This window comes from Citrobacter sp. Cpo103 (genome assembly GCF_030332605.1).
In the GTDB taxonomy this organism is placed as follows: Bacteria; Pseudomonadota; Gammaproteobacteria; order Enterobacterales; family Enterobacteriaceae; genus Citrobacter; species Citrobacter portucalensis.
Genome location: NZ_JAOWHO010000032.1, coordinates 1 through 115343 on the forward strand (window position 1 = coordinate 1; position 115343 = coordinate 115343).

The following is a 115343-nucleotide window of genomic DNA, read 5'->3' on the forward strand; positions in this document are numbered from 1 at the left end:
GGGTGGATCAGGGTAACAACCATTTTGATGTTGTCGCCCGGCATTACCATCTCTACGCCTTCCGGCAGTTCGATGGTACCAGTCACGTCAGTAGTACGGAAGTAGAACTGCGGACGGTAGCCTTTGAAGAACGGAGTATGACGGCCGCCTTCGTCTTTGGACAGAATGTACACTTCAGATTCGAACTTGGTGTGCGGCTTGATAGAGCCCGGCTTAGCCAGTACCTGACCACGTTCGATTTCTTCACGTTTGATACCACGCAGCAGAACACCAACGTTCTCACCAGCACGGCCTTCGTCCAGCAGTTTGCGGAACATTTCAACGCCAGTACAGGTAGACTTAGCAGTCTCTTTGATACCAACGATTTCAACTTCTTCACCAACTTTGATGATACCGCGCTCTACACGACCGGTAACAACGGTACCACGACCGGAGATGGAGAATACGTCTTCGATAGGCAGCAGGAACGGCTTGTCAATCGCACGCTCTGGTTCTGGGATGTAAGAATCCAGGAAGCCAGCCAGTTCGATGATTTTCGCTTCCCACTCTGCTTCGCCTTCCAGCGCTTTCAGAGCAGAACCACGAACGATCGGAGTGTCGTCGCCCGGGAAATCGTACTGAGACAGAAGTTCACGAACTTCCATTTCTACCAGTTCCAGCAGCTCTTCGTCATCAACCATGTCGCATTTGTTCAGGAACACGATGATGTACGGAACACCTACCTGACGACCCAGCAGGATGTGCTCACGAGTCTGCGGCATCGGGCCGTCAGTCGCAGCAACAACCAGGATCGCGCCGTCCATCTGCGCAGCACCGGTGATCATGTTTTTAACATAGTCGGCGTGGCCCGGGCAGTCTACGTGTGCGTAGTGGCGAGTCGGGGTGTCATATTCAACGTGAGAAGTGTTGATGGTGATACCACGAGCTTTTTCTTCCGGCGCGTTATCGATCTGGTCGAATGCACGAGCAGCACCGCCGTAGGTTTTAGCCAGTACGGTAGTGATTGCAGCGGTCAGGGTAGTTTTACCGTGGTCAACGTGGCCGATGGTGCCGACGTTAACGTGCGGTTTTGTACGTTCAAATTTTTCTTTAGACACGGCTATATTCCTTACTATAGTGCTCTCCCCTATGGAGAGAGCACGGGACTTAGGTTTTAATCCTGTGGATTATTTACCACGGGCTTCAATAACGGCCTGAGCAACGTTGTTCGGCGCATCGTCGTACTTCAGGAACTCCATGGAGTAAGAAGCACGGCCTTTGGTCAGAGAACGCAGCTGGGTTGCATATCCGAACATTTCAGACAGCGGAACTTCAGCATGGATAACAACGCCAGTGACGTTGGATTCCTGACCACGAAGCATACCACGACGGCGGCTCAAGTCACCGATTACGTCACCGGTGTTCTCTTCCGGAGTCTCTACTTCAACCTTCATGATAGGCTCAAGCAGAACTGGTTTCGCTTTCTTAAAGCCATCTTTGAAGGCGATAGAAGCGGCCAGTTTAAACGCCAGCTCAGAGGAGTCAACGTCATGGTAAGAACCGAAGTGCAGACGCACGCCCAGATCAACAACCGGGTAACCAGCCAGCGGGCCAGATTTCAGCTGTTCCTGGATGCCTTTATCAACGGCCGGGATGTATTCGCCAGGAATTACACCACCTTTGATGTCGTTGATGAACTCGTAGCCTTTCGGGTTTGAACCCGGCTCCAGCGGGTACATGTCGATAACAACATGACCGTACTGACCGCGACCACCAGACTGCTTAGCGTGTTTACCTTCGATATCGGTAACTTTCGCGCGAATCGCTTCACGGTAAGCAACCTGAGGTTTACCGACGTTCGCTTCAACGTTGAATTCACGCTTCATACGGTCAACGATGATGTCGAGGTGCAGCTCACCCATACCAGCGATAATGGTCTGGTTAGATTCTTCGTCAGTCCATACGCGGAATGACGGGTCTTCTTTCGCCAGACGGCCCAGAGCCAGACCCATTTTTTCCTGGTCAGCTTTGGTTTTCGGTTCTACCGCGATGGAAATTACCGGCTCAGGGAATTCCATACGTTCCAGAATGATCGGGTGATCCGGGTCACACAGAGTGTCACCAGTGGTCACGTCTTTCAGACCGATTGCAGCAGCGATATCGCCCGCGCGAACTTCTTTGATCTCTTCACGTTTGTTAGCGTGCATCTGTACGATACGGCCGAAACGTTCACGTGCAGTTTTCACGGAGTTCAGGATGGTGTCACCGGAGTTAACCACACCAGAGTACACACGGAAGAAGGTCAGGTTACCCACGAACGGGTCGGTAGCGATTTTGAATGCCAGAGCAGCAAACGGCTCGTCATCGCTAGCATGACGCTCAGCAGGAGTATCTTTACCGTCGTCCAGAATACCGTTGATCGCAGGTACGTCTACTGGGGATGGCAGGTAATCAATTACCGCATCCAGCATCGCCTGAACACCTTTGTTCTTGAACGCAGAACCACAGGTTACCAGGATGATTTCGTTGTTCAGAACGCGCTGACGCAGAGCTTTTTTGATCTCTTCTTCAGTCAGTTCTTCACCACCCAGGTATTTCTCCATCAGCTCTTCTGAAGCTTCTGCAGCGGACTCGATCAGGTTCTGGTGCCATTCTTCAGCCAGTTCCTGCATGTCAGCCGGGATATCTTCATAAGTGAAGGTTACACCTGCATCTTCTTCGTTCCAGTTGATGGCTTTCATTTTCACCAGGTCAACAACACCGGTGAACGCTTCTTCAGCGCCAATTGCCAGCTGCAGCGGAACAGGGTTCGCGCCCAGACGGGTTTTGATCTGACCAACAACTTTCAGGAAGTTCGCACCCATACGGTCCATTTTGTTAACGAACGCAATGCGCGGAACTTTATATTTGTTTGCCTGACGCCATACGGTTTCAGACTGAGGCTGAACACCACCAACTGCGCAGTAAACCATTACTGCACCATCAAGCACACGCATGGAACGTTCTACTTCGATAGTGAAGTCAACGTGCCCCGGGGTGTCGATGATGTTTACGCGATGCGGTTCATACTGCTTAGCCATACCAGACCAGAATGCAGTAGTCGCTGCGGAGGTGATAGTAATACCACGTTCCTGCTCCTGCTCCATCCAGTCCATGGTGGCTGCGCCGTCATGAACTTCACCGATTTTATGGTTTACACCGGTGTAGAACAGAATACGTTCGGTAGTAGTGGTTTTACCGGCGTCGATGTGCGCACTGATACCGATGTTACGGTAGCGCGCGATGGGTGTTGTACGAGCCATTTGATTCCTCGTTTATCTTTTAGGCGTTCAATTTAAGTAGCCCAAAGCGGGCTGCTTACTAGAAGCGCCCGCCTGGTGACTAAAACTCCGAAGGGATTACCAACGGTAGTGTGCGAACGCCTTGTTGGCTTCTGCCATACGGTGAACGTCTTCACGTTTCTTAACTGCAGTACCTTTGTTTTCTGCAGCATCAGAAAGTTCGTTCGCCAGGCGCAGAGCCATGGATTTATCACCGCGTTTACGAGCAGCTTCAACGATCCAACGCATTGCCAGAGCATTACGACGGACCGGACGGACTTCAACTGGTACCTGATAAGTAGAACCACCAACGCGGCGAGACTTAACTTCGACAGTCGGGCGCACGTTTTCGAGAGCTACTTCGAAAGCTTCCAGTTCGTTTTTACCAGAACGCTGAGCCAGGGTCTCCAGCGCGCTGTATACGATAGTTTCGGCAGTAGATTTTTTACCATCTACCATCAGGATATTTACAAATTTAGCCAGCAGTTCTGATCCGAACTTCGGATCCGGCAGAATTTTACGCTGACCAATGACGCGACGACGTGGCATGGAAATACTCCGTTGTTAATTCAGGATTGTCCAAAACTCTAAGAGTTTAGTTTGACATTAATATAAAACGTTTGGCCTTACTTAACGGAGAACCATTAAGCCTTAGGACGTTTCACGCCATACTTGGAGCGTGATTGCTTACGGTCTTTAACGCCGGAGCAGTCAAGCGCACCACGAACGGTGTGGTAACGAACACCCGGGAGGTCTTTTACACGACCGCCACGGATCAGGATCACGGAGTGCTCCTGCAGGTTGTGACCTTCACCACCGATGTAGGAAGTCACTTCAAAACCGTTAGTCAGACGAACACGGCAAACTTTACGCAGTGCGGAGTTCGGTTTTTTAGGAGTGGTAGTATATACACGAGTACATACGCCACGTTTCTGCGGGCATGCTTCCAGCGCAGGCACGTTGCTTTTTGCAACTTTGCGTGCACGTGGTTTGCGTACCAGCTGGTTAACTGTTGCCATTAAATAGCTCCTGGTTTTAGCTTTTGCTTCGTAAACACGTAATAAAACGACCTCATACAATATGAGGACGCAGAATTTTAGGTCGGTGTCGAAAAGGTGTCAAGAAATATACAACGATCCCACAATTACCAGGACATCTGGCTGGGATGTTTCACCGTAAGTCTGACGAAGTCAGTATAGCTAACCCTGACGACACTGTCTGAAATTTGACCACTCAACCCGCGGGCCTTAATGTCTTCTTCCAGTACATAGACCTTAATGGAGGCATTTTGCAGACTTTCAAGGAAGCGGCTGCCTTCGATTGCCGCCGTCACACCATCCTGGAGCAATAAAAGTTCATCGTCTTTATCTATCAGGCGAAGAAGAGAGGAGAAATCGGTAAGCCACGCGGAGCGATGTAGTGTGTGCAGCATGAGAGTCTCAAAACCTTAAAATGACGTCAAAGTTGCCTAACTCACGGCGTAAATCTTCCGGTTCAAGCGCTGTCGCATCGACCACAAAATTAACCCCCTGCTGAAGGCCCCGCTCGCGTAATGAAGCGGCGCACAGCCAACATTGATCGATATCGTACAACCCTAACAGCTTGAAGGTTGCGATATAGTCTCGCGCCAGCACGGCATCCGGTTGTTGTCCCTGGAGGATTTGAAAGACGCCATCGCCGATAAAAAACACGCCGAGGTCTTCCGTTAATGCAGATGTCGCCAGCAATGCATCTAATCCTTCACGGCCTGATGCGCTGCCGTGCGGTACGGTAGAAAAAACAAAAGCAACACGTTTCATCAGAACTGCACCACGCGATCGCAGGTCAGGGATGCCTCAGCCAGCGATCCAAGCCCGCTGAGGTTAAAACCTGGTTGTAAATTAGCCCCTGCCAGCCCCAGCCGCTTTGCCTCAGTTTCATCAACAACGCCGCGACGCAACGCCGCCGCCACGCAGATATTCAGCGTTACACCATGCTGTTGGTTCAGCTGTTGCCAGGCCCGCACCAGATCATATTCATCACTGGCGGGTGAAGTCAGGAAATTGGCGTTATATACACCTTCACGATAGAAAAAGACGCTGCATAACTCATGCCCTTCTTCGAGAAGCGCATGAGCAAATTGCAACGCGCTACTCGCCTGCTGCGTGCCATAAGCAGGCCCTGTCACCATGATGGCAAAACGCATTACTTGTCTTGCCCCTGGAAATCGCCGCTTTTGAACTGACGAATATAGAGGTAGACCGTATGTTTGGAGATGTTCAGCCGATCGGCGACCTGGTTGATGGCATCTTTAATATCGAAGATGCCTTTCTCATATAAATTCAGGACGATCTGGCGGTTCTTCGCGTTGTTGGAAACATTGCGATCGGCATTCACTTCTTCGATCGTGAATTCCAGCGTCTGGGTAACCAGATCTTCCACCGAAGAAGCGAAGTTGACGGCAGAGCCCACTTCCGGGGTTTCCGGTGGGATAAAGGTATTCATTATCTGCGAGAAAGGAACATCAAGGTTCATGTTGATGCACAGCAGACCAATCACGCGATGCTCACGGTTGCGAATGGCAATCGTCACCGACTTCATCAAGACACCGCTTTTCGCACGTGTGAAGTAACACTTCGACACGCTGCTATCCGCACCCGTCATATCATGCAGCATACGCAACGCAAGGTCGGTAATCGGTGAGCCAATTTTACGGCCCGTGTGTTCACCGTTAGCAATGCGGATGGCCGAGCATTTCAAATCCTGCAAAGAGTGCAATACGATTTCACAATGGGAACCAATGAGCATCGCCAACCCGTCCACTACCGCTTCGTAGGATTTGAGGATATCGAAGTCGGTTTGATCGAAAGGACGTTGATCCAGCAAATCTAGCTCACTGGTTTCGTTGGTTAAAAGCGACCTGGACATGAAAAAAAGCACTCCTTTTCAGGAGCCTGTCGTTATGTTGTCAGGGCAGGCTCATCACTATTATAGGGGCATCTAAAGTAATACAGCGCACAAGGCGCTTTCCAGTATTAATTATATCCTGTCGATAATAAAAAACCGCCGCCCTGTGGGCGGCGGTTTTTGTTAGCTTATTTTTTGCTGCTGTCTGCAGCTTTATCTGCCGGTGCAGCATCTGGCTGCGCGTCAGCTTTCGGTGCCGGTTTGATGTCTAACAGTTCAACATCAAAGACCAGCGTAGAGTTGGCCGGAATACCCGGGACGCCGGTTTTGCCGTAAGCCAGATCCGGTGGGATAACCAGCTGGATTTTGCCGCCTTTCTTGATGTTTTTCAGGCCTTCAGTCCAACCAGGGATTACACCGTCAAGACGGAAAGACAGCGGCTCACCACGGGTGTAGGAGTTATCAAACTCTTTACCATCGATCAGCGTACCTTTGTAGTTGACTACCACCGTATCGCTGTCTTTCGGTGCAGCGCCAGTACCTTCTTTCTCTACTTTGTAGACCAGGCCAGTAGAAGAGGTTTTAACGCCTTTCTCTTTAGCAAATTTCTCGCGGTAAACTTTACCTTTGGCTTCGTTGTCAGCCGCGTCTTTTTCCATTTTCGCCTGGGCGGAGCTCTTCACGCGCGCTTCAAACGCCTGCAGAGTTTGTTCGATTTCCTGGTCAGACAGTTTGCTCTTGTCTGCAAACGCATCCTGAACACCAGCGATCAGCTGATCTTTATCCAGTTTGATGCCCAGTTTTTCCTGCTCTTTCAGAGAGTTTTCCATATAACGACCCAGGGACGCGCCCAGCGCGTAAGCGGCTTTTTGGTCGTCATTCTTGAATGCTGCTTTGCTGTCAGCAGTAGCGGCTGGTTTCGCAGCATCAGCAGCGAAGGTGATCGGGGCATGCAGAGCAACAGCCATTGTGGTCGCCAGCAGCGTTACTTTAAACAGTGATTTCATCCATATCTCCAGGGCCGGGGCATCTCACCCCAGGGTTAGCTAACATAAAAATGTACTATAAAGCGTTGCAGAACAAATCAACATACAGGCACGCCCTATTATCACCACTTTTCAGACTCTTTTTGTTTAAATTAGTTTCGTTACCGAAGATTGAGTGCTGTGCAAACAGGCAAAGTTAAGTAGAATTCGCCGCAGTCCGCGATCTGCCGGAGAAAAAAGAAAGAGGTGAATCATGCAGGATACAACAATGGAAACTCGCCTGGCTGAACTGGAAAGTCGCCTGGCATTTCAGGAGATCACCATTGAAGAGCTCAACGTGACGGTGACCGCGCATGAACTGGAAATGGCCAAACTGCGCGACCATCTGCGTCTGCTGACAGAAAAGCTCAAAGCAACGCAGCCGTCCCACATTGCGTCGCAGTCTGAAGAGACCCCGCCGCCACATTATTGAGACGTAAAAAAAGCGGGGATATCCCCGCTTTTTTGTGCCGGATGACGACGTAAACGTCTTATCCGGCCTACGGTAGGCCTGATAAGCGTAGCGCCATCAGGCAATCATACCGATCAGTGGCAACCGCAGCCGCCGCCGTTACCTTTACCGCCACCGCCGCAGCAGCCTTCGCCACCGTGCTCGTGACCATGGTCGTGACCGTGGCCACCGCAGCAACCGTCATGACCGTGGTCATGATCGTGGTCGTGACCGTGCGCACCGTGAACGTGGCCGTGAGCCAGTTCTTCTTCGGTCGCTTCGCGGATAGCAACAACTTCTACGTTGAATTTCAGATTCTGGCCAGCCAGCATGTGGTTACCGTCAACCACAACGTGGTCGTCTTCCACTTCGGTAATTTCTACCGGTACTGGACCCTGGTCAGTTTCAGCCAGGAAACGCATGCCAACCTGCAGTTCGTCAACGCCCATGAAGACGTCTTTAGGAACGCGCTGCACCAGGTTTTCGTCGTACTGACCGTATGCGTCGTTTGCGCCAACAGCAACATCGAATTTGTCGCCAACTTCATGACCGTCCAGCGCTGTTTCCAGGCCAGAAATCAGGGAACCGTGACCATGCAGGTAGTCCAGCGGTGCACTCACCGGAGACTCATCAACCAACACACCGTCTTCTGTACGTACCTGATAGGCCAGGCTGACCACCAGGTCCTTTGCTACTTTCATGATATCTCCTGAGCATGGAAAGAATAGTGGCGCAGATTGTAGCGGAATTCTGCACCCGTGTACCCTCTAGCTTAAAAAAAGCTGCGCCATATCGCTAGTCCGGATGAAAAATCCCGATCACTTGCTCTTCTTTGCGAACGTGCTCGCGCGCCTCTTTATCCGCTTCCCGCATCTGATGACCGCACTTAACACACTCAACAATATCGATATTATTTTCGCGCCACATCGCCAGCGTATCCTGCGACTGGCAGGACGGACATTTTGCACCTGCGATAAAACGTTTACGAATTGCCATGGTTATCCTCTACTCAAATTCATCCCAGCCATCCAACTGACGTCGCTCTTGCTGCATCTCTCGTTGGAAAATTTCCTCCAGCTCGCGTCGGGCTTCCCTGGCTCGAGAGATTTGTACCGTATCTGTATGCATGGGGATCAGTTCCCGCAGCATGCGCATATCCAGCCGCCGAAAATGCAGCTGAGCGCGCTGAGCCTGGTGCGGATGCATTCCCAGTGTAACCAGCGTTTTACGCCCCAACTCCAGCGCACTGGAGAACGTTTCGCGGGAAAACTGCGTCACACCAGCCTGTAATAACTCATGTGCCTCTACACGTCCGCGCGCTCGCGCAAGAATATGCAAATGCGGAAAATACTGTTGGCACAGTTCCACCAGTTTCATGGTGTCTTCAGGCTCATTACACGTAATAACAATAGATTGCGCCGCCTCTGCCCCTGCGGAGCGCAACAGTTCCACCTGCGTGGCATCACCGTAATAAACCTTATAGCCATATTTACGCATCAGATTCACCGCGCTGATATCCCGCTCCAGAACGGTAATGCGCATTTTATTGGCCATCAACAGGCGACCAATAACCTGACCAAAACGCCCAAACCCCACCACAATCACCTGCGGTTTATCATCTTCCACCCAGGGTTTTTCATCTTCCTCATCCGTGCCGTTAAACTGGCGGGAGAGCCATTTATCAATCAGCTTCATCACCAGCGGTGTGGTCATCATCGACAGCGTGACGGTCACCAGCAGCAACGCCATTTGGTCGCCCTGAAACAGCCGTTGCGAGGATGCCGTTGAAAACAGCACGAAAGCGAATTCACCACCCTGACTTAAAACCCCGGCAAATTGCATCCGTTCAGAGCTTCTCATGCCGTTAAGACGCGCCAGCACATACAGCACCAGCATTTTTACGACCACCAGCACTATCACGCTCGCTGCCACCCACAGAATATGGGTGTAGAGCACGCCGAGGTTGAGCGACATGCCAACGGAGATAAAAAACAGCCCGAGCAACAGGCCTTTAAACGGATCGATTGCCGTTTCCAGCTCATGTCGGTATTCGCTTTCCGCCAGCAGCACGCCCGCGATAAACGTTCCCAGCGCCATTGACAGCCCCAGCGCATCCATAAATAGAGCAGAACCCAGCACCAACAGCAGCGTGGCAGCGGTGAACACTTCCCGCACGCCAGAATCCGCAATAAAGCGGAAAACCGGACGCAGCAAATAGCGACCGCCAATCAGCATGCCGGCAAAGGCCAGCACCTTCATTCCCACTTTGATCCAGTCAAAATGTTCGTCAGCAGAACCCGCCAGCAGCGGAACCAGTGCCAGCGCGGGGATCACCGCCAGATCCTGAAACAGCAGTACCGAAAAACCCAGTTGTCCGGATTCACTGCGGTTCATGCCTTTTTCGCGCATCAACTGTAGCGCCATAGCGGTCGATGACATCGCCAGACCAATGCCGCCAACCACTGCCGCCTGCCAGGAGAACGCAGTGAGCATCAATAATCCGGCCAGCACCACCGCGCTCAGCATCACCTGCGCGGCACCGACGCCAAAAATTGAACGCCGCAGTTGCCACAGTTTGGCGGGATTAAGTTCCAGCCCAATGATGAACATCAGAAAGACTACGCCCAGCTCGGAGAAGTGCAGAATTTCATCCACATCGCTGATGAATCCTAATCCCCACGGGCCGATAGCAATACCCGCCAGCAAGTAACCCAGCACAGGACCGATACCCAGCTTTGAGGCCAGGGGAACTGCAGCCACCGCCGCGAAGAGGAACAACACTCCCGCTGTCAATAAATCAGAACCTTCCATTAGCGGCCTCCCACAGGGATTGGATTCGCCAGCCAGTCACCATACGCTTTCGCATGGCTGTCCAGCTCCTGCTTCGTTTGCCGTCTGGCCCAGTAAACGATAATTGGGCTCATCCAGTGCATGCGGCACATACCGGCCGTTAGCTCGAAAGGACGCAGCACATCGCTCATTGGATAACGGTTTAGCGCGTCATAGCGGTAGGCACTTTCCGGTTCTCCGGTAGTGATAACGCTACGCCAGTACTTTCCCGCCAGTTGATTCCCTCCGGGACCGCTGGCAAATCCGCGGCTCAGTACGCGGTCAAGCCATTCCTTTAACAGCGCCGGACAGCTATAGGTATAGAGTGGGTGCTGAAAAACAATCACATCATGCTCACGCAGCAGCGCCTGTTCATGCGGAATATCGATAAAAAAATCAGGATAGTGCGCGTAAAGGTCGTGCACGGTAACATTGCTGAGCTGCATGGCCGGTTTAAGCAGAACACGGTTCGCGACCGAGTCCTGAGATTCCGGATGGGCATACAGCAGCAAGACTTTCGCTGGCTGGAACATCATCCCCCTCCCGGTTTTGTCTTTTGTCTATTTTCGACGTTTTGGGCTACCATTGCGCCTCGGTGCGGCAAACGGCCCACACATTACATTATCATAATGATAAATTAACATAGTCTGAACATACGGCGCCTTATGATTGTTTTCTCATCGTTACAAATTCGTCGCGGCGTGCGCGTCTTGCTGGACAATGCCACGGCCACCATTAATCCAGGGCAGAAGGTTGGCCTGGTGGGTAAAAATGGCTGCGGTAAATCTACCCTGCTGGCATTGCTGAAAAATGAACTCAGCGCCGACGCTGGAGGATTTACCTATCCGGGAAACTGGCAGCTCGCGTGGGTGAATCAGGAAACGCCTGCGTTGCCACAGCCCGCGCTGGAGTACGTCATTGACGGCGACCGCGAGTATCGTCAACTGGAAGCGCAGTTGAACGACGCTAACGAACGTAACGATGGACATGCCATTGCCACTGTCCATGGCAAGCTGGATGCCATCGACGCCTGGACTGTGCGCTCACGCGCCGCCAGCCTGCTGCATGGCCTCGGCTTCTCCAACGAACAGCTTGAGCGCCCGGTCAGCGACTTCTCCGGTGGCTGGCGTATGCGTCTCAACCTGGCCCAGGCGCTGATTTGCCGTTCAGACCTACTGCTGCTCGATGAACCCACCAACCACCTCGATCTCGACGCGGTGATCTGGCTGGAAAGATGGCTGAAAAGCTATCAGGGTACGCTGATTTTGATCTCCCACGATCGCGACTTCCTCGATCCGGTGGTAGATAAAATTATCCATATCGAACAGCAAACCATGTTCGAGTACACCGGCAACTACAGCGCGTTTGAAATCCAGCGGGCGACGCGCCTCGCACAGCAACAGGCAATGTACGAAAGCCAGCAGGAGCGCGTGGCGCATCTGCAAAGCTATATCGATCGTTTCCGCGCTAAAGCAACGAAAGCGAAGCAGGCACAGAGCCGTATCAAAATGCTGGAACGCATGGAGCTGATTGCCCCAGCGCACGTGGACAACCCGTTCCACTTCAGCTTCCGTGAGCCGGAAAGCCTGCCAAACCCGCTGCTGAAGATGGAAAAGGTCAGCGCTGGCTACGGCGATCGCGCCATTCTCGATTCGATCAAACTGAATCTGGTGCCGGGTTCCCGCATCGGCCTGCTCGGTCGCAACGGCGCGGGTAAATCGACGCTGATTAAGCTGCTGGCCGGCGAACTGGCCCCCATCAGCGGCGAGATTGGCCTGGCGAAAGGCATCAAGCTGGGCTACTTCGCGCAGCACCAGCTGGAGTTTTTACGCGCCGATGAATCACCCATTCAGCATCTGGCACGCATGGCACCGCAGGAGTTGGAACAGAAATTGCGTGACTACCTGGGTGGATTCGGCTTCCAGGGCGATAAAGTCAGCGAAGAGACACGCCGCTTCTCCGGTGGCGAAAAAGCGCGTCTGGTGCTGGCGTTGATCGTCTGGCAGCGCCCTAACCTACTGCTGCTCGATGAACCGACCAACCACCTGGACTTGGATATGCGTCAGGCGCTGACCGAGGCGCTGATCGACTTTGAAGGCGCGCTGGTTGTCGTCTCGCACGACCGTCACCTGATCCGCTCCACCACCGACGACCTCTATCTGGTACACGACAAGAAAGTCGAGCCGTTTGATGGCGATCTGGAGGATTATCAGCAGTGGCTGAGCGATGTCCAGAAACAGGAAAACCAGGGCGACGAACCGGCGAAAGAGAGCGTTAACAGCGCCCAGGCGCGTAAAGACCAGAAGCGCCGCGAAGCGGAACTGCGCTCCCTGACGCAGCCGCTGCGTAAAGAGATTACCCGTCTGGAAAAAGAGATGGAGAAACTGCACGCACAGCTGGCGCAGGCGGAAGAAAAACTCGGCGACAGCGAACTGTACGACCAAAGTCGCAAAGCCGAACTTACCGCCTGTTTGCAGCAGCAGGCCAGTGCGAAATCCGGGCTGGAAGAGTGTGAAATGGCCTGGCTGGGGGCTCAGGAGCAGCTTGAGCAAATGCTCGCCGAGTCGTCATGATTGCCGGAGAAGGCGAAGCTGCCATCCGGCGCCAGAGCCGAAAATGCCTGATGAGGACGCTCGCGCGTCTTATCAGGCCTACGTTTCGTTGACGTAGTTGTGACCCAATCTCGCGTAACCTGCTGACTGACTAGCGACAAAATCACATATTGGCTAACCCGCACGCGCTGTGCGCGGTATAGTTACTCTTTCCGATTATTAATTGCTCCGGTGTTATGGTTGAAATCACGTCCACAGAAATGACCCCACCTACCGACGATTCGCGAGAATTCCGCCCGATGCGCGGTATCAGTAACCGCCATCTGCAGACGATGCTGCCGCGTTTAATTCGCCGCAAGGTGAAGTTCGACGCCCACTGGCAGCGTCTGGAATTGCCCGACGGTGATTTCGTCGATCTGGCGTGGAGCGAAGATCCGCAACAGGCGAAACACAAACCGCGCCTGGTGGTTTTTCACGGTCTGGAAGGCAGTCTAAACAGCCCCTACGCACATGGCCTGATTGAAGCAGCACAAAAGCGCGGCTGGCTGGGCGTGGTAATGCATTTTCGCGGCTGCAGCGGCGAACCCAATCGTCTGAACCGCATTTATCACTCGGGCGAAACAGAAGATGGCACCTGGTTTTTACACTGGCTGGAGCGTGAGTTCGGTCGCGTACCGACCGCGGCGGTAGGTTATTCACTCGGTGGAAACATGCTGGCTTGCCTGCTGGCAAAAGAAGGCAACGATATTCCGATAGATGCGGCGGTTATCGTTTCTGCACCTTTCGTGCTCGAAGCCTGTAGCTACCATATGGACAAGGGCTTCTCCCGGGTCTACCAGCGCTACCTGCTCAATCTGTTGAAAGCCAATGCCTCACGTAAGCTTGAAGCTTATCCAGGTTCGCTGCCGGTGAGTCTGGCCCAGTTGAAATCTTTACGCCGCATTCGCGATTTTGACGATCTAATCACCGCCAAAATCCACGGTTTCGCCGATGCTATAGACTATTACCGCCAGTGCAGCGCCATGCCGTTGCTCAATCGGATCGCCAAACCAACGCTGATTATCCATGCGAAAGACGATCCGTTTATGGATCATCATGTGATCCCGAAACCGGAAAATCTGCCCTCACAGGTGGAGTACCAGCTTACTGAACACGGCGGCCACGTTGGATTTATAGGTGGCACGGTGCGCCGTCCTGAGATGTGGCTGGAATCAAGAATCCCGGACTGGCTGACAACGTATCTGGAGGCATCATCATGATTATCCCATGGCAAGATATCTCCCCGGACGCGCTGGACAATTTGATTGAAAGCTTTGTCTTGCGCGAAGGCACCGATTATGGTGAACATGAACGCTCGCTCGAACAAAAAGTCGCCGACGTCAAACGCCAACTACAATCAGGTGAAGCCGTGCTGGTGTGGTCTGAACTGCATGAAACGGTCAACATTATGCCGAGGAAGCAGATTCACGAGTAATCCGTAGCCGCCGGCCGACTTTACTATAATTACAACCATTTCATGGAGTTGTTATGTCTGCCAAACATCCGGTGATTGCGGTAACAGGATCCAGCGGCGCGGGGACCACTACCACCAGCCTCGCGTTTCGTAAAATTTTCGCGCAGTTAAATCTGCGCGCCGCCGAGGTGGAAGGTGACAGTTTTCATCGCTATACCCGTCCGGAAATGGATATGGCGATTCGCAAAGCACGCGATGCCGGGCGGCATATCAGCTATTTTGGCCCCGAAGCTAATGACTTCGGCTTGCTGGAACAAACCTTCATCGAATACGGTCAGACGGGCAAAGGCCAGTCGCGAAAATATCTGCACACTTACGATGAGGCCGTACCATGGAACCAGGTTCCGGGTACATTCACGCCCTGGCAGCCGCTGCCTGAACCGACGGATGTACTGTTCTACGAAGGGCTGCACGGCGGTGTCGTCACCCCGCAGCAAAACGTGGCCCGGCATGTCGATCTGCTGGTTGGCGTGGTACCTATCGTAAACCTGGAATGGATCCAGAAGCTGACTCGCGATACCAGCGAGCGTGGCCATTCGCGTGAAGCGGTGATGGACTCGGTGGTGCGCTCAATGGACGATTACATCAATTACATCACGCCGCAGTTTTCCCGGACGCATATTAACTTCCAGCGCGTACCGACCGTCGATACCTCTAATCCCTTTGCCGCTAAGAGTACTCCGTCACTGGATGAAAGCTTTGTCGTGATTCATTTTCGTAACCTGGAAGGGATCGACTTCCCGTGGTTACTGGCCATGCTGCAGGGCTCATTCATTTCCCATATCAATACGTTAGTCGTACCTGGCGGCAAAATGGGTCTGGCGATGGAATTGATTATGCTGCCGCTGGTACAGCGACTGATGGAAGGTAAGAAGATAGAGTGATTTAGTCTTTTGCCTGATGGCAGCTGATGCCTTATCCGGCCTACGCGTTTATATCCTGTAGGCCTGATAAGTGAAACGCCATCAGGCATGGCATCACGCAGCAGCAACCACTTCATAGGAATGGGTAATATTCACTGCCTTTTCCAGCATCAACGCTACGGAGCAGTATTTTTCCGCTGAAAGATCGACGGCGCGGGAGACAGACGCATCTTTCAGATCGTTACCCGTTACGATGAAATGCAGGTTGATGTGGGTAAACAGGCGCGGCGCTTCATCACGACGCTCTGAAGTCAGTTTCACTTCGCAGTTGGTCACATCCTGACGACCCTTTTGCAGGATCGATACCACATCAATCGCGCTACAACCGCCAGCAGCCATTAATACCATTTCCATCGGGCTCGGCGCTTTATCACCGGAGTTACCGTCCATCAAAATTTGGTGACCAGAGGCGGACTCACCGAGGAAGGTTAACCCCTCAACCCACTTTACACGCGCTTGCATATTTCGTAACTCCAATGTTTCAATTTTCCTGACAGATTACGCGCACATAACAATTCTCGCAACGGAAGGCGACCTGCGTCATGCTGAAGCGAGACACCAGGAGACACACGGCGAAAGCTATGCTAAAACAGACGGGATGCTACAGTAATACATTGACGTACTGCATGTATGCAGAGGACATCACATTACAGGCTGCAGTATATTTTTGACAGCCCCTTTCCCAGGTAGCGGGAAGCATATTTTTGCAAACCCAGAGGCAGCGTCGTTTTCTGGCTCTGGAGACAGCTTATAACAGAGGATAACCGCGCATGGTGCTTGGCAAACCGCAAACAGACCCGACTCTCGAATGGTTCTTGTCTCATTGCCATATTCATAAGTACCCATCGAAGAGCACGCTGATTCACCAGGGTGAAAAAGCGGAAACGTTGTATTACATCGTTAAAGGCTCCGTGGCAGTGCTGATCAAAGATGAAGAAGGGAAAGAAATGATCCTTTCTTATCTGAATCAGGGCGATTTTATTGGTGAATTAGGCCTCTTCGAAGAAGGTCAGGAACGTAGCGCCTGGGTACGTGCCAAAACCGCATGTGAAGTCGCTGAAATTTCCTACAAAAAATTTCGCCAATTAATCCAGGTCAACCCGGATATTCTGATGCGCCTGTCTTCTCAGATGGCTCGTCGTCTGCAGGTCACGTCTGAAAAAGTGGGCAACCTTGCCTTCCTCGACGTAACCGGTCGTATCGCGCAGACTCTGCTGAATCTGGCGAAACAGCCTGATGCGATGACCCACCCGGACGGCATGCAGATTAAAATCACCCGTCAGGAAATCGGCCAGATCGTTGGCTGCTCCCGTGAGACCGTCGGTCGTATTCTGAAGATGCTGGAAGATCAGAACCTGATCTCCGCGCACGGTAAGACCATCGTCGTCTACGGCACGCGTTAACCCCATCGAAGTGGCGCGTTACCCAGTAATGCGCCACTTTTGTTTACTCCGATGTGGCGAAGACTGATATACCACCCAGAGATCAACTACGCACTACGACAAACGCTGGTGCTATGTTTACCTGTGGCTGTTGGTCTGATCATCGGTCAGCTTCATTTGGGGCTTCTCTTTTCCCTCGTCCCTGCCTGCTGCAACATTGCCGGTCTTGATACTCCGCACAAGCGCTTTTTCAAACGCTTAGTCATTGGTGCATCGCTGTTTGCCGGGTGCAGTTTGATCATGCAGTTACTGCTTGCGCAAACTATACCGTTACCATTGATCCTCACCGGCCTGACGCTGATTCTTGGCGTAACCGCCGAGCTAAGCCCTTTGCATGCGCGATTACTGCCAGCCTCGCTTATCGCGGCGATTTTCACGCTCAGCCTGGCCGGGAATATGCCCGTCTGGGAGCCACTGCTGATCTACGCGCTGGGCACGTTATGGTACGGCCTGTTCAACTGGTTCTGGTTCTGGATGTGGCGCGAGCAACCGCTCCGCGAATCGCTCAGCTTGCTGTACCGTGAATTAGCCGATTACTGTGAAGCCAAGTACAGCATGCTGACCCAGCATGCCGACCCAGAAAAAGCGCTGCCTCCCCTGCTGGTTCGCCAACAAAAGGCAGTGGATCTGATTACCCAGTGCTATCAGCAAATGCATATGCTGTCGGCACATCACAACAACGAATACAAACGACTGCTGCGAGCCTTTCAGGAGGCGCTGGATTTACAGGAGCATATTTCCGTTAGCCTCCACCAGCCAGAAGAAGTGCAAAAACTGGTTGAGCGTAGCCACGCGGAGCAGGTAATTCGCTGGAACGCGCGAACCGTCGCCGAACGCCTTCGGGTACTGGCCGATGATATTTTGTATCACCGCTTGCCGACCCGTTTCTCGATGGAAAAGCAGATTGGCACGCTGGAGAAAATCGCCAGGCAGCATCCGGACAATCCGGTGGGGCAATTTTGCTACTGGCACTTCAGCCGTATTGCCCGCGTGCTACGGACCCAGCGTCCGCTGTATGCCCGTGACTTAATGGCTGACAAGCAGCGCCGGTTGCCGCTGATCCCTGCCCTGAAAAACTACCTGTCGTTGAAATCCCCAGCGCTGCGCAATGCCGGACGCATCAGCGTTATGTTGAGTATCGCCAGCCTGATGGGCAGCGCCTTACACCTGCCAAAGCCTTACTGGATTTTGATGACAGTCCTGTTTGTTACGCAAAATGGCTACGGGGCGACCCGGGTGCGCATCTTACACCGTTCCGTAGGTACGCTCGTTGGACTGGTTATTGCCGGCGTCACGTTGCACTTTCATATTCCCGAAGGTTTCACGCTGGCGGCCATGCTGCTGATCACCCTGGTGAGCTATCTGATCATCCGTAAAAACTACGGCTGGGCTACCGTCGGTTTTACGGTAACGGCGGTATACACCCTGCAACTGCTGACGCTGAACGGGGAAGAGTTTATCGTGCCGCGGTTTGTCGATACGGTCATTGGCTGCTTAATCGCCTTTGGCGGCACGCTCTGGCTGTGGCCACAGTGGCAGAGCGGTCTGCTGCGTAAGAACGCCCACGATGCGTTAGAAGCCGACCAGGAGGCCATTCGTCTGATCCTCAGCAACGATCCACAGGCCACGCCGCTGGCGTATCAGCGCATGCGCGTCAACCAGACGCAAAACACGCTGTTCAACTCGCTGAACCAGGCAATGCAGGAGCCAGGATTTAACTCGCACTACCTCGCAGACATGAAACTGTGGGTCACGCACAGCCAGTTCATCGTCGAACACATCAACGCGATGACCACGCTGGCAAGGGAACATACGATGCTGACGCCGGATTTGGCGCAGCGGTATCTGGAGTCCTGTGAAATTGCGCTCCAGCGCTGTCAGCAACGGCTGGAATATGATGGGCCGGGAAGCTCGGGAGATGTGAATATTCTCGAAGCGCCAGAGATGCTGTCCCATGGTCCGTTAAGCACCCTTGAGCAGCATCTGCAGCGGGTTCTTGGGCATCTGAACACCATGCATACTATTTCGTCGGTAGCATGGCGTCAGCGACCGCACCACGGGATCTGGCTGAGCCGCCGGTTGCGGGATATGAAGGGTTAAGCTCGACTGCCGGATGCGCTACGCTTATCCGGCAGTCGAATCACAGCTTACCCTGTACGCCATCCGGCAATCAGCCCACCACTTTCGCTACCGCCTGCGCGAAGCGCTGCATCCCTTCATCGATATCCGCCTGCTCCACCACCAGCGACGGCGCGAAACGCATCACGTCCGGCCCGGCGTTCAGTACCATCACGCCTTCGTGCGCGGCGGCATAGAGAAAATCGCGCGCCCGGCCTTTAAACTGCGGCTTCAGCTCGGCGCCAATCAGCAGCCCCATCCCGCGAATATCGCTGAAAATGTCGAACTGTTGATCAATCTTGCGCAAATGCTGGACAAACGCCTGACGCCGGGCCTGAATGCCTCCCAGCACGTCCGGCGTGTTGATGATATCAAACGCTGCCCCCGCTACCGCACAGGCCAGCGGGTTACCGCCGTAAGTGGAGCCGTGCGAGCCCACGTGGAACGCGGAGGCAATCTCTTGAGTGGTCAACACCGCGCTCACCGGGAAGCCGCCACCGAGCGCCTTCGCGCTGGTGAGGATATCCGGCGTCACGCCGTAGTGCATATAGGCAAACAAATCGCCGGTACGCCCCATCCCGCTCTGCACTTCATCAAATACCAACAGCGCCTGGTGCTGGTCACAAAGTTCACGCAAACCTTGCAGGAATTCCGGCGTTGCCGCAGTGACGCCGCCCTCTCCCTGAATAGGCTCAACCACCACCGCGCAGGTGTGATCGTCCATCACCGCTTTGACCGCATGCAGATCGTTAAACGGGACATGGATGATATCCGCCGGCTTTGGTCCAAAGCCGTCGGAGTATTTCGGCTGCCCGCCAACGGATACGGTAAACAGCGAACGGCCGTGAAACGCATTATGGAAGGCAATGATTTTGGTTTTGAACGGGCTATGACGCACGCAGGCATAGTGGCGCGCCAGCTTAAAGGCGGTTTCGTTGGCTTCAGTACCGGAGTTCATGAACAGCACGCGCTCGGCAAAGGTCGCATCAATAATTTTACGGCCTAAGCGCAACGCCGGTTCGTTGGTAAAAACGTTGCTGGTATGCCACAGGGTTTCGCCCTGAGTTTTTAACGCCTCAACCAATGCCGGATGGCAATGCCCTAACGCGGTCACTGCAATGCCGCCCGCGAAATCAACATACTCTTTGCCCTGTTGATCCCACACTCGACTCCCTTTTCCTTTTACCGGGATAAACTCAGCCGGTGCATAAATCGGCAGAATCACTTCATCGAATGTCGCGCGCGTAATTGCAGTTTGTTCAGTTGCCATGTCATTACCACCCTGTTAAGCAGAAACGCCAGTGAAATTATAATCACAAAATATGAATAAAAAATCACTGAATAGCAACTACAAATCAGCGATTGAGGAAATTAGCCAGTAGCTGATGCCCCTGTTCGCTGAGAATACTCTCCGGGTGAAACTGTACCCCTTCCATATCCCACTCGCGGTGACGAATGCCCATTATCTCCTGCGTTTCACTCCAGGCTGTTACCTCAAAGCACTCGGGAAGCGTCTCAGGGGCAACCACCAGAGAGTGGTAGCGCGTCACCGTTAATGGGTTAGCGAGTCCCTGAAAAACACCCTGCCCGGTATGGGTAATCGGCGAGGTTTTACCGTGCATCACTTTAGCCGCCCGAACTACGTTCGCGCCAAAGGCCTGCGCCATCGCCTGGTGACCAAGACAAACACCCAACAAGGGAAGCTTACCGGCGAAATGACGAATAACGTCCAGTGAGATACCGGCGTCATCCGGCGTGCATGGCCCTGGGGAAATCACGATTTTTTGCGGGTTCAGCGCGTCGATTTGCGCCAGCGTCAGATCGTCGTTGCGCCGGACAAGGACATCAGCGCCCAGTTCGCAGAAGTATTGGTACAGGTTCCAGGTAAAAGAATCATAGTTATCAATAAGCAGGATCATGGCGGCTCCGGTACATAAGAACCGCGCTATTCTACTCAGTTTCCGGGGCTTCGCTTACCACTTTACGAAATATCGCCCGCAATGCAGACAGGTCACCCATCGCCCCGCTCTGATTAGCCTGATTCCACTCTTCAACCGGAATGCCATCCCAGCTCAGCATATACCCGGCATGAATCGCTAACTGTTCGAAGAAAATACGCTGCGCCAGGCCACTGCCAATGCGAAACGGATGCAGCACATTGATTTCGCAATAATAGTGCGCAAGACGATCGACAAACTTGTCTTCCGGCAATCCCACCAGCCAGGACTCATCTTCCAGGTCCTGCATCAGCGCATTGCCCTCTTTCTCGATATAGGCGAAATGGCAAAAGCGAGTATCGCCCTGGTAAATATCGACTTCGCGCAGGAGTCCCGCCCAGTCAAAAATATCCCGATACAGCTGGCGATGAATGGCGCACAGGTGCGGTAAGCCCCGTTTAAGCGGCCCCAATTCGATAGTCGCCGCACGCAGCGCTGTCAGTTCATAAGCCGCCTGCGCTAAACGCTGCGCCTGATGAATCCCCAGACGGTTACGCATGACATTCAGGCCCGGATATAAATACGGGTCGCGACCATCACCGAATTTATCGCTCATAGTGCCTCCTCAGCTCTTCAAGACGCGCCAGAGCGTCTTCAGCACTCAGAGTAACCCGCGGAATATCTACGCCTTCCAGCCGTCGGCTGGCCTGGAAATTGGCGTTTCGCCGTTGTTCCCACAGCCTGGACTTTTGTTTATCGGTGAGTTTTTTCACGTGACCTCCCTGAATGAGCCGACACTTGCCACAAGTATAAGCAGCAATTTCGGGTTACGCAGAGAGAGGGGTGAACGCGGGCAAGAACTACCCGCGCAAGATACGATTACGGCAGGACTTTAGCAGAAAGGATAACAATCGGTTTTGACGGGACATTCTGGTATGGACCGACATCATGGGTCTGTACCTGAGAGATCTTATCCGCGACATCCATACCTTTCACAACTTTACCAAAAACAGCGTAGCCAAAGTCGCGCTGGCCGTGATCGAGAAAAGCGTTATCTGCAATGTTGATAAAGAACTGGCTGGTCGCGCTGTCTTTATCCGCTGTACGCGCCATAGCAATCGTGCCGCGAGTGTTACGCAGTCCGTTATCGGCTTCATTCTTGATTGGCGGATTAGGTTTCTTCTGCTGCATCTGCTCGGTAAAACCGCCGCCCTGCACCATGAAGCCTGGGATCACACGGTGGAACGTGGTGTTGTTATAGAAACCACTGTTGACATAATCGACAAAGTTTTGCACTGAAACCGGGGCTTTCTGACTGTTCAGCTCCAGCTCAATGTTACCGGCAGAGGTTGTCAGCAGAACATGCGGGTCACCTTTTGCTGCCAGTGCTGCGGGAGAGAGAGCAGAAAGAGCGAGAACAGCTGCAACAGCCGCCAGAGTCGATTTGAGCATGAGAATTCCTTAACAAGAGCAGAAATGAAGCAAGTGAATTGATTCTAAAGAGCCTTCAAGGACAAGGCCATCCCTTTACTTAATTTTACGTACCTGAAACAAATGTAACCTCATGGCTGCAAGTATCAATGTGATCAAGATCACATAGAAAAATGTAACGTACCAAGTTATTACCAATAAATATTTAAATGCGTCACTAAAGCGCCTAAAATCTGCCCGCTCACGGCGCAGTCAATGCGCCTTACACTTCTATACAGGCCAGTCATGACTAACAGCAATCGCATCAAGCTCACATGGATTAGCTTTCTCTCCTACGCCCTGACAGGTGCGTTGGTAATTGTCACCGGGATGGTGATGGGAAACATCGCAGATTACTTCCATTTGCCCGTTTCCAGCATGAGTAACACCTTCACCTTCCTGAATGCCGGCATTCTGATCTCTATCTTTCTGAATGCATGGTTAATGGAAATCGTGCCACTGAAAACCCAGTTGCGCTTCGGCTTTATTCTGATGGTACTGGCCGTTGCCGGACTGATGTTCAGCCATAGCCTGGCCTTGTTCTCCGCCGCCATGTTTGTATTGGGTCTGGTGAGCGGTATTACCATGTCGATTGGTACGTTCCTGGTAACTCAAATGTACGAAGGTCGCCAGCGCGGTTCCCGCCTGCTGTTTACTGACTCTTTCTTCAGCATGGCCGGCATGATTTTCCCGATGGTTGCCGCGTTCCTGTTAGCGCGCAGCATCGAATGGTATTGGGTCTATGCCTGCATCGGCCTCGTATACGTCGCCATTTTCCTGCTGACCTTCGGTTGTGAATTCCCGGCACTGGGTAAACACGCTCAGCAGTCAGACGCGCCGGTAGTAAAAGAAAAATGGGGGATTGGCGTGCTGTTTCTGGCGATCGCTGCACTGTGCTACATCCTCGGTCAGTTGGGTTTTATCTCCTGGGTCCCGGAGTACGCCAAAAGTCTGGGCATGAGCCTGAACGATGCGGGTAAACTGGTCAGCGACTTCTGGATGTCTTACATGGTTGGCATGTGGGCATTTAGCTTTATTCTGCGTTTCTTCGATTTGCAGCGCATCCTGACCGTACTGGCGGGTCTGGCTACCGTCCTGATGTATCTGTTTATCACCGGTACGCCAGAGCATATGCCGTGGTTTATTATGACGCTGGGCTTCTTCTCCAGCGCGATTTATACCACCATCATTACCCTTGGCTCCCAGCAGACGAAGGTCGCCTCACCCAAACTGGTTAACTTCGTTCTGACCTGCGGCACCATCGGCACTATGCTCACTTTCGTCGTCACCGGCCCTATCGTGGCACACAGCGGCCCGCAGGCGGCATTGCAAACGGCTAACGGCTTGTATGCGGTTGTATTCGTGATGTGCTTTATTCTTGGATTCGTCACGCGTCATCGCCAGCATAACGCCCCAGCAGCGCATTAATCTCACTGCCGGATGGTATCCACATCATCCGGCATATTTTCTCCTCTCTTCTTTCACTGGTCATGTAGGCCAATTCTTACAAAAACCCCTTAATTTGTACGCTATTTATACAAACACGAAAACCCAAATAATTCCGTCACTTATAAAAATGCTGACAAATCAGTTATATACCTCTTAAGGAGTATATAAGGGCGAATTTGATTTGCATCAATAAGCGCGGTTGCTGAATCGTTAAGGTAGGCAGTAATAGAAAAGAAATCGAGGCAAAAATGAGCAAAGTCAGACTCGCTATTATCGGTAATGGTATGGTCGGCCATCGCTTTATTGAGGATCTTCTTGATAAATCCGACGCTGCCAATTTTGATATTACCGTCTTCTGTGAAGAACCCCGCAAAGCGTACGACCGCGTACACCTGTCTTCCTACTTCTCCCACCACACCGCTGAAGAGCTTTCTCTGGTGCGTGAAGGATTCTACGAGAAGCACGGCGTTAAGGTGTTAGTGGGCGAGCGCGCAATTACCATTAACCGCCAGGAGAAGGTGATCCACTCCAGCGCAGGTCGTACGGTTTACTACGATAAGCTGATCATGGCGACGGGCTCTTACCCGTGGATCCCACCGATTAAAGGTTCGGAAACCCAGGACTGCTTCGTTTACCGCACCATCGAAGACCTCAACGCCATTGAGTCTTGCGCACGCCGCAGCAAACGCGGTGCCGTGGTCGGCGGTGGTCTGCTGGGCCTGGAAGCCGCCGGTGCGCTGAAAAGCCTCGGCGTTGAAACCCACGTGATTGAATTCGCCCCAGTGCTGATGGCTGAACAGCTGGATCATATGGGTGGCGAGCAGTTACGTCGCAAAATTGAAAGCATGGGCGTGCGTGTGCACACCAGCAAAAACACCAAAGAGATCGTTCAGGAAGGCACCGAAGCGCGCAAAACCATGCGTTTTGCCGACGGCAGCGAACTGGAAGTTGATTTCATCGTCTTCTCTACCGGTATTCGTCCACGCGACAAACTGGCCACCCAGTGCGGCCTGGACGTCGCCCCTCGCGGCGGTATCGTCATTAACGACACCTGCCAGACCTCTGACCCGGACATCTATGCTATCGGCGAATGCGCCAGCTGGAACAACCGCGTGTATGGTCTGGTCGCTCCGGGCTACAAAATGGCGCAGGTTGCCGTTGACCATATTCTCGAGACCGAAAACGCCTTTGAAGGCGCGGACCTGAGCGCCAAGCTGAAGCTGCTCGGCGTTGACGTCGGCGGTATTGGCGACGCGCATGCGCGCACGCCGGGCGCACGTAGCTATGTCTATCTCGACGAAAGCAAAGAAGTCTACAAACGCCTCATCGTTAGCGAAGATAACAAAACCCTGCTCGGCGCGGTTCTGGTGGGCGATACCAGCGATTACGGCAATCTGCTGCAACTGGTGCTGAACGCCATCGAGCTGCCGGAAAACCCGGATTCACTGATTCTGCCAGCACACGCGGGCAGCGGTAAGCCGTCTATCGGTGTCGATAAACTGCCGGATAGCGCGCAGATTTGCTCCTGCTTCGATGTCACCAAAGGCATGCTGATTGCCGCTATCAACAAAGGCTGTCATACCGTTGCGGCGCTGAAAGCGGAAACCAAAGCGGGTACCGGTTGCGGTGGGTGTATCCCACTGGTAACGCAGGTCCTGAACGCCGAACTGGCGAAACAGGGTATCGAAGTTAACAACAATCTGTGCGAACACTTCCCGTACTCACGTCAGGAACTGTTCCATCTCATCCGCGTAGAAGGCATCAAAACCTTCGAAGAGCTGCTGGCAAAACACGGGAAAGGCTACGGCTGCGAAGTGTGTAAACCGACCGTCGGTTCCCTGCTGGCTTCCTGCTGGAATGAGTACATCCTCAAACCACAGCACACGCCGTTGCAGGACACCAACGACAACTTCCTGGCGAACATCCAGAAAGACGGTACTTACTCCGTGATCCCGCGCTCTGCGGGTGGCGAAATTACCCCTGAAGGCCTGGTGGCTGTGGGCCGTATCGCGCGTGAGTTTAACCTGTACACCAAAATTACCGGTTCTCAGCGTATCGGTCTGTTCGGCGCGCAGAAAGATGACCTGCCGGAAATCTGGCGTCAGCTGATTGAAGCCGGTTTTGAAACCGGTCACGCGTATGCCAAAGCGCTGCGTATGGCGAAAACCTGCGTAGGCAGCACCTGGTGCCGTTACGGCGTCGGCGATAGCGTTGGCTTCGGCGTGGAGCTGGAAAATCGCTACAAAGGCATCCGTACCCCGCACAAAATGAAATTCGGCGTCTCCGGCTGTACCCGTGAATGTGCGGAAGCTCAGGGCAAAGACGTGGGTATCATCGCCACTGAGAAAGGCTGGAACCTGTACGTTTGCGGTAACGGCGGGATGAAACCTCGTCATGCGGACCTGCTGGCCGCGGATATCGATCGCGAAACGCTGCTCAAGTACCTTGACCGTTTCATGATGTTCTACATCCGTACCGCTGACAAACTGACCCGTACCGCACCGTGGTTAGACAATCTGGAAGGCGGTATCGAGTATCTGAAGTCCGTCATCATCGACGACAAGCTGGGCCTGAACCAGCACCTGGAAGAAGAGATGGCTCGTCTGCGTGAAGCAGTGGTGTGTGAGTGGACAGAAACCGTTAACACCCCATCCGCGCAGGTTCGCTTCAAACACTTTATCAACAGCGAAAAACGCGATCCGAATGTCCAGGTTGTGCCTGAACGTGAACAACATCGTCCGGCCACGCCTTATGAGCGTATCCCGGTGACTCTGGTGGAGGAAAACGCATGAGCCAGTGGAAAAACATCTGCAAAATCGATGACATTCTGCCTGCAACAGGCGTCTGCGCCCTGTTAGGTAACGAGCAGGTTGCGATTTTCCGCCCGTATCACAGCGACCAGGTGTTTGCGATCAGCAACATCGACCCGTTCTTTGAGTCCAGCGTGCTTTCTCGTGGGCTGATTGCTGAACATCAGGGCGAATTGTGGGTTGCCAGCCCGCTGAAAAAGCAGCGTTTTCGCTTAAGCGACGGTTTGTGCATGGAAGACGAACAGTTCTCCGTGAAACATTACGAAGCGCGAGTGAAAGACGGCACGGTGCAACTGCGCGGTTAATAAATTTTTGGGAGGCGCAACGCCTCCCCTTTTTTGTATTTTTTTTCATTTTCATTGTTATCACAAAATCATTTGTACTGCATCGCGGCGGCAACTGAGCAAATCCCCAGGAGCATAGTTCACTATGTGACTGGGGTGAGCGAGGGCAGCCAACAAAGAGGCAGGGCAAAGGATGAAGTGAGAAAAGGATAATCAACACATGTTCACAGACACTATCAATAAGTGTGCGGCTAACGCTGCGCGCATCGCACGCCTGTCGGCTAATAACCCGCTCGGATTCTGGATTAGTTCGGCAATGGCGGGAGCCTATGTTGGTCTCGGCATCATTCTTATTTTCACCCTCGGTAATCTGCTCGACCCGTCCGTTCGTCCTCTGGTGATGGGTGCAACCTTTGGTATTGCCTTAACACTGGTCATTATTGCCGGTTCTGAACTGTTCACCGGACATACCATGTTCCTGACGCTCGGCGTCAAAGCGGGCACCATAAGTCACGGCCAGATGTGGGCAATCCTGCCAAAAACCTGGCTGGGTAACCTGGTCGGTTCCGTGTTTGTCGCTCTGCTTTACAGCTGGGGCGGCGGTAGCCTGCTGCCGGTCGATACCAGCATCGTCCATTCTGTTGCTCTGGCGAAAACCACCGCGCCTGCGATGGTGCTGTTCTTTAAAGGGGCACTGTGTAACTGGTTGGTTTGTCTGGCAATCTGGATGGCAATCCGTACCGAAGGCGCGGCAAAATTCCTCGCTATCTGGTGGTGTCTGCTGGCGTTTATTGCTTCCGGCTACGAGCACTCCGTTGCCAACATGACGCTGTTTGCCCTCTCCTGGTTCGGCCATCACAGCGAAGCCTATACCCTGTCAGGAATTGGTCATAACCTGCTGTGGGTGACACTCGGTAATACTTTGTCCGGTGTCGTATTCATGGGATTAGGTTATTGGTATGCTACGCCAAAATCGGAGCGTCCGGCTCCGGCAAAAATCAATCAGCCAGAGGCTGCTGCCAATAATTAAGGGGTAATGTCGTGGATCATTTGCCTATATTTTGTCAACTACGTGACCGCGACTGCTTGATCGTCGGCGGTGGTGATGTCGCAGAACGCAAAGCGCGGTTACTGCTGGAAGCTGGCGCCCGTTTAACGGTTAATGCGCTGGCGTTTATTCCGCAGTTCAAAGTATGGGCAGATGAAAATATGCTGACGCTGGTGGAGGGACCGTTCGATGAGTCCCTGCTCGACACCTGCTGGTTGGCTATTGCCGCCACCGATGACGATGCCGTCAACCAAAGCGTCAGCACCGCAGCAGAATCACGTCGTATCTTCTGCAACGTGGTCGATGCGCCAAAAGCAGCCAGTTTTATCATGCCCTCCATTATCGACCGCTCGCCGCTGATGGTGGCGGTCTCCTCCGGCGGAACATCGCCGGTGCTTGCCCGTCTGCTGCGTGAAAGGCTTGAATCTGTACTGCCTCAGCATCTGGGCCAGGTCGCGCAGTATGCCGGCAAGTTGCGCTCCCGTGTGAAGAAACAGTTTACCAGCATGGGTGAACGTCGCCGCTTCTGGGAAAAATTGTTCGTGAATGACCGCCTGGCGCAGTCGTTGGCGAACAATGACCTGAAAGCCGTCGAGGAAACCACCGAGCAAATGCTCAGCGAACCGCTGGATCACCGTGGCGAAGTGGTGCTGGTTGGCGCCGGTCCTGGCGATGCTGGCCTGCTGACGCTGAAAGGGCTACAGCAGATCCAGCAAGCGGATGTCGTGGTCTATGACCGTCTGGTTTCCGACGATATCATGAACCTTGTACGCCGCGACGCAGACCGGGTATTCGTCGGTAAACGTGCGGGCTATCACTGCGTACCACAGGAAGAGATCAACCAGATTCTGCTGCGTGAAGCACAACAGGGCAAGCGCGTGGTACGACTGAAAGGTGGCGACCCGTTTATCTTTGGCCGCGGTGGCGAAGAGCTGGAAACGCTGTGCCATGCTGGTATTCCATTCTCTGTAGTGCCAGGTATTACCGCAGCCTCCGGTTGTTCTGCCTATTCCGGCATTCCACTGACCCATCGTGATTACGCTCAGAGCGTACGTCTGGTTACCGGACACCTGAAAACCGGCGGTGAGTTGGACTGGGAAAACCTGGCAGCAGAGAAACAAACGCTGGTGTTCTACATGGGACTAAACCAGGCGGCCACGATCCAGGAAAAATTGATCGAATTTGGCATGCAGCCCGATATGCCCGTCGCGCTTGTAGAAAACGGGACTTCCGTGAAACAGCGTGTCGTCAATGGAGAGCTGACTCAGCTAGGAGAGTTGGCACAACAGGTTGAAAGCCCAGCGCTAATTATTGTTGGTCGTGTGGTAGGGTTACGGGATAAATTAAACTGGTTCTCTAATTATTAATTTAAATCATGCCCTGACATTCAGGGCATTTATTTATCTTTTTTTCATTCATTATTTATTCTCAAATCCAGATGAAGAAAAAATGAATTCATTCATCACATAAATACATTTCCGCATGAATTCATAAAAACCGCACAAAACATCCCACTCACATCCCTAACAAGAATAAATAAAATTCACGAATTTAATAAATCATAGTTACCATGATTATTTGTGAAATAGCGTTACCCGAAGACAAACAATATAATATTTACCTCTTGATAAAAATCTATACCTTGCGTCAGATATATAATTAAGGATAAAAATTATGCAAAGGGAAAAACTCATTGCAGTAGGTATTGCAATTGCACTCCAAACTTACTACGTTCCGGCGATAGCCGCCGACAACGACGATGATAGCGATTGCCCCACTAATATATCTGTATTATCTAAAAAAGAACGCGACAAACTTTCAACACGCTGCCTTGCAGACTACGAAGAACAAGACAACCACTGGGGATGGGTGGCTGGAGGTGTCGCAGCACTCGCCGCAGGTGTAGCAATTGGTATCGATAACAATGGTAGTGGGCATTCTCAACATAATAATCCCCCTGTCATTCCGCCTGACGATGGCGGTGACGTTATCCCCACCCCACCCGGTGGCGATGGCGATGTAACTCCGCCTGACGATGGCGGCGACGTTATCCCCACGCCTCCCGATGACGGCGGCGATGTGACTCCGCCTGACGATGGTGGCGACGTTACCCCCACCCCACCCGATGACGGTGGCGATGTGACTCCGCCTGACGATGGTGGCGACGTTACCCCCACCCCACCCGATGACGGCGGCGATGTGACTCCGCCTGATACGACGGTACTCACTTTCAGCAATGGCGTAACGCTGGATAAAGGTAAAGAAACCCTCTCCTTTGACGACCTTAAACTTGATAGCGGCAAACATCTCGGCGGCGCTACTTTCAGTTATGCCAAACAGGGAGATCAATGGCAGTTGACTACCGCAGATGGAAAAATATTGCAGGTCTCTGGATGGAATGTCACCGATGACAATGAAGCTATCATTGAAGGGACGCAGGAAAACGGGCTTTACTGGAAGTACGATAGCCGCGGCTATTTGATTATTGCCGATGCGCAAACAACAGTCATCTCCGGCGATGACGAATCGCATACTGCCGAACGTGGGATAGATATTAGTGGCGAAGGCAAAACCGGCGTTGTTATATCCGGCGACCGAACGAACAATACGCTAAACGGGGATTCCACCGTCAGCGACGGCGCAACCGGCATGGTCATTACCGGCGAAGACACCACCAACACCATTTCAGGCCACTCCACCATCAACGGCGCAACCGGCGCATTAATTTCCGGCGATGGTTCAACGACCCATATCTCCGGCAATATTGATGTCAGCAACGGCAGTACTGGTGTGGTTATTGATGGCGACAACACCACGCTTGATAGTACCGGGACGGCAACCATCAGCGGCGCCGGATCTACCGGGCTGACCATCATGGGCGATAAAGCACGCTTCACTAACGCTGGTGAGTTAAACGTTAGCGAGGGCGGTACAGGGGCAAAAATCAGCGGCGATGATGTCGTCGTGGATAACACTGGTCACTCAAAAGTTGATGGTGAAAACTCAACTGGACTAAATATTGAGGGTAATGGCGCGCTGATCATCAGCGAAGGGGATCAGACTATTACCCGAGGAGGAACGGGTACTCATATTGATGGCAACAATGCTCGTATCGCCAATACAGGTAATATTACCGTTGACGGCATAGGTTCTATCGGTACTGCAATCAATGGCGATAACGCTAGCATAACGCAAGCGGGAGACCTGCTTGTAACCAATGGAGCAATAGGCATTATCGTCAACGGTACGGGTAATAAAGTCAGTAACATTGGCAATACAACAGTACGCGATCAAGACTCTATTGGTTTTACCATTACTGGAGAGCAAGCCACCTTTAGTAATAAAGGGGACATTGATGTCAGCCTGAATGGAACCGGCGCAGAAATTAGTGGAAATAATTCAACCATTAATCTTGATGGCAAGATTAACGTTATTTCAAATGAAGGCAGTGATGGTATTTTCCATGGTGCAACAGGCGTAGTGGTAAGTGGCGATAATGTGACAACAGATATTACCGGTGACGTCAACATACTCAGCACGCATACATCAGAGAGTATACTGGCAAGTGATGAAACGCTCACTGGGGTAACCATCAATGGTGATGACAATAACATCTCGTTAGATGGCGCATTGAATATATCAATGATCGAGCAATATACTAACAACAATCAATACATGGATACAACCGGACTAAGCATCCATGGCGATAATAATACCATCGATATCAGTGGTGGTCTGAATGTTAATTATCAAAACGTATTGCATGATAGAAATTCTTTTGTTGTAGGTATTGATATTGATGGCAACAGTGATGTCTCATTAAGCGGAAATTCACAGGTCAACATTACCGATATTCAGGGCGGAAATGTCGAACTAGCACACGTACAAAATGGTGGTTCATTGACGCTCACTGAAGATTCTAATCTGACAATAAGCGTTAATATTATTAATGCCCCTGTGCGTACCGGCGTATCATTATTACGTGCTGAAGGTAACGGTTCTTCTATTGAAAATAAAGGGTCTATAAATAGCAAAAATGCCGTAACACTAATAGGCGTCGTAGGTGGCGCAACCGCCAAAAACAGCGGTGATATTTCGGTTAGCACCTCAGGAGATGATTATTCGCGTGGTATTGCAATATCAGCGAGTGGAGAAGGCTCAATAGCGGAAAACAGTGCTGGCGGCAATATTACGCTCACCGCAGGTGCAACACCCTATTTTAGTACCAGCGCATATGAGTACCCACAGGCATGGTATAAAAATACACAATATGGCTTACTGGCTTCCGAACAAGGCAGTGTTATCAATGATGCTGGTGCAACTATTTCTGTCGCAGGCGCGGGAGTTTACGCGATGGGCGCCAGTCAGGGCACGGCACAAAACGCTGGGAATATCTACGTTAATGGGTACCAACAGCAGTTGGATGATAATGGGGATGTGATTGGTGAAAACTACTGGCACACAGATAGCCATGAAATCACCAGTGCTGGAATGGTTGCAGGTTCTGACAATATTGGCAGCGGCAATGCGACAGCGATCAACACCGGAACCATTACCGTTAATAACGCCGGATATGGGATGACGGCGATGAGTGGCGGCACGGCTATTAACCAGGGCACCATCAACCTCACAGCAGACGACGGTGTTACTGGCGAAACGAATCAACTGGTCGGCATGGCGGCGTTTTTCGGCGGTACGGTAGTCAATGACAGCACCGGGGTGATTAATATTGACGCAGACTATGGGCAACCTTTCTATGCTGACGCCAGCAGTACCGTCGTGAACTACGGTACAGTCTGCATTGGCGATGACTGCCAGAATAGCGAGTCATATAACCCAACGGATGACTATATCTCTCTGGTCTATGATGATGAGGCCATCGCCAACGTCGGTGAAGCGGTAGATCTCTACAAAAATGCGCTCATCATGGGTGATGTCACCAATAGTGGAACGGTGAATAATAACGCACTTTACCTTAAAGAGAGGGACAGTGCGCTCACAAATACTGCATCCGGCATAATCAACAGCGCCATTCAAATAACCGACGGTACGCTGAACAATGAAGGTACGGTTAATGCCGTCACTGTTAACAGCGGTATATTCAATAATGACGGTACGGTAAACAAAGCGATTACAATGAATGGCGGCACCCTGAATAATCTGCCCGACGGTATAGTACAGCGTAGTGCTAAGCTGAATAATAACGCGGTAGTGAATAATAGCGGTACCTGGTATCTCGGTTACGTAGGGGAAGGTGCATATCAAAGCACATTGGATATTAACGGTAACTCCGTGTTCAACAATAGCGGTGAGCTAATTATTGATAACGCGGAAAATGATGTTAATTTCCGTGACAACAGTCGGCTCTATAACACCGGGCATATCAAAATCAGTGACGCTAAGGGAAGCGCCGGGCTGAACGTTCAGAGCGGCACTGCGGCCTTTATAAACGCCGGAGTCGTCGATGCCACGGCTAAATCCGTGATGGCAAGCGCAGCGAATGCCGGCAGCAGTGATGCCTTTTTCTGGAATCAACAGGCTGGGGTGATTAACTACGATGTGGATAACGGCAAAGCCATCAGCTTTACCCACAGTAACTACGTTGCCGAAAACGATGGCACCATGAATATCAGCGGCAACAACGCTTACGGTATGTACGGCAGCCACAACGCGCAACTGGTGAACAACGGCACCATCAACCTCGGGACAAAAGGCACTACCGACACCGGCATGACGGCAATGGCGCTGGACGCTAACGCCACGGCTGACGCTGTCATTGAGAACAACGGCACCATTAATATCTATGCCAGTAATTCTTACGCCTTCAGCGTTGCGGGGGCGGGTCATGTGGTCAATAACGGCACGGTGGTGATTGCCGATGACGTGACGGGTTCCGGACTGATCAAACAGGGCGACAACGTTAACGTGGAAGGGACTAACGGTAATAATGGCAATTCGACCGAAGTGCATTATGCCGACTACATCCTGCCGGACGTGCCGGATCCCACCGTCTCCAGCGGCAGCTCCTCCTCCTCTTCCGCCACCAACAACCTGAACGGCTACGTGGTCGGCACCAGCGCTGACGGCAGCGCGGGCCAACTGAAAGTCAGCAACGCCAGCATGGACGGCGTGGGCATCAACACCGGTTTCACCGCAGGCACCGCCGATACCACCGTCACCTTCGATAACGTCGTGGAAGGCAACAATCTGACCGATGCTGCCGCCATCACCTCCACTTCGGTGGTGTGGAACGCCCAGGGCAGCCAAGACGCCGACGGCAACGTGGACGTCACCATGACCAAAAACGCCTACGCGGATGTCGCAACCGACAGCAGCGTATCCGATGTGGCAAGCGCCCTGGATGCGGGCTACACCAACAACGAGCTGTATACCAGTCTTAACGTTGGCAGCACCGCTGAACTGAACAGCGCTCTGAAGCAGGTGAGCGGCAGCCAAGCGCATACCGTATTCCGTGAAGCCCGGGTGCTCAGCAACCGCTTCAGTATGCTGGCTGACGCCGCGCCACAGATTAAAGATGGTCTGGCGTTCAACGTGGTGGCAAAAGGAGATCCACGCGCCGCGCTGGGTAACGACACCCAGTACGACATGCTGGCATTGCGCCAGAAACTGGATTTGAGTGAGAACCAGAATCTGACGCTGGAATACGGTATCGCCCGTCTGGATGGTGACGGTTCGAAGACCGCGGGCGACAACGGCCTGACCGGTGGCTACAGCCAGTTCTTTGGTCTGAAGCACAGCATGGCGTTTAATGAAGGTCTGGCGTGGAAGAACAGCCTGCGTTATGACGTGCACAACCTCGACAGCAGCCGTTCTGTCTCTTATGGCGACACCAACAAGGTGGCGGATTCCAACGCACGTCAGCAGTATCTTGAGTTCCGCAGCGAAGGGGCGAAAACCTTCACCATGCTCAACGATACGTTGAAAGTCACGCCGTACGCCGGGGTGAAATTCCGTCATACGCTGGAAGGCAGCTATAAAGAGCGTAGTGCGGGTGATTTCAACCTGTCGATGAACGCTGGCAGCGAAACCGCTGTGGATTCCATTGTCGGAATGAAGTTCGACTATACCGCTGAAAATGGCTGGAGCGCCAGCGCCACACTGGAAGGTGGTCCGAACCTGAGCTACAGCAAAAGCCAGCGTACCGCGTCACTGCAAGGTGCCGCAGGCCAGTCCTTTAGTGTAGACGACGACCAAAAAGGCGGAGGCATCAACGGTCTGGCGACGGTCGGTGTGAAATACAGCGCCAAAGACGCCAGCCTGAATCTGGACGCTTACCAGTGGAAAGAGGACAACATCAATGATAAAGGCTTTATGTTGAATTTCAGAAAAACATTTCGCTAATTAATTAAATCCAGCAGTCTGGTATTACTTATTAATACCAGACTATCTTTATATAAATCAAATTCACCAATCTTATGTTTTATATAAAAAAAGATATGTCCTTTTCTGGACTACTTAAAGTTTATGTTAGTTGATATCTTAACCGCCGAAAAATGGATTTCATCCATTTAAAAATAGATATCTTACAAGGATTTTAACATGCTGAAATTTGCAAAAATCACCTTAGTTGCTGGTGTTCTGGCTACGCTGACCGCGTGCACTGGTCATATCGAAAACACAAAAAACAACTGCAGCTACGATTATTTCCTGCATCCAGCAATTTCGATTTCAAAAATTATTGGTGGCTGTGGCCCGGCTGCGAATCAGTAATAGAAGCGATTGCGCAGATACAAAAAAACCGGGAACTTCCCGGTTTTTGCATTTATAGATTAGGTGCTCATTCACATGTTATCGCACTCACGCTCTCGCGCAAAATACGCAGCACCGTTTCTTCTCCACTTCGGTTTGGATTGATTCGAATCGCATAATCGCCCAACGACGGACTCGCTTCGCGAAACGTCCCCGAAAGGCGAAAAAAAACCGGGCGTAACCCGGTTTCTTCAGTATTGCAGGGAGCATTACGGCTTGGCGACAAAACCAATCGCTTCGTAAACGGCCTTCAGCGTAACAGATGCGCGGGCGCTGGCTTTTTCCGCACCTTCTTTCATCACTTTCTGCAGGAAAGCTTCATCGTTACGGAAACGGTGATAGCGTTCCTGAAGCTCGGTCAGCATACCGGAAACGGCCTCTGCGACTTCACCTTTCAGATGACCATACATTTTGCCTTCGAAGTGCTGTTCCAGCTCCGGAATGCTCTTACCGGTGACCGCAGAGAGGATATCCAGCAGGTTGGAAACACCCGCTTTGTTCTGCACGTCGTAGCGTACAACAGGCGGTTCTTCAGAGTCGGTCATCGCACGTTTGATTTTCTTAACCACAGATTTCGGATCTTCCAGCAGGCCGATCACGTTGTTGCGGTTGTCATCCGACTTGGACATTTTCTTCGTCGGCTCCAGCAGCGACATCACGCGCGCGCCGGATTTAGGAATGAACGGCTCAGGCACTTTGAAGATGTCGCCATACAGAGCGTTGAAGCGCTGGGCGATATCGCGGCTCAGTTCCAGATGCTGTTTCTGATCTTCGCCAACCGGTACCTGGTTGGTCTGATACAACAGGATGTCTGCCGCCATCAGTACCGGATAATCAAACAGACCGGCGTTGATGTTCTCCGCATAGCGCGCGGATTTGTCTTTGAACTGGGTCATACGGCTCAGTTCGCCGAAGTAGGTGTAGCAGTTCAGCGCCCAACCTAACTGTGCATGCTCCGGTACGTGAGACTGCACGAAAATGGTGCTTTTTTCAGGATCGATACCGCATGCCAGATACAGCGCCAGCGTATCGAGCGTTGCTTTACGCAGCTGCTGAGCATCCTGACGAACGGTGATGGCATGTTGGTCAACGATGCAGTAGATGCAATGATAATCATCCTGCATGCTCACCCACTGACGCAGCGCACCCATATAGTTGCCAATGGTCAATTCACCTGAGGGCTGTGCGCCACTAAAAACGATGGGCTTAGTCATTTTTTGATTCCTGATTTTCGCTATGCGGAAGCCCGAGAGCGGGCAGTAGTTCATTAATACGGTCGTAAATAACGTCGGGCTGGCTCAGCGCGATTGACTCGCCGTAGTTGTAGCCATAGGTCAGGCCAACGGACGGACAGCCAGCAGCTTTTGCCGCCTGAATATCATTACGTGAATCCCCTACGAAGAGCATTTGCTCAGGCTTGATGCCAAGCTTACTTGCCACCAGCAGCAGCGGATCCGGATGCGGTTTTTTATTCTGCACGTCGTCACCACCGATGACCACGCTAAAGTACTTGGCGATATCTAATGCTTCGAGCAATGGTGCGACAAACGGGGTCGGTTTATTGGTCACCAGACCCAGCGGCAATCCTTTCGCATGCAGCGCGCCCAGCGTGTCGGCAACATCAGGGAACAGGAATGTCCCCTCTTCTGCGACATCGCCGTAGTATCTGTCGAACAGCTTACGCAAAATACGTACCTGCTCCTCGGCGGGAATATCATCATCAACGGGCGGTTTACCCATCGTTTTACGTAATGTTGCGCGCTCCTGACGGGACCACGCCAGCGCGCGCTCCATCAGTACATCTGCACCGTTACCAATCCAGGTGATAACGCGTTCTTCTCCGGCAACCGGCAGTTCCAGCGCATATAGCGCCATGTCCACCGCTGCGGCTAATCCCGGCGCGCTGTCGACCAGCGTGCCGTCGAGGTCAAATGCAGCGCCCCGAATATCCTGAAACTTATCCATGACTTACCTTCGCCAGTTCATTGCGCATTTCATCAATGACTTTTTTGTAGTCTGGTTGGTCGAAAATGGCGGAGCCTGCGACAAACATATCTGCGCCTGCCGCGGCAATTTCACCAATGTTATTCACTTTGACGCCACCGTCCACTTCGAGGCGGATATCGTAGCCAGATTCATCAATACGACGACGCACTTCGCGCAGCTTATCCAGCGTTTGTGGGATGAAGGACTGTCCGCCAAAGCCTGGGTTAACGGACATCAGCAGGATCACATCGAGCTTATCCATGACGTAGTCCAGATAGCTCAGCGGTGTTGCCGGGTTGAACACCAGACCCGCTTTACAGCCATGCTCTTTGATCAGCTGTAAAGTGCGATCAACATGCTCGGAGGCTTCCGGATGAAAAGTAATGATGCTGGCGCCAGCGGCGGCGAAGTCCGGGACAATACGATCGACCGGTTTCACCATCAGGTGAACATCAATCGGGGCGGTGATGCCATATTTACGCAGCGATTTCAGTACCATCGGTCCGATGGTCAGGTTCGGTACGTAGTGATTGTCCATGACGTCGAAGTGCACGACATCGGCACCGGCAGTCAGCGCTCTCGCGGTGTCCTCACCCAGGCGGGCAAAATCAGCCGACAGAATTGAGGGGGCGATCAAATACTGTTTCATCCGCTTCTCCTTGAGATTTATTTCTTCGCAGGCGTTACGACTCCTGGTTTATACAGTGCCAGCAGTTCGTTCACCTTTTTACGCGTGCCGCCATTGCTGCTTATGCTGCGCCGCACTTTGACCTGAAAATGTTTCGCCGCTCGGTACCATTCACGGGTATCGGGCGTATCGTGGTTCGAAATTAACACCGGGATCTGCTTACTGACCAGCTTTTCTGCCATCTCGGCCAAATGCGCCTGCTCTTTCGGGCTAAAGCTGTTGGTGTGATACGCAGTGAAATTTGCCGTCGCCGAAAGCGGTGCATAAGGCGGGTCACAATAGACCACAGAGTTGCTATCCGCACGGTTCATGCACTCTTCATAGGAGAGGCAATGGAACTCCGCATTCTGCGCTTTCTCAGCAAAATGGTACAACTCGGCTTCTGGGAAGTAAGGTTTTTTATAACGCCCAAACGGGACGTTAAACTCGCCGCGCAGGTTATAACGGCACAATCCGTTGTAACCAAAGCGGTTCAGATACAAGAACAGTACTGCTCTGCGGAACGGATCCTCGCTGGCATTAAATTCTTCTCTGAACCGATAGTACACCTCAGCCTGGTTGGTTTCAGGCATAAACAGCTCACGCGAAGCCTGCACATACTCATCGGTACGCGTCTTCACGATGTTATAGAGACTGATAAGGTCGCTGTTGATATCGGCAAGAATATAACGAGAAAAGTCGGTGTTGAGAAACACCGACCCGGCACCCACGAAAGGTTCAATCAGGCACTCACCCTGAGGTAAATGCCGTTTGATATCATCAAGCAGGGGGTATTTCCCCCCTGCCCATTTCAAAAAAGCGCGATTTTTTTTCATGCTGACTAACTAATTACACCTTCTCCGGCTGTGGAGAAAGCTCCGACAGCATCCTGCGCTTTAGTCTTTGTCCCGCAATTGGGCGAAACATCAAACCATTGCAGAACATATCCTATCTTACTTCAAATCGGCCTGAACCTGATGCAGCGGTTTTGCCCACGGGTTTTTCGCCTGAATATCAGCGGGTAACGTAGACACTGCACGTTTCGCATCTTCTTTAGACGCATACACGCCTGTCACCAGAACATACCACGGTTGACCGTTACGCGTCGTCTGGTACACCACATAGTTCTTCAGGTTTTCTTTCTTCGCCCAACCGTTCAGGTTGTCGTAGTTAGAAGAACTGCTGAGCTGCAGCGTGTAATGGCTGGACGGCGCAGATTTTAACGCTCCAACATTACCTGCACTTTTCGCTCCGCCAGCAACAGGCGTTGTTGCTGTCGCCGTTGGCGCAGGCGTTGCAGTCTGTGCTGGCACAGTTGTGGTTGCTTTCGGCTCAGCGGTCGCTTTCGGCGTAGCGGTTACCACAGGTGCTTTAGTTGTGGTGGTCGGCGCGGTAGCAGTTACGGTTGGTTTTGCCTGGGCAACAGGTTTCGGCTCTGTCGGCGTCGCTTTCACCGTAGTTTGCGGTTTGCTCTTCGGCTCAATAACGGCCTGTTTACGTTCCTGGCGCGTAGCAGCAGGACGCTCAGTCGTTTCCGTTTTCGCCGTCTGGCGCGCAGCATTACCATTACGCATCGGCGCAACGGTCGCAGGTTCAGTCGGCAGCGTAGAGTTAACCACGGCGTTGTTAACCTGCTCCTGACCCTGTGGTTGTGTCAGAGCATTGTTCAAATCGCCCTGCACTTCAACACGCTGCTGGCCTTCGGTTGCCGCAGGTGCCTGACCTTGAGTCGGGGTAGAGGAAATCGGTGGCAGGGAAACATCCTGCTGGGTATTGCCAGCGGTCTGCTCAGCGCCCGTTGCAGGTGTCGTTGCACTCGCCTGATCCGTTGCATTGCTGCCAGAGAGATCGATGCTCTTCTCGCCAGATGCTGCCTGCTCATTGGAAGAAGATGAGGGGGCTTTCAGCGCAGAACCAATGCCGATAATCAGCAGCAGCAGTACCAGAACACCCACGCCCATCATCATATACTGGCGGGAGGCAGGCTTGCTGACGGCTTTCTTACGCTTGCGCGGACGACGTTCTACACGCTCTTCATCCACCGCATCGTCATCAGATTCATACTCTTCTTCAATGTCCTGCTCTTCATCACGCTCTTTGCGTGCGCGCGCAGGACGGCGATCGTCAGCATCCAGATCAACATCATCAAAATTGATTTGCGGCTCATTATCGCGTTCAGACGATTGACGAGAACGACCAGTACGACGATCGCTGGGATCGGGTTTCAGCTCGTCTTCTGGTTTGAATTCATCCATTTAACACCCCACTCAAAGGTTAATGCTTACGACTTTGCACATAACCTGAAGCTAAAAGACCTACGTTTCGCAACGTAAGCCTGACCTTTCTTGTTGTTACGCCTGCTGGCAATCAGCAATAGCGTTAAGAACCACCTCGTGCGACACTCCGCCGCGCACTTCACTCTTCCCTATCGCTCGCGGAAGCACCAAACGAATCTCTCCCGCTAACACTTTTTTATCTCGCAGCATGTGCGGCAGATAAGCCTCGGTGGACATTTCACGCGGCCCATTCACCGGTAAGCCTGCTCGCTGTAACAGCGTAATGATGCGCTGCGTATCAGCGGAGGTGAACTGACCCAAACGTTCTGACGTACGGGCAGCCATTACCATACCTGCTGCGACTGCTTCACCATGTAACCAATTGCCATAACCCATTTCAGCTTCGATCGCATGGCCAAACGTGTGTCCCAGATTCAGTAAAGCACGTAAGCCCATTTCACGCTCGTCTGCTGCGACAACTTCTGCTTTCAGCTCACAACAACGACGGATACAGTACGCCATTGCCGGACCATCCAGACGCAGTAACGCATCCAGATTGTCTTCCAGCCAGCTGAAAAATTCACCGTCAAGAATGATGCCGTATTTGATCACTTCCGCCAGCCCCGATGCCAGCTCACGCGCAGGAAGCGTTTTCAGGCAATCGAGATCCACCACCACGGAGGCCGGTTGGTAAAACGCGCCAATCATGTTTTTACCGAGGGGATGGTTTACGGCGGTTTTGCCGCCAACGGAGGAGTCGACCTGCGACAACAGGGTTGTCGGGACTTGAATAAAACGAACACCACGTTGATAGCTGGCTGCCGCAAAACCGGTCAGATCGCCAATCACGCCGCCGCCAAGGGCAACTAACGTGGTATCACGACCGTGCGGTTTTTGCAGTAACGCGGTGAAAACCGTATCCAGAACCGTCAGGCTTTTATACTGCTCGCCATCGGGAAGGATAACGCTATCAACGTTAACACCCGCCTGTTCAAGTACGCCGCGAACCTTATCGAGATAAAGGGGAGCCAGGGTTTCGTTGGTCACCAACATAACCTGATCGCCCGATTTCAGCGGTAAGAATGAAGCTGGCTCATTGAACAAACCAGCCGCGATGGTGATAGGGTAACTACGTTCCCCGAGAGTGACTGTGATCCTCTCCATTACGCGACATCCACCTTAGTTACTTGTACCCGCAGACGAGTGTGTATTCAGCCAGAATTAGTTGCTTTCCAACATATGAATAATCTGGTTTGCTACGACTTTTGCGCTCTGATCGTCGGTGCGAATGGTCACGTCAGCAATCTCTTCGTACAAAGGATTGCGTTCGTCAGCCAACGCTTCCAGAACTTCACGAGGCGGTGATTCTACCTGCAGCAGCGGGCGTTTCTTGTCACGTTGAGTACGTGCAAGTTGTTTTTCAATTGTCGTTTCAAGATAGACCACGACGCCACGCGCGGAAAGACGGTTACGTGTTTCACGTGATTTTACAGAGCCACCGCCAGTTGCCAGCACAATACCCTGTTTTTCCGTCAACTCGTTGATGACTTTTTCTTCGCGATCACGGAAGCCGTCTTCACCTTCTACATCGAAGACCCAGCCCACATCAGCTCCGGTTCGTTTCTCAATCTCTTGATCAGAATCGTAAAATTCCATATTGAGTTGTTGAGCTAACTGGCGCCCAATAGTGCTTTTTCCGGCACCCATAGGCCCAACCAGAAAGATATTGCGTTTCTCTGCCATTTTTTCGGTACTACTAAGACTATTCGTTAATGGTAAACCCGCTTCGCAGACACCCAGCGCAGCAGGACATGAACTGAAACCTCATAAGATATTGCGAGAGTCAGACTGAAAATTATCTCAATACTCAAGCGGGTTTGGCAACTGAATAAATCACCAAACCTAACGCATTTCTGGTCGTGGCAGGCATGCTACCCTGCAAACATCAGACCTGGCGACGTATCGCGCAGTCAAATGACACCCAATAAGCCTATGGCACACCACCGGAAAGGCAAAGCGTATTCACTGCCGCATAAGTAAAGAAAAGTACCGACGCTCAAATCGGTACTCCTTGTATGCTAAATACACCCTCACGTCAAATCCCTGAAACGTGTTCAGTGCAAAAACAATGGCTTTTCATGCATAAGTTATTCCGTTGAAACCAGTCTGGGCGTAATAAAGACCACTAATTCGCGCCGTTCATCTTCTTTACCATCATGGCGAAAAAGAGAGCCAAGCCAGGGAATGTCGCCTAATAGCGGCACGCTGTCGGCTGCGGATTTATTCTTATGTGAAAAAATCCCGCCAAGCGCAATCGTCTCGCCGTTTTTTACCTCGACCTGCGTTTCAATCTCCTGCTTGTCGATAGCCAGCACTTCGCCATCTGCCTGCTGTAGAACCTGTCCGGGAACATTCTGGCTGATATGCAGTTTCAGCCTGATTCTCCCTTTCTGCAATACCGTTGGTGTTACCTCCATCCCCAGTACCGCTTCCTTGAACTCGACGGATGTCGCACCGCTTTCACCGCTGGAGACCTGATAAGGGATCTCACTGCCCTGCTTAATACTGGCAGGTTGCAGGTGAGATGCCAGTAATCGTGGACTGGCGATGATATCCAACTGCTGTTTTTGCTCCAGCGCAGACAACTCCAGTTCCAGTAAACGACCGTTAATGCGGCCAATGTTAAATCCCACGCGGGATGTGGCGGTGGCTACAGAGAGATCGCTGGCAAGCGTTGTAACATTCCCAACCGCCCCCGATTGTTGTGCGTCAGCCAGCGACCACTTCACCCCCAGCTCGCGCAAACTTTTTTCATTTATGGTGACGATATGCGCCGCCAGTTCGACCTGGGCAACCGGCAAATCCATTTGCGATACCCACTTTTCCAGGGTGTTAAGCGCAACGCTATTATCACGCAGCAGTAAGCGGTTGGTCCGTTTATCCACCGTCATGCTTCCCTTGGCACTGAGCAGCTTTTCTCCTGCTTTTGCCAGCTCGGCAGCATCGGCATAGTGCAAAATAATGCTGCGCTGCTCCAGCGGCAAACTGGCCTGAATCCGCGCCTGTTCATTGTCCTGGCGGGCCGCATTTTCACTCTGCCATTGAACAGAATGTACATGCAGGATATTGCCCTCCTGGCGTAATACCAGCCCGGCACTTTTTACCACCGTCTGCAATGCCTGCTTCCAGGGGACATCCGTCAAATGCAGCGACAGCACACCGCTGACATCTGGCGAAACCACCAGGTTTTTCTGTTCCTGTTCAGCCAGCGCCTGCAATACCTGCTTAACCGGCACATCATCGACCACCAGCGTCACGTTTTGCGGTTTCGTCGCCAGCGCGCTCGTTATCCCGACCGCCAGCGCTATTACTATCCACGCTCTCCATCGCTTCATTTACCGCTCCTTGTCGTTGCCACTGCCATCGCGGCGGTTCGCAGTTTTTTTCTGTATCGAGGGTTATGTTCTGGGCCGTTATCTGCGTAATCGTCCAACCGTTTTTCAGGACGTCATTTGGCTTAACCCGCCGCCATTTTTTCTGGCTATCCTGAACGATGCCGATGGGTCGCGTGCCCTGGCTCACCATGCCCTGAAAGCGCCATGTCGACATCTCAGCAATTTGGCAGCGGTCCTCCGGCGGCAGGAAGGGATTACGCATACCGGTGAGCATCAGTACGCTCATACATGCCAACAGCCAGCGTTCAACCGTCATTCAGACGCTCCAGCTGTAGCGTTAGCAGCAACTCCGTGTCTTCTGCGCTAAGCGAAAATCGGCTGACGTTCATCCCCTGTTCCGCCAACTGGACAAACGTCTGCGGGATAGCATCCCAGGCCGATATCAGCGCCATCTCTCCGCCTTGCGCGGAGGGTTGCCAGTGGATAAGACGAGTAAGTGAAGTCTGAAACAGCAGCGGGGAGAACAGGGTCAGTTTCTCTTCCGGCTCTGCTGGTGATGCCGACAGCAGATAGACATCTCGCCATTGCATCTGAATAGCTGCCCGTTGTTGGACCAGCGTCTCGCGTTGCATCGTCCGCTCCCGCGCGACGGGATAAAGACATAACGTCACCAGTATGAGTAGCCCTAACATCCAGCCGCACCAGCAGATGAGTCGAAAGCGCGGCGACTGCGCTAACCAGACATCACAGAGCGTTATCATGCGCACCGCTCCGTGTCAGTCGATAGTGGAATTGCCAGCGTCCCTGCGCATCCTGCTGCGTTTCACCGGGGCTGCTCAACTGAAACAATGGCTGCTGGCGTAATTGCGCCTCCAGCGCCTGCAGCGCGGCAAAGTTCAGCGTGTTTCCCGTCAGTTCCAGCGTGTCCTGCTGCCAGGCCATTTTTGTTAACCACGCCTGCTCAGGCAGGAATTCCGCCAGCTCTTGCAATACCGACTGCCAGCTTCGGGTCTGCTCACGCTGTTTGTTCCGTGCCTGCACCTGTTGCCATCGTTGCTGGCGCTGCTGCATACGCGGCTTTAGCGCCATTAAGGCCTCGGCACGCGTCTTTTCGGCATCTGCCAGCAACAATTCAGCCCGATTTTCTACACTCAACACGCTGTAATAGCGCAACAACACGCCGCTACTAAGCAGTAGCGAAGCGCTAAATAAGATGCCCCAGAAGCGCAGGCAAGCGTAACGCCGAGTCTGACGCCAGGGCAGAAGATTAATGGTCGCTATCATCAGTACGCACCTCCCATAGCGAGTCCCAGCGCAATGGCGAAGTGATGGCTTTGCGTTGGAATGGGCGGCTGGCGTACAGACACGGCGCTCAAAGGGTCGAAGCCGCCAGGGGAGCATTGCGCAATGGCTGTCGTGGGCAGAGATAATGTCGTGGCAAGCTCATCGATACTGCCAATATCGCCCGTTGATTTACGTCCCCATGCCGAACGGATCGCCCATAACCACTGGGCGTCATCACGCCATACCAGACACTGCTGATGCTCTGGCAAGAAGGGAATAAATCGCTGTAACGCGCTGGCATCCGGTGTAATCGCCGTAACCTGCACCTTCAGGGTTTGGATAAGCGTCAGAAGCGCTGAAATCTCTTTGCTTTGCGCAGCAGTGACGTTAAACGCCGGGCTCAACGTGTCTTCGCTATAATCAAAATGCAGCGCATCCGGCGCCATATCGAGTTCACGCGCCATCGAACCGGACAACCATGCGGTTTGCTCTGGCTCGCGTAACGTCATTGTCGGACGAGGAAACTTTTTTTGTAACGTCCTGTTGGCGGGAAAAGAGAGATGAATATGGTGTCGGCGAGGGAGCTCCCGGCTCCACGGCAGTAGCGCGGCGACCAGCTGTTCAGGCTCGCGAATGTGGCCATCGACGATAACCTGAGGCGTCAGCGGTATACGCCACCAGCGTTGCAGATACCAACCTGATGCTTCGCGAACGATAGCGACAGCCAGCGCTTCATGTTGCTGAATATGCAGACCAATTTTCCAGATATTGAAAGCCATTGCTGATGATCTCCTTATCACCCGTCGCTTTAACGGGTATATCAATGCGTCTGGCTTGCCTTTATACTACCGCGCGTTTGTTTATAAACTGCCCAAATGCCACTAAATGGGAAATCTCCAGTGAAGTTCGTAAAGTATTTATTAATCCTTGCAGTATGTTGCATCCTGCTGGGAGCAGGCTCGATTTATGGCCTTTATCGCTATATCGAGCCGCAATTACCTGACGTCGCGACGCTCAAAGATGTGCGTTTACAGATCCCGATGCAGGTTTACAGCGCTGACGGCGAGCTAATCGCGCAATATGGCGAGAAACGTCGAATCCCGGTCACACTGGATCAGATGCCGCCGGTAATGGTTAAAGCCTTTATCGCCACAGAAGACAGCCGCTTTTATGAGCACCATGGGGTAGACCCGGTGGGGATCTTCCGTGCGGCCAGCGTCGCATTGTTCTCTGGTCACGCTTCGCAAGGGGCGAGTACCATTACCCAACAGTTGGCGAGAAACTTCTTCCTGAGCCCGGAACGTACGCTGATGCGTAAGATCAAAGAAGTGTTCCTGGCGATCCGCATTGAACAACTGCTGAGTAAAGATGAGATCCTCGAACTGTATCTGAACAAGATCTATCTGGGGTATCGCGCCTATGGCGTGGGTGCTGCCGCGCAGGTCTATTTCGGTAAGACAGTGGATCAACTCAGCTTAAGTGAAATTGCGGTGATTGCCGGTCTGCCAAAAGCGCCGTCAACCTTCAACCCGCTCTATTCGATGGACCGTGCAACCGCGCGACGTAACGTTGTACTGTCGCGTATGTTGAGCGAAAACTACATCACGCAGGCCCAGTACGATCAGGCGCGCGGCGAGGCCATTGACGCTAACTACCACGCGCCGGAAATCGCTTTCTCTGCACCGTATCTGTCTGAAATGGTGCGCCAGGAGATGTATAACCGTTATGGCGAGAAAGCCTACGAAGACGGGTATCGCATCACCACCACCATTACGCGCAAAGTACAGCAGGCAGCTCAGCAGGCAGTACGTAACAACGTGATGGATTACGACATGCGCCACGGCTACCGCGGCCCGTCGAACGTGCTGTGGAAAGTGGGCGAAAGCAGTTGGGACAGCAAGAAAATTACCGATACGCTGAAAGCGCTGCCGACTTATGGCCCCCTGCTGCCGGCGGTTGTTACCAGCGCCAATCCACAGGAAGCCATTGCCGCGCTGGCGGATGGTACATCAGTGTCATTACGGATGGATGGTATGCGCTGGGCGCGTCCTTACCGTTCAGATACTCAACAAGGCCCAACGCCGCGTAAAGTGACTGACGTAGTACAGACTGGCCAGCAAATCTGGGTACGCCAGGTGGGAGATGCCTGGTGGCTGGCGCAAGTGCCGGACGTCAACTCAGCCCTGGTCTCCATCAATCCGCAAAACGGCGCGGTGCTGGCGCTGGTTGGTGGTTTTGACTTCAACCAGAGCAAGTTTAACCGTGCAACCCAGGCGTTACGTCAGGTGGGCTCCAACATCAAGCCATTCCTGTATACCGCCGCGATGGATAAAGGTCTGACGCTGGCGAGCATGCTCAACGACGTGCCGATCTCCCGCTGGGATGCCGGTGCTGGTTCCGACTGGCAGCCGAAGAACTCCCCGCCGCAGTACGCCGGTCCTATCCGCTTACGTCAGGGGCTGGGTCAGTCGAAAAACGTAGTCATGGTACGCGCCATGCGCGCCATGGGCGTGGATTACGCGGCAGAGTATCTGCAACGTTTCGGCTTCCCGGCACAGAACATTGTGCATACCGAGTCGCTGGCGCTGGGTTCTGCTTCGTTCACACCGTTGCAGGTGGCACGCGGTTACGCAGTGATGTCTAATGGCGGCTTCCTGGTCGATCCGTATTTCATCAGTAAGATTGAAAGCGATATGGGCGGCGTTATCTTCGAAGCGAAGCCGAAAATTGCCTGCCCGGAATGCGATATTCCGGTGATATATGGCGATACCCAGAAATCTAATGTGCTGGAAAACAGTAACGTAGAAGATGTCGCCGTCTCGCAGGAACAGCAGAATGCCGCCGTGCCTATGCCGCAACTTGAGCAGGCAAACCAGGCTCTGGTCGCGCAAAGCGGCACACAAGAGTACGCTCCGCACGTGATCAACACGCCGCTAGCCTTCCTGATTAAAAGCGCGCTGAACACCAATATCTTTGGTGAACCAGGCTGGATGGGAACCGGTTGGCGCGCAGGTCGCGATTTACAGCGTCATGATATCGGTGGGAAAACCGGGACTACCAACAGCTCTAAAGATGCGTGGTTCTCCGGTTACGGACCAGGGGTAGTAACGTCGGTATGGATCGGCTTTGATGACCATCGCCGCAACCTTGGTCATACAACGGCTTCCGGCGCGATCAAAGACCAAATCTCCGGCTACGAAGGCGGTGCGAAGAGTGCGCAGCCTGCATGGGATGCTTACATGAAATCCGTGCTGGAAGGTGTGCCTGAACAGCCGCTGACGCCACCGCCGGGTATCGTGACGGTCAATATCGATCGCAGCACAGGACAACTGGCGAGCGGTGGCAATAGCCGCGCAGAGTACTTCATTGAAGGCACACAGCCGACGCAACAAGCGGTGCATGAGGTGGGAACAACCATTATTGATAATGGTGAGACACACGAACTGTTCTGATCGATTGCCGGATGGCGCTTCGCTTATCCGGCCTACAATTTCGGTACAATTATTTGATCTTCCGGAATTTTGTAGGCTGGATAAGGTATCAGTTGGCAATCGTAATTAAAGCCGCCCCTGCCCTTTCAGCCATTCGCGTACGAGGAACAGCGCACTGACATTACGTGCTTCATGAAAATCAGGATCTTCCAGCAGGTCCATCAAATGCGCCAGCGGCCAGCGCACCTGCGGTAATGGCTCAGGTTCATCACCCTCCAGCGATTCAGGATATAAGTCCTCTGCCACCACGATGTTCATCTTGCTGGAGAAATAAGATGGCGCCATGCTGAGTTTCTTTAAAAACGTCAGATCTTTTGCGCCAAACCCCACCTCTTCTTTCAGCTCCCGATTCGCCGCCTCAAACACGCTTTCGCCAGGATCGATTAATCCCTTGGAAAAACCCAGTTCGTAGGACTCGGTCCCGACCGCATATTCGCGAATAAGGATCAGATGGTCGTCAACAATCGGCACAATCATTACCGCTTCACGCGTGGATGGACGCATACGTTCATAAACGCGGCGTACGCCATTGCTGAACTCAAGGTCCACGCTTTCGACCTTAAACAGCCGGGATTGGGCGACGGTTTCCACTTTCAAAATCGTGGGTTTCTGTAATGATTTGCTCATTGTGAGGATCTTTGCTGTGAAATCTGGGGTTATTGTGCGATATACCGCACGGTTTCGGCAATGTGAATTGCCGTTTATTTACATTTATGTAACGTACTAAAAGTTAATCCCTATTTCAAATTAAAAGTCAATAGGTTGAAATAACTCCAGGAATTTGCTGATATTCCATTTTTGGTGATTTTGCTATGATTCGCATTTACTGGGCTGTACTTAAAGATGCTCAAGTTCGACTCCACACTTGCCGATAGCCAACCACAGAATCACGAATATTGAACAGGGTGCGACTGACCACGCCTGACAGACTAAGTAAGATGGGGAAAGCATGAGCACCATTCTGATTTTTTTAGCTGCTTTGCTGGCCTGCTCATTGCTTGCAGGATGGCTACTCAAATCAAAATCCAGGCAGAAAAATTTACCCTTGAGCAGCGTCTTCTCAGACGCCTCGAAACGTAAACTCACACCTGAAGAACGCAGCGCAGTCGAAAACTATCTCGAAAGCCTTAGTCAAATTCAGCAAGTACCCGGTCCCACGGGAGCCAGTGCTGCGCCGGTCTCATTAACGTTGAATGCCCAAAGTAATAGCGTCATCGTGCTTACTCGTTCGATTACACGTTACGGCATTACCACCGACGATCCTAACAAATGGCGCTACTATCTTGATTCCGTTGAGGTACATCTTCCCCCTTTCTGGGAACAATACATCAACGACGAAAACAGCGTTGAGATAATCCACACCAATACGATACCGCTGGTTATCTCGTTGAACGGCCATACGCTGCAGGAATATATGCAGGAAGCGCGAGGTTATGCGTTACAGCACACCGCTTCTACCCAGGCGTCCATTCGTGGTGAAGAAAGTGAGCAGATTGAACTGCTGAATATTCGCCAGGAAACCCATGAAGAATATGCGCTCAGCCGCCCTTCGGGATTGCGCGAGGCGTTGCTGATAACCGCATCATTCCTGCTGTTCTTTTTCTGTTTGGTTATCCCGAACACGTTTGTTCCGTGGGCAGTCGGTGGCGCGGTGTTGCTGTTAGCTGCGGGTCTGTGGGGATTGTTCGCCCCGCCGTCTAAAAGCGCCCTGCGGGAAATTCATTGTCTGCGCGGTACGCCGCGTCGCTGGGGATTGTTTGGCGAAAACGACCAGGAACAAATTAATAATATCTCGCTGGGTATTATTGATCTGATCTACCCAGCTCACTGGCAACCTTACATCGCCCAAGACCTTGGCCAGCAAACGGATATCGATATTTATCTCGATCGCCACGTTGCCCGCCAGGGGCGTTTTTTATCTCTGCACGATGAAGTGAAAAACTTCCCGTTACAGCACTGGCTGCGCAACGCCGTCATCGCAGGCGGCTCGTTGCTGGTACTGCTGATGCTGCTGTTTTGGATCCCGCTGGATATGCCAATAAAGGTCACGCTCTCCTGGATGAAGGGCGCGCAAACTATCGAAGCCACCAGCGTTAAACAGCTCGAAAACGCGGGCGTTCGCGTGGGTGACACGCTGCACCTGAGTGGTACGGGTATGTGTAACATTCATACCCAAGGGAGCTGGAATGCGCAGCCTGCCACGCCGTTTATGCCTTTCGATTGCTCGCAAATTATCTGGAATGATGCGCGCGCATTACCGCTGCCTGAGTCTGACCTGGTGAATAAGGCCACCGCGCTCACGCAGGCCGTGAGCCGTCAGCTGCATCCCAAACCTGACGATGACTCTCGCGTCAGCGCATCGCTACGCTCGGCAATCCAAAAGTCCGGCATGGTGTTACTGGACGATTTTGGTGAGATAGTCCTTAAAACGGCCGATCTGTGTGCAGCCAAAGATGAATGTGTACGCTTAAAAAATGCGCTGGTTAACCTCGGTAACAGTAAAGACTGGGCCGCGCTGGTGAAGCGAGCGAACGCAGGCAAACTGGATGGCGTGAACGTGCTGCTACGTCCGGTAAGCGCAGAGTCGTTGGATAATCTGGTGAATACCTCTACGGCGCCGTTTATTTCACGCGAGACTGCGCGAGCAGCCCAGGCGCTGAATAGCCCTGCCCCTGGCGGTTTCCTGATTATCAGCGACGAAGGCAGCGATCTGGTCGATCAGCCGTGGCCGACGACCTCGCTATATGACTATCCTCCCCAGGAACAGTGGAACGCCTTCCAGCGCCTGGCGCAGATGCTAATGCAGACACCATTTCGCGCGGAGGGGATCGTCACCAATATTTCGACTGACGCCAATGGCACCCAGCACATTGGCCTGCATCGTATTCCGGATCGTTCAGGATTATGGCGCTACCTTGGCACGACGCTGCTGATGTTCTCCATGCTCGGATGCGCTATCTACAACAGCATACAGGCATTCAGACGCTACCAGCGTCACCGCACCCGCATCGCGGAAATTCAGAGCTACTACGAAAGTTGTCTCAATCCAACACTGATTGACAACCCGGAAAGCCTGATTCGATAACACGCTCGCGCGACAGGATATGCTACCCTGTCGCGCATCATGTTTTCTTCTGGGGAGTTTCCATGCATATCAATATTGCCTGGCAGGATGTCGACACCGTGTTGTTAGATATGGACGGCACGCTGCTCGACCTGGCATTCGATAACTATTTCTGGCAAAAATTGGTGCCGGAAACCTATGGCGCGAAGCAAGGTATCTCTCCTCAGGAAGCTCAGGACTATATTCGTCAGCAGTATCATGCCGTGCAGCATACGCTAAACTGGTATTGCCTAGATTACTGGAGCGAGTGCCTGGATCTGGATATTTGCGCCATGACCACGGAACAGGGACCGCGCGCCGTTTTGCGCGAAGATACCGTACCGTTTCTTGATGCCTTAAAAGCCAGCGGCAAGCGCCGCATTTTGCTCACCAACGCGCATCCGCATAATCTGGCGGTGAAGCTTGAGCATACCGGTCTGGCCTCACACCTTGATTTATTACTTTCCACCCACACATTTGGTTATCCCAAAGAGGATCAGCGGTTATGGCACGCTGTGGCTGAAGAAACGGGAATGAGTGCAGAGAAGACGCTGTTTATTGACGACAGCGAACCCATTCTCGACGCCGCTGCTCTGTACGGTATTCGTTACTGCCTCGGCGTGACCAATCCCGACTCCGGCATCGCCGAAAAACAGTACGCACGCCATCCGTCACTGAATGACTACCGCCGACTGATCCCCTCACTGATGTGAAGGAGACGCCATGAAAGAAAAGCCCTCTGCTGAAGTCAGGCTGGATAAATGGCTGTGGGCTGCACGCTTTTACAAAACGCGTGCGCTAGCCCGCGAAATGGTTGAAGGCGGTAAGGTGCACTACAACGGCCAGCGCAGTAAGCCAAGCAAGATTGTCGAGCTGAACGCCACCCTCACCCTGCGCCAGGGAAATGACGAGCGAACGGTCATTATCAAGGCCATTACCGAGCAGCGTCGCCCGGCAACGGAAGCCGTTACGCTGTATGAAGAAACCGCGGAAAGCGTGGAAAAACGCGAAAAAGTGGCGCTGGCGCGTAAACTTAACGCGTTAACCATGCCGCACCCGGACAGGCGACCGGACAAAAAAGAGCGCCGCGACCTGTTACGATTTAAACACGGCGACAGCGAGTGACTGTCACCTGCAAGAGAGATGATTATGCCGCAACATGACCAATTACATCGTTATCTGTTTGAAAACTTTGCCGTGCGCGGCGAACTGGTGACCGTTTCGGAAACCCTGCAACAGATCCTCGAAAATCATACTTACCCGCAACCGGTCAAAAACGTACTGGCTGAGCTACTGGTTGCCACCAGCCTGCTCACCGCCACGCTGAAATTTGCCGGTGATATCACTGTGCAGTTGCAGGGTGATGGTCCGCTGAGCCTGGCCGTCATCAACGGCAACAACAATCAGCAGATGCGCGGCGTGGCCCGCATGCAGGGTGATATTCCTGAAGATGCCGATCTGAAAACGCTGGTGGGCAACGGTTACCTGGTGATCACCATTACCCCGGAAGAAGGCGAGCGTTATCAAGGCGTGGTCGGTCTGGAAGGTGACACGCTGGCAGCGTGTCTGGAAGATTACTTCATGCGTTCTGAACAGCTGCCGACACGCCTGTTCATCCGCACTGGCGACGTTGATGGCAAACCCGCTGCTGGCGGAATGCTGCTGCAGGTAATGCCGGCGCAAAACGCGCAGGCAGATGATTTCGATCACCTGACAGCCCTGACTGAAACCATCAAAGCCGAAGAGCTGCTGACGCTGCCGGCCAACGAAGTGCTGTGGCGCCTGTACCACGAAGAAGAAGTTACTCTCTACGATCCGCAGGACGTTGAGTTCAAATGCACCTGTTCACGCGAACGCTGCGCAGGCGCACTGAAAACGTTGCCGGACGAAGAAGTGGACAGCATTCTGGCGGAAGAAGGCGAGATCGATATGCACTGCGATTACTGCGGTAGTCACTATCTGTTTAACGCCATGGATATTGCTGAGATCCGCAGCAATGCCTCCCCTGCCGATCCCCAGGTGCATTAATCACTGTCTTGCCTGATGGCACGGCGCTTATCAGGCCTACGGAAAAACTGTCGTAGGCCTGATAAGACGTTCACGCTGCCATCCGGCAAAAACGATGTCGGCAACACACTCACTCGGTGTAATAAGTCATCGGCAGTCTTTTGCCATCAATAGTGATATCCCGCCAGATTCTGGGGGTTGAGCCCAGTTGCTGATTCGCTACCGCCTGCAGCAATTTATCCTTAGTGAATCCTTCAGGTAGCGTGGCGACCGCTAACAAATCCCATTTGTTTTTCTGCATGCCGAAGACCAGACTCTCCCCATCGCCAAAGGCATATAACACCTGCTCAGGATGACCATCCGCATTGAGGTCCTGACTCACCAGTACGCACGCATTCTGCTCAGCACAAGAGGTGATGCGATACCCCTGTGTTTTGACAAACGCCCAGAACGCATCGTCTGGCTTCTGGCTCCCCGGAGCCATCACAACCTTCGATACTAACTGTGTTGCGGTTAGCTCTTTAACCGGATCCCGGCGCCCTTGCAGCAGAGAATTCAAGTCGCGTCTGCGTTTACTGTCTTGATTAAACGCCACATCTTTTTGTAATGCTTCCAACGCTGCGCGCCCCGGTTTTCCGCTGTGATCCAACATATACAGGCTGACTTGATCCGGTTTAATTTTCCCGCTGTGATACAGCCCCATATGGCTGTTAACGCTGATGCGCCAGGCATCAATAACCGGCGATGACAGCAGAACCAACAGCCCCAACGCCAGCAACGAAACGCCAAGAATGACCGGCCCCTGAAGCTCAAGCGGATTACGTCCGCGGCGCAAAATGCTGGCCAGATAGCCAAACGACCATACCAGCAGCACCACGACCACCAGCACGCCATAAACACGCTCAGGCGTCCAACCGTACTGCTGTATTCGCACCCACAGTGACCAACCGGCAATCAGCATATAGATGGGCGCGACAATCAGAGAGCATTTGATCAGGTAGCGTAACGCGCCAGGATAGGGTAACGCCTCTTTTTGCGGTTCACGCACGATAGCTATCAACAGCAACAGGAGCAGCGTCAGCGTTGACATCAACCCAGCCGCAGACACGCGTTGCGAAATAGCCTCCAGCCCGGTGAAGGGTAAGGTCAGTATGAACATCAGCGCCAACAGCGCGACCAGAGGTAACAGACCGGTGGCGATAAACGTCAGTAATTTTTGTACCGCCGTGACCAGACGCGACTGTGTACGGGCCAGTACCACTGCCAGTGCGGTAATCAGACCAAAGGCCACATAGCCAAACCAGTCGGTATCAAAGAAGAGCGTGCTGAAGAAGGGAATACCGACCAGCTTAAACATCTCGCTCCATAGCAGGAGCACCAGCCAGAACAAACCGTTGGCGACAAAGACAATCAGCAACGTCAACGCATTAAGCCACAATTGCCGATAAAAATGCGGGTAACGCGCCTGCTCACGAGAGACATGAAGCGAGTACTGAATCCAGGGCAAAGCTAGCATCGCCATCAGCAGTAAGCGCCAACCGTAGAACATAAAAACTTCATGTTGCCGCCACTTATCACTGTCCTCGACTTGCCACTTTAGCCAGACACTCATCGCCAGCACGACAATAAAGATCAACGCCATCCAGTACCACAGCGCGCGTTGTTTGAAAGAAACAACAGTAAGCAAAAGGGCCGAGGTGATCGCAATCGTCGCAGGCATGCCATAGAACAGCCAGCCGTCATTATGGGGCGCCAGATATGTCATCAGCAGATAGCATAATGTCCCCTGCAACAGGCCGATGAATATCATGCCCCAACGCGTCGTACGTGAAATTTCAGCACTATCCATGTCAGTATCCAGAATGAAGGGAAAAGCTAATTATCGCATCAACTTCACAATTTTGAGCATTGATAGAGCGATTTCAGACCACGACGACGGGAAGTGAATCGATATTGTTTATGTATAACCCACATTTATTTCTTACGTGAATGCGATTACACTCACAAGATTCCCGCCAAAAACACTCTCCATTAACGTTTTAAGAACATTTTCCACAACAAAAAAGGGTTTCCTGCCATAATATCTGCCTCTTTGTGACAGGAGTCGCAGCGCATTCGGTCGCCCGTGATTTTCCCGGATGCGTAAATCTATGAGCCTTGTCGCGGTTAACAATCCCTAAAAAACCTTACTATTCCAGGTAATACATATTGGCTAAGGAGCAGTGAAATGCGTGTGAACAACAGTTTAACCCCGCAAGATCTCAAGGCTTATGGTATCAATGACGTTCAGGATATCGTTTACAATCCAGACTACGACACGCTTTTCCAGGAAGAACTTGATCCAAACCTGGAAGGTTATGAACGTGGCGTGTTAACGAATCTGGGCGCCGTTGCCGTTGATACCGGTATCTTTACCGGACGTTCGCCAAAGGATAAGTACATTGTCCGTGACGACACCACGCGCGACACGCTGTGGTGGTCCGACAAAGGTAAAGGTAAGAACGACAACAAACCGCTTTCCCCGGAAACCTGGCAGCATCTGAAAGGATTAGTCACCCAGCAACTTTCCGGCAAGCGCCTGTTTATCATTGATGCTTTCTGCGGCGCTAACGCCGATACCCGTCTTTCCGTGCGCTTCATTACCGAAGTTGCCTGGCAGGCGCATTTTGTCAAAAACATGTTCATCCGCCCAAGCGACGAAGAGCTGGTTGATTTCAAACCTGATTTCATCGTGATGAACGGCGCTAAATGCACCAACCCGCAGTGGAAAGAGCAGGGTCTGAACTCCGAAAACTTCGTGGCTTTCAACCTGACTGAGCGTATCCAGTTGATTGGTGGCACTTGGTACGGCGGCGAAATGAAGAAAGGTATGTTCTCCGTAATGAACTACCTGCTGCCGCTGAAAGGCATTGCCTCCATGCACTGCTCAGCAAACGTTGGGGAAAAAGGCGATGTGGCAGTCTTCTTTGGCCTGTCCGGCACCGGTAAAACCACACTGTCCACCGACCCGAAACGTCGCCTGATTGGCGATGACGAACACGGCTGGGATGACGACGGCGTGTTTAACTTCGAAGGCGGTTGCTACGCGAAAACCATCAAACTGTCTAAAGACGCCGAGCCGGAAATCTACAACGCGATCCGTCGTGACGCGCTGCTGGAAAACGTCACCGTGCGCGAAGATGGTTCCATCGATTTCGATGATGGTTCAAAAACTGAGAACACCCGCGTTTCCTACCCGATTTATCACATCGATAATATCGTTAAGCCGGTGTCAAAAGCGGGCCATGCTACCAAAGTGATCTTCCTGACCGCCGACGCATTTGGCGTGCTGCCGCCGGTTTCTCGCCTGACGGCAGACCAAACGCAGTACCACTTCCTGTCTGGCTTCACCGCCAAACTGGCCGGTACCGAACGCGGCGTCACCGAACCGACCCCGACCTTCTCTGCCTGTTTCGGCGCAGCATTCCTGTCTCTGCACCCAACGCAGTACGCAGAAGTACTGGTGAAACGTATGCAGGCGGCAGGTGCACAGGCGTATCTGGTTAACACCGGCTGGAACGGTACCGGCAAGCGTATCTCTATCAAAGATACCCGTGCGATTATCGACGCCATCCTGAACGGTTCGCTGGATGACGCGGAAACGTTCCGTCTGCCGATGTTTGACCTGGCTATCCCGACCGAGCTGCCGGGTGTGGACACTCGCATTCTCGATCCGCGTAATACCTACGCATCTCCGGAGCAGTGGCAGGAAAAAGCCAACGCACTGGCGAAACTGTTTATCGAGAACTTCGAGAAATATACCGACACCCCTGCAGGTGAAGCGCTGGTTAGCGCCGGACCGAAGCTGTAACGAAAAGTGCCGGATGGCGGTTTCGCCTTATCCGGCCTACAGCAACAAAAAGGGAGGCATTTTGCCTCCCTTTGTTATGCGTCTTTCGTGTTGCCCGGCGCGCGAGTGAAGGGAACCGGAAGCCATGCACGAATCGACAACCCACCGCGTTCACTGGTACCAATCTCCAGCATACCGTTATGGTTATCAATAATACGCTGCACAATCGCCAGCCCCAGGCCCGTACCGCTGGTACTGCGCGCGCTGTCTCCGCGGACAAACGGCTGGAACAGATGTTTACGCTGCTCCGGCTTGATGCCCGGACCATCATCTTCTACCTGGAACCAGGCGCGATGCTGCTCCATTCCGCTACTGACCTTAATCCAGCCGTTGCCGTAGCGGGCGGCGTTAACCACCATATTGGCAACCGCACGCTTGATCGACAGCGGGTGCATCTTCACCTGAATACTGCCCGGCAGCAGTGCAGTTTCGATTTCACGTTCGTAGCCGCTTTCTGCCGCAACCACTTCACCCAGCACCGAGTTCAGATCTGCCATCTCCATTGGCATCTCCTGACCGGTACGCAGGTAATCGATGAACTGCTCGATGATGGCGTTACACTCTTCGATGTCCTTATTGATGGACTCCGCAAGATAACCGTCCTCTTCGCCCATCATTTCCGTCGCCAGACGAATACGCGTCAGCGGGGTACGTAAATCGTGGCTCACGCCCGCCATTAACAGCGTACGGTCATCGGCCAGCTGCTTCACGCCCGCAGCCATATGGTTAAAGGCTCGGGTTACGGAGCGCACCTCTGAAGCGCCATACTCACGCAACGGCGGCGGAATGATACCTTTCCCCACCTGCAGCGCCGCATGTTCAAGATCCACCAATGGCCGGTTCTGGATACGGATAAACAACCAGGCCCCACCGATAGCCAACAGCATAATCGCCAGCGTATAGCGGAATAGCGGCGAGAAGTCGCCCTGATGAATTTCCGTAAGCGGCACGCGTACCCAGATATTGGGCGACAGCCAGGTTTTCAACCACACGACCGGCGAGCTTTTGTTTACCTCAACGCGGACTTCCGTTGGGCCACCCAGTTGCTGCGCCATCTGATGGCTTAAGAATTCATAGTGTTGCGCCCAACGCAGTCCGGCTTCTTCAGCGGCCTCGTTGGAATAGAGGGAAATACCCAGCTCACGATAAATTTCCCGGCGGAATGCGGGCGGCACCACCAGTTGCGTACCGTCCTCCAGCTGCAGTTTATCGGTCATCAGCATACGAACTTCGTACGCCAGGACCTTATTAAACTGCTGGAGGCTCGGCAGAATCGCGAAGTTCAGCACTACCAGGTATGTCGTCACCAGGCTGGCAAACAGCAAGGTGACGATGAGCAATAACGTGCGGGCAAACGAACTTCGTGGCGAGAAGCGCATTCGCCTCATGCTTTAGAACCGTCCGGAACAAAGACGTAGCCCAGACCCCATACGGTCTGAATGTAGCGTGGATGAGCCGGATCTTCTTCCACCATGCGGCGCAGACGGGAGATCTGGACGTCGATAGAACGTTCCATCGCAGAATATTCACGACCACGGGCGAGGTTCATCAGCTTGTCTCGCGACAGCGGCTCGCGCGGGTGGCTTACCAGCGCTTTCAGTACTGCAAATTCCCCGCTAGTGAGCGGCATCGGCTCATCTTCGCGGAACATTTCACGCGTACCGAGGTTCAGCTTGAACTTACCAAAAGCGATAACCGCTTCTTCCTGAGAAGGTGCGCCCGGCAGTTCATTCGCCTGACGACGCAGGACTGCGCGAATACGAGCCAGCAGCTCACGCGGGTTAAACGGTTTTGGGATGTAATCGTCGGCACCGATTTCCAGCCCTACGATACGGTCAACTTCTTCACCCTTCGCTGTGACCATAATGATCGGCATCGGGTTGCTCTGGCTGCGCAGGCGACGGCAAATAGACAGGCCATCTTCTCCAGGCAGCATTAAATCCAGCACCATCAGGTGAAAGGACTCACGGGTCAGCAGACGATCCATCTGCTCAGCGTTTGCGACGCTTCGAACCTGGAAGCCCTGCTCGGTCAGATAACGCTCCAGAAGCGCACGCAAGCGCATGTCGTCATCGACCACCAGAATCTTATAGTTCTCTTGCATTGTTATTACTCCCAAAGGTTCGCAACAATTAAGTGTATATTCTTAAGAAAGCTAACGTGAGTCACCAGCGAATTCTGGTATGAATTCCAGGCTAAATTGTTACAAAGCATATTAAACAGCAGCTTAAGTATACAATGTTTCTCGCAATACATTATTTATTCTGTTGATATGCTCACGTAATACTAATTGTGCGCATCATCACAGAGTCGAAGGTAAAACAATAAGATGAAAACGCCCCTGATAACCCGTGAAGGGTATGAAAAACTTAAACAAGAGCTGAATTATCTCTGGCGTGAAGAGCGCCCGGAAGTCACCAAAAAAGTTACCTGGGCTGCAAGTCTGGGTGACCGCAGCGAAAATGCCGACTACCAGTATAATAAAAAGCGCCTGCGTGAGATCGACCGCCGCGTCCGTTATTTGACCAAGTGCATGGAGAATCTAAAAATCGTCGATTACTCCCCGCAGCAGGAAGGCAAAGTCTTCTTTGGCGCATGGGTTGAGATTGAAAATGACGATGGCGACATCCGCAAATTCCGTATTGTTGGCTACGATGAGATCTTCGGTCGTAAGGATTACATCTCAATCGACTCACCAATGGCGCGGGCGCTATTGAAAAAAGAGGTCGGCGATCTCGCAGTAGTAAACACCCCAGGTGGCGAAGCCAGCTGGTACGTGAATGAGATTGAATACGTGAAGTGAGACCGGAACAATCCGAAGCCCCGGCAGATGGCTGGCATTTTTGCCAGTCAATCCGTATAACTATCCCCTGATTTTTTATCCTATAGACGAAGCTATCCATGATGAATGATTCTTTCTGCCGCATTATCGCAGGTGAAATTCAGGCTCGTGCTGAACAGGTAGAAGCTGCCGTTCGCCTGCTTGACGAAGGGAACACCGTGCCGTTTATCGCACGATATCGTAAGGAAATCACCGGCGGTCTGGACGATACGCAACTGCGTAATCTGGAAACCCGTCTGGGATATCTGCGTGAACTGGAAGACCGCCGTCAGGCAATCCTGAAATCTATCGGCGAGCAAGGCAAACTGACTGACGATCTGGCGAAAGCGATCAACGGCACGTTAAGTAAGACCGAACTCGAAGATCTCTATCTGCCGTATAAACCAAAGCGCCGCACCCGTGGGCAGATCGCCATTGAGGCTGGACTGGAGCCGCTGGCAGACCTGCTGTGGAACGAACCGTCTCACGACCCGGAAACGGAAGCCGCAAAATATCTCAACGCCGAAAACGGCGTGGCGGATACCAAAGCCGCCCTCGACGGCGCGCGCTACATTCTAATGGAGCGCTTCGCTGAAGATGCTGCTCTGCTGGCAAAAGTACGTGATTATCTGTGGAAAAACGCCCACCTGGTCGCCACCGTGGTAAGCGGTAAAGAAGAGGAAGGCGCTAAGTTCCGCGACTACTTCGATCACCACGAACCGATTTCTACCGTACCATCCCACCGTGCGCTGGCCATGTTCCGTGGTCGTAACGAAGGCGTGTTACAGCTTTCACTGAATGCCGATCCGCAATTCGATGAGCCACCAAAAGAGAGCCACGGCGAGCAGATTATCCGCGATCATCTGGGGCTGCGCCTGAACAACGCCCCAGCAGACAGCTGGCGTAAAGGCGTGGTTAGCTGGACCTGGCGCATCAAAGTGCTGATGCACCTTGAAACGGAGCTGATGGGTACCGTGCGCGAACGTGCGGAAGATGAAGCTATCAACGTCTTTGCCCGTAACCTGCATGACCTGCTGATGGCCGCTCCGGCCGGGCTGCGCGCCACCATGGGCCTCGATCCAGGTCTGCGTACCGGTGTAAAAGTGGCAGTGGTTGACGGTACCGGTAAGCTGGTCGCGACCGACACCATTTATCCGCATACCGGTCAGGCCGCCAAAGCCGCCGTTGCCGTTGCGGCGCTGTGTGAAAAACACAACGTTGAACTGGTGGCGATTGGTAACGGTACGGCGTCGCGCGAAACCGAGCGTTTCTTCCTCGACGTGCAAAAGCAGTTCCCGCAAGTGACCGCGCAGAAAGTGATCGTCAGTGAAGCCGGAGCGTCAGTTTACTCCGCATCCGAACTGGCGGCGCTGGAGTTCCCGGACCTCGACGTATCTCTGCGTGGCGCGGTGTCTATCGCCCGTCGTCTGCAGGATCCGCTGGCTGAGCTGGTGAAAATCGATCCGAAATCTATCGGCGTGGGCCAGTATCAGCACGACGTAAGCCAGACTCAGTTGGCGCGTAAGCTGGATGCGGTGGTGGAAGACTGCGTGAACGCCGTCGGTGTCGATCTGAATACCGCCTCCGTACCGCTGCTGACCCGTGTTGCTGGTCTGACGCGCATGATGGCGCAGAATATCGTTGCCTGGCGTGATGAGAACGGTCAATTCCAGAACCGTCAGCAACTGTTAAAAGTCAGCCGTCTTGGACCTAAAGCCTTTGAACAGTGCGCGGGCTTCCTGCGTATCAACCACGGCGATAACCCGCTGGATGCCTCTACCGTCCACCCGGAAGCTTATCCGGTTGTGGAACGCATTCTGGCCGCCACCGAGCAATCGTTGCGTGATCTGATGGGTAACAGCAGCGAATTGCGCAATCTGAAACCCGCTGATTTTACCGACGAACGCTTCGGGGTGCCGACCGTCACCGACATCATCAAAGAGCTGGAAAAGCCGGGCCGCGATCCGCGTCCTGAATTTAAAACCGCACAGTTTGCTGATGGCGTCGAAACCATGAACGACCTGCTGCCGGGAATGATTCTGGAAGGTGCTGTCACCAACGTTACCAACTTCGGCGCGTTTGTTGATATCGGCGTTCATCAGGATGGTCTGGTGCATATCTCTTCGCTGTCGAATAAGTTCGTCGAAGATCCACACACCGTGGTGAAAGCGGGCGACATTGTGAAGGTGAAAGTGCTGGAAGTGGACCTGCAACGTAAGCGTATCGCGCTGACCATGCGTCTGGACGAGCAGCCGGGTGAAACCAATGCGCGTCGCGGCGGCGGGAATAACGATCGCGCTCAGGGCAATCGCCCGGCACCAAAAGCGGCGAAACCGCGTGGCCGTGACGCACAGCCTACAGGCAACAGTGCGATGATGGATGCGTTGGCGGCGGCGATGGGTAAAAAACGCTAAGTTTAAACCCTGTGCCGGATGGTGGTGTAAACGCCCTGTCCGGCCAGGTTATCGCAATTAATTTGCAGGCCGGATAAGACGCATGAGCGTCGCCATCCGGCATATTTAATCTATGCCCCGCTTTGCACCACAATATATTTATCACTTCATTAACAGATGAAACCTTAATTAAACATTAAGATCCCCAATAATTACTTCCGCGAATCACTCGTTTCCAACCAGAATAAATATTGAGGAATATCAAAATTGGCTCAAATTATTATCCAATTGTACATTCCGTCACATTTATTCTATTGATGATAGAAACCATTCTCATTATCATTGATTTGTTGATTATTTACTCTTCCCTTACGTTGGCTAATCATCTGGTCTCATGCCGCCCTGTCGCCCCATGAGGTAATCATCCAGTTAGCGAGATATAAGTAGGTCCCTATGCAATTCACTCCTGACAGTGCGTGGAAAATTACCGGTTTTGCCCGTGAAATCAGCCCGGCTTATCGTCAGAAACTGTTGTCACTTGGCATGCTACCCGGCTCATCCTTCAACGTGGTACGCGTCGCCCCGCTCGGCGATCCTATCCATATCGAAACGCGTCGCGTAAGTCTGGTATTGCGTAAGAAGGATTTGGCGTTATTAGAAGTGGAAGCGGTTTCCTGTTAATACAGTGAGTCTATAAAAATGAAAAAACTAACCATTGGTTTAATTGGTAATCCTAATTCCGGCAAGACAACTTTATTCAACCAGCTCACCGGCGCGCGCCAGCGTGTAGGCAACTGGGCTGGCGTTACCGTTGAGCGTAAAGAAGGCCATTTCGCCACGACGGACCACCAGGTCACACTGGTCGATTTACCCGGCACTTATTCGCTGACGACAATCTCATCCCAAACCTCTCTCGATGAGCAGATTGCCTGCCACTATATTTTAAGCGGCGACGCGGATCTGTTGATCAACGTGGTCGATGCTTCAAACCTTGAACGCAACCTCTACCTGACGTTGCAACTGCTTGAGCTGGGTATTCCCTGTATCGTTGCACTGAACATGCTGGATATTGCTGAGAAACAGCAAATCCGTATCGATATCGACGCCCTCTCCGCTCGTCTTGGCTGTCCGGTGGTTCCACTGGTTTCCACTCGTGCGCGCGGCATTGAAGCACTGAAGCTGGCGATCGATCGCTACAAAGAAAACGACACCGTTGAGCTGGTCCATTATGCCCAGCCGCTGCTGCAAGAAGCTGATTCCCTCGCCGACGCAATGGCCAAAGATATGCCGCTCAAACAGCGCCGCTGGCTAGGCCTGCAGATGCTCGAAGGCGATATCTACAGCCGTGCTTACGCCGGTGATGCAGCACAAAACCTTGATGCCGCTGTTGCTCGCCTGAGTGAGACAATGGACGACCCGGCGCTACATATTGCCGATGCACGTTACCAGTGCATTGCCGCTATCTGCGATACCGTCAGTAATACCCTGACGGCAGAGCCGAGCCGTTTCACCACAGCGGTAGATAAAATTATCCTCAACCGCTTCCTCGGTCTGCCGATTTTCCTGTTCGTGATGTACCTGATGTTCCTGCTTGCCATCAACATTGGCGGCGCGCTGCAGCCGTTGTTTGATGTTGGCTCCGTGGCGCTCTTTATCCATGGTATTCAGTGGATTGGCTATACGCTGCATTTCCCGGACTGGCTGACTATCTTCCTGGCCCAGGGCCTTGGCGGCGGGATTAACACCGTGCTGCCGCTGGTACCGCAAATCGGCATGATGTATCTGTTCCTCTCTTTCCTTGAAGACTCCGGCTACATGGCGCGCGCCGCATTTGTGATGGACCGTCTAATGCAGGCGCTGGGACTGCCGGGGAAATCATTTGTCCCGCTGATCGTCGGCTTTGGTTGTAACGTACCGTCAGTGATGGGCGCGCGTACGCTGGACGCCCCGCGTGAGCGTCTGATGACCATCATGATGGCGCCGTTTATGTCCTGTGGCGCACGTCTGGCGATTTTCGCCGTCTTTGCCGCCGCGTTCTTTGGTCAGAACGGCGCGCTGGCGGTCTTCTCGCTGTACGTGCTGGGTATCGTTATGGCGGTGTTGACCGGCCTGATGCTCAAACACACCATCATGCGTGGCGAAGCAACGCCGTTCGTGATGGAGCTGCCGGTATATCACGTACCGCACATTAAGAGTCTGATCATTCAAACCTGGCAACGTCTGAAAGGCTTCGTTCTGCGTGCAGGTAAAGTCATCATCATCGTCAGCATTTTCCTCAGCGCGTTTAACAGCTTCTCACTGAGCGGAAAAATCGTCGACAACATCAACGACTCTGCTCTGGCTTCAGTTAGCCGCGTCATTACCCCAGTCTTTAAGCCGATTGGTGTTCACGAAGATAACTGGCAGGCAACCGTAGGTCTGTTCACCGGCGCGATGGCGAAAGAAGTGGTTGTCGGTACGCTGAACACGCTCTATACCGCAGAAAACATTCAGGAAGAAGAGTTCAACCCGGCAGATTTCCACCTCGGTGACGAGCTGCTCGGCGCGGTAGATGAAACCTGGCAAAGCCTGAAAGACACTTTCAGCCTGAGCGTGCTGGCTAACCCTATCGAAGCCAGCAAGGGCGACGGTGAAATGGCTACCGGTGCAATGGGCGTGATGGGCGAGAAATTTGGCAGCGCCGCCGCCGCGTACAGCTATCTGATCTTTGTTCTGCTATATGTACCGTGCATTTCAGTGATGGGCGCTATCGCACGTGAATCCAGCCGTGGCTGGATGAGCTTCTCGATTCTGTGGGGCCTGAATATCGCCTACTCTCTGTCGACGCTGTTTTATCAGACGGTCAGCTACAAAGAACACCCGACCTACAGCCTGGTGTGCATTTTAGCGGTCATCCTGTTTAACATCGTGTTGCTGGGCCTTCTGCGTCGAGCTCGCAGCCGCGTGGACCTCGCACTGCTGGCAACCAACAGAACGGCGAGTTCCTGCTGTTCCAGCACGACTGGCGATTGCCACTAAGGTTATCGACAATGGCATCGCTTATTCAGGTTCGTGATTTACTGGCTTTGCAGGGGCGCATGGAGGCGACACAAATTAGCCACACGCTGCATACCCCGCAGCCCATGATTGACGCCATGCTGAATCAGTTAGAAAAGATGGGCAAAGCGGTGCGGATTCAGGAAGATGCCGACGGGTGTCTTTCCGGAAGCTGCAAAAGTTGCCCAGAAGGTAAAGCCTGCCTGCGCGAGTGGTGGGCTTTACGCTAATCAGATGCTCTTTGCCGGATGGCGCTACGCTTATCCGGCCTACAAATGATGCAAACGTCCAGGCCGGATAACGCGTTTACGCTGATATCCGGCTTTTTTGCGAAATGGATTCCACGCAGATTTCATTATTTCAGCAAAAAAGATCTATCCTCCAGCCAGCCACGCATCGTTATTAATTCGTGGATGATTACTGGTAACCTGGGAAGTAGAGTCTCGTCATCTTTTTTCTCAGGTATAGCACCGCGTTTCCACTGATCGATATCACTGTTGTGCCCGATGACGAGATTATGCAGCATCGCCGGGTGGCGCTGTTGGAGCTCATCCAAAAGCATATTCGTAAACGCGATTTGATGGGGCTGGTAGAAAAACTGGCCATCCTGCTTGTTAAAGGACACGCTAATGACAACCAGTTGAAAGCCTTGTTTAATTATTTAATGCAGGCCGGTAACACCACACATTTTGGCGAGTTTCTTCATGAAGTCGCCGAACGTTTACCCCAACATAAGGACAAGTTGATGACTATCGCCGAAAGATTACGACAGGAAGGGCACCTTAATGGTCTTCAGGAAGGCCATAGGAAAGGGTTGCAAGAAGGGTTGCAAGAAGGGTTACAAACGGGTCTGCAACAAGGCAAACGAGAGGAAGCATTACGTATTGCATCAACTATGCAGGCTGATGGTATAGACCCACTAACCATCTTCAGAATTACTGGCCTGACCGCTGAGGATCTGGCTACGCGCAGCCATTAATCTCAGGCCCGGCGAGCATGGCACCACCGGGCAACACATCAAATTTATAGTTTCTGTTTTAACGCCACAAGCGCAGCACAGAATTCGGCGGGATGCGAGATAAACGGCGCATGCGCCGCTTTGGCAAACACCAAAGACTCGCTCTGCGGCCACAGTGCATCCAGCATCGGGACGACTTTGCGCGGCACCAGCCCGTCAAGATAGCCATACAACCGCAGGAAAGGCATTGCCACCGCGCACAGCGGTTCTCGCAGATCGACCGTTTTCAGGATCTCAAGTCCACCATTGAGCACCTCGACGTCCGGCATGGGTAAAGCCAGTACCGTTTTCTTCAGCGCTCGCGCATCCTGACGCGCAGTTTCTGTGCCCATCGTTTGCAATGCCAGAAAACGCTCCACCGTACGCTGGAAATCTTCGCTCAGCTGCTGCTGGAAACCTGCCAGCACCTCTGGCTTGATTCCCGGCCACTCATCCCGCGCGCTAAAGCAAGGGGAAGACGCGACGGTCACCAGCGCCTGAACACGCTCAGGATGCGTTAACGCTACCTGACTCGCAACCAGCCCACCCAGACTCCATCCGAGCCAAATAGCTTTCTCCGGTGCCTGTTTCAATACCCGCTCAGCCATCTCTTCCAGCGACATTGCACCGAAACCCTGGCTACGACCAAATCCCGGTAAGTCGACAAGATGCAGCGTGAAATGCGAACTCAGTTCCTCGCTTATGCAATGCCACACTTGCGCATTCAGTCCCCATCCGTGCAGCAGCACAAGATGGCAATTTCCCGAACCCTGGGTCTGCCACCAGATGTCATTCATCAGTTATTGTTCTCTTTTAGCCTGAAAGGATGCATCTATGCTAACAGTACCGGGATTGTGCTGGCTATGCCGAATGCCCCTGACGTTAGGGCATTGGGGGATCTGCTCAGTCTGTACGCGGGCAACGCGTCAACACGCCAGCCTGTGCCCTCAATGTGGACTCCCTGCCGCTCATACCGTCATTCCCTGTGGGCGCTGCCTGCAAAAACCGCCGCCGTGGCAGAGACTGGTTACCGTCAGCGACTATGTTCCGCCGTTGAGCGGGCTTATCCACCAGCTCAAGTTTTCGCGACGCAGCGAAACAGCCTCAGCTCTTTCGCGTTTGCTATTGCTGGAGGTATTACAAGCTCGGCGTGTCTGCTATCTTCCTCTACCGGACAGGCTGGTCAGCGTCCCGCTCTGGCAACGCCGACACTGGCGCAGGGGGTTTAATCAGAGCGGTTTATTGTGCCGTCCGCTGGCGCGCTGGCTGGGTTGCGACTGGGACAGCCGGACCATCTCACGAGTTCGGGCAACCGCCACACAGCACCATCTCAGCGCCCGATTACGTAAACAAAACCTGAAAAATGCCTTTCGCCTTGAATTGCCGGTGCAGGGACTCCATATGGTTATTGTGGATGATGTCGTCACTACCGGAAGTACCGTCGCGGAAATCGCGCAGCTGCTTTTACGCAACGGCGCGGCGACTGTCCAGGTATGGTGCCTGTGTCGAACCTTGTAGAGCCTCGATGATGGGCGTATTATAACCAAGTAAAATAGTCAACTATTAGGCCATTACTATGATCCATATTTCCGATGCTGCACAAGCGCACTTTGCCAAACTGCTGGCAAATCAGGAAGAAGGGACACAAATCCGCGTATTTGTGATTAATCCCGGCACGCCTAACGCTGAATGCGGCGTTTCTTATTGTCCGCCGGACGCCGTGGAAGCAACCGACACCGCCATTAAATTTGACCTGCTGACCGCATATGTTGATGAACTGAGCGCACCGTATCTGGAAGATGCAGAAATCGATTTCGTTACCGACCAGTTAGGCTCCCAACTGACCCTGAAAGCACCAAACGCCAAAATGCGTAAAGTTGCCGATGATGCGCCGCTGATGGAACGCGTGGAGTACATGCTGCAATCGCAGATCAACCCACAGCTGGCTGGCCACGGTGGTCGTGTCTCTCTGATGGAAATCACCGATGAAGGCTACGCCATTCTGCAGTTTGGCGGCGGCTGTAACGGCTGTTCAATGGTAGATGTAACGCTGAAAGAAGGTATCGAGAAGCAGCTGCTGGCTGAATTCCCTGAACTGAAAGGCGTTCGCGATTTAACCGAACACCAGCGCGGCGAGCACTCTTACTACTAACGCCTGAACCTGTAGAGTATCCGTAGGCCCGATAAGACGCCCCCGCGTCGCTATCGGGCATTAATGCCGGGTGGTAGCGTAATCGCTGACTCCGGCTTACGCCCCAACATTTCTTCGCATTTATCCTGCAACAATCCCCCGCATAATTTGACCAGCCTCTCATATTTTAAATTTTGCCTGTCCAGGTGATTTTCAAGCGCAGTATGTTACCCGTATCATTCGTATCAGCACCTAACACACACATAATAGCCAGTTAAACTGATTAGTTTTGAAGGCAACCAGCATTGGTGCTGAGAATACTCTGTTCCCGGTCGGGACAATCGGAATTTGTCATCTAAACACTGACGTTACCCATAACAAAGTAAAGGCCAGGTAAATCATGCCATTAGTCATCGTTGCTATCGGTGTAATCTTGTTACTCCTCCTGATGATCCGTTTCAAAATGAACGGCTTCATCGCTCTCGTCCTGGTGGCGCTTGCTGTCGGATTGATGCAAGGGATGCCACTGGATAAAGTCATCGGTTCGATTAAAGCCGGCGTCGGCGGAACCCTTGGCAGCCTCGCCCTGATTATGGGTTTTGGCGCCATGCTGGGCAAAATGCTGGCGGACTGCGGCGGCGCACAGCGCATCGCAACCACGCTGATTGCTAAATTCGGCAAAAAACACATTCAGTGGGCGGTGGTATTAACCGGCTTCACCGTCGGTTTTGCCCTGTTCTACGAAGTTGGCTTCGTGCTGATGCTGCCGCTGGTATTCACCATTGCTGCCGCTGCTAACATCCCGCTGCTGTACGTTGGTGTGCCGATGGCGGCTGCGCTGTCCGTTACTCACGGCTTCCTGCCGCCGCACCCGGGTCCAACCGCTATTGCCACCATTTTCCACGCAGATATGGGTAAAACTCTGCTGTTTGGTACGATTCTGGCAATCCCGACCGTTATTCTCGCCGGTCCGGTATACGCGCGTTTCCTGAAAGGCATCGATAAGCCAATCCCGGAAGGTCTGTACAGCGCAAAAACCTTCACTGAAGAAGAGATGCCAGGCTTTGGCGTCAGCGTCTGGACCTCTCTGGTCCCGGTTATCCTGATGGCAATGCGCGCCGTGGCGGAGATGATTCTGCCGAAAGGCCATGCTTTCCTGACGGTTGCAGAATTCCTCGGTGACCCGGTCATGGCAACGCTGATTGCGGTGCTGATTGCGATGTTCACTTTTGGTCTGAACCGCGGACGTTCGATGGATCAGATTAACGACACGCTGGTGTCCTCAATCAAAATCATCGCGATGATGCTGTTGATCATCGGTGGTGGCGGTGCCTTTAAACAGGTCCTGGTTGATAGCGGCGTGGACAAATACATCGCCTCAATGATGCACGGCTCTAACGTTTCTCCGCTGCTGATGGCATGGTCTATCGCTGCAGTACTGCGTATCGCACTGGGTTCCGCAACCGTTGCAGCGATTACTGCAGGTGGGATTGTGGCACCGCTGATTGCAACGACCGGCGTAAGCCCTGAGCTGATGGTTATTGCGGTTGGCTCCGGTTCCGTCATCTTCTCCCACGTGAACGATCCTGGGTTCTGGCTGTTCAAGGAGTATTTCAACCTGACCATCGGTGAAACCATCAAGTCATGGTCAATGCTGGAAACCATTATCTCCGTCTGCGGTCTGGTAGGGTGTCTGCTGCTGGGTATGGTGGTCTGATAAAACTGTGCCTGATGGCGCTACGCTTATCAGGCCTACGTACTACGAGCCATCACCATAAGAAAGCCGGGGAATTCCCCGGCTTTTTTACTTCTTCTTCGCGGCCGCTTTTCGCCGCTTATCCAAATCCTTAATCAGCTTATTCACGCCTTCATCAGCAAACATCTGTTCCAGCGTGGCGGTGAGCTTACGCCGCCAGTTTTTGTACTGATCGCTGGTCCCCGGAATGTTGACCGGCTCAGCCATATCCAGCCAGTCTTCCGGTTGCAGACCCAGCAACGCACTGTTGCTGTCAGCGATATAGCGTTGCATGCCGCGATTCAGAATCGGCGTCATCGACATCAGGGAAGCCTTGTGACCGGCACGTTTTGGCAGGCAGCCGTATTTGTGCAGCGCGTCCAGCAGCCCCTGTTTCGCCAGTTCCCGGTCCTGATACAACCCGCGCAGCACGACTTCATCCGGGTACAGGCCCAGTGCTTTACCCAGCGTCAGATCGCCGCTATCCCAATAACCTTTAAGCGTAGGAAGGTCATGCGTCGCCGCGACTGCCATTGATTGTTCCGGGTACGCTTTCGGCGCACGGAAGTTTTTCTCATGGTCATTCTCAAAATAAAGCACTTTGTAGGAGTAGACGCCACTGTCACGCAGCTTGCTGACGATCTCCACCGGCACGGTACCCAGATCTTCACCAATCACCATGCAGTGATGACGTTTACTCTCCAGCGCCAAAATTGACAGCAGATCGTCGACCGGATAATGCACGTAGGCACCGTGATCGGCAGTTTCACCGTAAGGGATCCACCACAGACGCAGCATCGACATGACATGGTCGATACGCAACGCGCCGCAGTTCTGCATATTGGCGCGCAGCAGTTCGATAAACGGTTCGTAAGCACGTGCCGCGATGATGTGCGGATCCATCGGCGGCAGTCCCCAGTTTTGCCCAAGCGGACCGAGAATATCCGGCGGTGCGCCAACTGAAGCTTTCAGGCAATACAACTCGCGGTCACACCAGGTTTCCGCCCCGCCTTCGGCCACGCCAACGGCCAGGTCGCGATACAGCCCTATCGGCATTGCAAAGCCCTGGCTGGTTTTCCAGCAGTCAGCAAACTGGGTATACGCCAGCCACTGTAACCACAGGTAGAAATCTACGTCATCACGATGTTCTTCGCAGAAGCGTTTTACCTCTGGCGAGTCCACTGACTGGAAAGCTTCTGGCCACACCGGCCAGCCCCAGCGCAATGCGTCCTCTTTCACCTGATGCGCATGCAGCGCATCAAAGGCCGCCTGCCAGTAGAGGCTATCCCCTTCCTGAGCCACAAACTGGCGAAATGCCGCCATCTGCTCATCATCACGCGCAGAGAAGCTTTTCCACGCCATACGTAGCGCCGTCATCTTCAGTGCGGTAACAGCAGAATAATCAACCCACTCGGCATCGCGGGCGCGTTGCAGAGCTTGCTGAGTCGCGGGTTTCTGCCACCACGCCTGCGCCTCTTTACTCAGACGGAAATCATCAACTGCGTTCACATCAATATAAATAATGTTCAGCCAGCGGCGTGACGACGGGCTGTACGGGCTGGCGCTCTCCGGATTCGCCGGATACAGCGCGTGAATCGGATTAAGCCCGATAAACGCGCCGCCGCGTTGCGCCACATCCACCAGCATGGTGCGGAGATCGCCGAAGTCGCCAATCCCCCAGTTCTTTTCCGATCGCAAGGTGTAGAGCTGAACACATGCACCCCATAGCTTCTGCCCGGCTAACAACGCCTGCGGTTCATAGCAGCGCTTTGGTGCCACGATGATACGACAATGGGAACGCAGCTCGCCCTGGGTCAGGGTCAACGTGTGATACCCCTCCGGCAGCTTCGCCGGAAGGTTAAAAGATTTACCGCCGACGGCATGCCCTTTGTGCTGCACGCCCTCTTCGGTGGTCAGCAGCCAGTTAAACTCTCCGCTTCCCTCAACCGCCAGCGGCATTTTCTTGCCAGCGGTATAGACCATGACATTCGGCACCGGGGTTACCGCCACCTGAGTGGCAGCGGTGGTGCGATGCATGGCGTCAAGCAAACGCCGTTTGGTTTCGGCGCCAATAGACTGCGGTTTACCGTGGGCATTAATGTAATTGGGGCTGATCCCCGCCGCCAGCGCGGCATTATCCAGACGTTTGCTTTCCATCGCGATTCCTTAACGTTTCGCCTGCCAGATACGAGCCTGATAATCGCGGATGGAGCGATCCGAGCTGAACATGCCGCAACGCGCGGTATTCAGAATCGCCGCCCGGGTCCAGGCGTCCTGGTCACGATACAACACGTCAACCTGCTTCTGAGCTTCAACGTAGGCCGCGAAGTCCGCCATCACCAGATACGGGTCGCCGCCCTGCTTGCCGATACTGTGCAGCATCTGGTCAAAGGCATGCTTGTCGCCATCGCTGTATTTCCCGCTTTCCAGCTCTTTCAGGACAGCATCCAGCACTTTGTCTTTTTTACGCCATTTCACCGGGTCGTAGCCTTTAGCTTTGAGCGCCTTCACCTCTTCCACAGTATGACCAAAGATAAAGATATTCTCGTCACCCACCTTCTCGGCGATTTCGACGTTTGCTCCATCCAGCGTACCTACGGTTAACGCACCGTTCAGAGCCAGCTTCATGTTACCGGTGCCGGAAGCCTCTTTCCCTGCGGTTGAAATCTGTTCAGAGATATCCGCCGCCGGAATCAGCATTTCCGCCGCCGAGACACAATAATCCGGCAGGAAGACGACCTTCAGCTTGTCGCCGACTTTCGGGTCGTTATTGATGGTTTGTGCAACCTGGTTGATGGCGAAGATGATATTTTTCGCCAGGTAGTAACCCGGAGCAGCTTTTGCGCCAAACAGGAATACGCGCGGCACGCGATCTACCTGCGGGTTCTCACGGATTTCTTTGTACAACGCCAGAATATGCAGCAGGTTCAGGTGCTGGCGCTTGTACTCATGCAGACGTTTAATCTGAATATCAAAGATAGCGTTAGTCGTTATTTCAATACCGGTACGCGCTTTAATAAACTTCACCAGGCGCTCTTTGTTCGCCAGTTTGATGTCACGATACTGCTGGCGGAACTTCGCGTCGTCGGCGTATTTTTCCAGATTGATCAGCTGATCGAGATCGTTAGCCCACTCTTTTTTCAGCGATTTATCCAGCAGCGCGGCAAGCGCCGGGTTGCACTGCTTAATCCAGCGGCGCGGAGTAATCCCGTTGGTGACGTTATGGAATTTGTTCGGCCAGAGCTGGTGATATTCCGGGAACAGATCTTTCACCACCAGATCGGAGTGCAGCGCCGCCACACCGTTGACCGCAAAACCGCTGACCACGCACATGTTGGCCATACGCACCTGTTTACTGTGCACCACTGCCAGCTTCGCCCAGACTTCAGCATCACCCGGCCAGGTTTTATCAACCAACGTCTTAAAGCGGTCGTTAATTTCTTTGATGATTTGCATGTGGCGCGGCAGGAGTGCTTTCACCAGTTTCTCATCCCAGCACTCTAACGCTTCCGGCATCAGGGTGTGGTTGGTGTAAGCGAAGGTCTTGCTGGTAATCGCCCACGCATCGTCCCAGCTCATCTGGTGCTCATCAATCAGCACGCGCAGCAGTTCAGGGATCGCGATAGTCGGGTGAGTATCGTTAAGTTGAATGACTTCGTAATCAGCCAGTTCGTGCAGCTTACGCCCTGCCAGATGATGGCGGCGCAGAATGTCGGCTACGGAGCAGGCGCACTGGAAGTACTGCTGCATCAGGCGCAGCTTTTTACCCGCGGTGTGGTTATCGTTCGGGTACAGCACTTTCGTCAGTTTTTCAGCGTCGATGCCCTGCTGCTCTGCGCGCAGGAAATCGCCGTCATTAAATTTAGTCAGGTTAAACGGGTGCGCATGGCTGGCCTGCCACAGACGCAGCGGTTGCGCTACGCCGTTACGGTAACCGAGAACCGGCAGATCCCATGCCTGGCCGGTGATGGTAAACCCTGGCTCCCAGTGCCCTTCTTTGGTGACCTTGCCACCAATCCCAACCTGCACATCCAGCGCCTCGTTGTGACGGAACCACGGGTAGTTGCCACGATGCCAGTCATCCGGGGCTTCCATCTGTTGGCCATCGGCAAACGACTGACGGAACAGGCCGTACTGGTAGTTGAGGCCATAGCCCGTCGCCGACTGGCCGACTGTCGCCATCGAATCAAGGAAGCAAGCCGCCAGGCGTCCCAATCCACCGTTACCCAACGCCGGATCGATCTCTTCTTCCAGCAGGTCTGTCAGGTTGACGTCATGCGCTTTCAGCTCATCGCTCACCACCTGATACCAGCCGAGGTTGAGTAAATTGTTGCCGGTCAGGCGACCAATCAAAAACTCCATCGAGATGTAGTTAACGTGACGCTGATTTTTTGCCGGTTTTGCCGCAGGCTGGGCGCTGAGTAACTCAGCCAACGCCCCACTCACTGCCTGCCACCACTGGCGCGACGTCATTTCTTGAGCCGACAGTAAACCGAAGCGCTGCCACTGACGCGTCAGGGCAGCCTGAAATTGATCTTTGTTGAAAGTAGGCTGTGACATAGGGGTTCCAGATCCTTAGGTAATAAAACAACGTTATCGCTAGTTTGCCTGGCTCGTTGTTGACATTCCTCATCCTGGCACGGATTAGGGAGGGAGGAGGAGCGGGGATGAGCATAAAAGTGTGATCTCCGCCACTTAAAGGGGAGGTAATTGCCCGTAAATTCGCGCAAACCCCGCATAACGCTCTTCGAATGACGCATTAGTAACAAAGGATTAATCGACAATATCAAATAGCGATATGACGATGAGAAACAATGTGTAAATAGGGAAATAGTTTCTAACCTGAAATATCTGTGCCCGATAAGATAATTCACATAAAACTTTTAAGTCGGCCACAAAATTCGGTGATATTCATTAGCTATTTGAGTAACCATATAAAAAGAGAGGGATTTTTCGACACAGTCAAAATTACAACGGATCCAGTTGCCACGCCTGTTGCGACTCTTTAAAGCATTTATTGCAATAGATGTATAGATTTGTGACATAGTGCAAAATCAGACACACAAAAAGTCCGCTTAGCTTGCATAAAACACCAATCTGGCCGATCTTATATCTATTAATTACGAAGCGCAAAAAAAATCATTCTTCCCTATTTTCACACAGTGAAGTGACTAACTTATGTTGATTCCGTCTAAATTAAGTCGTCCGGTTCGACTCGACCATACGGTGGTTCGTGAGCGCCTGTTGGCTAAACTTTCCGGCGCGAACAATTTCAGGCTTGCCCTGATAACAAGTCCTGCTGGTTATGGAAAAACGACGCTGGTTTCACAATGGGCGGCAGGGAAAAATGATTTAGGCTGGTATTCTCTGGATGAGGGCGATAATCAGCAAGAGCGCTTTGCCAGTTATCTGATCGCCGCTATCCAACAGGCAACAGGTGGACACTGCACCACCAGTGAAGCAATGGTGCAAAAACGTCAGTACGCCAGCCTGACGTCACTGTTTGCCCAGCTATTTATCGAACTGGCCGAGTGGCACCGCCCGCTCTACCTGGTAGTAGATGATTATCATCTGATCTCTAACCCGGCCATTCACGAAGCGATGCGTTTCTTCCTGCGTCACCAGCCTGAGAACCTCACGCTGGTCGTGCTGTCGCGCAATCTGCCGCAACTGGGTATTGCCAACCTGCGGGTACGCGATCAACTGCTGGAGATAGGCAGCCAACAGCTGGCCTTTAACCATCAGGAAGCCAAACAATTTTTCGACCGACGTTTGTCCTCTCCCATTGAAGCGGCAGAAAGCAGCCGGATGTGCGATGACGTTGCTGGCTGGGCCACGGCGTTACAACTGATCGCCCTTTCCGCCCGCCAGAACAATCATTCCGCGCACCAGTCAGCACGACGCCTCGCGGGGATCAACGCCAGCCATTTGTCCGATTATCTGGTTGATGAAGTGCTGGACAGCGTCGACCTCGGCACCCGTCACTTCCTGCTGAAAAGCGCCATTCTGCGTTCCATGAACGATGCGCTAATCGTCCGCGTTACCGGGGAAGAAAACGGCCAGATGCGGCTGGAAGAAATTGAGCGCCAGGGGTTATTCCTGCAGCGGATGGATGACGTTGGCGAGTGGTTCAGCTATCACCCGCTGTTTGGCAGCTTTTTACGCCAGCGCTGCCAATGGGAGCTGGCGAACGAACTGCCCGAAATACACCGCGCCGCCGCCGAAAGCTGGATGGCGCAAGGCTTCCCCAGCGAAGCTATCCACCACGCGCTGGCAGCCGGCGACGCCCATATGCTACGCGATATCCTGCTTAATCATGCGTGGGGACTGTTTAATCATAGCGAGCTGACGTTACTGGAAGAGTCGCTGAAAGCCCTGCCGTGGGAAAGCCTGCTGGAAAATCCGCGTCTGGTTCTGTTGCAAGCCTGGCTGATGCAAAGCCAGCACCGCTACGGAGAGGTTAACACCTTGCTGGCGCGCGCAGAGCAGGAAATGAAAGGCGACATGGAGCCGACACTGCACGCCGAATTCAACGCTTTACGGGCGCAGGTAGCGATTAACGACGGCAACCCTGACGAAGCCGAACGCCTGGCGAAACTGGCCCTGGATGAGTTACCCATCGCCTGGTTCTATAGCCGGATCGTCGCCACCTCGGTGCACGGCGAAGTCCTGCACTGTAAGGGCGATCTCACGCGCTCTCTGGCGTTAATGCAGCAAACCGAGCAAATGGCGCGTCATCATGACGTCTGGCATTACGCGCTGTGGAGTCTTATCCAGCAAAGCGAAATTTTGTTTGCCCAGGGCTTTTTACAGGCCGCCTGGGAAACTCAGGAAAAAGCATTCCAGCTGATCAAAGAGCAGCACCTGGAACAGCTGCCGATGCACGAATTCCTGGTACGTATTCGCGCACAACTACTGTGGGCATGGGCGCGTCTGGACGAATCAGAAGCCTCTGCCCGTAGCGGTATTGAACTGCTTTCCACTTTCCAGCCGCAGCAACAGCTACAATGTCTGGCGCTGCTGGTTCAGTGTTCACTGGCACGGGGCGATCTCGATAACGCTCGCAGCCTGCTCAACCGCCTGGAAAACCTGCTGGGTAACGGTCACTATCACAGCGACTGGATCTCCAACGCCGATAAGGTGCGGGTGATTTACTGGCAAATGGTGGGCGACAAAAACTCGGCCGCCAACTGGCTGCGCCACACGCCAAAACCAGAATTCGCCAATAACCACTTCCTGCAAAGCCAGTGGCGCAACATCGCTCGCGCGCAAATCCTGCTCGGCGAGTTTGAACCGGCTGAGATTGTGCTGGAAGAGTTGAATGAAAATGCGCGCAATCTGCGCCTGATGAGCGATCTGAACCGTAACCTGTTGCTGCTTAATCAGCTCTACTGGCAGGCAGGGCGCAAAAATGACGCCCAGCGTGTGTTACTCGACGCCCTACAGCTGGCGAACCGCACCGGATTCATCAGCCACTTTGTTATCGAAGGCGAGGCCATGGCGCAACAACTGCGTCAGCTGATTCAGCTCAATTCCTTACCGGAACTCGATCAGCACCGCGCCCAGCGCATTTTGCGTGAGATTAACCAGCACCACCGCCATAAATTTGCCCACTTCGATGAAGGGTTCGTTGAGCGTCTGCTTACTCACCCGGAAGTGCCGGAGCTTATCCGCACCAGCCCGCTGACCCAGCGCGAATGGCAGGTTCTGGGACTGATTTATTCGGGCTACAGCAACGAGCAGATCGCCGGAGAGCTGGCCGTCGCGGCAACGACCATCAAGACGCACATCCGCAATTTGTACCAAAAGCTCGGCGTCGCACATCGCCAGGATGCGGTGCAACATGCGCAGAAGCTGCTGAAGATGATGGGGTACGGCGTTTAGTTAATGCCTGATACGCAACGCTTATCAGGCCTGGAATTACCTTAGCACAGCTCTAACTGGATATGATGGTCAGCAATCACCTGCATCACACCAGCAGGCGGCAGCGTGTCGGTATACACCGCATCCACCATGCTGATGCTGCCCATATTAACCATCGCGTTACGCCCAAACTTCGAGTGGTCCACCACCAGCATCACATGCCGTGAATTCTCAATGATCGCGCGCTTGGTGCGAACTTCGTGATAATCAAACTCCAGCAGGGAACCGTCGCTGTCGATGCCGCTGATCCCTAAGATGCCGAAGTCCAGACGGAACTGAGAAATAAAGTCGAGGGTCGCTTCGCCCATAATACCGCCGTCGCGGCTACGCAGTTCACCACCGGCGAGGATTATGCGGAAATCCTCTTTCGCCATCAGCGTGTTCGCCACATTGAGGTTGTTGGTCACAATACGTAAATTGCTGTGATTAAGCAGCGCGTGAGCCACCGCTTCCGGCGTAGTTCCGATATCAATAAACAGCGTTGAGCCGTTCGGGATTTGCGTGGCAACTTTGCGGGCAATGCGCTCTTTTTCCGCAGTCTGCGTCGCTTTACGGTCATGCCACGGGGTGTTGACCGAGCTGGATGGCAACGCCGCGCCGCCGTGATGGCGCAAAATCATGTTCTGATCGGCCAGATCGTTAAGATCGCGGCGAATCGTCTGCGGGCTGACGGAGAAATGCTCCACCAGCTCTTCAGTACTGACGTATCCCTGTTTTTTTACCAGCTCGATGATCGCGTCATGTCGTTGTGTTTGCTTCATTATGGTTCCCTGAAATTTTGCCGGATGCGCTGACGCTTATCCGGCCTACAAATTGGTCCAAACGCACACCGCCTTCCGGCACCACAAAACTTGAGTCAAGTTCGTTTTCGTACATTTATAGTATCGGCAAACGCCATTGCCAGACCCACGGCCAATCCGGCGATATGAGCGCCATTCGCCATCGACATGCCGAATAGATCAAACCAGCCGGCAACAATCCAGATCAAAGCAAAGATAATCAAACCACGCTGCAGGAAAATACCGCTTTGCGGATCGCGCTCGCCGCGCAACCACACGTAGCCCATCAGCGCATATACCACGCCAGACAGTCCACCAAACCACGGGCCGCTAAATTTCTGCTGAACATAGCCGCTCAACAGGGCGCTGATCACGGTAATTACAATCAGTTTTCCACTGCCCAGACGCTTTTCAACCGCACCGCCGAGATACCACCACCACAACAGGTTGAACAGAATATGCATCAGCGAGAAGTGCATAAAAGCGTGGGTGAAATAACGCCAGAATTCAAATTTCAGCGAAGGATCAAACGGCCATGCCAGCCAGAGCATCACCGCCTGGTCGCCCAGCACGTTCATCGCAATAAACACCAGCACACACGCGGCCATCACCAACCAGGTTACCGGACCTGCGCGTTCGCGCAATGTGGCCAGGAACGGATAACGTTGGTAGTGCAGACCGCTGTCGGTCTGACCCGACTGCCAGCTTGCCGCGAGGTAGCGCGGATCGCCCGGATTCTCCAGAAATCGCGCCAGTTCAGCATGCACGCGCTCGGCCTGGGACTCATCCGCCAGCCAGACATCCGTTTGCTGATGTTGTTGAATCGTCAGGATAACGCCTTGTGTCGCCATATAATCAACAAATGCCTGCGCCACGCGGGGGTTAGCAAAAGAGGTAATCATCAACATGGTTGCTGTCGCTTCATCCACACAAAAGAGGACAGTATATATACCCTTCTTACTTCGAGCTGCATCTTTGTTGGCTTTCCTCGCTCACTCCGGTCACGTACTGTTCGTACGCTCCCGGAGATTCGCTGCGTCGCCGTCGCGATGCAACTCGAATTAATTTGGGTATAGCCTTACGAACCGTATGCCACTTCTGCCGGAAAATGTCGATGCCAGGCGTCGAAGCCGCCGTCAACGCTGTAAACCGCGTCATAGCCCTGCTGAAGAAGATATTGCGCCGCGCCTTTACTGCTGTTGCCGTGATAACACATCACCAACACGGCGGTGTCGAAATCATGCTCGCGCATAAATGACCCCAGCGTGTCGTTCGTCAGATGAAACGCCTGCGGGGCATGACCCATGGCATAGCTTTGCGGATCACGGATATCCACTAACACCGCGCTCCCCTGATGCAGCTTCTGATGCGCTTCTTCGACATTAATACATTCAAACTGATCCATTGCTCTCTCTTCTTTATATGGCAGGTGACGCTTTTCGGACATGTTACTGCTTAGTGTACGTCCCGACGGCAGTTAAACGCCATAATGTTATATGTATCACTGTAAATTGTTTATCCGATGTTACCAATGGCGCGATTCTTTGCTATTATGCTCGATAACGAACATTAATGAGCTATAACGAAAGTGCGAGAGGCCAGCATGGAAACCAAAGATCTGATTGTGATAGGTGGAGGCATCAACGGTGCCGGTATCGCGGCAGATGCCGCTGGACGCGGTTTATCCGTGCTGATGCTGGAAGCGCAGGATTTAGCCTGCGCCACCTCTTCCGCTAGCTCCAAACTCATCCACGGTGGCCTGCGCTACCTGGAACACTACGAATTTCGTCTGGTAAGCGAAGCGCTGGCCGAACGTGAAGTGCTGTTGAAAATGGCACCGCATATCGCCTTCCCGATGCGCTTTCGTCTGCCCCACCGCCCGCACCTGCGTCCGGCGTGGATGATCCGCATTGGTTTGTTTATGTACGATCATCTGGGCAAACGCACCAGTTTGCCAAGTTCTACCGGTTCGCGTTTTGGCGCAGATTCCGTAATGAAACCTGAGATTGTGCGCGGTTTCGAATATTCTGACTGCTGGGTAGACGATGCGCGACTGGTTTTGGCAAACGCCCAAATGGTCGTACGCAAAGGCGGAGAAGTATTAACCCGCACTCGCGCCACTTCTGCTCGCCGTGAAAACGGTTTGTGGATTGTTGAAGCTGAAGATATCGATACCGGCAAAAAATACACCTGGCAGGCGCGTGGCCTGGTCAACGCCACCGGTCCGTGGGTGAAAGAGTTCTTCGACGACGGTATGCACCTGCCATCGCCGTACGGCATTCGCCTGATTAAAGGCAGCCACATCGTTGTGCCGCGCGTACATACCCAGAAGCAAGCTTATATTCTGCAGAACGAAGATAAGCGTATCGTGTTTGTTATCCCATGGATGGACGAATTCTCGATCATCGGGACGACAGACGTTGAATACAAAGGCGATCCGAAAGCAGTGAAAATTGATGAAAGCGAAATCAATTACCTGCTGAAGGTCTACAACGCGCACTTTAAGAAACAACTGGGTCGTGATGATATCGTCTGGACTTACTCGGGCGTGCGTCCGCTGTGCGATGACGAGTCTGACTCACCGCAGGCGATCACCCGTGATTACACGCTGGATATCCACGACGAAAACGGCAAAGCGCCGCTGCTGTCGGTCTTTGGCGGTAAGCTGACGACCTATCGTAAGCTGGCTGAGCACGCGATGGAAAAACTGGCATCGTACTATCAGGGAATTGGTCCGGCGTGGACGAAAGAGTGCATTCTGCCTGGCGGCGACATTGGCGGCGATCGCGAAGATTACGCAGCCAAACTGCGCCGTCGATACCCGTTCCTGACCGAGTCGCTGGCACGCCATTATTCTCGCACCTACGGCAGCAACACCGAATGGGTCATCGGCGAAGCCACCTCGCTTGCCGAGTTAGGTGAAGACTTTGGCCATGAGTTTTATGAGGCCGAGCTGAAATATCTGGTCGATCACGAATGGGTTCGTCGCGCGGAAGATGCGCTGTGGCGTCGCACGAAAGAAGGTATGTGGCTGAACGCTGAGCAGCAGTCACGCATGACCCAGTGGCTGGCGGAGTATATCGAGAAACACCAGCTGTCGCTGGCGTCGTAAGCAAGTACACGAACGTAGGCCGGGCAAGCGAAGCGCCCCAGGCAACGAGCGCCCTGTAGGCCCGGTAAGCGTCATCGCTATCGGGCCTTTTGCCGGATGGCGGCTAGCGCCTTATCCGGCCTACAGGTAGTCCTATCCCTTATTACAACCGCACCGAATCAATATGCCAGATGTTTTCGGCGTACTCTTTGATCGTCCTGTCCGACGAGAAGTACCCCATGTTGGCGATATTAATCATCGACTTGGTGGTCCACTCTTCCGGGTGACGATACAGTTCATCAACCTTATCCTGGCAATCAACGTAGCTGCGATAATCCGCCAGAACCTGATAGTGGTCGCCAAAGTTAATCAGCGAATCCACCAGGTCACGATAGCGTCCCGGCTCCTCAGGGCTGAACACCCCGCTGCCAATCTGCGTCAGCACCTGGTGCAGCTCTTCGTCTTTCTCATAATACTCACGCGGCTTGTAGCCCTGGCTGCGTAAAGCCTCGACCTCTTCCGCCGTATTACCAAAGATAAAGATATTTTCTGCGCCCACATGCTCCAGCATCTCAACGTTGGCACCGTCCAGCGTCCCGATGGTCAGCGCGCCGTTAAGAGCAAATTTCATATTACTGGTACCGGAGGCTTCGGTCCCGGCCAGAGAAATCTGCTCAGACAGATCGGCAGCAGGAATAATCACCTGCGCCAGGCTGACGCTGTAGTTGGGGATAAACACCACTTTCAGCTTGTCGCCAATTTGCGGATCGTTGTTGATCACTTTCGCGACGTCGTTGATCAGGTGAATGATGTGTTTCGCCATGTAATAAGCAGAAGCCGCTTTACCTGCGAAGATATTCACACGCGGTACCCACTCAGCGTCAGGATCGGCCTTAATGCGGTTGTAGCGGGTAATCACATGCAGCACGTTCATCAACTGACGTTTGTATTCGTGAATACGCTTTATCTGCACATCAAACAGCGATTTCGGGTTCACCACCACGTTCAGCTGCTGGGCAATAAGCGTGGCCAGACGCTTTTTATTCTCCAGCTTCGCGCGGCGCACCGCCTGATTTACCAGCGGGTAATCGCAGTGCTGCTCAAGCTCACTGAGCTGGCTGAGATCGGTTCGCCAGGTGCGGCCAATGTTCTCATCCAGCACTTCAGAGAGCGACGGGTTGGCCAGCGCCAGCCAGCGACGCGGCGTCACGCCATTGGTGACGTTGCAAAAACGAGTCGGGAAAATCTTCGCAAAATCAGCAAACAGTGACTGCACCATCAGGTTGGAGTGCAGCTCGGAAACGCCGTTAACCTTGTGGCTCACCACCACCGCCAGCCATGCCATACGCACACGACGGCCGTTAGATTCATCGATAATCGACGTCCGCCCCAGCAGAGCGGTATCGTTCGGATACTGTTCCTGTAACGTCTTCAGGAAGTAGTCGTTGATTTCAAAGATGATTTGCAGATGGCGCGGCAAAATTTTGCCCAGCATATCGACAGGCCAGGTCTCCAGCGCTTCGCTCATCAAAGTGTGGTTGGTATACGAGAAGACCTGGCAGCAGACCTCAAACGCATCGTCCCAGCTGAACTTATGCTCATCGATCAGCAAACGCATTAGCTCTGGGATCGACAGCACCGGATGGGTGTCGTTGAGGTGAATGGCAATTTTATCCGCCAGGTTGTCGTAGGTTTTGTGCAACTGGTAATGACGGCTCAGAATGTCCTGCACCGTGGAGGAGACCAGGAAATACTCCTGGCGCAGCCGCAGTTCACGTCCTGAATAGGTGGAGTCGTCCGGGTACAATACGCGGGAGACGTTCTCGGAGTGGTTTTTATCTTCCACCGCCGCAAAGTAGTCGCCCTGGTTAAATTTACCGAGATTAATCTCGCTACTGGCCTGGGCATTCCACAGACGCAGCGTGTTGGTGGCGTCGGTGTCGTAGCCGGGGATAATCTGGTCGTAGGCGACCGCGAGGATCTCTTCGGTTTCTATCCAGCGCGTTTTCTTACCTTCCTGCTGAATGCGCCCGCCAAAACGCACTTTGTAGCGCGTGTTGTGGCGTTTGAATTCCCACGGGTTACCGTATTCCAGCCAGTAGTCCGGCGACTCTTTCTGGCGGCCATCAACAATGTTCTGCTTGAACATGCCGTAGTCATAACGAATACCGTAGCCGCGTCCCGGCAATCCCAGCGTTGCCAGAGAGTCCAGAAAGCAGGCCGCCAGGCGCCCGAGACCGCCATTGCCAAGACCCGGGTCGTTTTCTTCGTCGATCAGATCTTCAAGATCCAACCCCATTCCTTCCAGCGCATTTTTGACATCGTCATAAATGCCCAGCGATAACAGTGCATTGGAAAGCGTGCGGCCAATCAGAAACTCCATAGACAGGTAATAGACCTGACGAGTTTCCTGAGATAATTGCGCACGGTTAGAACGCAGCCAGCGCTCCACGAGACGGTCGCGCACCGCGAACAACGTGGCGTTCAGCCACTCATGTTTATTGGCAATGACCGGGTCCTTACCAATCGTGAACATCAGCTTATAGGCAATAGAATGCTTAAGTGCCTCTACGCTGAGTGTGGGCGATGCATAAGTAAATGGAGCATTCATATAGGTGATTCCTGGATATCTATTTCAAGCGATAGTAAAGCTCACGGTATGACTTCGCCGCGACTTGCCAGCTAAAATCCATGGTCATGGCCTGACGTTGTACAAACCGCCAAAGCGAAGGCCGGGACCACAATACGAAAGCACGCCGGATCGCGCGTAACAGCGACCAGGCATTACTATCTTCAAATACAAACCCACTGGCGATACCGTCCGCCAGGTTTTCCAGCGAACTGTCAGAGACTGTATCAGCCAGCCCACCGGTGCGCCGCACCAGCGGCAGCGTGCCGTACTTCAGTCCATACAACTGCGTTAAGCCACACGGCTCAAAACGGCTGGGAACCAATATCACATCGGCCCCACCCATGATGCGGTGCGAGAAGGCTTCGTGATAGCCGATCTGCACACCCACCTGTCCTGGATGTTCCGCCGCTGCGGCGAGGAATCCTTCCTGTAATACCGGATCGCCCGCGCCTAGCAATGCCAGCTGTCCACCCTGCTCTAACAACCCCGGCAGCGCTTCCAGCACCAGATCCAGCCCTTTTTGACTGGTCAGACGGCTCACCACAGCAAACAGCGGTACTTTATCGTTGACCTTAAGTCCCATCGCTATCTGAAGCTGACGTTTGTTTTCTGCCTTCTCCTCCAGCGTGTCGCGCGTATATCGCGATGCCAGCAGGAGATCGGTTTCCGGGCTCCAGATTTTTTCATCAACGCCGTTCAGCACGCCGGAAAGGCGCCCTTCGCGATGACGTTGCTGCAACAGACCTTCCATGCCGTAGGCAAACTGCGGCTCGGTAATTTCCCGCGCGTAGGTCGGACTGACCGCCGTAATGTGGTCGGCGTAGTACAACCCTGCCTTCAGAAACGAAATCTGCCCGTTAAACTCCAGTCCGTGCACATTAAAGAACGACCATGGCAATTGGATGTCATCCATATGCTTTGCATAAAACATGCCTTGATACGCCAGGTTGTGGACGGTGAACACCGATTTCGCCGGATGGCCGCGCGCCGCCAGATACGCCGGAGCCAGACCCGCATGCCAGTCGTGCGCATGCACCACATCCGGGCGCCAGAATGGGTCAAGGCCACAGGCCATTTCACAGCCAACCCAGCCCAGCAATGCAAAACGCTGCACGTTATCGGTATAAGCAAACAGGTTAGTGTCGTGATACGGGCTACCGGGGCGGTCATAGAGATGCGGCGCGTCAATCAGGTAAATACCCACGCCGTTGAAATGCCCGAACAGCAGCGTGATACGTCCGGCGAAGGTATCCCGACGCGTCACTACCTGCGCATCGGGAATGCCGCGACGAATATCAGGAAACGCCGGGAGCAGCACGCGGGCATCCACGCCGTCCGCTATTTGCGCTGCGGGTAACGCCCCAATAACATCCGCCAGTCCCCCGGTTTTTAACAGGGGGAACATCTCTGAACAAACGTGTAAAACCTGCATTATCGCTCCTGTTTGATCTGCAGTTTGCGTAGCATTTCACGCGTGACCAGCACAATACCTTCCTCTGAACGGTAGAAACGACGCGCATCTTCTTCCGCGTTTTCACCAATCACCATGCCTTCGGGAATAACGCAGGCGCGGTCGATAATGCAACGACGTAAGCGGCACGAACGTCCCACCCACACTTCAGGTAACAACACTGCCGAATCAATGTTACAGAATGAATTCACCCGCACTCGCGGGAACAGAACGGACTGCACCACCACCGAACCTGAAATTATGCATCCGCCAGAAACCAGCGAGTTCAGCGTCATTCCGTGGCTGCCGGAACGGTCCTGAACAAATTTCGCCGGTGGCAGCGATTCCATGTGCGTACGGATTGGCCAGTCCTGGTCGTACATGTCCAGTTCAGGCGTCACCGAAGCCAGATCGAGGTTCGCCTTCCAGTAGGCCTCCAGCGTACCCACGTCACGCCAGTACGGCTCGGATTCCGGGTCAGACTGCACGCAGGACAACGGGAATGGATGCGCATACGCCATGCCAGCTTCGGTGATTTTCGGGATAATGTCTTTACCGAAATCGTGACTGGAGTTTTCATCAAGGTCATCTTCTGCCAGCAATTCATACAGATAATCGGCGTTGAAAACGTAGATCCCCATACTGGCAAGAGATTTGGTCGGGTCGCCAGGCATCGCTGGCGGGTTGGCGGGTTTTTCAACGAACTCGATAATTTTATCGGTGTCGTCCACGTCCATCACGCCAAACGCGCTGGCCTCTTCAATAGGCACTGGCATACAGGCCACGGTGCAACGCGCACCTTTCTCGACGTGGTCGATCAGCATGCGTGAGTAGTCCTGCTTGTAGATATGATCGCCCGCGAGGATCACCACATATTCCGCTTTATAGCGTCGAATGATGTCCAGGTTTTGGGTCACCGCATCCGCCGTGCCGCGATACCAGTTTTCACCCTGCATTCTCTGCTGGGCAGGTAGCAGATCGACGAACTCGTTCATCTCTTCGCTAAAGAACGACCAGCCGCGTTGAATATGCTGCACCAGCGTGTGGGACTGGTACTGAGTGATCACGCCAATACGGCGGATCCCGGAGTTAATACAGTTGGATAAGGCAAAATCGATAATGCGGAACTTACCGCCAAAGTGCACAGCAGGTTTGGCACGTTTGTTGGTTAAATCTTTTAAGCGGGTACCGCGGCCACCGGCCAGGATCAGGGCAACAGATTTTAATGGCAGCTGGCGCGCCAACATTACACGATCGTTCTTCTCTAAACTCACCATGACTAACTCCTTTTTTATCTTCTCTGGAACACACACAGTCCGTGCGCAGGTCCCTGCCAGACAGCCGTAAGCACCGGATTATCCTCTCCGGCAAATGGGGGAACGGCGCACCATCCCCCTTCAGGTAAAACGATATCTGTCACCTCAAGCGTGGCATTTATTGCAATCAGAAAACGGTCTGAAAGCAGGATTTGCATCTGCCTCGGGCCGTTTTGCCACTCATCCGCACTTAAGGGTTGTGCGTACTTATTCAGCCAACGAACATTGCCATCGCCCTCTTCCCACCAGCGATCACCCGTTAATGCAGGAATTTGCTGACGAAGATGGATCAGGGCTGCGGTAAATGTGGTTAGTCCGCTGTTTGCCTGCTGCCAGTCCAGCCAGGTTAGGACGTTATCCTGGCAGTAAGCGTTATTGTTGCCGTGCTGGCTATGACCATGCTCATCGCCCGCCAGCAACATCGGCGTCCCCTGGGAGAGCAACAGCGTGGTTAACAGCGCATGAATGCTGTCGCGCCGCCGCTCAATCAGGTCCAGCGTGCCGCCTAATCCTTCTTTACCATGATTGTCGCTGTAGTTATTGCTAGTGCCGTCGCGATTTTCCTCACCATTCGCTTCATTGTGCTTATTTGTGAAGCACACACAGTCGCGTAGCGTAAAACCGTCGTGCGCAGTCACCAGATTGACCGTCGCGCTGGGTTTGCGACCATTGCGTTTAAACACGTCGCTTGATGCGGCAAAACGCCCGGCAAACTCACCCAACGAGAGATTACGCTGGAGCCAGAAGCGTCGGGTCGCATCGCGGAAATGGTCATTCCACTCGGCAAACGGCGGAGGGAAATTCCCCACCTGATAGCCGCCTTCACCAATATCCCACGGTTCCGCAATCAGCTTAACGCGTGAGAGCTGCGGACAGTTTTGGATCGCGGTAAACAGCGGCGCATCCTGACGAAACGCAGGTGTACGCCCCATGACGGAAGCCAAATCAAAACGAAAACCATCCACATGGCAGGTTTCAACCCAGTAGCGCAGGCATTCACATGCGTATTCCACAACGCCGGGATGGCTCAGATTGAGGGTGTTCCCACAACCGGTCCAGTTGTAGTAATCACCATCGTCCCTGATCCAATAATAGCTACGGTTATCAATTCCGCGCAGCGAGAAGACGGGGCCTTCGAGATCCAGCTCGGCGCTGTGGTTCAAAACGATATCGAGAATGACCTCAATCCCCGCTTTGTGCAGCGCTTTTACCGCATCGCGAAACTCATCAAGCGCACTCTCCGGCGAACAGGCATAGGCCGGATGCAGCGCGAACATCGCTACCGGGTTGTAGCCCCAATAGTTCGACAGCCCCAGCCGCTGAAGCCGTGGTTCGCTGGCAAAATGCGCCACCGGCAGCAGCTCCAGCGCGGTAATGCCGAGGCGCTTGAAGTAATCGATCATCACTGGATGGCCCAGCGCTTTGTAGGTTCCGCGAATCTCTTCCGGCAGCTCAGGATGCAAATACGTCAACCCTTTGACATGCGCTTCGTAAATCACGGTATTGCCCCACGGCGTGCGCGGCGGGGCATCATCCTCCCAGTCATAATGATCGGACACCACCACGCCCTTCAGCGCGATGGTGGCATTATCATGATGATCCGGTTCATTTAGCCCACCGTGCAGCAGCGGGTTATCTTTTAACTCGCCATCCACCCGACGGGCGCAAGGGTCAAGCAGCAGCTTGGCCGGATTAAACCGGTGGCCCTGCTGCGGTTGCCATGGGCCATGAACACGATAGCCATAGCGCAGACCGGGCCGGGCGTTGGCCAGATAGCCATGCCAGACATCACCGCTACGCCCCGGCAGGTCATAGCGAAGTTCGCACCCTTGCTCATCGAATACGCATAATTCAACGCGTTCAGCGTGGGCCGAGAAGAGTGTGAAATTGACACCATGGCCGTCATACGTTGCACCATGGGGGGTGGCGTTGCCGGTTGCCAGTTGCGTCATTACCCCTCCCGGACCAGCCAAATCGTTGCCAACGGCGGTAACGTGAGGCTCAGTGAGTGCTGACGACCATGGCTGGCGATTTCATCGCTGTGCACCGCACCGCCGTTACCGGTATTGCTGCCGTGGTAATGCATCGAGTCGGTATTGAGGATCTCACGCCATTTGCCTGGCTGATTGATACCGAAGCGATAGCCGTGGCGGGGCACAGGCGTAAAGTTACTGACCACGATGATTTCATTGCCGACCTTGTCACGACGCACGAAAGCCAGCACCGAACGTTCATTGTCATCTACCACCAGCCACTCAAAGCCATAGGCGTCAAAGTCGAGCTCGTGCAGCGCTTTGTGATGACGGTAGGTGTGGTTCAGATCGCGCACCAGACGCTGTACGCCGTGGTGCCAGTTATCGCCACCTTCCAGCAGGTGCCAGTCGAGGCTGGCGTCATGGTTCCATTCACGTCCCTGCGCAAACTCGTTGCCCATAAACAGCAGTTTTTTGCCCGGGAAGGCCCACATCCAGCCGTAGTAGGCGCGCAGGTTGGCAAACTTCTGCCATGCGTCTCCCGGCATGCGATCGAGAATAGATTTTTTACCGTGTACCACTTCATCATGCGACAGCGGCAGGACAAAGTTTTCGGTGTAGTTGTACAGCATGCCGAAGGTCAGCTTGTCGTGATGGTACTGACGATGAATCGGGTCCAGCTTCATGTAGTCCAGCGTGTCGTGCATCCAGCCGAGGTTCCACTTATACCAGAACCCTAAACCGCCCATATCCTGTGGTCTTGAAACGCCGGCAAAGTCGGTGGACTCTTCCGCCATGCTCACCGCGCCCGGAACTTGCTCGCCAAGAATGCGGTTGGTATTGCGCAAAAACTCAATGGCTTCAAGGTTTTCACGACCACCAAATTCGTTTGGGATCCATTCCCCTTCTTTGCGGCTGTAGTCGCGATAAATCATCGACGCCACGGCATCCACGCGCAACGCGTCGATCCCAAAACGTTCAATCCAGTACAGAGCATTACCCACCAGGTAGTTGCTGACTTCACGGCGACCGTAGTTGTAGATCAGCGTGTTCCAGTCCTGGTGATACCCTTCGCGCGGGTCGCTGTGCTCATAAAGGTTAGTGCCATCAAACTCTGCCAAACCAAAGTCGTCCGATGGGAAATGGCCCGGCACCCAGTCGAGAATGACGTTCAGCCCCGCCTGATGCGCGGCATTCACGAAATAGCGGAAATCATCGCGAGTCCCGAAGCGACGGGTCGGCGCATACATGCCGGTAGGTTGGTAACCCCAGCTACCGTCGAACGGATGCTCGTTAATCGGCAACAGTTCGAGGTGGGTAAAGCCCATCCACTTGGCGTAAGGCACTAACTGATCCGCCAGCTCGCGGTAGCTCAGCCAGAAGTTGTTATCGGTATGACGACGCCATGAACCCAGATGTACTTCATAGATAGAGATCGGCGCATCAAACTGATTGGCTTTTTTACGCTCCTCGCTTTGCACCACTTTTTCCGGCAGACCGCAAATAAGTGACGCGGTTTCCGGGCGCATTTGCGCTTCAAACGCGTAAGGGTCGGCTTTAATCCGCAGCTTACCGTTGGCATCGATCATCTCGTATTTATACAGCTGACCATGCTGCGCACCGGGGATAAACAACTCCCAGATACCGCTTTCTTTACGCAGGCGCATCGGGTGGCGACGGCCATCCCAGTAGTTGAACTGACCAACCACCGAAACACGCTGGGCGTTGGGTGCCCAGACGGAGAAACGCGTACCGGTGACGCCATCCATGGTATCCGCATGCGCACCCAGCGTTTCGTAAGGTCGCAGATGCGTACCTTCAGATAACAGCCATGCATCCATATCCTGGATCAGCGGACCAAAACGATAAGGGTCATCAATCAGATTCTGCTGTCCATGCCAGACAACGGCCAGCTGATAGCGAAAGAAATTTTTACGGCGGGGAAGTACTGCACAGAAAAAACCGCGAGAGTCGAGGCAATCCAGCTTGCCGACTTTGCGTCCGGTTTTGGGTTCGATCACCCACACTTCGGTGGCGTCAGGTAATAGGGCGCGGACTTCGAGTCCAGCATCAGTTTGGTGCATACCGAGTACGGAAAAAGGATCCGCAAAATGGCCTGCAATTAGCGCATTAATCACGTCTCTATCGATACGAACGGACATGGTTGTCATCCTGTTTTATGGTGTCACCCCTTCCAACTGATTTTCGACATCAGGTAGTGACACTTTTTTTGACCTGAACGGCGCAGCACAATTGTGCATCCTCTCTGCGTCGTCCCACCTTCAGGCAACAACTTAATACCTCCGGTACTAAGTCACCCTTAAAGAATAGCCAATGCTTTATCTTACTCCTGGTAAAAAATGAAACATCTGCGCTTACTCCTGTATTACGCAAAAAAAGGGGTGATTCCTCACCCCTTGATCGTTAACAAACTATTACGCCAATTGGCGCAGCATACGGCGCAATGGCTCCGCAGCACCCCACAGCAACTGGTCGCCCACGGTAAAGGCTGACAGGAACTCCGGTCCCATGTTCAGCTTACGCAGACGGCCTACTGGCGTGGTCAGCGTGCCGGTGACGGCCGCCGGGGTTAGCTCACGCATGGTGATATCCCGATCGTTTGGTACAACTTTGGCCCACGGATTGTGCGCCGCCAGCAGTTCTTCCACGGTCGGAATAGACACATCTTTTTTCAGTTTAATGGTGAACGCCTGGCTGTGGCAGCGCAGCGCGCCGACGCGCACGCACAGACCATCAACCGGGATCACGGAAGACGTGTTGAGAATTTTGTTGGTTTCCGCCTGTCCCTTCCACTCTTCGCGGCTCTGACCGTTATCGAGCTGTTTGTCGATCCACGGAATCAGGCTACCGGCCAGCGGTACGCCAAAGTTATCAACCGGCAGTTCGCCGCTGCGGGACAGGGTCGTCACTTTACGTTCGATGTCGAGAATAGCAGAGGAAGGGGTCGCCAGTTCCTCGGCCACATGGCCATACAGATGACCCATCTGAGACAGCAGCTCACGCATATGGCGCGCGCCGCCGCCGGAAGCCGCCTGATAGGTTGCCACGGAAACCCAGTCAACCAGGTCATTGGCAAACAGGCCACCGAGAGACATCAGCATCAGGCTAACGGTACAGTTGCCGCCGACAAAGGTCTTAATACCTTTATTCAGGCCGTCGGTGATGACATCCTGGTTAACCGGATCGAGAATAATGATGGCATCGTCTTTCATCCGCAGCGAAGAGGCTGCGTCAATCCAGTAACCTTGCCAACCGCTTTCACGAAGCTTTGGATAGATTTCGTTGGTATAATCGCCGCCCTGACAGGTCACGATGATATCGAGCGCCTTCAGCGCATCCAGATCAAAAGCGTCCTGAAGTGTGCCGGTCGCGGTGCCACCGAACGTCGGTGCCGCCTGCCCGAGCTGGGAAGTAGAAAAGAAAACAGGGCGAATGGCGTCGAAGTCACGCTCCTCAACCATGCGTTGCATGAGAACAGAGCCGACCATACCGCGCCAGCCGATAAAACCAACATTTTTCATAGCGTTTTTTCCTGCAGAGATGTGTGCTGTGTATGCTAACCAGTATCCTACTGGCCTATCCTTCACCATACAAAAAGCAGCCAAAGTCGCAAGTGAAATTAATCAATGATAGCGAAGCCATCAGTAATGCGACTTATCCCGCTGCGCAAGCAAGCAGAAAGTCCGCGGTAATTATCAGGGAATTTGAGTTATGAATGAAATCATTTCAGCGGCAGTTTTATTGATCCTGATTATGGATCCGCTCGGAAATCTGCCCATTTTCATGTCCGTATTGAAACATACCGAACCAAAACGTCGCCGCGCGATTATGATTCGCGAGCTGTTTATTGCGCTGTTGGTGATGCTGATATTCCTGTTTGCGGGCGAGAAAATTCTGGCATTTCTTAACCTGCGTGCAGAAACCGTATCGATCTCCGGGGGCATCATTCTGTTCCTGATCGCCATTAAGATGATTTTCCCCAGCGCCACCGGGAATAGCACCGGGCTTCCGGCTGGTGAAGAGCCGTTTATCGTACCGCTGGCGATTCCGCTGGTAGCCGGGCCGACAATCCTGGCCTCATTAATGTTGTTGTCGCATCAGTATCCAAACCAGATGGGGCACCTGGTGATTGCGCTGCTGATCGCCTGGGGCGGCACATTCGTGATTTTGCTGCAGTCTTCGCTATTTTTACGCCTGCTGGGAGAGAAAGGGGTTAACGCGCTGGAGCGCCTGATGGGGCTGATTCTGGTGATGATGGCAACCCAGATGTTCCTCGACGGCGTGCGGATGTGGATGAAGGGGTAACGCACTCACTTTATGCCGGGTGGCGGCTTCGCCTTACCCGGCCTACGGTGTTGATATATGCTCGTTTCCAGGCCCGGTAAGCGCAAGCGCCACCGGGCAATCAGCGCCGTGAATGTGTTTATGAGAAACACCTCAATCATTTAACTCTCTGAAAAAGCGTATTTTCATTTCTGCGAAGCGCCTTCCGGAATGCCCTCTTGTCAGCATCACGGATAAGCATTATCTTCTCGCTGCACCTGCAAAATCAGATGCCAGGATTGGTCCCCTGATTACCTCATTCGCGATAAAATTCACTTTTGTCGTGCGACCAGCTACACCTCAATGGTGGGCTGGACGGTGGCGTCACAAGACGCACCGGTATCCAATGAGGCCGGTAGGACCAACTCCGTTCAGCCCGCCACCAAAAGGTTGGTCCCTTCGGTGGTGGTAAATTTCACTCATTGGAGGCTGCCCTATGGCGACTACCCCTCTCTTTTCACACTCTTTATTTACCCTGCCCTTTAGCCATGCAACGGATTTCACCGAGCTGGCAGATAACTGTGAGCGTTTTGTCGAAGGGCTTGTTGAATGTCATGACCCGGTTGAAAAACTGGCGATATGTGCGCGCCTGTCGGCCTGTCTGGCACTACTACAACCAACCTTAACGGAACCTGTACCGCAGCATCTACAGGCCAGCCTGACGGTAGAAACCTTACCGACCCGCACTCCCCTCTTTGAACCCGAACCAGATCAGATGGGGCGTTACTGCCAGCTTTTGACGCATTTACTGATGAGCAAAACGCTGTCTGACGAGATGGAACGCGTGGCGGGCGATTTACTGCAGGATTTGGTAGGCTATTTCGCCGATACGTTAAAAGCGCCGCGTTGGTTGAAAACCGAGGATGGTGTGATGGTGCTGTAAAAAAGCCGGGTGGCGGCTTCGCCTTACCCGGCCTACGGTGTCGATATGTGCTCGTTTCCAGGCCCGGTAAGCGCAAGCGCCACCGGGCAATTCCATCAGCTCAACAGCTGGAAAGCAATCATACCGACAATCGCGCCAACCGTACCGAGGATGGTTTCCATCATCGTCCAGGTCTTCAGCGTTTGCGCTTCAGTCGCGCCGGTAAATTTACCGAACAACCAGAAACCAGCGTCGTTAACATGGCTGACCACGATAGAGCCGCCCGCGATACAGATAGACAGCGCCGCCATCTGAGCACCGGAGTAGTTCAGTTGCTCAATCACTGGCATCACCAGACCGACCGCCGTTAAGCAGGCCACTGTCGCGGACCCCTGAATAATACGCACCGCCGCCGCCAGCACGAAGCAGGTGATTGCGATCGGCAAGCCCATACCGGTTAACGCTTCGCCCAGTGCAGGACCAACGCCGGAATCTACCAGCACCTGTTTGAACACGCCGCCCGCGCCAATCACCAGCAGAATAATCCCCGCTGGCTGCAGCGCATGGCCGCAGATTTCCATCACGCGGTCTTTTGGCATGCCCTGGCGCACCGCCAGACCATAAATCGCCACCAGACAGGCAACCAGAATCGCGGTAAACGGATGACCGATAAACTCGAACCATTCGTAGGTTGAAGAACCGACCGGAACAAAGCGTGCGGCGATGGTTTTCAGACCAACCAGCACCAGCGGCAGCAGGATAAGCGATAAGCTGAAGCCAAAGGAGGGCATTTTGCCTTCGCCCAGATGCGGCTCGGTAATGTCTTCCGGTACGTGCAGCTCAACGTAACGGCTGATGAAATTACCCCACAGCGGCCCGGCGATAATCATGCCCGGAATCGCGGCGCACAGGCCAATCAGGATCATCCAGCCAAAGTCGGCGTGCATCTGAGAGGCCAGCAGCATCGGCGCAGGCCCCGGCAGCAGGAACGCTGCGGCAGCCGCCACGCCTGCAAACAGCGGAATGACCAACTTAACCAGGTTAGTACCGGTATGGCGTGCCATTGAAAACGCTACGCTAATCAGTAGCACAATCGCCACCTCAAAGAACAGCGGCAGCGCGCAAATCAGACCGGCCAGGCCAATCGCGTAATGTGCGCGGCTGTGACCGAAGGATTTCAGCATTTTGACGGCAATCTGATCGACCGCGCCGGTCTCATGCAAAATCTTGCCGAACATCGCCCCCAGCGCCACCACAATCGCCAGGAAACCGAGCGTGCCTCCCATCCCTTTTTCCATGGTCGCCGCGATTTTATCGAGCGGCATACCGGAAAAGAGACCTGCACCAATGGATACCACCATCAAAGCAACGAAGGCGTGCATACGCGCCTTCATCACTAAAAACAGCAGTAATAAAACGGACCCTACTGCTGTTAAAACAAGCGTTAATGTGCTCACTACTTACTGCCTTGGTTAATAACCTCAATGGTGCTGGCGACCACACCGTCCAGTGGTTGATCGATATCGACCACCAGTACATCGTTTTCATTCGCACCCGGTTCTTCCAGCGCTTCAAACTGGGTAACCAGCATCTGTGTTTTGAAGAAGTGGCCTTTACGCGCCTTCAGACGGCTTTCGATAACGTCAAAATCCCCTTTCAGATAAATGAAAGAGAGGTTCGGGTTACCGTCGCGTAACTGGTCGCGGTAGACTTTTTTCAAGGCAGAACAGACGATCAGCGAAACCTTGTTGGTACGCTGCATCGCAAAAGCGGCGTCATTAAGCGCCTGTAGCCACGGTTTACGGTCGTCATCGTTGAGTGGCTCACCGGAAGCCATTTTCATGATGTTGCTGCGCGGATGGAGAAAATCGCCATCAAGAAACGCGGCCTGCAGTTGATGCGCCACTTCGCTGGCGACAGCAGATTTACCGCTGCCCGATACGCCCATCAGAACGTAAACGTGGTGATCATGATTAGTCGTGCTCAAAGCGTTGCCCCCACTGGTACAAGAATCAGGAAATTGTTACGGGTAACTGTTATCGGTAACATTGTCCAGCCGGATAAATAGAGAAGCAATATCCATTCGTGCTCGAAGTGTATAAGTGTGAGCTACTTCAAAGTTGTTGGCTTAAATAGATCCGCCCGGTGACAAGGTGAAACCTAAATCTAACATTTTAGGCGTGACTGCTTCACCACGAATGCGCGCCAGCAGGCGTTCTGCACCAATGCTTCCCATCCGTTCACGCGGCGTGAGCACACTCGCCAGACGCGGCTCCATCACCTGCCCGATGTCGTGACCGTGGAATCCGGCAATCGCCATGTCATCCGGGATTTTCAGCCCTAAACGCTGGCATTCGAAGGCCGCCCCTACCGCCAGGTCATCGTTGGTACAGAAAACGCCGTCGAGCTGCGGGTATTCGCGCCGCGCCTGACGGATGAGTTCAATACCGGAGGAGTAGGAAGAAGACTGTTCCACCATCACGCTGTACGGCACCAGGTTGGCATCGCGCATTGCCTGCTCGTAGCCTCTCTGTTTGATGATAGTACGCTCATCAAGACGTGCGCCAAGATAGGCTACATGACGGTGCCCGCGGGCGATAATAGCGGCAGTCATCTGACGCGCGGCTTCGAAGTTGTCGAAACCGACGGCGATATCCAGACACGGAGACTTGCTGTCCATCAATTCAACCACCGGGATACCGGCAACTTCAATCATTTTCAGCGTACGGGGCGTATGGCTACGTTCGGTGAGGATCAGACCATCGATATTCCACGACAGCATCGATTCCAGGCGCTCTTGTTCCATCTCAGGCTTATAGCCGTAGTGCGCGAGCATGGTTTGATAACCATGGGCGTCGGTGACGGCCTCAATGCCGCGTAGCACTTCAGCAAAAACCTGGTTAGTGAGAGACGGTAACAGCACGCCGATAGCGCGGCTGGTGGCGTTAGAAAGGATATCAGGAGCGCGATTGGGAATATAACCCAGCTCATCAAGTGCAGCGGCAATTTTGCCCCGCAGCGCCACGGAGACCTGCTCCGGATTACGCAAAAAGCGACTGACCGTCATTTTGGTCACGCCCACGCGGTCGGCTACATCCTGAAGTACGGGTCTTTTCTTTTTCATCGTCCTGAAGCGTTAAAAAGGGATAGATTCTCCCAGTTTACCACGGACGTGCGTGAACCTTTGCAGAGAAAAAAAGGAGTTTTTATTGTGATAAATACACAAAATCATTCGAGTTGCATCAAGGCGGCGACGCAGTGAATCCCCGGGAGCGTACATTAAGTACGCGACCGGGGTGAGCGAGGAAAGCCAACACAGATGCGGCTTGAAGGATGACGTGTATTTTTATACTGGCGGCAGGTCAAACAGTAACACTTCACTGTCGCTGTCGGCATGAATAGAAATTGCCTGTTCATCCCAGATTGCCAGACCGTCGCTGGTGGTCGCTTTAGTCCCGTTAATCGTCACGTTACCTTTTACCACCTGGATCCAGACGCGGCGTTCAGCAGCAATTTGATGCACTGACTGCTCATCTTTGACCAGCGCCCAACGGTACAGCTCCATATCCTGGTACACTTTCAGTGAACCATCACGAGCATCCGGCGACAGCACCAGTTGTTTACCCTGAGCGGCATCGAAACGACGCTGTTCATAACGCGGAGTAATACCGTTCTCCTGCGGCATGATCCAGATCTGATACAGATGCAGCTTCTCAGTATTGCTCGGGTTGTACTCCGAGTGACGGATCCCCGTCCCGGCGCTCATAATCTGAAACTCACCGGCCGGAACCTGCTCTTTATTGCCCATGCTGTCCTGATGCTCTACCGCGCCTTCCAGCACGTAGGTCAGGATTTCCATGTCTTTATGGGGGTGAGTACCAAATCCCTGACCTGCATCGATCACGTCATCGTTAATCACGCGCAGTGCCGAGAACCCCATAAAGTTCGGGTCATAGTAGTTGGCAAAAGAGAAGGTATGCCAGGAATCAAGCCAGCCATGATTAGCGTGGCCACGGTCGTTAGCTTTGCGTAAGTAGATCATTGTGTTCACCCCCAGATGTTTTCGATGGAGTAAGTGTGGACTCAATCCGTCTGGGATCATAGAGGGTGAAAATTGACTCCTCTGTTCAAAAAATATGAACAAGACCAGAGGAGTCTGTGCAGGCTATTTGGCGAGGGTTATCGTGGCAGGCGTTGCCTGTTCAAAGGCGCGTTCGAGGATCTCAAGGTTGGTAAGAACTTCAGATTCCTTGACGTAATTAGGCGTACCGGCGGTCAGCGTCTGGTACAGCGAATCATAGACGCGACCGTAGTCCCCCACTTCCGGCTTCACCTCTTCTTTCACCGTGATGCCGTCATCGTTGACATATTCCAGCATTCCAATGGAATCATCGGCAGCGAAACCTGGCTCACCCGGCATGATATTAGCCTTCAGGCTGGTTTCCTGCTGGTCGATACCGTACTTCACAAACGAGCCTTTGGTGCCATGCACGATAAACTTCGGATAGTCGATTTTCACCAGATGGCTGGTTTTAACAATGGCTTTCAGGTCGCCGTAAAAAAGCTGCGCTTCAAAGGTATCGTCCGGGTTCGCTTTGTTGCGCAGGCTGCGGATGTCGTAGGCCACATGATCGGGACGTCCGAACAAGGAGATAATCTGATCCATGGTGTGTACGCCCAGACCATAAAACGCGCCGTCCTGCGGCAGTCCCGGCTTGGTTTCTGCTTCAGGACGGTAGTAATCGAAATGGCTTTCAACCTCAACAATCTTGCCGAGCTTGCCGCTCTCAATTGCTTTTTTAGCGGTGAGGAAACAGGAGTCAAAACGACGATTCTGATACGGCGTAACGGTCAGCCCTTTGCTTTGCGCTAGCTCAAACAACTCTTTTGCTTGCGCAAGCGTTGGGGTGAAGGGTTTCTCAACCAGCACATTTTTACCCGCTTCCAGCGCGCGTTTGGCGTATTCAAAATGGCTGTCAGCATGGGTACAGACGATCACCAGCTTCACCTGCGGATCGTTTAAGATCTCGTCGAGGTCGCTGGTGAAGTGAATATGTGAATACTGCGGCGCCTGCTCTTCCGGCCTGGCGTTGCGGCGGAAAATGTGCGCGACGTGCCAGCTATTTTTGCGGTTGAGGACGTACGGCAAATGGTAGCGGGTGGTGCTTTTACCAAAACCAATAAATGCGCAGTGTAAGGTCATGAGACGATCCTTTTGAAGATGATTGTCTACACCATAGCGCAAAGCGGCTGGAGACTGAATCCATCCTGTCATCATGCCGGATGCGGCGTTGCCTTATCCGGCCTACAAAACCCAGGTCTCAGCTGTAGGCCGGATAAGCGCAAGCGCCATCCGGCATCAGTCGCCCCACCCCGGGGACAAAATGACAAGTAAGCCAGGCTGAAACAAAACCCAAAAAAAAAGCCAGCAAAAGCTGGCTAAAGTAATACTGGAAGCAATGTGAGCAATGTCGTGCTTTCAGGTTCTCCGTAGGGGTTCCCCTGAACGCAGAGCAATAATAATCATTCTCATTCGCACTTGTCTACTTCTTTTTGCAAAAAAATGCAGTTGACGGATTTTTCTTTCTCAGCGAGTGTAAATGCACAATTAACCCTGCAGGAGATAAGGAATGAGTGAGATAGTGATACGCCACGCTGAACCGAAAGATTACGACGCAATTCGTCAGATCCACGCCCAGCCGGAGGTGTACCACAACACGCTACAGGTTCCTCATCCTTCCCTCGAAATGTGGCAAGCACGGCTAACCGAGCAAGCCGGTGTCAAACAACTGGTTGCCTGCATTGACGATATCGTCGTGGGGCATCTCTGTATTGAGGTCGCGCAGCGCCCGCGCCGCAGCCACGTGGCCGATTTTGGTATCTGCGTGGATGCCAGGTGGCACAATCGTGGCGTTGCCAGCGCGCTGATTCGTACGATGATCGACATGTGCGACAACTGGCTGCGCGTCGAGCGCATTGAGCTGACGGTATTTGTTGATAATGAGCCTGCTGTAGCAGTCTATAAGAAGTACGGCTTTGAAATCGAAGGCACCGGTAAGAAATACGGCCTGCGCAACGGTGAGTATGTTGATGCCTACTTTATGGCGCGCGTGAAATAAATTTAAGGACGAGTCATATCGCCCTGCTTATTGAAAGGACGCAATAGTGAAAAAGTTTCTTCCCCTGGTGTTGCTGGCCTCGCTCTCCCCTGCTTTTGCCACTACCGTACAAAATCTCGATTCTGTACCCAGTGCCATCCAACATCCGGAAGGTAAACAGATTTTCGCTGAACAAATGGCGGGAGCAACACCCGCGAAAGGATTTGGTGAGCTTCCTCAGGGCTTATCTGAAAAGCAGTGGATTGCCTGGGTTGCACCGAATGAAGATCCTGACAACCTGATCCTGACTGGTGCTAAATCTTGGGGAAAAGACGGTAAATATATTGGCATTGCCTGTTTCGCCGATAATAAGGCTGACGCCGTGCAAGCAAAAAAATACGCGGATAACACCTGCCCGGAAAACTACAGCAACGGGCGCGCTAATAAATTATATCTCGGCGTTTTTTCCTGGCAGAATCCACAGCTAACGCCGATTGCACGCTCGGAAAAACCGTTAAACCAGCTCTCAGAGTGGAATAAAGCCGCTGAAAAAGAGAGCGATGATGAGTCCGTCAGACCGCTGGCTTATTATACAAAGCTGGATCTGGCACCGTACCGGATAGCACCCGATACCCTGGCATTCGGGGTGCGGGGTGGATACTCTGATGCGTATTCCGGCGGCGGCGCATTTTATGAAGTGCTGGAACTCTACACCATCAAAGACAGCAAGATAATCAACGTGTTTTCTGACCTTGTTTATTACTATTCGGACATTGCTGGAGACTGGAATAAAGACGGCACAAGGCAGCACGACATCAGCGAAAGTAAGTACATTCTCAAAATGCGCTCGGCAAAGACGCACGGATTTTATGACTTAGAGCGCGTTAGCCTACAGGATAAAAGCAGCCAAATATTCCGCTGGTCCGAATCACTGCAGCGATATGCGCCATAACCTACCGGTCAGGCCTACATCGTTCAGAACGCTGTAGGCCAATCTATTTTATATCCCACCGAAAAATTCAAGAACGGAAGCGCCATCCAGTCCTGGCATAGAGTTGTTGATTACAGCCTATCGCCTTCCCCCACCGCCATGTTCCGGCTTAACAACCACCTGAATTATATGGTTATTCAGCTTTCTATCTTCATCGCTATTTTTCGTAACTTTAATAATATTAATATTACATTTTTGTTTTTTTTTGGTTTCTGCCATCACTTTATGGTGACAATCACAACAATATACTTCCCCTGGGACTAACTTAACCACGGTGAGGTAAAAAATGAAATTTGAACGCCATCATAGAATATTGAAAGAAATCAGTATTTCGGGAGTTGTAAAAGTTTCAAATCTGGCGAAAAGTCTCAAGGTAACAAAGGAAACTATTCGCTCAGATCTCAATGAACTTGCCGGGCAGGGATATCTCACTCGCTGTCATGGTGGTGCATTTATTACCCTTGACTCTCTTGATAACGTTGCAAAAAACGAAATTGCTTATGTGCTGGAAAAATATGAATCAGCGCAGAAAATAAAAAAAGGTCTCTCTGCCATGAAGAATAATGTATGTGTTATTGGCTCGTTCAATGTTGATATTATCAGTTACCTACCGAGGCTACCCTCGACAGGCGAATCATTGCTTGCCGATAAATTTATTTTTTCGCCCGGTGGTAAAGGATGCAATCAGGCATTAGCGGCAAGCTATGCCGATTCTGATGTGCATTTTATTACTAAAGTAGGGTCAGACCATTTCAGTGATTACGCCATTAATTTTATAAACTCATCAAAAATCCATAAAAGCGTTATCTATCAGACCAAAGAAACACAGACAGGTACAGCGACTATTATGGTGAATGGAGATACCGGGGATAACGTCATCGCTATCTATCCAGGTGCTAACATGACAATTTCACCTGATGAAATCACCATACAAAAAGAAGCCATCGTTCATTCAGATATTGTTCTCGTACAACTGGAGACAAATTACGAGGCACTTCAACAAACCATTCGTCTCGCACAGAAAAATGATATCCCGGTCATTATTAACCCAGCGCCATATAATGAAATGGTTAATACCATCATTGATGACATCGATTATATCACGCCAAATGAAACCGAAGCTGGTCTGCTGGCAAACATGTCCGTCAACGATATTGAATCAGCCAAATGTGCAGCAAAGATTATTCATCAAAAAGGTGTCAAAAATACCATTATCACATTGGGTAGCAAAGATTCTCTCGCTTATGACGGAACGCAATTCATCTATTCTCCGGCATTTCCGGCCGTTGTAAAAAATACGGCTGGCGCTGGCGATGCCTTCAATGGCGCACTCGCGTCTGGCCTTGCTAAAGGAAAATCACTGGCATCTGCATTGTGCTACGCGAGCGCATTCGCCTCGCTTGCTGTTGAAACACCCAATGCCTCTGACATGCCAGAAAACGAATCCGTTCTTCATCGCATTCAGGGCTCACATTACAAACAAACTATCTCTACTCACTAAATCAAGGAGCAGACTATGAACAATACGCAGAAAAAACTAAAGGTGCTCTTTATTGGAGAGTCCTGGCATATTCACATGATTCATTCAAAAGGCTATGACAGTTTTACCTCCAGTAAATATGAAGAAGGTGCTACATGGTTGCTTGAATGCTTAAAGAAAGGTGGTGTAGAAATTGATTATATGCAGGCTCACACCGTGCAAATTGCATTTCCAGAAAGCATTGATGAACTAAACCGTTATGATGTCATTGTTATTAGCGATATCGGCAGCAATACGTTCCTGTTGCAAAACGAGACGTTCTATCAGCTAAAAATAAAGCCAAATGCTCTGGAATCAATTAAAGAGTATGTCAGAAATGGTGGTGGTCTGCTCATGATTGGCGGCTATCTGTCATTTATGGGCATTGAGGCCAAGGCTAATTACAAGAACACCATTCTTGCCGAGGTTTTGCCAGTTATTATGCTTGACGGCGATGACCGGGTAGAAAAACCAGAGGGTATCTGCGCTGAGGCTATCTCCCCGGAACATCCTGTCGTTAACGGATTCTCAGACTACCCGGTATTTCTTGGATATAACCAGGCTGTCGCCAGAGAAGATGCCGATGTTGTTTTAACAATAAATAATGACCCGCTGTTAGTGTTCGGTGAATACCAACAGGGTAAAACCGCCTGCTTCATGAGCGACTGTTCGCCACACTGGGGAACACAGCAATTTATGTCCTGGCCGTTTTATACCGACCTGTGGGTTAACACGCTTCAATTCATCGCCAGAAAATAAAAAACAATGGAGTAACGAAAGTTACTCCTTTTATAAAATACAAGGATTGATGTATGAACAAAAATAAGTACTCAACTCCCTTACTGATGCTTGCAACCATCTTAGCCGGTATGCTTTCCCCAATGCAGTCTGCCGTTAATGGGCAATTGGGACACTGGTTGCAAGATGGTAATGCTTGTGCAGTAATCTCGTTCGCCAGCGGTCTGGTCGTCATGTTTTTCATTATTATTGCGCGTAAAGAAACACGCCAGCAATTCGCATCGATCCCGACGCTGATTAAAAAGAGAAAAATCCCGCGGTGGAATTGGTTTGCCGGATTATGTGGAGCGATGGTTGTATTTTCGGAAGGGGCATCAGCCAGCGCGTTGGGCGTTGCCACGTTTCAAACTGCATTAATTTCCGCCCTGCTCCTTTCCGGCCTACTGTGCGACCGTTTTGGTGTCGGTGTGGATGAGAAGAAATATTTCACCCCATGGCGCGTTGCTGGCGCATTGTTCGCGGTTATTGCCACGATTTTTGTCGTGTCGCCACAGTGGCATTCAACCTCCTTTATCCTGCTCGCTATCCTTCCATTTTTGGCAGGATTACTCGCTGGCTGGCAGCCTGCTGGAAATGCCAAAGTTGCCGAGGCCACGGGCTCTATGCTGGTTTCCATTACCTGGAACTTCATTGTCGGCTTTTGTGTGCTGGGCGCTGCACTGGCGATACGTGTCGCATTAGGCCATGTCACCGTCCAGTTACCCGATACGTGGTGGATGTATCTCGGTGGCCCGCTGGGTCTGCTGTCCATCGGGCTGATGGCGATTCTGGTCAGAGGCTTAGGTCTGCTAATGCTGGGTGTAGCGTCTACCGCAGGCCAGTTGCTTGGGTCGGTATTGATTGATGAATTGATCCCATCCTTAGGCAATACGGTCTATCTGGTCACCATCATCGGCACGTTGTTCGCGTTAGTGGGCGCAATTGTTACCACCATTCCTGAATACAGAGCATCCAAAATGGCGCAAAAAATGGAGGTGTCAGGATGAAAGGTTTCCTGCAAACCGTGACAGGCCCAGTGGCGCACACTGATATGGGGCTAACGCTCCCGCATGAGCATCTGTTTAACGATCTGTCATCCGTTGTTGATGAACCACATTATGCTTTTTCACAGCAACTGGTAGGAAAAAAAGTCAGTGCTGACCTACAGTGGGGACTGAAACACGACCCATACTGCTGCGCCGATAACATGGACAGAAAAGAGATTGATGATGTCATCTTTGAAATCAATAATTTTATGTCACTAGGAGGCAGGACGATTGTCGACGCGACGGGTTCTGAGTCTATCGGTCGGGACGCTTCATCGTTACGGGAAGTGGCAATAAAAACCGGTTTGAATATCGTTGCTTCATCAGGACCTTATCTGGAGAAGTTTGAAAGCACCAGGATCCATAAACCTGTCGATTCATTAGCCGCACTGATTGATAAGGAACTGAATCAAGGGATTGGCGAGACAGATATTCGCGCCGGTATGATCGGTGAAATTGGCGTGTCACCCGCATTTACCCAAGCGGAGCGTAACAGTCTGCGGGCAGCGTCTCTGGCACAACGTAATAATCCCCATACGGCGATGAATATCCATATGCCAGGGTGGCTGCGACTGGGTGATGAGGTGCTGGATATTGTCCTTGAAGAGATGAACGTCTCTCCGGCAAAAGTTTCGCTGGCACACTCGGACCCGTCAGGAAAAGATGTTGCCTATCAACGTAAAATGCTCGACCGCGGCGTATGGCTTGAATTTGACATGATTGGCCTGGACATCACTTTCCCTAAAGAAGGTATCGCCCCAGGCGTTCAGGAGACCGCAGATGCGGTAGCTCATCTGATTGAACTGGGTTACGCCGATCAGATAGTTTTAAGCCATGATGTTTTTCTCAAACAGATGTGGGCAAAAAATGGGGGGAACGGTTGGGGGTTTGTCCCGAATGTTTTCCTCGCCTATCTGGCTGCCCGTGGAGTAGACAACGATACTCTTCGCAAGCTCTGTATTGATAATCCAGCGCGGTTACTCACGGCATAGCCAACAAAACGCCCGGTGCCTGACACCGGGCTATTAATCAAAAATCAGTACCCCGCCGTTAAATCATCCACGGAACGCGGGTCAGAAGCGCCATACAGTGCGCCATCCGGTCCAACCATAATGCTCTGCGTGCTGCCCATCGCCTCTTTCAGCGCCACTTTCTGTCCTTTTTGCTCCAGCAGCTTGATTGTATCCGGGCTGAAGCCCTTCTCGATGCGCAGTTCATCTGGCAACCATTGATGATGGAAGCGCGGTGCGTTGGTCGCTTCGGCGACGTTCATCCCGTAATCAATGCTGTTGACCACCATTTGCAGTACGGTAGTGATGATTCGGCTTCCACCTGGGCTGCCGGTCACCAGCCAGGTTTTCCCGTCTTTTACCACGATAGTCGGCGACATCGATGACAGCGGACGCTTCTTCGGCCCAACCGCGTTAGCATCACCGCCCACCAGTCCATAAACGTTCGGCACGCCTGGCTTAGCGGAGAAGTCGTCCATTTCGTTATTCAGCAGAATGCCGGTGTTACCCGCCACGATGCCGGTCCCGAAGGTGGTATTCAGGGTATACGTTACCGCCACGGCATTGCCGTCTTTATCCACTACCGAGAAGTGCGTAGTCTGGTTGCTTTCATACGGGGCGAGTTTGCCAGGTTTGATCTGGCTGGAAGGCTTAGCCTTGTTGATATCAATCTGATCGGCAAGCGTTTTAGCATAGGCTTTGTTGGTCAGCGCTTGCCACGGCACTTTCACAAAATCCGGGTCGCCCAGATACTCTGAACGGTCGGCGTAAGCATATTTCTCCGCTTCAGCCATAACCTGCATGGCATCGGCGCTGCCAAATCCGTACTTCTTCATATCGAAGTTTTCGAGAATATTGAGGATCTGCACGATGTGAATACCGCCAGAGGACGGCGGCGGCATGGAGAAGACCTGATACCCGCGATAGTCACCGCTTATCGGCGTGCGCTCCACGGCTTTATAGCTGGCTAAATCCTCTTTGGTCATCAGCCCGCCGTTCTTCTGCATTTCCCCGGCTATCTGATCGGCAATCGCCCCTTTATAAAACGCATCCGGGCCATTCTCGGCAATCATTTCCAGGCTTTTCGCCAGATTCTTTTGCACCAGCTTGTCGCCCTTTTTCAGCGGCTCGCCGTCCTTCCAGAAAATGGCTTTGCTGTTCTCGTGATTAGGGAGCACTTCGCTGCCATAGGTTTTCAGATCGTCGGCCAGCGCGTCATTAACCACAAAGCCCTCTTCCGCTAGCTTCATCGCCGGGCGCACCACTTTGTTCAGCGGCATCGTGCCGTATTTCTCCAGCGCCAGCGAGAAACCCGCCACGGTACCCGGCGTACCGGATGCCAGATGCGACGTCAGCGACTTTTTCGCATCGGCGTTGCCCTGCTCATCGAGGAACATGTCACGGGTCGCGCCAGCAGGCGCCATTTCACGAAAATCGATCGCTGTGGTGTTACCGTCTTTGGTACGCAGCAGCATAAAACCACCGCCGCCCAGATTGCCCGCCTGGGGATGCGTCACCGCCAGCGCATACCCAACGGCCACGGCGGCATCGACGGCATTCCCACCCTGTTTAAGAATGTCCACACCAACCTGGGTAGCTAAAGCATCCACAGAGGCCACCATCCCTTGCTTAGCACGTACGGGATGGAACACATCTTCCTCGACTCCGTAAGATACCGGTGGTGGTGCAGCCGGCGCGGCAGCAACGCTAAAACAACTTCCTGAGAGCAGAGCAGCAATGGCTACCCGGCGTAAAAACGTCGGTTTTATCATCGTTATTCTCCAGATGTATGGGGGTCGGCCCCCACTAAGCCTGGTGCATAACTCTGAAATAATCATCGTAACGGCGAGAAAGGAGTAAACTTAAGAGATCCCCGAGAGGAGAAAAGCGATGAAACGACTCTTACTTTTAGCCATGCTGTTGCCGTTTGCAGGCTTTGCACAGCCCATCAACACCATGAATAACCCGAACCAACCCGGTTATCAGATCCCGAGTCAGCAGCGTATGCAAACCCAAATGCAAACGCAGCAAATTCAGCAGAAAGGGATGCTCAACCAGCAGTTGCAAACGCAGACGCGTATGCAGCAACAGCATCTGGAAAACCAAATTAACACCAACTCCCAGCGGGTCCTTCAGTCTCAGCCAGGCGAGCTAAATTCCGGTCAGCAGCAAATGCTGCCCAACAGCAACGGTGGGATGTTGAGTGGAACCCGTAACCCGGACAGCTCTCTGAATAAGCAACATATGCTGTCAGAGAAAAAGAACGGCGACATGCTGAAGCCCTCCAGCACGCCGCAGCCTAACGTTCCGTTAAAAACGATTGGGCCTTAAAAAGGTTGGAAATCCGGACCAATCGTATCAATGGCATCGGTACAGATGCAGTCCACGCCCCAGCGCAGCAGTTCCGCCGCGCGCTGGGGTCGGTTGACGGTATATACCAGAATACGTAGCCCCGCATCGCGCAGCGCATCCACTCGCGCTTCATCCAGCAGTTTGTGATTAAGATGAATAGAGACGCATCCAAGCCGTGTGGTCAGCTCGCGCCAGTCCTCGCGCCATTCATCAAGCAGCAAGCCTCTCGGCAGTTCAGGTACCGCCTGCTGCGCCGCTTCAAGTGCATCAATTTCAAAGGATGACAACAGTGGCGGCGTCATTCCCGCCCACAGTTCCCGCGCGGCCAGCGCCACGACTTTGCCGGTTAGCGTTCCGGTACCGGTTGTGGGTTTAATTTCAATATTTGCCATCATTCCATGCTGACGGCAGCGCTCGGCCACTTGCGAGAGCAGCGGCAGCGGTTCACCTTTAAACTCACCGCTAAACCAGCCGCCGGCGTCCACGCGCAATAAATCCTGCCAGTTCAGCTCGCCTGCCACGCCCCAGCCGTTGCTGGTTCGCTCCAGGTTGTCGTCATGCAGTAAGAAGATCTCACCGTCTTTCGACAATTTAGCGTCAAACTCGATCATGGTATGCCCGTATCGCGCCCCCACGTCGATCGCCGCCAGGGTGTTTTCCGGGGCCAGCTTACCGCCGCCACGATGGGCGACAATATGGGGGTAAGGCCAGTTACTCATACGCGTTGTCCTGTTTCGCCATCAAAAAGATGCAGATGATTTTCTGGCAGATGCAGCCACAGCGTGCTGCCTGCCGTCGGGCGATGCTGATGCGCCAGTCGCACCACCAGCTTTTGCTCGCCCCAGCGTCCGTGTGCCAGGTTATCTGCGCCCAGCATTTCCAGTGTATCAACAACCAACGGCACGCCGCCTTCGGCCTGCGAGCTTAGCGCAATATGCTCCGGGCGGATACCCAACGTCATGTTACGCCCAATAGACTCTCTCGCGCTTCTGCCGATGGGTAGCGTCATGCCACCCTCCAGTTCAAAATGGGTGCCCGAGGTACTGATGCGCCCGTCCAGCAGGTTCATTGCCGGGCTGCCGATAAAACTCGCCACAAAGCGGCTGGCAGGTTTTTCATACACTTCAACCGGCGTACCTACCTGCTCGGCAATGCCTTTGTTCATCACCATCACCCGTTGGGCGAGGGTCATCGCTTCAACCTGGTCGTGCGTCACGTATAGCGAAGTGGTTTTCAGGCGGCGATGCAGATGTTGTAACTCCAGACGCATCTGTACTCGCAGCTTGGCATCAAGATTAGAAAGCGGCTCATCGAACAGGAATACCGCCGGGTCGCGCACAATCGCTCGTCCCATTGCTACGCGCTGGCGCTGACCGCCAGAAAGTTCGCGCGGACGACGTTTGAGCAGCTCACCCAGCTCGAGAATACGCGCCGCCTCATTTACCCGCTCAGCAATGTGTTCCTTACCCATCCCGCGGATTTTCAGTCCCCAGGCCATGTTTTCTTCCACGCTCATATGCGGGTAGAGCGCGTAGTTTTGAAAGACCATCGCTATGCCGCGATCCTTCGGCTCCATCTCGGTGACGCGTTTATTATCAATCCAGATATCGCCACCGCTCACCCGCTCCAGCCCGGCGACCATCCGCAGCAGCGTAGACTTTCCGCAACCGGATGGCCCAACCATCACGATAAATTCCCCGTCCGCGACGTCCAGCGTCAGCGGTTTAATTACCTGGGTTTTGCCGTCCCAGCTTTTGGTTACTGCCTGTAGTTTTAAACCAGCCATTTTTATTTCTCACTATCGACCAGACCGCGTACGAAGGCGCGCTGCATGGCTAACACGATGATTACCGGAGGGATGAGCGTCAGCAGCATGGCGGCCATTACCTGGTTCCACTGCGTGGTGCCTTCACCGGTGGCAATCATGCCTTTGATACCCGCCACCGCAGTACCCAAATTGACGTCGGTAATAATTAACAACGGCCACAAATACTGGTTCCAGCCGTAGATAAAGGTAATAACGAACAGCGCCGCCAGATTGGTTTTTGACAGTGGTAGTACGATATCGCGGAAAAAACGCATCGGTGACGCACCGTCAATTCGCGCCGCCTCAACCAGCTCATCCGGCAGGGTCATAAAGAACTGACGGAACAGGAAGGTCGCAGTAGCCGATGCCATCAACGGCAGCGTCAGACCCGCATAGCTGTCGAGCATTTTCAGGTTGGCGATAACCTCCACGGTGGGGAAGATTCGCACCTCAACCGGCAGCATCAGGGTGATAAAAATCATCCAGAAGAACAGGTTGCGCAGCGGAAAGCGGAACCAGACGATGGCAAATGCGGAAAGTATGGAGACGGTGATTTTCCCTACCGTAATACTGAATGCCATGATGAAGCTGTTAAGCATCATCAACCAGAACGGCGCGCTGTTGACGCCCACGCCGTTGACCCAGATATATTTCATGTTCTCCAGCAACTGCGTGCCGGGAACCAGCGTCATCGGCGTTTCAAACACCGCTTTGTTGTCCAGCGTCGCCGCGACAAACGCGACGTACAGCGGAAACAGGATCACCATGATCCCCATAATCAACATGGCATGGCTGAATATTGTCAGCCCACGACGGTTCTCAATCATTGGTAACGCACCTTACTTTCCACATAGCGGAACTGCACCACCGTCAAAATAATGACCAGCAACATCAGCACCACCGATTGCGCGGCCGAGGCGGAGAGATCCAGCCCGACAAAGCCTTCGCGATAGATCTTATAAATCAACGTCGTGGTCGCCTGTACCGGTCCACCCGCCGTGGCGGCATCGATCACCGGGAAGGTATCAAAGAAGGCGTAAACCAGATTCACCACCAGCAGAAAGAAGCTGACCGGGGCTATCAGCGGCAGCGCCAGCTTAAAGAAGCGGCGAACCGGCCCTGCGCCATCAATCGCGGCGGCTTCGATCAGCGACCGCGGGATAGACTGTAGTGCGGCAAAGAAGAACAGGAAGTTGTAACTAATCTGCTTCCAGACCGACGCGAACACCACCAGAAACATTGCCTGACCGCTGTTTTGCGCATGGTTCCAGTCATAGCCAAACTCACCGAGAAAATGGGTAATCAGCCCGCGACCTGGGTTAAACAGGAAGATCCACAATACGGCGGCGACGGCAGGCGCGACGGCATAGGGCAAGAGCATCAGAGTCTGGTAAAAACGACTGCCACGCACCACGTAATTCACCAGCGCCGCAAAAAATAACGACACCAGCAGACCACTTACCGTGACTAACGTACTGAACTTAATGGTGGTCCAGAATGAGTCGAGGTAGTACGGGTCATGAAACAGCGCGACAAAGTTTTCCAGTCCGACAAACTGGCTGGAAAGACCAAACGGATCAACGGATTGTAGCGAATACCACAGCGCTTCACCGGCGGGCCAGATAAAGAAAATAACGGTGATAACCAGCTGCGGAGCCACCAACAAATAGGGAAGCCAACGCGAGCGGAATACCGGACGGGATGAAGACATGTAGGTTCTTTTCCTGGAAGGTGCCGGATGGCGGTGCAAGCACCTTATCCGGCCTACAAACTACGAACTTGTAGGCCTGATAAGCGCAGCGCCATCCGGCACTTATACACTTAAGACTTGGTCGATTGCTCAAAGCGGCGCAGTAACTGATTGCCACGCTCAACGGCGGCATCCAGTGCCTGCTGCGGGGTTTTCTTCCCGGTCCAGACGCTTTCCAGCTCTTCATCCACAATAGTGCGGATCTGCGGCATATTGCCCAGACGCAGTCCTTTGGTGAATGGCAACGGCGGCTTGTTCAGCATCTGGCGGGTGGCGATATCAGCCCCAGGGTTCTTCTCATAGAAGCCCTGTTCACGGGTCAGGTCGTAGGCAGCGGTGGTGATCGGCAGATAGCCGGTCTTCTGGTGCCATTCGGCAGCAATTTCAGGCTTCGCCAGGAAGTTGAGGAACTGCGCCACGCCTTCGTAGGTTGCTTTATCTTTACCCTGCATCACCCACAGGCTGGCCCCACCGATAATCGCATTCTGCGGCGCGCCCTTCACATCGGCATCGTACGGCATCATCCCGACGCCATAATTGAATTTAGCGTAGTGGCGGATGTCGGCCAGCGAACCGGAAGAGGCGGTGGTAATGGCACAATCCCCGTTGTAGAACTTCTCAGTGGATTCGTCCTTACGCCCGAAGTAGCTGAAATCACCTTTTTTGTTCAGCTCTTCCAGCAGAGCGATGTGTTTCACCTGTTCCGGTTTATTGAACTCCAGCACCGCGTCAGTACCGTCAAAGCCATTGTTTTTGGTTGCTACCGGCAGACCGTTCCAGGCGCTGAAGTTTTCAATCTGAATCCATCCCTGCCAGCCGCTGGCGTAACCGCACTTCATGCCTGCGGCTTTCAGCTTCGCGGTGTACTCCGCCAGATCCTGCCAGGTTTTCGGCGGCTGCTCCGGGTCTAAACCGGCTTTTTTGAAGGCATCTTTGTTGTAGTACAGCACCGGAGTGGAGCTGTTAAACGGCTGGGAGAGCAAGTGTCCGCTTTTAGAGTCGGTGTAGTAACCGGAAACGGTCGGTACGAACTGAGACTCATCGAAGTTAATGCCAGCCTCTTTGAATACTTCATAGACCGGTTTAATGGCTTTTGAGGCCATCATGGTTGCCGTGCCCACTTCATAAACCTGCAGCAGCGCAGGCGCGTTTCCGGTACGGAAAGCAGCAATTCCTGCACTCAGGCTCTGCTCATAGTTGCCTTTGTACTGCGGAACAATTTTGTAGTCGGGATTGGCTGCATTAAAACGTTGCGCCAGTGAATCAACTTCTTTACCCAGTTCGCCTTCCATTGAGTGCCAGAACGGGATAGTGGTGACCGCCAGTGCCTGACCTGCAAATGCCAGGCTAAGTGCCAGTCCTAAAGCTGTATGTCGTAACGATATCATCGGTTATCTCTCTTGTTGTGCCGGATGCGCGATATCACGCGTTTTATGCTCGCGGGGGTAACATGACATGCTCGAATGACAGAAAAATAACTTTTTTATTACAAAAAAAAGATAGTAAGGCGACAAACAGATGGCAAGGCGGTGAAAGCGTAGTGACAGGAAAATGCGGGGTGGTGCACAACAAAGCCGGATATCGCTATACCTTCTCCGGCCTTGATGGCGTTATCTGCTGCTCCAGCAAGGAAGATTAATCCCGACGCCAGCGTCGTTCATATTCATTCTGTAAACGCTGCTGCTCTCGCCGCTCACGTTCACGTTGGATATCCGATTTATCATCATCCCAGCCTGGGCATACCGAGCTGGTAAACACTTCGCAGGGCGAGTCGGATTGCGCTAACGGGTTGTCCGGTTTCTCTTCCCAGATAGCGGGATCGCGCGGGTCAAACGCTGGCGGTGTTGAGGCCTGGGTGGTTAGTGAAAGCGTCAAAAACAAACTGCCAATCATCATGCAGGTACCTGAACGAATCATCCTTTCTCCATGTTCATTTTTATTATTGATAACTATTCTCAATAATAACATAGAGCAATAAAAAGGGGCCACAGCAGGCCCCTTGTCTATTCAGAGAATGATTAACCGCCCAGATACGCGCTTCGCACCGCTTCGTTAGCCAGTAGCGCATCACCGGTGTCTTCCAGCACCACATGACCGTTTTCCAGCACGTAGCCGCGATCGGCGAGCTTCAGCGCCTGGTTAGCGTTCTGTTCGACGAGGAAGATGGTCATCCCCTGTTCGCGCAGCTGTTCGATGGTGTTAAAAATCTGCTGGATGATAATCGGCGCCAGACCCAGCGACGGTTCATCAAGCAGCAGCAGCCTCGGCTGGCTCATCAGCGCACGGCCTATCGCCAGCATCTGCTGTTCACCGCCGGACATCGTTCCCGCACGTTGAATACGACGTTCATGCAGACGGGGAAACAGGTCATACACCCATTTGATGCGTTCCTGAAACTGGTCCTTTTCGGCAAAGAAGCCGCCCATCGCCAGGTTCTCTTCCACCGTCATACGGGAAAACACGCGACGCCCTTCCGGCACAATCGCTACCGCTTCGCGCATGATTTTCGCCGTCTGCCAGTCGGTAATGTCTTTACCATCAAAGACGATTCGCCCACTGGTCGCTCGCGGGTCGCCACACAATGTGCCGAGCAGCGTGGTTTTTCC

General features: G+C 53.0%; 98 protein-coding genes and 3 pseudogenes (1 of these 101 running past the window's edge). 40 read left to right on the plus strand and 61 right to left on the minus strand.

Annotation, left to right across the window (positions count from 1 at the left end):
• The 9 genes from tuf to fkpA all read right to left on the minus strand — a co-directional run.
• Positions 1 to 1097: elongation factor Tu (gene tuf / locus OGX89_RS12725; RefSeq protein ID WP_118262821.1), on the minus strand; the 1097-nt coding region annotated here is incomplete at its 3' end.
• A gap of 69 nt (positions 1098 to 1166) precedes the next feature.
• Entirely contained in the window at positions 1167 to 3281 is a 2115-nt protein-coding gene (gene fusA / locus OGX89_RS12730; RefSeq protein ID WP_003023659.1) for an elongation factor G, read from the minus strand.
• 96 nt (positions 3282 to 3377) lie between these two features.
• Positions 3378 to 3848 (minus strand): 30S ribosomal protein S7, encoded by a 471-nt coding sequence (gene rpsG / locus OGX89_RS12735; protein WP_003023657.1) that lies wholly within the window; start codon positions 3846 to 3848, stop codon positions 3378 to 3380.
• A 95-nt stretch (positions 3849 to 3943) separates the two neighbouring features.
• On the minus strand, positions 3944 to 4318 hold the full coding sequence (rpsL, locus tag OGX89_RS12740) for a 30S ribosomal protein S12 (protein ID WP_003023654.1): 375 nt from the start codon (positions 4316 to 4318) through the stop codon (positions 3944 to 3946).
• A 125-nt stretch (positions 4319 to 4443) separates the two neighbouring features.
• On the minus strand, positions 4444 to 4731 hold the full coding sequence (gene tusB / locus OGX89_RS12745) for a sulfurtransferase complex subunit TusB (RefSeq protein ID WP_003023651.1): 288 nt from the start codon (positions 4729 to 4731) through the stop codon (positions 4444 to 4446).
• Positions 4732 to 4738: 7 nt separating this feature from the next.
• Positions 4739 to 5098, minus strand: a complete 360-nt coding sequence (tusC, locus tag OGX89_RS12750; RefSeq protein ID WP_003827771.1) for a sulfurtransferase complex subunit TusC — start codon at positions 5096 to 5098, stop codon at positions 4739 to 4741.
• On the minus strand, positions 5098 to 5484 hold the full coding sequence (gene tusD, locus OGX89_RS12755; protein ID WP_003827770.1) for a sulfurtransferase complex subunit TusD: 387 nt from the start codon (positions 5482 to 5484) through the stop codon (positions 5098 to 5100). The genes tusC and tusD overlap by 1 nt, the downstream gene beginning before the upstream one ends.
• On the minus strand, positions 5484 to 6206 hold the full coding sequence (locus OGX89_RS12760; protein WP_003023643.1) for a helix-turn-helix transcriptional regulator: 723 nt from the start codon (positions 6204 to 6206) through the stop codon (positions 5484 to 5486). Before OGX89_RS12760 ends, tusD begins: the two co-directional genes overlap by 1 nt.
• 167 nt (positions 6207 to 6373) lie before the next feature.
• Positions 6374 to 7192 carry an FKBP-type peptidyl-prolyl cis-trans isomerase gene (gene fkpA / locus OGX89_RS12765; protein WP_003827768.1) on the minus strand — a complete coding sequence of 273 codons (819 nt, stop codon included), beginning with the start codon at positions 7190 to 7192 and terminating at the stop codon, positions 6374 to 6376.
• A 232-nt stretch (positions 7193 to 7424) separates the two neighbouring features.
• On the opposite strand from fkpA, the gene OGX89_RS12770 reads away from it, so the two are divergent.
• On the plus strand, positions 7425 to 7643 hold the full coding sequence (locus OGX89_RS12770; RefSeq protein WP_003023639.1) for a protein SlyX: 219 nt from the start codon (positions 7425 to 7427) through the stop codon (positions 7641 to 7643).
• Between the two features lie 113 nt (positions 7644 to 7756).
• Here OGX89_RS12770 and slyD read toward each other — a convergent pair whose 3' ends face one another.
• The 4 genes from slyD to kefG all read right to left on the minus strand — a co-directional run bounded on the left by slyD (position 7757) and on the right by kefG (position 11023).
• Entirely contained in the window at positions 7757 to 8362 is a 606-nt protein-coding gene (slyD, locus tag OGX89_RS12775) for a peptidylprolyl isomerase (protein WP_003023634.1), read from the minus strand.
• A gap of 94 nt (positions 8363 to 8456) precedes the next feature.
• Entirely contained in the window at positions 8457 to 8657 is a 201-nt protein-coding gene (locus OGX89_RS12780) for a YheV family putative zinc ribbon protein (protein ID WP_003023632.1), read from the minus strand.
• 9 nt (positions 8658 to 8666) lie between these two features.
• Positions 8667 to 10472 (minus strand): glutathione-regulated potassium-efflux system protein KefB, encoded by a 1806-nt coding sequence (gene kefB / locus OGX89_RS12785; protein ID WP_003827759.1) that lies wholly within the window; start codon positions 10470 to 10472, stop codon positions 8667 to 8669.
• On the minus strand, positions 10472 to 11023 hold the full coding sequence (gene kefG, locus OGX89_RS12790) for a glutathione-regulated potassium-efflux system ancillary protein KefG (protein ID WP_003023629.1): 552 nt from the start codon (positions 11021 to 11023) through the stop codon (positions 10472 to 10474). The genes kefB and kefG overlap by 1 nt, the downstream gene beginning before the upstream one ends.
• A gap of 132 nt (positions 11024 to 11155) precedes the next feature.
• Between kefG and OGX89_RS12795 the strand changes: the two genes are divergently transcribed.
• The 4 genes and pseudogenes from OGX89_RS12795 (at position 11156) to OGX89_RS12810 (ending at position 15439) form a co-directional block, all read left to right on the plus strand.
• The gene (locus tag OGX89_RS12795; protein WP_126956351.1) at positions 11156 to 13063 is read left to right on the plus strand and encodes an ABC transporter ATP-binding protein; all 1908 of its coding nucleotides are present in this window, start codon (positions 11156 to 11158) and stop codon (positions 13061 to 13063) included.
• 169 nt (positions 13064 to 13232) lie between these two features.
• Positions 13233 to 14301: pseudogene (locus tag OGX89_RS12800) on the plus strand (hydrolase).
• The gene (locus tag OGX89_RS12805; RefSeq protein ID WP_003023615.1) at positions 14298 to 14516 is read left to right on the plus strand and encodes a YheU family protein; all 219 of its coding nucleotides are present in this window, start codon (positions 14298 to 14300) and stop codon (positions 14514 to 14516) included. Before OGX89_RS12800 ends, OGX89_RS12805 begins: the two are co-directional and overlap by 4 nt.
• Before the next feature lie 53 nt (positions 14517 to 14569).
• Positions 14570 to 15439, plus strand: coding sequence for a phosphoribulokinase (locus tag OGX89_RS12810; protein WP_286560593.1), 870 nt, complete (start codon positions 14570 to 14572; stop codon positions 15437 to 15439).
• Between the two features lie 93 nt (positions 15440 to 15532).
• Here OGX89_RS12810 and OGX89_RS12815 read toward each other — a convergent pair whose 3' ends face one another.
• Positions 15533 to 15940 (minus strand): OsmC family protein, encoded by a 408-nt coding sequence (locus OGX89_RS12815; RefSeq protein ID WP_003827750.1) that lies wholly within the window; start codon positions 15938 to 15940, stop codon positions 15533 to 15535.
• 308 nt (positions 15941 to 16248) lie between these two features.
• Between OGX89_RS12815 and crp the strand changes: the two genes are divergently transcribed.
• Both crp and OGX89_RS12825 read left to right on the plus strand, forming a co-directional pair.
• Entirely contained in the window at positions 16249 to 16881 is a 633-nt protein-coding gene (crp, locus tag OGX89_RS12820) for a cAMP-activated global transcriptional regulator CRP (RefSeq protein ID WP_000242758.1), read from the plus strand.
• A 51-nt stretch (positions 16882 to 16932) separates the two neighbouring features.
• Positions 16933 to 19020: a YccS/YhfK family putative transporter gene (locus tag OGX89_RS12825; RefSeq protein WP_008786302.1), complete on the plus strand. Its 2088-nt coding sequence runs from the start codon at positions 16933 to 16935 to the stop codon at positions 19018 to 19020.
• Positions 19021 to 19090: 70 nt separating this feature from the next.
• On the opposite strand, the gene argD is transcribed toward OGX89_RS12825, so the two are convergent.
• From argD to ppiA, 5 genes are all read right to left on the minus strand, one after another.
• A complete protein-coding gene (gene argD / locus OGX89_RS12830; RefSeq protein WP_126956353.1) occupies positions 19091 to 20308 on the minus strand; it encodes a bifunctional acetylornithine/succinyldiaminopimelate transaminase in 1218 nt (405 codons plus the stop codon).
• A gap of 85 nt (positions 20309 to 20393) precedes the next feature.
• Positions 20394 to 20957 carry an aminodeoxychorismate synthase component 2 gene (gene pabA, locus OGX89_RS12835; protein ID WP_003827711.1) on the minus strand — a complete coding sequence of 188 codons (564 nt, stop codon included), beginning with the start codon at positions 20955 to 20957 and terminating at the stop codon, positions 20394 to 20396.
• Positions 20958 to 20988: 31 nt separating this feature from the next.
• Entirely contained in the window at positions 20989 to 21591 is a 603-nt protein-coding gene (locus tag OGX89_RS12840; RefSeq protein ID WP_003827710.1) for a putative adenosine monophosphate-protein transferase Fic, read from the minus strand.
• A complete protein-coding gene (ficA, locus tag OGX89_RS12845; protein WP_003827708.1) occupies positions 21581 to 21748 on the minus strand; it encodes a FicA/YhfG family antitoxin in 168 nt (55 codons plus the stop codon). The genes OGX89_RS12840 and ficA overlap by 11 nt, the downstream gene beginning before the upstream one ends.
• A gap of 106 nt (positions 21749 to 21854) precedes the next feature.
• Complete coding sequence (gene ppiA / locus OGX89_RS12850) at positions 21855 to 22427, minus strand: peptidylprolyl isomerase A (protein WP_003023595.1); 573 nt, start codon at positions 22425 to 22427, stop codon at positions 21855 to 21857.
• A gap of 264 nt (positions 22428 to 22691) precedes the next feature.
• Between ppiA and tsgA the strand changes: the two genes are divergently transcribed.
• From tsgA to OGX89_RS12885, 7 genes are all read left to right on the plus strand, one after another.
• The gene (gene tsgA, locus OGX89_RS12855; RefSeq protein ID WP_048215419.1) at positions 22692 to 23873 is read left to right on the plus strand and encodes an MFS transporter TsgA; all 1182 of its coding nucleotides are present in this window, start codon (positions 22692 to 22694) and stop codon (positions 23871 to 23873) included.
• A gap of 269 nt (positions 23874 to 24142) precedes the next feature.
• Positions 24143 to 26686 carry an NADPH-nitrite reductase large subunit gene (gene nirB, locus OGX89_RS12860; RefSeq protein ID WP_126956355.1) on the plus strand — a complete coding sequence of 848 codons (2544 nt, stop codon included), beginning with the start codon at positions 24143 to 24145 and terminating at the stop codon, positions 26684 to 26686.
• Positions 26683 to 27009: a nitrite reductase small subunit NirD gene (gene nirD / locus OGX89_RS12865; RefSeq protein ID WP_003023590.1), complete on the plus strand. Its 327-nt coding sequence runs from the start codon at positions 26683 to 26685 to the stop codon at positions 27007 to 27009. Before nirB ends, nirD begins: the two co-directional genes overlap by 4 nt.
• Before the next feature lie 199 nt (positions 27010 to 27208).
• A complete protein-coding gene (nirC, locus tag OGX89_RS12870) occupies positions 27209 to 28018 on the plus strand; it encodes a nitrite transporter NirC (RefSeq protein WP_008786308.1) in 810 nt (269 codons plus the stop codon).
• Positions 28019 to 28029: 11 nt separating this feature from the next.
• The gene (gene cysG, locus OGX89_RS12875; protein ID WP_126956357.1) at positions 28030 to 29403 is read left to right on the plus strand and encodes a siroheme synthase CysG; all 1374 of its coding nucleotides are present in this window, start codon (positions 28030 to 28032) and stop codon (positions 29401 to 29403) included.
• Between the two features lie 307 nt (positions 29404 to 29710).
• Positions 29711 to 35398 (plus strand): pectate lyase-fold domain-containing protein, encoded by a 5688-nt coding sequence (locus OGX89_RS12880; RefSeq protein ID WP_232397737.1) that lies wholly within the window; start codon positions 29711 to 29713, stop codon positions 35396 to 35398.
• Positions 35399 to 35596: 198 nt separating this feature from the next.
• Positions 35597 to 35767, plus strand: a complete 171-nt coding sequence (locus tag OGX89_RS12885; protein ID WP_003827690.1) for a YhfL family protein — start codon at positions 35597 to 35599, stop codon at positions 35765 to 35767.
• A gap of 67 nt (positions 35768 to 35834) precedes the next feature.
• On the opposite strand, the pseudogene OGX89_RS12890 reads toward OGX89_RS12885, so the two are convergent.
• The 13 genes and pseudogenes from OGX89_RS12890 to OGX89_RS12950 form a co-directional block, all read right to left on the minus strand.
• Positions 35835 to 35981 (minus strand): annotated as a pseudogene (locus tag OGX89_RS12890) (aminotransferase); the annotation flags it as partial.
• A 34-nt stretch (positions 35982 to 36015) separates the two neighbouring features.
• On the minus strand, positions 36016 to 37020 hold the full coding sequence (gene trpS / locus OGX89_RS12895; RefSeq protein ID WP_003827687.1) for a tryptophan--tRNA ligase: 1005 nt from the start codon (positions 37018 to 37020) through the stop codon (positions 36016 to 36018).
• Positions 37013 to 37771, minus strand: coding sequence for a phosphoglycolate phosphatase (gph, locus tag OGX89_RS12900; protein ID WP_003837920.1), 759 nt, complete (start codon positions 37769 to 37771; stop codon positions 37013 to 37015). Before gph ends, trpS begins: the two co-directional genes overlap by 8 nt.
• Positions 37764 to 38441 carry a ribulose-phosphate 3-epimerase gene (gene rpe / locus OGX89_RS12905; RefSeq protein WP_003023561.1) on the minus strand — a complete coding sequence of 226 codons (678 nt, stop codon included), beginning with the start codon at positions 38439 to 38441 and terminating at the stop codon, positions 37764 to 37766. Before rpe ends, gph begins: the two co-directional genes overlap by 8 nt.
• Positions 38442 to 38458: 17 nt before the next feature.
• Complete coding sequence (gene dam / locus OGX89_RS12910) at positions 38459 to 39295, minus strand: adenine-specific DNA-methyltransferase (protein WP_003827684.1); 837 nt, start codon at positions 39293 to 39295, stop codon at positions 38459 to 38461.
• A gap of 117 nt (positions 39296 to 39412) precedes the next feature.
• Positions 39413 to 40714 carry a cell division protein DamX gene (gene damX / locus OGX89_RS12915; RefSeq protein WP_126956361.1) on the minus strand — a complete coding sequence of 434 codons (1302 nt, stop codon included), beginning with the start codon at positions 40712 to 40714 and terminating at the stop codon, positions 39413 to 39415.
• A gap of 96 nt (positions 40715 to 40810) precedes the next feature.
• Entirely contained in the window at positions 40811 to 41899 is a 1089-nt protein-coding gene (gene aroB / locus OGX89_RS12920) for a 3-dehydroquinate synthase (RefSeq protein ID WP_003827681.1), read from the minus strand.
• A gap of 57 nt (positions 41900 to 41956) precedes the next feature.
• Positions 41957 to 42478 (minus strand): shikimate kinase AroK, encoded by a 522-nt coding sequence (gene aroK / locus OGX89_RS12925; RefSeq protein ID WP_003023552.1) that lies wholly within the window; start codon positions 42476 to 42478, stop codon positions 41957 to 41959.
• A gap of 404 nt (positions 42479 to 42882) precedes the next feature.
• Complete coding sequence (gene hofQ, locus OGX89_RS12930) at positions 42883 to 44130, minus strand: DNA uptake porin HofQ (protein WP_126956363.1); 1248 nt, start codon at positions 44128 to 44130, stop codon at positions 42883 to 42885.
• Entirely contained in the window at positions 44033 to 44446 is a 414-nt protein-coding gene (locus OGX89_RS12935; protein WP_126956365.1) for a HofP DNA utilization family protein, read from the minus strand. Before OGX89_RS12935 ends, hofQ begins: the two co-directional genes overlap by 98 nt.
• Positions 44436 to 44891 (minus strand): HofO family protein, encoded by a 456-nt coding sequence (locus tag OGX89_RS12940; protein ID WP_126956367.1) that lies wholly within the window; start codon positions 44889 to 44891, stop codon positions 44436 to 44438. Before OGX89_RS12940 ends, OGX89_RS12935 begins: the two co-directional genes overlap by 11 nt.
• Positions 44875 to 45414 carry a PilN domain-containing protein gene (locus OGX89_RS12945; protein WP_126956369.1) on the minus strand — a complete coding sequence of 180 codons (540 nt, stop codon included), beginning with the start codon at positions 45412 to 45414 and terminating at the stop codon, positions 44875 to 44877. Before OGX89_RS12945 ends, OGX89_RS12940 begins: the two co-directional genes overlap by 17 nt.
• Positions 45414 to 46193 carry a type IV pilus biogenesis protein PilM gene (locus tag OGX89_RS12950; protein ID WP_126956371.1) on the minus strand — a complete coding sequence of 260 codons (780 nt, stop codon included), beginning with the start codon at positions 46191 to 46193 and terminating at the stop codon, positions 45414 to 45416. Before OGX89_RS12950 ends, OGX89_RS12945 begins: the two co-directional genes overlap by 1 nt.
• Positions 46194 to 46313: 120 nt before the next feature.
• On the opposite strand from OGX89_RS12950, the gene mrcA reads away from it, so the two are divergent.
• Entirely contained in the window at positions 46314 to 48866 is a 2553-nt protein-coding gene (gene mrcA, locus OGX89_RS12955) for a peptidoglycan glycosyltransferase/peptidoglycan DD-transpeptidase MrcA (RefSeq protein WP_003827669.1), read from the plus strand.
• 105 nt (positions 48867 to 48971) lie between these two features.
• On the opposite strand, the gene nudE is transcribed toward mrcA, so the two are convergent.
• Entirely contained in the window at positions 48972 to 49532 is a 561-nt protein-coding gene (gene nudE / locus OGX89_RS12960; protein WP_003827667.1) for an ADP compounds hydrolase NudE, read from the minus strand.
• A gap of 322 nt (positions 49533 to 49854) precedes the next feature.
• On the opposite strand from nudE, the gene igaA reads away from it, so the two are divergent.
• From igaA to hslO, 4 genes are all read left to right on the plus strand, one after another.
• Positions 49855 to 51990 carry an intracellular growth attenuator protein IgaA gene (gene igaA / locus OGX89_RS12965; protein ID WP_003827665.1) on the plus strand — a complete coding sequence of 712 codons (2136 nt, stop codon included), beginning with the start codon at positions 49855 to 49857 and terminating at the stop codon, positions 51988 to 51990.
• A 62-nt stretch (positions 51991 to 52052) separates the two neighbouring features.
• Positions 52053 to 52721 carry a GMP/IMP nucleotidase gene (gene yrfG / locus OGX89_RS12970; protein ID WP_003023533.1) on the plus strand — a complete coding sequence of 223 codons (669 nt, stop codon included), beginning with the start codon at positions 52053 to 52055 and terminating at the stop codon, positions 52719 to 52721.
• A 10-nt stretch (positions 52722 to 52731) separates the two neighbouring features.
• On the plus strand, positions 52732 to 53133 hold the full coding sequence (gene hslR / locus OGX89_RS12975) for a ribosome-associated heat shock protein Hsp15 (protein ID WP_016157639.1): 402 nt from the start codon (positions 52732 to 52734) through the stop codon (positions 53131 to 53133).
• A gap of 24 nt (positions 53134 to 53157) precedes the next feature.
• Positions 53158 to 54036 carry an Hsp33 family molecular chaperone HslO gene (gene hslO, locus OGX89_RS12980; RefSeq protein ID WP_003023531.1) on the plus strand — a complete coding sequence of 293 codons (879 nt, stop codon included), beginning with the start codon at positions 53158 to 53160 and terminating at the stop codon, positions 54034 to 54036.
• Positions 54037 to 54145: 109 nt separating this feature from the next.
• Here hslO and OGX89_RS12985 read toward each other — a convergent pair whose 3' ends face one another.
• The gene (locus OGX89_RS12985) at positions 54146 to 55864 is read right to left on the minus strand and encodes a DUF4153 domain-containing protein (RefSeq protein ID WP_126956373.1); all 1719 of its coding nucleotides are present in this window, start codon (positions 55862 to 55864) and stop codon (positions 54146 to 54148) included.
• A 378-nt stretch (positions 55865 to 56242) separates the two neighbouring features.
• Between OGX89_RS12985 and pckA the strand changes: the two genes are divergently transcribed.
• A complete protein-coding gene (pckA, locus tag OGX89_RS12990; protein WP_003023529.1) occupies positions 56243 to 57865 on the plus strand; it encodes a phosphoenolpyruvate carboxykinase (ATP) in 1623 nt (540 codons plus the stop codon).
• Positions 57866 to 57939: 74 nt separating this feature from the next.
• On the opposite strand, the gene envZ is transcribed toward pckA, so the two are convergent.
• The gene (gene envZ / locus OGX89_RS12995) at positions 57940 to 59292 is read right to left on the minus strand and encodes a two-component system sensor histidine kinase EnvZ (RefSeq protein ID WP_003827658.1); all 1353 of its coding nucleotides are present in this window, start codon (positions 59290 to 59292) and stop codon (positions 57940 to 57942) included.
• Complete coding sequence (ompR, locus tag OGX89_RS13000) at positions 59289 to 60008, minus strand: osmolarity response regulator transcription factor OmpR (protein ID WP_001157751.1); 720 nt, start codon at positions 60006 to 60008, stop codon at positions 59289 to 59291. The genes envZ and ompR overlap by 4 nt, the downstream gene beginning before the upstream one ends.
• A 225-nt stretch (positions 60009 to 60233) precedes the next feature.
• Between ompR and greB the strand changes: the two genes are divergently transcribed.
• The 6 genes and pseudogenes from greB to OGX89_RS13030 all read left to right on the plus strand — a co-directional run.
• Positions 60234 to 60707 carry a transcription elongation factor GreB gene (greB, locus tag OGX89_RS13005; RefSeq protein WP_003023524.1) on the plus strand — a complete coding sequence of 158 codons (474 nt, stop codon included), beginning with the start codon at positions 60234 to 60236 and terminating at the stop codon, positions 60705 to 60707.
• A gap of 98 nt (positions 60708 to 60805) precedes the next feature.
• A complete protein-coding gene (locus tag OGX89_RS13010; protein ID WP_003827655.1) occupies positions 60806 to 63139 on the plus strand; it encodes a Tex family protein in 2334 nt (777 codons plus the stop codon).
• A 432-nt stretch (positions 63140 to 63571) separates the two neighbouring features.
• On the plus strand, positions 63572 to 63799 hold the full coding sequence (feoA, locus tag OGX89_RS13015) for a ferrous iron transporter A (protein WP_003023519.1): 228 nt from the start codon (positions 63572 to 63574) through the stop codon (positions 63797 to 63799).
• A gap of 18 nt (positions 63800 to 63817) precedes the next feature.
• Complete coding sequence (gene feoB / locus OGX89_RS13020; protein WP_003827652.1) at positions 63818 to 66136, plus strand: Fe(2+) transporter permease subunit FeoB; 2319 nt, start codon at positions 63818 to 63820, stop codon at positions 66134 to 66136.
• 11 nt (positions 66137 to 66147) lie between these two features.
• Positions 66148 to 66384, plus strand: coding sequence for a [Fe-S]-dependent transcriptional repressor FeoC (feoC, locus tag OGX89_RS13025; RefSeq protein ID WP_126956375.1), 237 nt, complete (start codon positions 66148 to 66150; stop codon positions 66382 to 66384).
• A gap of 233 nt (positions 66385 to 66617) precedes the next feature.
• Positions 66618 to 67133, plus strand: a pseudogene (locus OGX89_RS13030) (Rpn family recombination-promoting nuclease/putative transposase); the annotation flags it as partial.
• Positions 67134 to 67177: 44 nt separating this feature from the next.
• Here OGX89_RS13030 and bioH read toward each other — a convergent pair.
• On the minus strand, positions 67178 to 67948 hold the full coding sequence (gene bioH / locus OGX89_RS13035) for a pimeloyl-ACP methyl ester esterase BioH (protein WP_126956377.1): 771 nt from the start codon (positions 67946 to 67948) through the stop codon (positions 67178 to 67180).
• A gap of 37 nt (positions 67949 to 67985) precedes the next feature.
• On the opposite strand from bioH, the gene gntX reads away from it, so the two are divergent.
• From gntX to gntT, 3 genes are all read left to right on the plus strand, one after another.
• Entirely contained in the window at positions 67986 to 68669 is a 684-nt protein-coding gene (gene gntX, locus OGX89_RS13040) for a DNA utilization protein GntX (protein WP_126956379.1), read from the plus strand.
• A gap of 58 nt (positions 68670 to 68727) precedes the next feature.
• A complete protein-coding gene (gene nfuA, locus OGX89_RS13045) occupies positions 68728 to 69303 on the plus strand; it encodes a Fe-S biogenesis protein NfuA (RefSeq protein ID WP_003023509.1) in 576 nt (191 codons plus the stop codon).
• 379 nt (positions 69304 to 69682) lie between these two features.
• Positions 69683 to 70999: a gluconate transporter gene (gene gntT / locus OGX89_RS13050; protein ID WP_003023507.1), complete on the plus strand. Its 1317-nt coding sequence runs from the start codon at positions 69683 to 69685 to the stop codon at positions 70997 to 70999.
• A gap of 87 nt (positions 71000 to 71086) precedes the next feature.
• Here the strand turns inward: gntT and malQ are convergent, their stop codons facing one another.
• Complete coding sequence (gene malQ, locus OGX89_RS13055; RefSeq protein WP_126956381.1) at positions 71087 to 73174, minus strand: 4-alpha-glucanotransferase; 2088 nt, start codon at positions 73172 to 73174, stop codon at positions 71087 to 71089.
• Positions 73175 to 73183: 9 nt separating this feature from the next.
• Positions 73184 to 75577, minus strand: a complete 2394-nt coding sequence (malP, locus tag OGX89_RS13060; protein ID WP_126956383.1) for a maltodextrin phosphorylase — start codon at positions 75575 to 75577, stop codon at positions 73184 to 73186.
• A gap of 618 nt (positions 75578 to 76195) precedes the next feature.
• Here malP and malT point away from each other — a divergent pair.
• Positions 76196 to 78901 carry an HTH-type transcriptional regulator MalT gene (malT, locus tag OGX89_RS13065; protein WP_126956385.1) on the plus strand — a complete coding sequence of 902 codons (2706 nt, stop codon included), beginning with the start codon at positions 76196 to 76198 and terminating at the stop codon, positions 78899 to 78901.
• A gap of 41 nt (positions 78902 to 78942) precedes the next feature.
• Here the strand turns inward: malT and OGX89_RS13070 are convergent, their stop codons facing one another.
• From OGX89_RS13070 to glpE, 3 genes are all read right to left on the minus strand, one after another.
• Entirely contained in the window at positions 78943 to 79701 is a 759-nt protein-coding gene (locus OGX89_RS13070; protein ID WP_003023499.1) for a DeoR/GlpR family transcriptional regulator, read from the minus strand.
• A 95-nt stretch (positions 79702 to 79796) separates the two neighbouring features.
• The gene (gene glpG, locus OGX89_RS13075; protein WP_003827632.1) at positions 79797 to 80627 is read right to left on the minus strand and encodes a rhomboid family intramembrane serine protease GlpG; all 831 of its coding nucleotides are present in this window, start codon (positions 80625 to 80627) and stop codon (positions 79797 to 79799) included.
• Between the two features lie 170 nt (positions 80628 to 80797).
• A complete protein-coding gene (glpE, locus tag OGX89_RS13080; RefSeq protein ID WP_003827629.1) occupies positions 80798 to 81124 on the minus strand; it encodes a thiosulfate sulfurtransferase GlpE in 327 nt (108 codons plus the stop codon).
• Between the two features lie 198 nt (positions 81125 to 81322).
• Between glpE and glpD the strand changes: the two genes are divergently transcribed.
• The gene (gene glpD / locus OGX89_RS13085; RefSeq protein WP_126956387.1) at positions 81323 to 82831 is read left to right on the plus strand and encodes a glycerol-3-phosphate dehydrogenase; all 1509 of its coding nucleotides are present in this window, start codon (positions 81323 to 81325) and stop codon (positions 82829 to 82831) included.
• Between the two features lie 142 nt (positions 82832 to 82973).
• Here glpD and glgP read toward each other — a convergent pair whose 3' ends face one another.
• From glgP to asd, 6 genes are all read right to left on the minus strand, one after another.
• Positions 82974 to 85421 carry a glycogen phosphorylase gene (gene glgP, locus OGX89_RS13090; RefSeq protein ID WP_003827624.1) on the minus strand — a complete coding sequence of 816 codons (2448 nt, stop codon included), beginning with the start codon at positions 85419 to 85421 and terminating at the stop codon, positions 82974 to 82976.
• Positions 85422 to 85440: 19 nt separating this feature from the next.
• Positions 85441 to 86874 carry a glycogen synthase GlgA gene (glgA, locus tag OGX89_RS13095; protein WP_003827622.1) on the minus strand — a complete coding sequence of 478 codons (1434 nt, stop codon included), beginning with the start codon at positions 86872 to 86874 and terminating at the stop codon, positions 85441 to 85443.
• A complete protein-coding gene (gene glgC / locus OGX89_RS13100; protein WP_003827621.1) occupies positions 86874 to 88169 on the minus strand; it encodes a glucose-1-phosphate adenylyltransferase in 1296 nt (431 codons plus the stop codon). Before glgC ends, glgA begins: the two co-directional genes overlap by 1 nt.
• A gap of 14 nt (positions 88170 to 88183) precedes the next feature.
• On the minus strand, positions 88184 to 90160 hold the full coding sequence (gene glgX / locus OGX89_RS13105; RefSeq protein ID WP_126956389.1) for a glycogen debranching protein GlgX: 1977 nt from the start codon (positions 90158 to 90160) through the stop codon (positions 88184 to 88186).
• On the minus strand, positions 90160 to 92343 hold the full coding sequence (gene glgB, locus OGX89_RS13110; protein WP_003827616.1) for a 1,4-alpha-glucan branching enzyme: 2184 nt from the start codon (positions 92341 to 92343) through the stop codon (positions 90160 to 90162). Before glgB ends, glgX begins: the two co-directional genes overlap by 1 nt.
• 273 nt (positions 92344 to 92616) lie before the next feature.
• Complete coding sequence (asd, locus tag OGX89_RS13115; RefSeq protein WP_003827614.1) at positions 92617 to 93723, minus strand: aspartate-semialdehyde dehydrogenase; 1107 nt, start codon at positions 93721 to 93723, stop codon at positions 92617 to 92619.
• A gap of 190 nt (positions 93724 to 93913) precedes the next feature.
• Between asd and yhgN the strand changes: the two genes are divergently transcribed.
• Together yhgN and OGX89_RS13125 are read left to right on the plus strand one after the other, a co-directional pair.
• Positions 93914 to 94507: an NAAT family transporter YhgN gene (gene yhgN / locus OGX89_RS13120; RefSeq protein ID WP_003023480.1), complete on the plus strand. Its 594-nt coding sequence runs from the start codon at positions 93914 to 93916 to the stop codon at positions 94505 to 94507.
• Positions 94508 to 94961: 454 nt separating this feature from the next.
• Positions 94962 to 95408 carry a hypothetical protein gene (locus tag OGX89_RS13125; protein ID WP_003827612.1) on the plus strand — a complete coding sequence of 149 codons (447 nt, stop codon included), beginning with the start codon at positions 94962 to 94964 and terminating at the stop codon, positions 95406 to 95408.
• Between the two features lie 95 nt (positions 95409 to 95503).
• On the opposite strand, the gene gntU is transcribed toward OGX89_RS13125, so the two are convergent.
• The 5 genes from gntU to OGX89_RS13150 all read right to left on the minus strand — a co-directional run bounded on the left by gntU (position 95504) and on the right by OGX89_RS13150 (position 100590).
• Positions 95504 to 96844 (minus strand): gluconate transporter, encoded by a 1341-nt coding sequence (gntU, locus tag OGX89_RS13130; RefSeq protein WP_003827609.1) that lies wholly within the window; start codon positions 96842 to 96844, stop codon positions 95504 to 95506.
• A complete protein-coding gene (gntK, locus tag OGX89_RS13135; protein WP_003023475.1) occupies positions 96844 to 97374 on the minus strand; it encodes a gluconokinase in 531 nt (176 codons plus the stop codon). Before gntK ends, gntU begins: the two co-directional genes overlap by 1 nt.
• Positions 97375 to 97515: 141 nt before the next feature.
• Positions 97516 to 98511, minus strand: a complete 996-nt coding sequence (gntR, locus tag OGX89_RS13140) for a gluconate operon transcriptional repressor GntR (RefSeq protein WP_126956393.1) — start codon at positions 98509 to 98511, stop codon at positions 97516 to 97518.
• 222 nt (positions 98512 to 98733) lie between these two features.
• Positions 98734 to 99429, minus strand: a complete 696-nt coding sequence (yhhW, locus tag OGX89_RS13145; RefSeq protein WP_003023472.1) for a quercetin 2,3-dioxygenase — start codon at positions 99427 to 99429, stop codon at positions 98734 to 98736.
• Between the two features lie 123 nt (positions 99430 to 99552).
• Complete coding sequence (locus OGX89_RS13150) at positions 99553 to 100590, minus strand: oxidoreductase (RefSeq protein WP_126956395.1); 1038 nt, start codon at positions 100588 to 100590, stop codon at positions 99553 to 99555.
• Positions 100591 to 101017: 427 nt separating this feature from the next.
• Between OGX89_RS13150 and yhhY the strand changes: the two genes are divergently transcribed.
• The 6 genes from yhhY (at position 101018) to OGX89_RS13180 (ending at position 106810) form a co-directional block, all read left to right on the plus strand.
• A complete protein-coding gene (gene yhhY, locus OGX89_RS13155) occupies positions 101018 to 101506 on the plus strand; it encodes an N-acetyltransferase (RefSeq protein WP_019078130.1) in 489 nt (162 codons plus the stop codon).
• A 46-nt stretch (positions 101507 to 101552) separates the two neighbouring features.
• Positions 101553 to 102437: a hypothetical protein gene (locus OGX89_RS13160; protein ID WP_126956397.1), complete on the plus strand. Its 885-nt coding sequence runs from the start codon at positions 101553 to 101555 to the stop codon at positions 102435 to 102437.
• 325 nt (positions 102438 to 102762) lie between these two features.
• On the plus strand, positions 102763 to 103977 hold the full coding sequence (locus OGX89_RS13165; protein WP_286560609.1) for a PfkB family carbohydrate kinase: 1215 nt from the start codon (positions 102763 to 102765) through the stop codon (positions 103975 to 103977).
• A 15-nt stretch (positions 103978 to 103992) separates the two neighbouring features.
• Positions 103993 to 104754 carry a glutamine amidotransferase gene (locus tag OGX89_RS13170; RefSeq protein ID WP_126956399.1) on the plus strand — a complete coding sequence of 254 codons (762 nt, stop codon included), beginning with the start codon at positions 103993 to 103995 and terminating at the stop codon, positions 104752 to 104754.
• Positions 104755 to 104807: 53 nt separating this feature from the next.
• Complete coding sequence (locus OGX89_RS13175; protein ID WP_126956401.1) at positions 104808 to 105779, plus strand: DMT family transporter; 972 nt, start codon at positions 104808 to 104810, stop codon at positions 105777 to 105779.
• The gene (locus OGX89_RS13180) at positions 105776 to 106810 is read left to right on the plus strand and encodes a phosphotriesterase family protein (RefSeq protein WP_003827595.1); all 1035 of its coding nucleotides are present in this window, start codon (positions 105776 to 105778) and stop codon (positions 106808 to 106810) included. The genes OGX89_RS13175 and OGX89_RS13180 overlap by 4 nt, the downstream gene beginning before the upstream one ends.
• A gap of 44 nt (positions 106811 to 106854) precedes the next feature.
• On the opposite strand, the gene ggt is transcribed toward OGX89_RS13180, so the two are convergent.
• Positions 106855 to 108600 carry a gamma-glutamyltransferase gene (gene ggt / locus OGX89_RS13185; protein WP_126956403.1) on the minus strand — a complete coding sequence of 582 codons (1746 nt, stop codon included), beginning with the start codon at positions 108598 to 108600 and terminating at the stop codon, positions 106855 to 106857.
• 118 nt (positions 108601 to 108718) lie between these two features.
• Here ggt and OGX89_RS13190 point away from each other — a divergent pair, with 118 nt between their 5' ends.
• Positions 108719 to 109159, plus strand: coding sequence for a DUF2756 family protein (locus OGX89_RS13190; RefSeq protein WP_003827591.1), 441 nt, complete (start codon positions 108719 to 108721; stop codon positions 109157 to 109159).
• Here OGX89_RS13190 and ugpQ read toward each other — a convergent pair.
• The 7 genes from ugpQ to livF form a co-directional block, all read right to left on the minus strand.
• Positions 109156 to 109899 carry a glycerophosphodiester phosphodiesterase gene (ugpQ, locus tag OGX89_RS13195; RefSeq protein ID WP_003827589.1) on the minus strand — a complete coding sequence of 248 codons (744 nt, stop codon included), beginning with the start codon at positions 109897 to 109899 and terminating at the stop codon, positions 109156 to 109158. The genes OGX89_RS13190 and ugpQ overlap by 4 nt on opposite strands.
• On the minus strand, positions 109896 to 110966 hold the full coding sequence (locus OGX89_RS13200) for a sn-glycerol-3-phosphate import ATP-binding protein UgpC (RefSeq protein ID WP_126956405.1): 1071 nt from the start codon (positions 110964 to 110966) through the stop codon (positions 109896 to 109898). Before OGX89_RS13200 ends, ugpQ begins: the two co-directional genes overlap by 4 nt.
• A gap of 2 nt (positions 110967 to 110968) precedes the next feature.
• Positions 110969 to 111814: a sn-glycerol-3-phosphate ABC transporter permease UgpE gene (gene ugpE, locus OGX89_RS13205; protein WP_126956407.1), complete on the minus strand. Its 846-nt coding sequence runs from the start codon at positions 111812 to 111814 to the stop codon at positions 110969 to 110971.
• Complete coding sequence (gene ugpA, locus OGX89_RS13210; protein ID WP_126956409.1) at positions 111811 to 112698, minus strand: sn-glycerol-3-phosphate ABC transporter permease UgpA; 888 nt, start codon at positions 112696 to 112698, stop codon at positions 111811 to 111813. The genes ugpE and ugpA overlap by 4 nt, the downstream gene beginning before the upstream one ends.
• Before the next feature lie 110 nt (positions 112699 to 112808).
• A complete protein-coding gene (gene ugpB / locus OGX89_RS13215) occupies positions 112809 to 114125 on the minus strand; it encodes a sn-glycerol-3-phosphate ABC transporter substrate-binding protein UgpB (RefSeq protein ID WP_003827583.1) in 1317 nt (438 codons plus the stop codon).
• Positions 114126 to 114372: 247 nt separating this feature from the next.
• Entirely contained in the window at positions 114373 to 114654 is a 282-nt protein-coding gene (locus OGX89_RS13220) for a hypothetical protein (RefSeq protein ID WP_003827582.1), read from the minus strand.
• A 101-nt stretch (positions 114655 to 114755) separates the two neighbouring features.
• A protein-coding gene (livF, locus tag OGX89_RS13225) for a high-affinity branched-chain amino acid ABC transporter ATP-binding protein LivF (RefSeq protein WP_003827581.1) crosses the window boundary here: on the minus strand, positions 114756 to 115343 show its 3' portion. It continues 126 nt past the right edge of the window; the window shows 588 of its 714 coding nt (coding positions 127–714); its start codon lies off the right edge, out of view — the gene reads right to left on this strand; it ends in the stop codon at positions 114756 to 114758.

Excerpts from the sequence above, each read along its gene's own strand:
- aroB (WP_003827681.1), bottom strand. The coding sequence starts at position 41,899 with ATGGAGAGGATCACAGTCACTCTCGGGGAACGTAGTTACCCTATCACC.
- ompR (WP_001157751.1), bottom strand. The coding sequence starts at position 60,008 with ATGCAAGAGAACTATAAGATTCTGGTGGTCGATGACGACATGCGCTTG.
- greB (WP_003023524.1), top strand. The coding sequence starts at position 60,234 with ATGAAAACGCCCCTGATAACCCGTGAAGGGTATGAAAAACTTAAACAA.
- gntX (WP_126956379.1), top strand. The coding sequence starts at position 67,986 with ATGCTAACAGTACCGGGATTGTGCTGGCTATGCCGAATGCCCCTGACG.
- nfuA (WP_003023509.1), top strand. The coding sequence starts at position 68,728 with ATGATCCATATTTCCGATGCTGCACAAGCGCACTTTGCCAAACTGCTG.
- nudE (WP_003827667.1), bottom strand. The coding sequence starts at position 49,532 with ATGAGCAAATCATTACAGAAACCCACGATTTTGAAAGTGGAAACCGTC.
- OGX89_RS12985 (WP_126956373.1), bottom strand. The coding sequence starts at position 55,864 with ATGGATAGTGCTGAAATTTCACGTACGACGCGTTGGGGCATGATATTC.
- glpG (WP_003827632.1), bottom strand. The coding sequence starts at position 80,627 with ATGTTGATGATTACCTCTTTTGCTAACCCCCGCGTGGCGCAGGCATTT.
- OGX89_RS12810 (WP_286560593.1), top strand. The coding sequence starts at position 14,570 with ATGTCTGCCAAACATCCGGTGATTGCGGTAACAGGATCCAGCGGCGCG.
- yhhY (WP_019078130.1), top strand. The coding sequence starts at position 101,018 with ATGAGTGAGATAGTGATACGCCACGCTGAACCGAAAGATTACGACGCA.
- kefG (WP_003023629.1), bottom strand. The coding sequence starts at position 11,023 with ATGTTCCAGCCAGCGAAAGTCTTGCTGCTGTATGCCCATCCGGAATCT.
- OGX89_RS12840 (WP_003827710.1), bottom strand. The coding sequence starts at position 21,591 with ATGAGCGATAAATTCGGTGATGGTCGCGACCCGTATTTATATCCGGGC.
- pabA (WP_003827711.1), bottom strand. The coding sequence starts at position 20,957 with ATGATCCTGCTTATTGATAACTATGATTCTTTTACCTGGAACCTGTAC.
- yrfG (WP_003023533.1), top strand. The coding sequence starts at position 52,053 with ATGCATATCAATATTGCCTGGCAGGATGTCGACACCGTGTTGTTAGAT.
- tusB (WP_003023651.1), bottom strand. The coding sequence starts at position 4,731 with ATGCTGCACACACTACATCGCTCCGCGTGGCTTACCGATTTCTCCTCT.
- OGX89_RS13170 (WP_126956399.1), top strand. The coding sequence starts at position 103,993 with ATGAACAATACGCAGAAAAAACTAAAGGTGCTCTTTATTGGAGAGTCC.
- malT (WP_126956385.1), top strand. The coding sequence starts at position 76,196 with ATGTTGATTCCGTCTAAATTAAGTCGTCCGGTTCGACTCGACCATACG.
- ggt (WP_126956403.1), bottom strand. The coding sequence starts at position 108,600 with ATGATAAAACCGACGTTTTTACGCCGGGTAGCCATTGCTGCTCTGCTC.
- slyD (WP_003023634.1), bottom strand. The coding sequence starts at position 8,362 with ATGAAAGTAGCAAAGGACCTGGTGGTCAGCCTGGCCTATCAGGTACGT.
- rpsG (WP_003023657.1), bottom strand. The coding sequence starts at position 3,848 with ATGCCACGTCGTCGCGTCATTGGTCAGCGTAAAATTCTGCCGGATCCG.
- fkpA (WP_003827768.1), bottom strand. The coding sequence starts at position 7,192 with ATGAAATCACTGTTTAAAGTAACGCTGCTGGCGACCACAATGGCTGTT.
- ugpA (WP_126956409.1), bottom strand. The coding sequence starts at position 112,698 with ATGTCTTCATCCCGTCCGGTATTCCGCTCGCGTTGGCTTCCCTATTTG.
- glgX (WP_126956389.1), bottom strand. The coding sequence starts at position 90,160 with ATGACGCAACTGGCAACCGGCAACGCCACCCCCCATGGTGCAACGTAT.
- malP (WP_126956383.1), bottom strand. The coding sequence starts at position 75,577 with ATGTCACAGCCTACTTTCAACAAAGATCAATTTCAGGCTGCCCTGACG.
- malQ (WP_126956381.1), bottom strand. The coding sequence starts at position 73,174 with ATGGAAAGCAAACGTCTGGATAATGCCGCGCTGGCGGCGGGGATCAGC.
- tusC (WP_003827771.1), bottom strand. The coding sequence starts at position 5,098 with ATGAAACGTGTTGCTTTTGTTTTTTCTACCGTACCGCACGGCAGCGCA.
- aroK (WP_003023552.1), bottom strand. The coding sequence starts at position 42,478 with ATGGCAGAGAAACGCAATATCTTTCTGGTTGGGCCTATGGGTGCCGGA.
- rpe (WP_003023561.1), bottom strand. The coding sequence starts at position 38,441 with ATGAAACAGTATTTGATCGCCCCCTCAATTCTGTCGGCTGATTTTGCC.
- asd (WP_003827614.1), bottom strand. The coding sequence starts at position 93,723 with ATGAAAAATGTTGGTTTTATCGGCTGGCGCGGTATGGTCGGCTCTGTT.
- OGX89_RS13180 (WP_003827595.1), top strand. The coding sequence starts at position 105,776 with ATGAAAGGTTTCCTGCAAACCGTGACAGGCCCAGTGGCGCACACTGAT.
- OGX89_RS12945 (WP_126956369.1), bottom strand. The coding sequence starts at position 45,414 with ATGATAGCGACCATTAATCTTCTGCCCTGGCGTCAGACTCGGCGTTAC.
- glgP (WP_003827624.1), bottom strand. The coding sequence starts at position 85,421 with ATGAATGCTCCATTTACTTATGCATCGCCCACACTCAGCGTAGAGGCA.
- OGX89_RS12795 (WP_126956351.1), top strand. The coding sequence starts at position 11,156 with ATGATTGTTTTCTCATCGTTACAAATTCGTCGCGGCGTGCGCGTCTTG.
- OGX89_RS12950 (WP_126956371.1), bottom strand. The coding sequence starts at position 46,193 with ATGGCTTTCAATATCTGGAAAATTGGTCTGCATATTCAGCAACATGAA.
- OGX89_RS13175 (WP_126956401.1), top strand. The coding sequence starts at position 104,808 with ATGAACAAAAATAAGTACTCAACTCCCTTACTGATGCTTGCAACCATC.
- pckA (WP_003023529.1), top strand. The coding sequence starts at position 56,243 with ATGCGTGTGAACAACAGTTTAACCCCGCAAGATCTCAAGGCTTATGGT.
- feoB (WP_003827652.1), top strand. The coding sequence starts at position 63,818 with ATGAAAAAACTAACCATTGGTTTAATTGGTAATCCTAATTCCGGCAAG.
- envZ (WP_003827658.1), bottom strand. The coding sequence starts at position 59,292 with ATGAGGCGAATGCGCTTCTCGCCACGAAGTTCGTTTGCCCGCACGTTA.
- OGX89_RS13150 (WP_126956395.1), bottom strand. The coding sequence starts at position 100,590 with ATGACCTTACACTGCGCATTTATTGGTTTTGGTAAAAGCACCACCCGC.
- glpE (WP_003827629.1), bottom strand. The coding sequence starts at position 81,124 with ATGGATCAGTTTGAATGTATTAATGTCGAAGAAGCGCATCAGAAGCTG.
- ugpQ (WP_003827589.1), bottom strand. The coding sequence starts at position 109,899 with ATGAGTAACTGGCCTTACCCCCATATTGTCGCCCATCGTGGCGGCGGT.
- dam (WP_003827684.1), bottom strand. The coding sequence starts at position 39,295 with ATGAAAAAAAATCGCGCTTTTTTGAAATGGGCAGGGGGGAAATACCCC.
- yhgN (WP_003023480.1), top strand. The coding sequence starts at position 93,914 with ATGAATGAAATCATTTCAGCGGCAGTTTTATTGATCCTGATTATGGAT.
- OGX89_RS12760 (WP_003023643.1), bottom strand. The coding sequence starts at position 6,206 with ATGTCCAGGTCGCTTTTAACCAACGAAACCAGTGAGCTAGATTTGCTG.
- nirB (WP_126956355.1), top strand. The coding sequence starts at position 24,143 with ATGAGCAAAGTCAGACTCGCTATTATCGGTAATGGTATGGTCGGCCAT.
- OGX89_RS12770 (WP_003023639.1), top strand. The coding sequence starts at position 7,425 with ATGCAGGATACAACAATGGAAACTCGCCTGGCTGAACTGGAAAGTCGC.
- OGX89_RS12885 (WP_003827690.1), top strand. The coding sequence starts at position 35,597 with ATGCTGAAATTTGCAAAAATCACCTTAGTTGCTGGTGTTCTGGCTACG.
- tsgA (WP_048215419.1), top strand. The coding sequence starts at position 22,692 with ATGACTAACAGCAATCGCATCAAGCTCACATGGATTAGCTTTCTCTCC.
- fusA (WP_003023659.1), bottom strand. The coding sequence starts at position 3,281 with ATGGCTCGTACAACACCCATCGCGCGCTACCGTAACATCGGTATCAGT.
- OGX89_RS12940 (WP_126956367.1), bottom strand. The coding sequence starts at position 44,891 with ATGATAACGCTCTGTGATGTCTGGTTAGCGCAGTCGCCGCGCTTTCGA.
- igaA (WP_003827665.1), top strand. The coding sequence starts at position 49,855 with ATGAGCACCATTCTGATTTTTTTAGCTGCTTTGCTGGCCTGCTCATTG.
- ppiA (WP_003023595.1), bottom strand. The coding sequence starts at position 22,427 with ATGCTCAAATCGACTCTGGCGGCTGTTGCAGCTGTTCTCGCTCTTTCT.
- glgC (WP_003827621.1), bottom strand. The coding sequence starts at position 88,169 with ATGGTGAGTTTAGAGAAGAACGATCGTGTAATGTTGGCGCGCCAGCTG.
- gntR (WP_126956393.1), bottom strand. The coding sequence starts at position 98,511 with ATGAAAAAGAAAAGACCCGTACTTCAGGATGTAGCCGACCGCGTGGGC.
- glgA (WP_003827622.1), bottom strand. The coding sequence starts at position 86,874 with ATGCAGGTTTTACACGTTTGTTCAGAGATGTTCCCCCTGTTAAAAACC.
- rpsL (WP_003023654.1), bottom strand. The coding sequence starts at position 4,318 with ATGGCAACAGTTAACCAGCTGGTACGCAAACCACGTGCACGCAAAGTT.
- gntT (WP_003023507.1), top strand. The coding sequence starts at position 69,683 with ATGCCATTAGTCATCGTTGCTATCGGTGTAATCTTGTTACTCCTCCTG.
- OGX89_RS12780 (WP_003023632.1), bottom strand. The coding sequence starts at position 8,657 with ATGGCAATTCGTAAACGTTTTATCGCAGGTGCAAAATGTCCGTCCTGC.
- OGX89_RS13200 (WP_126956405.1), bottom strand. The coding sequence starts at position 110,966 with ATGGCTGGTTTAAAACTACAGGCAGTAACCAAAAGCTGGGACGGCAAA.
- OGX89_RS12880 (WP_232397737.1), top strand. The coding sequence starts at position 29,711 with ATGCAAAGGGAAAAACTCATTGCAGTAGGTATTGCAATTGCACTCCAA.
- nirC (WP_008786308.1), top strand. The coding sequence starts at position 27,209 with ATGTTCACAGACACTATCAATAAGTGTGCGGCTAACGCTGCGCGCATC.
- feoA (WP_003023519.1), top strand. The coding sequence starts at position 63,572 with ATGCAATTCACTCCTGACAGTGCGTGGAAAATTACCGGTTTTGCCCGT.
- tusD (WP_003827770.1), bottom strand. The coding sequence starts at position 5,484 with ATGCGTTTTGCCATCATGGTGACAGGGCCTGCTTATGGCACGCAGCAG.
- OGX89_RS12935 (WP_126956365.1), bottom strand. The coding sequence starts at position 44,446 with ATGACGGTTGAACGCTGGCTGTTGGCATGTATGAGCGTACTGATGCTC.
- glpD (WP_126956387.1), top strand. The coding sequence starts at position 81,323 with ATGGAAACCAAAGATCTGATTGTGATAGGTGGAGGCATCAACGGTGCC.
- gph (WP_003837920.1), bottom strand. The coding sequence starts at position 37,771 with ATGGATAAGTTTCAGGATATTCGGGGCGCTGCATTTGACCTCGACGGC.
- damX (WP_126956361.1), bottom strand. The coding sequence starts at position 40,714 with ATGGATGAATTCAAACCAGAAGACGAGCTGAAACCCGATCCCAGCGAT.
- OGX89_RS12805 (WP_003023615.1), top strand. The coding sequence starts at position 14,298 with ATGATTATCCCATGGCAAGATATCTCCCCGGACGCGCTGGACAATTTG.
- hslO (WP_003023531.1), top strand. The coding sequence starts at position 53,158 with ATGCCGCAACATGACCAATTACATCGTTATCTGTTTGAAAACTTTGCC.
- argD (WP_126956353.1), bottom strand. The coding sequence starts at position 20,308 with ATGGCAACTGAACAAACTGCAATTACGCGCGCGACATTCGATGAAGTG.
- OGX89_RS13220 (WP_003827582.1), bottom strand. The coding sequence starts at position 114,654 with ATGATTCGTTCAGGTACCTGCATGATGATTGGCAGTTTGTTTTTGACG.
- OGX89_RS13070 (WP_003023499.1), bottom strand. The coding sequence starts at position 79,701 with ATGAAGCAAACACAACGACATGACGCGATCATCGAGCTGGTAAAAAAA.
- OGX89_RS13010 (WP_003827655.1), top strand. The coding sequence starts at position 60,806 with ATGATGAATGATTCTTTCTGCCGCATTATCGCAGGTGAAATTCAGGCT.
- trpS (WP_003827687.1), bottom strand. The coding sequence starts at position 37,020 with ATGACTAAGCCCATCGTTTTTAGTGGCGCACAGCCCTCAGGTGAATTG.
- OGX89_RS13190 (WP_003827591.1), top strand. The coding sequence starts at position 108,719 with ATGAAACGACTCTTACTTTTAGCCATGCTGTTGCCGTTTGCAGGCTTT.
- crp (WP_000242758.1), top strand. The coding sequence starts at position 16,249 with ATGGTGCTTGGCAAACCGCAAACAGACCCGACTCTCGAATGGTTCTTG.
- hslR (WP_016157639.1), top strand. The coding sequence starts at position 52,732 with ATGAAAGAAAAGCCCTCTGCTGAAGTCAGGCTGGATAAATGGCTGTGG.
- hofQ (WP_126956363.1), bottom strand. The coding sequence starts at position 44,130 with ATGAAGCGATGGAGAGCGTGGATAGTAATAGCGCTGGCGGTCGGGATA.
- OGX89_RS12825 (WP_008786302.1), top strand. The coding sequence starts at position 16,933 with ATGTGGCGAAGACTGATATACCACCCAGAGATCAACTACGCACTACGA.
- glgB (WP_003827616.1), bottom strand. The coding sequence starts at position 92,343 with ATGTCCGTTCGTATCGATAGAGACGTGATTAATGCGCTAATTGCAGGC.
- ugpB (WP_003827583.1), bottom strand. The coding sequence starts at position 114,125 with ATGATATCGTTACGACATACAGCTTTAGGACTGGCACTTAGCCTGGCA.
- nirD (WP_003023590.1), top strand. The coding sequence starts at position 26,683 with ATGAGCCAGTGGAAAAACATCTGCAAAATCGATGACATTCTGCCTGCA.
- OGX89_RS12815 (WP_003827750.1), bottom strand. The coding sequence starts at position 15,940 with ATGCAAGCGCGTGTAAAGTGGGTTGAGGGGTTAACCTTCCTCGGTGAG.
- OGX89_RS13125 (WP_003827612.1), top strand. The coding sequence starts at position 94,962 with ATGGCGACTACCCCTCTCTTTTCACACTCTTTATTTACCCTGCCCTTT.
- yhhW (WP_003023472.1), bottom strand. The coding sequence starts at position 99,429 with ATGATCTACTTACGCAAAGCTAACGACCGTGGCCACGCTAATCATGGC.
- kefB (WP_003827759.1), bottom strand. The coding sequence starts at position 10,472 with ATGGAAGGTTCTGATTTATTGACAGCGGGAGTGTTGTTCCTCTTCGCG.
- feoC (WP_126956375.1), top strand. The coding sequence starts at position 66,148 with ATGGCATCGCTTATTCAGGTTCGTGATTTACTGGCTTTGCAGGGGCGC.
- ugpE (WP_126956407.1), bottom strand. The coding sequence starts at position 111,814 with ATGATTGAGAACCGTCGTGGGCTGACAATATTCAGCCATGCCATGTTG.
- bioH (WP_126956377.1), bottom strand. The coding sequence starts at position 67,948 with ATGAATGACATCTGGTGGCAGACCCAGGGTTCGGGAAATTGCCATCTT.
- OGX89_RS13165 (WP_286560609.1), top strand. The coding sequence starts at position 102,763 with ATGAAATTTGAACGCCATCATAGAATATTGAAAGAAATCAGTATTTCG.